104 protein-coding genes, 2 tRNA genes and 1 other RNA gene (1 of these 107 running past the window's edge) are annotated in these 115343 nt (G+C 54.6%); 55 read left to right on the top strand and 52 right to left on the bottom strand.

The genetic code is table 11. The annotated features are described in order from the left end of the window. The 7 genes from WFN75_RS18550 to WFN75_RS18520 all read left to right on the top strand — a co-directional run. Window positions 1–237, top strand: the 3' end of a protein-coding gene (locus WFN75_RS18550; protein WP_336996645.1) for a class I SAM-dependent methyltransferase. 765 nt of this gene lie to the left of the window's left edge; the window shows 237 of its 1002 coding nt (coding positions 766–1002); its start codon lies off the left edge, out of view; the stop codon is at window positions 235–237. A gap of 201 nt (window positions 238–438) precedes the next feature. Continuing rightward, window positions 439–1272 (top strand): GTPase, encoded by an 834-nt coding sequence (locus tag WFN75_RS18545; RefSeq protein WP_080346633.1) that lies wholly within the window; start codon window positions 439–441, stop codon window positions 1270–1272. An 11-nt stretch (window positions 1273–1283) separates the two neighbouring features. Beyond that, window positions 1284–1820 carry a hypothetical protein gene (locus WFN75_RS18540; RefSeq protein WP_040077805.1) on the top strand — a complete coding sequence of 179 codons (537 nt, stop codon included), beginning with the start codon at window positions 1284–1286 and terminating at the stop codon, window positions 1818–1820. A gap of 16 nt (window positions 1821–1836) precedes the next feature. Then, a complete protein-coding gene (locus tag WFN75_RS18535) occupies window positions 1837–3666 on the top strand; it encodes a dynamin family protein (protein WP_336996644.1) in 1830 nt (609 codons plus the stop codon). A 1-nt stretch (window position 3667) separates the two neighbouring features. Then, complete coding sequence (locus WFN75_RS18530) at window positions 3668–5317, top strand: GTPase (RefSeq protein ID WP_336996643.1); 1650 nt, start codon at window positions 3668–3670, stop codon at window positions 5315–5317. Beyond that, the gene (locus WFN75_RS18525; RefSeq protein ID WP_212478185.1) at window positions 5314–5577 is read left to right on the top strand and encodes a YkgJ family cysteine cluster protein; all 264 of its coding nucleotides are present in this window, start codon (window positions 5314–5316) and stop codon (window positions 5575–5577) included. Before WFN75_RS18530 ends, WFN75_RS18525 begins: the two co-directional genes overlap by 4 nt. A 46-nt stretch (window positions 5578–5623) precedes the next feature. Next, a complete protein-coding gene (locus tag WFN75_RS18520; RefSeq protein WP_212478184.1) occupies window positions 5624–6064 on the top strand; it encodes a GNAT family N-acetyltransferase in 441 nt (146 codons plus the stop codon). A gap of 14 nt (window positions 6065–6078) precedes the next feature. Here the strand turns inward: WFN75_RS18520 and WFN75_RS18515 are convergent, their stop codons facing one another. The 3 genes from WFN75_RS18515 to WFN75_RS18505 all read right to left on the bottom strand — a co-directional run bounded on the left by WFN75_RS18515 (window position 6079) and on the right by WFN75_RS18505 (window position 7120). Continuing rightward, entirely contained in the window at window positions 6079–6378 is a 300-nt protein-coding gene (locus tag WFN75_RS18515) for a helix-turn-helix domain-containing protein (RefSeq protein WP_040077811.1), read from the bottom strand. Then, window positions 6362–6724, bottom strand: coding sequence for a type II toxin-antitoxin system RelE/ParE family toxin (locus WFN75_RS18510; RefSeq protein ID WP_286775652.1), 363 nt, complete (start codon window positions 6722–6724; stop codon window positions 6362–6364). The genes WFN75_RS18515 and WFN75_RS18510 overlap by 17 nt, the downstream gene beginning before the upstream one ends. A 301-nt stretch (window positions 6725–7025) precedes the next feature. After that, window positions 7026–7120: transfer RNA gene (locus WFN75_RS18505), tRNA-Sec, on the bottom strand. Between the two features lie 291 nt (window positions 7121–7411). Here WFN75_RS18505 and WFN75_RS18500 point away from each other — a divergent pair. Next, window positions 7412–8803: a glycoside-pentoside-hexuronide family transporter gene (locus WFN75_RS18500; protein WP_046886314.1), complete on the top strand. Its 1392-nt coding sequence runs from the start codon at window positions 7412–7414 to the stop codon at window positions 8801–8803. A 12-nt stretch (window positions 8804–8815) separates the two neighbouring features. Further along, window positions 8816–11134 carry an alpha-xylosidase gene (yicI, locus tag WFN75_RS18495; protein ID WP_336996642.1) on the top strand — a complete coding sequence of 773 codons (2319 nt, stop codon included), beginning with the start codon at window positions 8816–8818 and terminating at the stop codon, window positions 11132–11134. A 185-nt stretch (window positions 11135–11319) separates the two neighbouring features. Here the strand turns inward: yicI and WFN75_RS18490 are convergent, their stop codons facing one another. Together WFN75_RS18490 and WFN75_RS18485 are read right to left on the bottom strand one after the other, a co-directional pair. After that, entirely contained in the window at window positions 11320–13035 is a 1716-nt protein-coding gene (locus tag WFN75_RS18490; RefSeq protein ID WP_336996641.1) for an AsmA family protein, read from the bottom strand. A 118-nt stretch (window positions 13036–13153) separates the two neighbouring features. Then, window positions 13154–14545: a nucleobase:cation symporter-2 family protein gene (locus WFN75_RS18485; RefSeq protein ID WP_040077815.1), complete on the bottom strand. Its 1392-nt coding sequence runs from the start codon at window positions 14543–14545 to the stop codon at window positions 13154–13156. 223 nt (window positions 14546–14768) lie between these two features. Between WFN75_RS18485 and gltS the strand changes: the two genes are divergently transcribed. Then, window positions 14769–15971, top strand: coding sequence for a sodium/glutamate symporter (gene gltS, locus WFN75_RS18480; RefSeq protein ID WP_336996640.1), 1203 nt, complete (start codon window positions 14769–14771; stop codon window positions 15969–15971). A 3-nt stretch (window positions 15972–15974) separates the two neighbouring features. Here gltS and recG read toward each other — a convergent pair whose 3' ends face one another. From recG to gmk, 5 genes are read right to left on the bottom strand one after another with little or no spacing between them, the layout of a single operon-like run. After that, a complete protein-coding gene (gene recG / locus WFN75_RS18475) occupies window positions 15975–18056 on the bottom strand; it encodes an ATP-dependent DNA helicase RecG (protein WP_336996639.1) in 2082 nt (693 codons plus the stop codon). 3 nt (window positions 18057–18059) lie between these two features. Beyond that, window positions 18060–18749 carry a tRNA (guanosine(18)-2'-O)-methyltransferase TrmH gene (gene trmH, locus WFN75_RS18470; protein ID WP_040077819.1) on the bottom strand — a complete coding sequence of 230 codons (690 nt, stop codon included), beginning with the start codon at window positions 18747–18749 and terminating at the stop codon, window positions 18060–18062. A gap of 4 nt (window positions 18750–18753) precedes the next feature. Further along, complete coding sequence (spoT, locus tag WFN75_RS18465) at window positions 18754–20865, bottom strand: bifunctional GTP diphosphokinase/guanosine-3',5'-bis pyrophosphate 3'-pyrophosphohydrolase (RefSeq protein ID WP_040077821.1); 2112 nt, start codon at window positions 20863–20865, stop codon at window positions 18754–18756. A gap of 19 nt (window positions 20866–20884) precedes the next feature. After that, window positions 20885–21160, bottom strand: coding sequence for a DNA-directed RNA polymerase subunit omega (rpoZ, locus tag WFN75_RS18460; RefSeq protein WP_000135058.1), 276 nt, complete (start codon window positions 21158–21160; stop codon window positions 20885–20887). A 54-nt stretch (window positions 21161–21214) separates the two neighbouring features. Beyond that, window positions 21215–21838 carry a guanylate kinase gene (gene gmk, locus WFN75_RS18455; RefSeq protein WP_040077822.1) on the bottom strand — a complete coding sequence of 208 codons (624 nt, stop codon included), beginning with the start codon at window positions 21836–21838 and terminating at the stop codon, window positions 21215–21217. A 252-nt stretch (window positions 21839–22090) separates the two neighbouring features. Between gmk and ligB the strand changes: the two genes are divergently transcribed. Further along, window positions 22091–23845, top strand: a complete 1755-nt coding sequence (gene ligB, locus WFN75_RS18450) for an NAD-dependent DNA ligase LigB (protein WP_336996638.1) — start codon at window positions 22091–22093, stop codon at window positions 23843–23845. Here the strand turns inward: ligB and WFN75_RS18445 are convergent. Further along, window positions 23772–24389, bottom strand: coding sequence for a trimeric intracellular cation channel family protein (locus tag WFN75_RS18445; RefSeq protein WP_040077823.1), 618 nt, complete (start codon window positions 24387–24389; stop codon window positions 23772–23774). The genes ligB and WFN75_RS18445 overlap by 74 nt on opposite strands. A 210-nt stretch (window positions 24390–24599) precedes the next feature. Beyond that, the gene (locus tag WFN75_RS18440) at window positions 24600–25463 is read right to left on the bottom strand and encodes a YicC/YloC family endoribonuclease (protein ID WP_040077824.1); all 864 of its coding nucleotides are present in this window, start codon (window positions 25461–25463) and stop codon (window positions 24600–24602) included. A 125-nt stretch (window positions 25464–25588) separates the two neighbouring features. Here WFN75_RS18440 and rph point away from each other — a divergent pair, with 125 nt between their 5' ends. Then, window positions 25589–26305: a ribonuclease PH gene (rph, locus tag WFN75_RS18435; protein WP_040077825.1), complete on the top strand. Its 717-nt coding sequence runs from the start codon at window positions 25589–25591 to the stop codon at window positions 26303–26305. A gap of 62 nt (window positions 26306–26367) precedes the next feature. Continuing rightward, entirely contained in the window at window positions 26368–27009 is a 642-nt protein-coding gene (pyrE, locus tag WFN75_RS18430) for an orotate phosphoribosyltransferase (RefSeq protein WP_040077826.1), read from the top strand. 60 nt (window positions 27010–27069) lie between these two features. Here pyrE and slmA read toward each other — a convergent pair whose 3' ends face one another. The 3 genes from slmA to coaBC form a co-directional block, all read right to left on the bottom strand. Next, window positions 27070–27666 (bottom strand): nucleoid occlusion factor SlmA, encoded by a 597-nt coding sequence (gene slmA / locus WFN75_RS18425; RefSeq protein ID WP_040077827.1) that lies wholly within the window; start codon window positions 27664–27666, stop codon window positions 27070–27072. A gap of 120 nt (window positions 27667–27786) precedes the next feature. Then, a complete protein-coding gene (gene dut / locus WFN75_RS18420) occupies window positions 27787–28245 on the bottom strand; it encodes a dUTP diphosphatase (protein ID WP_040077828.1) in 459 nt (152 codons plus the stop codon). Then, a complete protein-coding gene (coaBC, locus tag WFN75_RS18415) occupies window positions 28223–29437 on the bottom strand; it encodes a bifunctional phosphopantothenoylcysteine decarboxylase/phosphopantothenate--cysteine ligase CoaBC (RefSeq protein ID WP_046886309.1) in 1215 nt (404 codons plus the stop codon). Before coaBC ends, dut begins: the two co-directional genes overlap by 23 nt. Before the next feature lie 174 nt (window positions 29438–29611). Between coaBC and radC the strand changes: the two genes are divergently transcribed. The 4 genes from radC (at window position 29612) to mutM (ending at window position 31802) form a co-directional block, all read left to right on the top strand. After that, window positions 29612–30277: a RadC family protein gene (gene radC, locus WFN75_RS18410; RefSeq protein ID WP_046886308.1), complete on the top strand. Its 666-nt coding sequence runs from the start codon at window positions 29612–29614 to the stop codon at window positions 30275–30277. 216 nt (window positions 30278–30493) lie between these two features. Continuing rightward, window positions 30494–30730 carry a 50S ribosomal protein L28 gene (rpmB, locus tag WFN75_RS18405; RefSeq protein ID WP_002436699.1) on the top strand — a complete coding sequence of 79 codons (237 nt, stop codon included), beginning with the start codon at window positions 30494–30496 and terminating at the stop codon, window positions 30728–30730. 22 nt (window positions 30731–30752) lie between these two features. After that, window positions 30753–30920, top strand: a complete 168-nt coding sequence (gene rpmG / locus WFN75_RS18400; protein ID WP_003024094.1) for a 50S ribosomal protein L33 — start codon at window positions 30753–30755, stop codon at window positions 30918–30920. Between the two features lie 72 nt (window positions 30921–30992). Next, the gene (mutM, locus tag WFN75_RS18395; RefSeq protein WP_046886307.1) at window positions 30993–31802 is read left to right on the top strand and encodes a bifunctional DNA-formamidopyrimidine glycosylase/DNA-(apurinic or apyrimidinic site) lyase; all 810 of its coding nucleotides are present in this window, start codon (window positions 30993–30995) and stop codon (window positions 31800–31802) included. Window positions 31803–31819: 17 nt separating this feature from the next. On the opposite strand, the gene coaD is transcribed toward mutM, so the two are convergent. Further along, the gene (gene coaD / locus WFN75_RS18390; protein ID WP_040077833.1) at window positions 31820–32299 is read right to left on the bottom strand and encodes a pantetheine-phosphate adenylyltransferase; all 480 of its coding nucleotides are present in this window, start codon (window positions 32297–32299) and stop codon (window positions 31820–31822) included. Between the two features lie 8 nt (window positions 32300–32307). Beyond that, entirely contained in the window at window positions 32308–33585 is a 1278-nt protein-coding gene (gene waaA / locus WFN75_RS18385) for a lipid IV(A) 3-deoxy-D-manno-octulosonic acid transferase (RefSeq protein WP_336996637.1), read from the bottom strand. 407 nt (window positions 33586–33992) lie between these two features. Here waaA and rfaQ point away from each other — a divergent pair, with 407 nt between their 5' ends. The 7 genes from rfaQ to WFN75_RS18350 all read left to right on the top strand — a co-directional run bounded on the left by rfaQ (window position 33993) and on the right by WFN75_RS18350 (window position 41014). Continuing rightward, window positions 33993–35063, top strand: a complete 1071-nt coding sequence (gene rfaQ / locus WFN75_RS18380; protein ID WP_336996636.1) for a lipopolysaccharide core heptosyltransferase RfaQ — start codon at window positions 33993–33995, stop codon at window positions 35061–35063. Then, entirely contained in the window at window positions 35060–36184 is a 1125-nt protein-coding gene (locus WFN75_RS18375; RefSeq protein ID WP_040077837.1) for a glycosyltransferase family 4 protein, read from the top strand. Before rfaQ ends, WFN75_RS18375 begins: the two co-directional genes overlap by 4 nt. After that, window positions 36177–36974 (top strand): lipopolysaccharide core heptose(I) kinase RfaP, encoded by a 798-nt coding sequence (gene rfaP / locus WFN75_RS18370; protein WP_212478172.1) that lies wholly within the window; start codon window positions 36177–36179, stop codon window positions 36972–36974. The genes WFN75_RS18375 and rfaP overlap by 8 nt, the downstream gene beginning before the upstream one ends. 49 nt (window positions 36975–37023) lie before the next feature. Next, the gene (waaO, locus tag WFN75_RS18365; RefSeq protein WP_212478171.1) at window positions 37024–38034 is read left to right on the top strand and encodes a lipopolysaccharide 3-alpha-galactosyltransferase; all 1011 of its coding nucleotides are present in this window, start codon (window positions 37024–37026) and stop codon (window positions 38032–38034) included. 41 nt (window positions 38035–38075) lie between these two features. Further along, complete coding sequence (rfaY, locus tag WFN75_RS18360) at window positions 38076–38783, top strand: lipopolysaccharide core heptose(II) kinase RfaY (protein WP_212478170.1); 708 nt, start codon at window positions 38076–38078, stop codon at window positions 38781–38783. 62 nt (window positions 38784–38845) lie between these two features. Then, complete coding sequence (locus WFN75_RS18355) at window positions 38846–39865, top strand: glycosyltransferase family 8 protein (RefSeq protein ID WP_212478169.1); 1020 nt, start codon at window positions 38846–38848, stop codon at window positions 39863–39865. A 6-nt stretch (window positions 39866–39871) separates the two neighbouring features. After that, window positions 39872–41014, top strand: coding sequence for a lipopolysaccharide N-acetylglucosaminyltransferase (locus WFN75_RS18350; RefSeq protein ID WP_212478168.1), 1143 nt, complete (start codon window positions 39872–39874; stop codon window positions 41012–41014). Between the two features lie 29 nt (window positions 41015–41043). Here WFN75_RS18350 and rfaL read toward each other — a convergent pair whose 3' ends face one another. Genes rfaL through rfaD form a run of 4 tightly spaced genes read right to left on the bottom strand, consistent with a single transcriptional unit; the run spans window position 41044 to window position 45243 of the window. Then, window positions 41044–42258, bottom strand: coding sequence for an O-antigen ligase RfaL (gene rfaL / locus WFN75_RS18345; RefSeq protein WP_212478167.1), 1215 nt, complete (start codon window positions 42256–42258; stop codon window positions 41044–41046). A 27-nt stretch (window positions 42259–42285) separates the two neighbouring features. After that, window positions 42286–43248: a lipopolysaccharide heptosyltransferase RfaC gene (gene rfaC / locus WFN75_RS18340; RefSeq protein WP_212478166.1), complete on the bottom strand. Its 963-nt coding sequence runs from the start codon at window positions 43246–43248 to the stop codon at window positions 42286–42288. A gap of 3 nt (window positions 43249–43251) precedes the next feature. Further along, window positions 43252–44298, bottom strand: coding sequence for an ADP-heptose--LPS heptosyltransferase RfaF (rfaF, locus tag WFN75_RS18335; protein WP_046886297.1), 1047 nt, complete (start codon window positions 44296–44298; stop codon window positions 43252–43254). Between the two features lie 12 nt (window positions 44299–44310). Then, complete coding sequence (gene rfaD / locus WFN75_RS18330; RefSeq protein ID WP_212478165.1) at window positions 44311–45243, bottom strand: ADP-glyceromanno-heptose 6-epimerase; 933 nt, start codon at window positions 45241–45243, stop codon at window positions 44311–44313. 303 nt (window positions 45244–45546) lie between these two features. Here rfaD and yibB point away from each other — a divergent pair, with 303 nt between their 5' ends. The 4 genes from yibB to WFN75_RS18310 all read left to right on the top strand — a co-directional run bounded on the left by yibB (window position 45547) and on the right by WFN75_RS18310 (window position 50202). Then, window positions 45547–46404, top strand: a complete 858-nt coding sequence (gene yibB / locus WFN75_RS18325; RefSeq protein WP_212478164.1) for a protein YibB — start codon at window positions 45547–45549, stop codon at window positions 46402–46404. Between the two features lie 287 nt (window positions 46405–46691). Then, the gene (kbl, locus tag WFN75_RS18320) at window positions 46692–47888 is read left to right on the top strand and encodes a glycine C-acetyltransferase (RefSeq protein ID WP_046886295.1); all 1197 of its coding nucleotides are present in this window, start codon (window positions 46692–46694) and stop codon (window positions 47886–47888) included. 9 nt (window positions 47889–47897) lie between these two features. Then, window positions 47898–48926 carry an L-threonine 3-dehydrogenase gene (gene tdh, locus WFN75_RS18315; RefSeq protein ID WP_040077852.1) on the top strand — a complete coding sequence of 343 codons (1029 nt, stop codon included), beginning with the start codon at window positions 47898–47900 and terminating at the stop codon, window positions 48924–48926. Between the two features lie 241 nt (window positions 48927–49167). Then, a complete protein-coding gene (locus WFN75_RS18310; protein WP_263616523.1) occupies window positions 49168–50202 on the top strand; it encodes a glycosyltransferase in 1035 nt (344 codons plus the stop codon). On the opposite strand, the gene WFN75_RS18305 is transcribed toward WFN75_RS18310, so the two are convergent. Genes WFN75_RS18305 through gpmM form a run of 3 tightly spaced genes read right to left on the bottom strand, consistent with a single transcriptional unit; the run spans window position 50189 to window position 53995 of the window. Continuing rightward, on the bottom strand, window positions 50189–51154 hold the full coding sequence (locus WFN75_RS18305; protein ID WP_263616506.1) for a divergent polysaccharide deacetylase family protein: 966 nt from the start codon (window positions 51152–51154) through the stop codon (window positions 50189–50191). The two genes, WFN75_RS18310 and WFN75_RS18305, sit on opposite strands and share 14 nt — an antisense overlap. Window positions 51155–51157: 3 nt before the next feature. Next, a complete protein-coding gene (envC, locus tag WFN75_RS18300) occupies window positions 51158–52417 on the bottom strand; it encodes a murein hydrolase activator EnvC (protein WP_233803699.1) in 1260 nt (419 codons plus the stop codon). Window positions 52418–52450: 33 nt separating this feature from the next. Beyond that, window positions 52451–53995 carry a 2,3-bisphosphoglycerate-independent phosphoglycerate mutase gene (gene gpmM / locus WFN75_RS18295; RefSeq protein WP_336996635.1) on the bottom strand — a complete coding sequence of 515 codons (1545 nt, stop codon included), beginning with the start codon at window positions 53993–53995 and terminating at the stop codon, window positions 52451–52453. A gap of 247 nt (window positions 53996–54242) precedes the next feature. On the opposite strand from gpmM, the gene WFN75_RS18290 reads away from it, so the two are divergent. The 5 genes from WFN75_RS18290 to cysE all read left to right on the top strand — a co-directional run bounded on the left by WFN75_RS18290 (window position 54243) and on the right by cysE (window position 57427). Next, complete coding sequence (locus WFN75_RS18290; RefSeq protein WP_207292744.1) at window positions 54243–54674, top strand: rhodanese-like domain-containing protein; 432 nt, start codon at window positions 54243–54245, stop codon at window positions 54672–54674. Window positions 54675–54688: 14 nt separating this feature from the next. Next, the gene (gene grxC / locus WFN75_RS18285; RefSeq protein WP_040077862.1) at window positions 54689–54940 is read left to right on the top strand and encodes a glutaredoxin 3; all 252 of its coding nucleotides are present in this window, start codon (window positions 54689–54691) and stop codon (window positions 54938–54940) included. A gap of 34 nt (window positions 54941–54974) precedes the next feature. Then, window positions 54975–55442: a protein-export chaperone SecB gene (gene secB, locus WFN75_RS18280; RefSeq protein WP_014168079.1), complete on the top strand. Its 468-nt coding sequence runs from the start codon at window positions 54975–54977 to the stop codon at window positions 55440–55442. Further along, window positions 55442–56473: an NAD(P)H-dependent glycerol-3-phosphate dehydrogenase gene (gene gpsA / locus WFN75_RS18275; protein ID WP_046886289.1), complete on the top strand. Its 1032-nt coding sequence runs from the start codon at window positions 55442–55444 to the stop codon at window positions 56471–56473. Before secB ends, gpsA begins: the two co-directional genes overlap by 1 nt. A 132-nt stretch (window positions 56474–56605) precedes the next feature. Further along, window positions 56606–57427: a serine O-acetyltransferase gene (gene cysE / locus WFN75_RS18270; protein WP_286932546.1), complete on the top strand. Its 822-nt coding sequence runs from the start codon at window positions 56606–56608 to the stop codon at window positions 57425–57427. Here cysE and trmL read toward each other — a convergent pair. The 8 genes from trmL to WFN75_RS18230 all read right to left on the bottom strand — a co-directional run bounded on the left by trmL (window position 57424) and on the right by WFN75_RS18230 (window position 66047). Then, entirely contained in the window at window positions 57424–57897 is a 474-nt protein-coding gene (trmL, locus tag WFN75_RS18265) for a tRNA (uridine(34)/cytosine(34)/5-carboxymethylaminomethyluridine(34)-2'-O)-methyltransferase TrmL (protein WP_040077865.1), read from the bottom strand. The genes cysE and trmL overlap by 4 nt on opposite strands. 43 nt (window positions 57898–57940) lie before the next feature. After that, entirely contained in the window at window positions 57941–59128 is a 1188-nt protein-coding gene (gene lldD, locus WFN75_RS18260; protein WP_336996634.1) for an FMN-dependent L-lactate dehydrogenase LldD, read from the bottom strand. Next, window positions 59125–59898 (bottom strand): transcriptional regulator LldR, encoded by a 774-nt coding sequence (lldR, locus tag WFN75_RS18255; RefSeq protein WP_040077867.1) that lies wholly within the window; start codon window positions 59896–59898, stop codon window positions 59125–59127. The genes lldD and lldR overlap by 4 nt, the downstream gene beginning before the upstream one ends. Then, window positions 59895–61550 (bottom strand): L-lactate permease, encoded by a 1656-nt coding sequence (gene lldP / locus WFN75_RS18250; RefSeq protein WP_336996633.1) that lies wholly within the window; start codon window positions 61548–61550, stop codon window positions 59895–59897. Before lldP ends, lldR begins: the two co-directional genes overlap by 4 nt. A 329-nt stretch (window positions 61551–61879) precedes the next feature. After that, entirely contained in the window at window positions 61880–62242 is a 363-nt protein-coding gene (locus WFN75_RS18245; protein ID WP_046886287.1) for a YibL family ribosome-associated protein, read from the bottom strand. Window positions 62243–62301: 59 nt separating this feature from the next. Further along, window positions 62302–62892 (bottom strand): mannitol operon repressor MtlR, encoded by a 591-nt coding sequence (gene mtlR, locus WFN75_RS18240; RefSeq protein WP_040077870.1) that lies wholly within the window; start codon window positions 62890–62892, stop codon window positions 62302–62304. Then, window positions 62889–64037, bottom strand: coding sequence for a mannitol-1-phosphate 5-dehydrogenase (gene mtlD, locus WFN75_RS18235; RefSeq protein ID WP_336996632.1), 1149 nt, complete (start codon window positions 64035–64037; stop codon window positions 62889–62891). The genes mtlR and mtlD overlap by 4 nt, the downstream gene beginning before the upstream one ends. Window positions 64038–64139: 102 nt before the next feature. Then, window positions 64140–66047, bottom strand: a complete 1908-nt coding sequence (locus WFN75_RS18230) for a PTS mannitol transporter subunit IICBA (protein WP_040077872.1) — start codon at window positions 66045–66047, stop codon at window positions 64140–64142. A 516-nt stretch (window positions 66048–66563) separates the two neighbouring features. Between WFN75_RS18230 and WFN75_RS18225 the strand changes: the two genes are divergently transcribed. The 3 genes from WFN75_RS18225 to selB all read left to right on the top strand — a co-directional run bounded on the left by WFN75_RS18225 (window position 66564) and on the right by selB (window position 70508). Further along, on the top strand, window positions 66564–67172 hold the full coding sequence (locus WFN75_RS18225) for a glutathione S-transferase (RefSeq protein WP_040077873.1): 609 nt from the start codon (window positions 66564–66566) through the stop codon (window positions 67170–67172). A gap of 103 nt (window positions 67173–67275) precedes the next feature. Continuing rightward, window positions 67276–68655 (top strand): L-seryl-tRNA(Sec) selenium transferase, encoded by a 1380-nt coding sequence (selA, locus tag WFN75_RS18220; RefSeq protein WP_286772303.1) that lies wholly within the window; start codon window positions 67276–67278, stop codon window positions 68653–68655. Continuing rightward, on the top strand, window positions 68652–70508 hold the full coding sequence (gene selB, locus WFN75_RS18215) for a selenocysteine-specific translation elongation factor (RefSeq protein ID WP_336996631.1): 1857 nt from the start codon (window positions 68652–68654) through the stop codon (window positions 70506–70508). Before selA ends, selB begins: the two co-directional genes overlap by 4 nt. On the opposite strand, the gene WFN75_RS18210 is transcribed toward selB, so the two are convergent. Beyond that, window positions 70505–71392 carry an ROK family protein gene (locus WFN75_RS18210; protein WP_046886282.1) on the bottom strand — a complete coding sequence of 296 codons (888 nt, stop codon included), beginning with the start codon at window positions 71390–71392 and terminating at the stop codon, window positions 70505–70507. The genes selB and WFN75_RS18210 overlap by 4 nt on opposite strands. Before the next feature lie 164 nt (window positions 71393–71556). Between WFN75_RS18210 and aldB the strand changes: the two genes are divergently transcribed. Then, the gene (aldB, locus tag WFN75_RS18205) at window positions 71557–73095 is read left to right on the top strand and encodes an aldehyde dehydrogenase AldB (RefSeq protein ID WP_336996630.1); all 1539 of its coding nucleotides are present in this window, start codon (window positions 71557–71559) and stop codon (window positions 73093–73095) included. Here aldB and WFN75_RS18200 read toward each other — a convergent pair. Further along, entirely contained in the window at window positions 73092–74054 is a 963-nt protein-coding gene (locus WFN75_RS18200; RefSeq protein ID WP_336996629.1) for a LysR family transcriptional regulator, read from the bottom strand. The two genes, aldB and WFN75_RS18200, sit on opposite strands and share 4 nt — an antisense overlap. A gap of 117 nt (window positions 74055–74171) precedes the next feature. Here WFN75_RS18200 and WFN75_RS18195 point away from each other — a divergent pair, with 117 nt between their 5' ends. Further along, the gene (locus tag WFN75_RS18195; protein ID WP_336996628.1) at window positions 74172–74912 is read left to right on the top strand and encodes a MipA/OmpV family protein; all 741 of its coding nucleotides are present in this window, start codon (window positions 74172–74174) and stop codon (window positions 74910–74912) included. Window positions 74913–75020: 108 nt separating this feature from the next. Here WFN75_RS18195 and WFN75_RS18190 read toward each other — a convergent pair whose 3' ends face one another. Both WFN75_RS18190 and WFN75_RS18185 read right to left on the bottom strand, forming a co-directional pair. After that, entirely contained in the window at window positions 75021–76976 is a 1956-nt protein-coding gene (locus tag WFN75_RS18190) for a glycoside hydrolase family 127 protein (RefSeq protein WP_336996627.1), read from the bottom strand. Window positions 76977–76986: 10 nt separating this feature from the next. After that, window positions 76987–78387 carry an MFS transporter gene (locus tag WFN75_RS18185; protein WP_207292754.1) on the bottom strand — a complete coding sequence of 467 codons (1401 nt, stop codon included), beginning with the start codon at window positions 78385–78387 and terminating at the stop codon, window positions 76987–76989. Between the two features lie 226 nt (window positions 78388–78613). Here WFN75_RS18185 and WFN75_RS18180 point away from each other — a divergent pair, with 226 nt between their 5' ends. Beyond that, on the top strand, window positions 78614–79432 hold the full coding sequence (locus WFN75_RS18180) for an AraC family transcriptional regulator (RefSeq protein ID WP_040077884.1): 819 nt from the start codon (window positions 78614–78616) through the stop codon (window positions 79430–79432). Window positions 79433–79558: 126 nt separating this feature from the next. Then, the gene (locus WFN75_RS18175; protein WP_286772296.1) at window positions 79559–80029 is read left to right on the top strand and encodes a 4Fe-4S dicluster domain-containing protein; all 471 of its coding nucleotides are present in this window, start codon (window positions 79559–79561) and stop codon (window positions 80027–80029) included. Here the strand turns inward: WFN75_RS18175 and avtA are convergent. Beyond that, window positions 80026–81279 carry a valine--pyruvate transaminase gene (gene avtA, locus WFN75_RS18170; protein WP_336996626.1) on the bottom strand — a complete coding sequence of 418 codons (1254 nt, stop codon included), beginning with the start codon at window positions 81277–81279 and terminating at the stop codon, window positions 80026–80028. The two genes, WFN75_RS18175 and avtA, sit on opposite strands and share 4 nt — an antisense overlap. 175 nt (window positions 81280–81454) lie before the next feature. Continuing rightward, window positions 81455–83485, bottom strand: a complete 2031-nt coding sequence (locus tag WFN75_RS18165; protein WP_336996625.1) for an alpha-amylase — start codon at window positions 83483–83485, stop codon at window positions 81455–81457. 313 nt (window positions 83486–83798) lie between these two features. On the opposite strand from WFN75_RS18165, the gene WFN75_RS18160 reads away from it, so the two are divergent. Then, on the top strand, window positions 83799–84635 hold the full coding sequence (locus tag WFN75_RS18160; RefSeq protein WP_336996624.1) for a protein bax: 837 nt from the start codon (window positions 83799–83801) through the stop codon (window positions 84633–84635). 59 nt (window positions 84636–84694) lie between these two features. Here the strand turns inward: WFN75_RS18160 and xylR are convergent, their stop codons facing one another. Genes xylR through xylF form a run of 4 tightly spaced genes read right to left on the bottom strand, consistent with a single transcriptional unit; the run spans window position 84695 to window position 89668 of the window. Next, window positions 84695–85873, bottom strand: coding sequence for a D-xylose utilization transcriptional activator XylR (gene xylR, locus WFN75_RS18155; protein ID WP_040077890.1), 1179 nt, complete (start codon window positions 85871–85873; stop codon window positions 84695–84697). Window positions 85874–85916: 43 nt separating this feature from the next. Further along, window positions 85917–87098 carry a xylose ABC transporter permease XylH gene (gene xylH / locus WFN75_RS18150; RefSeq protein WP_040077891.1) on the bottom strand — a complete coding sequence of 394 codons (1182 nt, stop codon included), beginning with the start codon at window positions 87096–87098 and terminating at the stop codon, window positions 85917–85919. After that, on the bottom strand, window positions 87076–88617 hold the full coding sequence (locus WFN75_RS18145; protein ID WP_233803633.1) for a xylose ABC transporter ATP-binding protein: 1542 nt from the start codon (window positions 88615–88617) through the stop codon (window positions 87076–87078). Before WFN75_RS18145 ends, xylH begins: the two co-directional genes overlap by 23 nt. 58 nt (window positions 88618–88675) lie before the next feature. Beyond that, window positions 88676–89668 (bottom strand): D-xylose ABC transporter substrate-binding protein, encoded by a 993-nt coding sequence (gene xylF / locus WFN75_RS18140; RefSeq protein ID WP_040077894.1) that lies wholly within the window; start codon window positions 89666–89668, stop codon window positions 88676–88678. 371 nt (window positions 89669–90039) lie between these two features. On the opposite strand from xylF, the gene xylA reads away from it, so the two are divergent. Next, complete coding sequence (gene xylA / locus WFN75_RS18135) at window positions 90040–91362, top strand: xylose isomerase (RefSeq protein WP_207292759.1); 1323 nt, start codon at window positions 90040–90042, stop codon at window positions 91360–91362. Window positions 91363–91425: 63 nt separating this feature from the next. Continuing rightward, complete coding sequence (xylB, locus tag WFN75_RS18130) at window positions 91426–92880, top strand: xylulokinase (RefSeq protein ID WP_233803631.1); 1455 nt, start codon at window positions 91426–91428, stop codon at window positions 92878–92880. Between the two features lie 31 nt (window positions 92881–92911). Here the strand turns inward: xylB and WFN75_RS18125 are convergent, their stop codons facing one another. Further along, the gene (locus WFN75_RS18125) at window positions 92912–93907 is read right to left on the bottom strand and encodes an acyltransferase (protein WP_336996623.1); all 996 of its coding nucleotides are present in this window, start codon (window positions 93905–93907) and stop codon (window positions 92912–92914) included. A gap of 184 nt (window positions 93908–94091) precedes the next feature. Between WFN75_RS18125 and WFN75_RS18120 the strand changes: the two genes are divergently transcribed. The 4 genes from WFN75_RS18120 (at window position 94092) to WFN75_RS18105 (ending at window position 99388) form a co-directional block, all read left to right on the top strand. Continuing rightward, complete coding sequence (locus tag WFN75_RS18120) at window positions 94092–94394, top strand: YsaB family lipoprotein (RefSeq protein ID WP_336996622.1); 303 nt, start codon at window positions 94092–94094, stop codon at window positions 94392–94394. Window positions 94395–94553: 159 nt separating this feature from the next. Continuing rightward, window positions 94554–95465: a glycine--tRNA ligase subunit alpha gene (gene glyQ / locus WFN75_RS18115; RefSeq protein ID WP_003860141.1), complete on the top strand. Its 912-nt coding sequence runs from the start codon at window positions 94554–94556 to the stop codon at window positions 95463–95465. A 9-nt stretch (window positions 95466–95474) separates the two neighbouring features. After that, on the top strand, window positions 95475–97547 hold the full coding sequence (gene glyS, locus WFN75_RS18110) for a glycine--tRNA ligase subunit beta (protein WP_336996621.1): 2073 nt from the start codon (window positions 95475–95477) through the stop codon (window positions 97545–97547). A 221-nt stretch (window positions 97548–97768) separates the two neighbouring features. Beyond that, complete coding sequence (locus WFN75_RS18105; protein ID WP_336996620.1) at window positions 97769–99388, top strand: ABC-F family ATP-binding cassette domain-containing protein; 1620 nt, start codon at window positions 97769–97771, stop codon at window positions 99386–99388. Between the two features lie 37 nt (window positions 99389–99425). Here the strand turns inward: WFN75_RS18105 and WFN75_RS18100 are convergent, their stop codons facing one another. Further along, window positions 99426–99716 (bottom strand): HTH-type transcriptional regulator, encoded by a 291-nt coding sequence (locus WFN75_RS18100; protein ID WP_046886264.1) that lies wholly within the window; start codon window positions 99714–99716, stop codon window positions 99426–99428. Between the two features lie 330 nt (window positions 99717–100046). On the opposite strand from WFN75_RS18100, the gene WFN75_RS18095 reads away from it, so the two are divergent. Beyond that, entirely contained in the window at window positions 100047–100757 is a 711-nt protein-coding gene (locus tag WFN75_RS18095; protein ID WP_040077902.1) for a DUF3053 domain-containing protein, read from the top strand. 244 nt (window positions 100758–101001) lie between these two features. After that, complete coding sequence (cspE, locus tag WFN75_RS18090; protein ID WP_032615822.1) at window positions 101002–101214, top strand: transcription antiterminator/RNA stability regulator CspE; 213 nt, start codon at window positions 101002–101004, stop codon at window positions 101212–101214. Between the two features lie 58 nt (window positions 101215–101272). On the opposite strand, the gene ghrB is transcribed toward cspE, so the two are convergent. From ghrB to WFN75_RS18060, 6 genes are all read right to left on the bottom strand, one after another. Next, window positions 101273–102247, bottom strand: coding sequence for a glyoxylate/hydroxypyruvate reductase GhrB (ghrB, locus tag WFN75_RS18085; protein ID WP_040077903.1), 975 nt, complete (start codon window positions 102245–102247; stop codon window positions 101273–101275). A 25-nt stretch (window positions 102248–102272) separates the two neighbouring features. Further along, a complete protein-coding gene (locus tag WFN75_RS18080) occupies window positions 102273–103553 on the bottom strand; it encodes an MFS transporter (RefSeq protein WP_040077904.1) in 1281 nt (426 codons plus the stop codon). A gap of 75 nt (window positions 103554–103628) precedes the next feature. Continuing rightward, window positions 103629–104567, bottom strand: a complete 939-nt coding sequence (locus WFN75_RS18075) for a sugar kinase (RefSeq protein WP_336996619.1) — start codon at window positions 104565–104567, stop codon at window positions 103629–103631. A 3-nt stretch (window positions 104568–104570) separates the two neighbouring features. Then, window positions 104571–105320, bottom strand: a complete 750-nt coding sequence (locus WFN75_RS18070; protein ID WP_040077906.1) for a sugar phosphate isomerase/epimerase family protein — start codon at window positions 105318–105320, stop codon at window positions 104571–104573. A gap of 101 nt (window positions 105321–105421) precedes the next feature. Continuing rightward, window positions 105422–106438, bottom strand: a complete 1017-nt coding sequence (locus tag WFN75_RS18065; protein ID WP_040077907.1) for a LacI family DNA-binding transcriptional regulator — start codon at window positions 106436–106438, stop codon at window positions 105422–105424. A gap of 60 nt (window positions 106439–106498) precedes the next feature. Further along, window positions 106499–107161 carry an OmpA family lipoprotein gene (locus WFN75_RS18060; protein WP_040077908.1) on the bottom strand — a complete coding sequence of 221 codons (663 nt, stop codon included), beginning with the start codon at window positions 107159–107161 and terminating at the stop codon, window positions 106499–106501. Window positions 107162–107329: 168 nt separating this feature from the next. Here WFN75_RS18060 and WFN75_RS18055 point away from each other — a divergent pair, with 168 nt between their 5' ends. Beyond that, window positions 107330–109657 (top strand): molybdopterin guanine dinucleotide-containing S/N-oxide reductase, encoded by a 2328-nt coding sequence (locus WFN75_RS18055; RefSeq protein ID WP_336996618.1) that lies wholly within the window; start codon window positions 107330–107332, stop codon window positions 109655–109657. Here WFN75_RS18055 and WFN75_RS18050 read toward each other — a convergent pair. Then, window positions 109626–110066, bottom strand: a complete 441-nt coding sequence (locus WFN75_RS18050; protein WP_286807841.1) for an N-acetyltransferase — start codon at window positions 110064–110066, stop codon at window positions 109626–109628. The genes WFN75_RS18055 and WFN75_RS18050 overlap by 32 nt on opposite strands. Further along, window positions 110044–110625, bottom strand: a complete 582-nt coding sequence (gene tag, locus WFN75_RS18045) for a DNA-3-methyladenine glycosylase I (RefSeq protein WP_336996617.1) — start codon at window positions 110623–110625, stop codon at window positions 110044–110046. Before tag ends, WFN75_RS18050 begins: the two co-directional genes overlap by 23 nt. Window positions 110626–110810: 185 nt before the next feature. Here tag and WFN75_RS18040 point away from each other — a divergent pair, with 185 nt between their 5' ends. From WFN75_RS18040 to WFN75_RS18020, 5 genes are all read left to right on the top strand, one after another. Next, on the top strand, window positions 110811–111515 hold the full coding sequence (locus WFN75_RS18040; RefSeq protein WP_336996616.1) for an autotransporter domain-containing protein: 705 nt from the start codon (window positions 110811–110813) through the stop codon (window positions 111513–111515). Between the two features lie 235 nt (window positions 111516–111750). Further along, a complete protein-coding gene (locus WFN75_RS18035; protein WP_336996615.1) occupies window positions 111751–112953 on the top strand; it encodes an L-lactate MFS transporter in 1203 nt (400 codons plus the stop codon). A 263-nt stretch (window positions 112954–113216) separates the two neighbouring features. After that, the gene (eptB, locus tag WFN75_RS18030; protein WP_040077915.1) at window positions 113217–114908 is read left to right on the top strand and encodes a kdo(2)-lipid A phosphoethanolamine 7''-transferase; all 1692 of its coding nucleotides are present in this window, start codon (window positions 113217–113219) and stop codon (window positions 114906–114908) included. 90 nt (window positions 114909–114998) lie between these two features. Further along, window positions 114999–115075, top strand: a tRNA-Pro gene (locus WFN75_RS18025). Between the two features lie 31 nt (window positions 115076–115106). Then, a non-coding RNA gene (locus WFN75_RS18020) (RtT sRNA) lies at window positions 115107–115241 on the top strand. Window positions 115242–115343 lie beyond the last annotated feature (102 nt).

The raw sequence follows: 115343 nt of genomic DNA, 5'->3' as shown, positions 1-115343 counted from the left end.
CTAAAACGCGCTCTGCGGCTGGTGAAGCCCGGCGGAGCGGTGATCCTGTCAAACATGCTGAATACCAGCCCACAGATCGATTTTGCCCTGCGCTGCATTGGCTGGCAGCACCTCTTCCCACGTTCCTTAGACGAGCTGCAGGAGATACATCTCGCTGCCGGCGTGCCGGTAGAAAATGTCACCGTGGTCGTGCCTGAAGATGGGGTCTATGCGGTGATGGAGGTGCGGCTGCCCTGAACCGCGCGCAGATAATCGCTGTTTCGTTGCCTAAAACCCGCTTTGCACTGACACGGACTGTCAGCGGCCTGTCTTACTCTTCTCGCTATCGTTACCACCAAAATTCGCAGGGTTACTGCAGTTTTCGGATGGTATGCCGTTAATAACACTTAATACGCAACGTCCTCAAAAATAACTCATTAACGTAGCGAGATATTTATCATGGCTGATGTCAGTACCTCTCCACACGCCTCGTTATTACACAAGGCGGATGCCTTGCTGGAACAGCAACTCGCCCCCGGAAAACCGGTTGTCGCCGCCTGGGGATTAATGAATGCCGGTAAAAGCTTCCTGTTGAATATGTTAACGAACCATATTCAGACGGAATGTTTTCGCACTAACGACATTCGTGAAACGGCGGAACTCAAAGAGTGTGAGACCGAAGATTTTATCTTTCTGGACACCCCAGGCCTGGATGCCAATAACGCCGACGATCTGATTGCCCTGCAGGGGGCGGCAAAGGCCGACATCGTGCTATTTGTCCACCAGCCCCAGGGTGAGCTGGAGAAGATTGAGATCGATTTTTTGCGCCAGCTAAAAGACTCGTTTGGTCAGTATGCCGAGCAAAACATCATCCTTGTACTCAGCAAAGCGGACGTAGAAAGCGCCGAAAGCATTGCGGCGATTGAAAAACGCATGCTGGAACAGTGCCGCGACGATCTCGGTTTTACGCCGCGCTGCTATGCCCTGTCTGGTTCCCGTTTCCAGGCCGGGGTGACGCAGAAACAAGACGGCCTGATCCGCGCCAGCCACCTTTTCGATCTCGCTCAGCATCTGGATGCGCTGAACACTGACGCCTACGCCGTAAAACGCGAGCGCCAGCGGGTGGCGATTGAAGAGATCCTCGCCGAGTTTATGCAGGCCGAGCACGCGTTGCAGGAGAAGCAGGCGCAAATTCATCAGCAAATCAACAGCGGTTTCCAGCCCTTCAATACGATCATGACCGATTTCCGCGGCTGGATGAAAAACACCCTCAAAAAATTCCCGGCTGTCTAAGGAGCGCGAAAATGGCATTACCCTGGTTAATTGGTGCAGCGGTGCTGGGCGTGGGCGCATTAATCGCCTCTTCCTCCAGCGATGATGACAGCTCGAATGGCAATGGCGACGACGAAGAGCGCAAACGCCGGGAACGAGCAGAACGTGAGCGCCGCGAACGCGAGCAAAAAGAGGAGCGCGAAACCATTAAGGCCTCGCTTCAAAACGTCGGCACGCTGCGCGCTGACGACTTAAAGCAGGCGCTCTCCGGCTGGGTTGAGGTGCACTACCAGAGCACATCGCCCTTTAAAGCCAACGTGCTGGCAACGGGTAAGCAGTATCAGCGCGTGGTGGCAGAACATTTTACCGAAAGCCATGAGCTAACCTTCCTGGACGCCAAAACGCGCCAGAACCTGAATGCGCTGGAATCCTGCTACGACGTGGAACTGACCATGACCGAAGACTTTTATGACGTGGTTGATACCCTGATAGATTGCCAGGTCCAGCTTGAGACACTGCAAGTTTATCGCGAACAATTTGAACGTATTCGCCAGCATTTGCGCGGCTAAGCAGACAGGAATAAAGATGAGTAACGAGATGCTTCGCGAGGATCTTCTAACCTCTTTCGAAACGCTGGAGATGCAGTTCGCCTCTTCATTAGAGCAGGCTAAAGAGCTGGATAAAGCCTTTGCGGCTCACTACAGCCAGTTTCATTCTAACCTTGCCGGGCTGCTGGCCGACGCGCAGGAGAAATTACCTGAGACCAGCCCGTTAAGCCAGTCGCTGGCGGGGTTTATCAACGGCCTGAAAGAGATCGACAGCGGCTGGAAAGCAAAGCTGGATAATCAGAACAAGGGGCTGAGTTTCCGGAAAAACTTTGAAGATTCGCTGCTGGTCTATGTCTACGGCAAGGTGAAGTCGGGTAAAAGCTCGCTGGGCAATTATATGGCCTGGGGCCATACCAACCCGACTCCGGCCCAGCAGGCCGGGAATACCACGCTGAAATATGACTCCCACGTCAATACGGACGCAGAGAACGGTGATGCGCATAACGAAGCGGCGCTGCAGGGCAAATTTCGCGTGGATGCCACCGAGGCGACCAGCTCGATTCAGAGCTTCCGTCTGCCGGGGCTGACCTGGGTGGACTCCCCTGGCCTGCACTCGGTGCGTTCGCAAAACGGCGAGCTGGCGAAAGCGCACGCCGACCATGCTGACCTGATCCTCTACACCATGAAATCGGATGCGCCGGGACGCGCCAGCGATTTAAACGAGATCCGTCAACTGCTGGGGAAAGAGAAGGAGATCATGTTGCTGCTGACGGGCAGCGATAAAAAGCAGCATGGCTGGGATGAGGTCAACGAGGTGCCTGTCGATATCTGCGTGATGAAACCAGCGCAGGATCGCCAGATGCAGCAGGATTTCGTAAAGCGCGAGCTGGAGGCCGAAGGCGTTGATACCGGGCGTGTGCAAGTGCTGTCCCTTTCCGCCCGCTATGCCGAACTGCACGGGAATGATCCGGCGGCCATCGCCGACAGTGGAATGGGGCAGCTATTTACCCGCCTGAAGCAAATCTCGCAGGAAGAGGGCGTCCGCATGAAGCGTGCGGTGCCGATGACGAATTTCAAAAACTTCCTCTCCGGCTGCCTGGTGGAAATGGAGAAATATCAGGCGTTGACGGCATCTCTGGCTACGATGATTGCGACGGTCGACCAGGATGTAAAAAAACAGATTACACCGGCCATACGCCTTGCCCAGTCTGAATTACGTCAAACCATTCAGGCCAGTTTTAACGAGCTGGCCGCCAGCCGCAACGACGAAGCCGGGCTGAATAGCGCCCTGCTAGCCGCACAAAAAAGATGGGACAGCCGGATGGCGACCCTCACCGGGGATGCGCTGGAGGCGATCCTGAACAAGGCGATGAAGGCCTTTAAATCAGCGGTTGTCACCACCTGGACCTCCTCCTCGCTCACGCTGCCTGCCTTCTCGGTAGAAAAAGTGACCGAGCAGATCCCTGAAGGCTACACCAAAAGCACGCGTAGCCGTAACGGTGGGCTGGGGGCATTGATCGGCGGCGGCATTGGGATGCTGCTGGGGCCTGCGGGCGCGGCCATAGGCGCCACTCTCGGGGCCGGGCTGGGATCGATGACCGGAGACAGCGCCCAACAAACCACCCGCACCATTGAAATGGTGGTGGGAGATAACCTCAGCGAAGTCCGTAACCGGATCCTGAGCCTTTACCTGGACGGTATTGAAAACGAGATCACCACTCAGGTTGGTACGCTCTTAAGCACCTTACTCAACGAGATGGAGGAGGACTGTAGCCGGCTAAATTATGAAGTGGAACAGTTTAAGCGTGCGATTGGCAGACTGAAGCAGCAAGCAGAGCAGCAATTAACGAGTGAGGGGAACGCGTAACATGGCGATGTCAGCGGCAGAACTTTTTGAAACTTACGACCTGACGGCGAAACTGGCAAGCCAGTATCCTGCGCTGGCGGCAGAATTTGCGCCTGTGCAGAAACAGTTTGAAGACAAGCGCAACCAGCCAGACGCCAGCATTATGGTCTACGGCGTGTATAACGCCGGCAAAAGCACGCTTATCAACGCTCTGGTTGGCGAATGCGTGGCAGCGACCGGCGATGTTCCGTTAACAGCCTCTGTTGACTCCTACTGCTGGAATAACAGCACCATTCTGGACACCCCGGGCGTGGATGCGCCGCTGGATCATGAAGAAGTGACCCGGGAACAGATGCTGAAAGCGGATGCGGTGATTTTTGTGGTAAATCCATCCGGTGCCGCCGAAGAGGAGAAGACACTCAAGGTGCTGGTCGAAATTTTACAGGCCCGGAAAAAGCTGTTCCTGGTGCTCAACGATAAAGATCGCATGGACGTCGAGACCTTAACCCGCCTCAAAAACGACATTCGTATTCGTCTGCAAAGCCTGGCGGAAGCACAGGGTCTGCAGGATGTGCTGCAGGATATCCCTGTCCTGCGCGTCAATGCGGAGATGGCGCTGCAGGCGAAGCTAAACAATGTGCCGGAACTGCTGCGCGCCAGTGAGTTCCCGATCTTCGAAGAGGCGCTGACCACCTTTATCGCCAGCATTGATAGCCAGCATATCTACCGTCGACTGGGCGCGACGCTGAACGGTTTCCTCGACAAGTTGCTGCACACGTTAGAGCAGCAGACCACCAGTGACACCGTACGCAGCTTCGATACCCTTTTGAAAAATATCGTTGCGCAGCAGCAGCTTTGCCGTAACGCGGTGATCGATGAGGTGAAGAACCAGCGTGAGGTCATGTACCGGGGCAGCAAGGCGGCATTGCGCCAGGATCCAGAACACGCGCAGGCAAACATCGAGGCACTGTTCCGGCAGGCCAGCGGCGAAGTGGAAGCGGCGCAAAACCGTGAGATGACCTATCTGGTGCAGCGTTTTGCCGATGATGTCGACAGCCTGCAAGCGGCGATCGCCCGACAGGCAGAACAGGGTGCCTCGCAGTCGATTCCGCACATGCCGGGTGCGCAGGCAACTCAGGAGCAGGGGGTATCGCCAGAGTCCGGGGGCATTAACGCCGAGATGATGAACCACGCGGTCAATACGCTGGGTTCGATGGCAAAACCGGAACACGTGGTCAGCGGCCTGAAAGTGGTGAAAGAGTGGCTACCGTCACTGATGAAGGGGATTGGCCCAAAAACCATGGAGAAGTGGGGTACGCTGGTGGTGGGCAAATGGCTGCCGTACGTAGGGCCAGCCATCACTGTAGTCAGTTCGCTGTGGGATATCTTCGCAGAAGATCGCGAAACCAAACAGGCGCGTGAACAAAGCGAGCAACAACGCCGCGAATGGGAGCGTTATCAGCAAGAGATCGACGATTTTGCCTTCACGACGGCCGCACAGTTTGAATCCGGTGCGTTACGGCTGGTGGATGAGTCGCTGGAGCCCTGGTTCGCAGAGTTACTGGACAAAGTGAAAGCCGCGCGGGATATCGCCAGCCAGCAGGATCGTGAGTTGAGCGATCGCATCATAGAAGTACAGCGCCTCGCTTCGTCGTTATGTACGCAGGCATGAGTGACGACGCGTTAACGCCTTTCCCCTGCAATGCCTGCGGCAAGTGCTGCCGCAGGGTCAACGCCAGCCCCGAAACCGCGTTTCTCGATCGCGGCGACGGGGTGTGCGGCCATTTCGATGAAACAACCCACCTGTGCGCCATCTACGCCACCCGGCCGCTGGTCTGTCGCGTAGAGGACTACTACCGCGCCACGCTGAGCGAGGTCATTGCCTGGGACGACTTTGTCCGGCTGAACGTGGCGATTTGCGAGAGATTGTAAGGGGCAGGAGGTTGATTTTATGGCGGCTGACACGCATCGTTAGCGGATGAAAATCGAAACCGCACTGCCCTCACACTTCGAGCGTCTGGCCGCGATCTGGGAATCCTCCGTTCGTGCCACGCACCATTTCTTGCAGGAAAGCGACATTGCGACGTTACGCCCGCTCCTGCTCAATGCTTATCTGCCGAATTTACAGGTGATCATTGCCTGCGATGAGCAGGGCAATATTCACGGCTTTTTAGGCGTGGACGAGAACCGCATCGAAATGCTGTTTGTGGATGCTGCGAGCCGGGGGAAAGGCGTCGGCAAACTGTTACTGACCTGTGCGGTTAACCATTTCGGCGTCAACGAAGTGGATGTGAACGAGCAAAACCCGCAAGGGGTGGCTTTTTATCAACACATGGGGTTTGTGCAGGTGGGGCGCTCGGCCCTGGACGGGCAGGGGAACCCGTTTCCGCTGCTGCATATGCGGCTGGCTGTTCCCTGATTTAACCATTCTTCTCAAATATGAAAGGCAATACGTTTTCCGGTCGGTAGTTCAACGTCGATACTCAGTTTTCCACCCATCGCTTCGATATAGCGTTTGAGCGTTGCGATTTTGAGCTCGTTACCTCGTTGCTCCAGTTGCGTAATGGCAGGCTGACTGATACCCATTAATTCAGCAAGCTGCTTCTGTGACAAATTGAGTTCCTCCCTCACCAGTTGCAAACCGGTTTCGAGGATCATTTCATCAGCCGTCTGTTGAATACGCTGTTGGCTTTCAGGCGAACGAGATGCAATCGCTTCATTTAGGGTTTTCATTTAACGTCTCCAGGACAGTCATGTGAAGAGAAAAGGCTTCATCTGCAATGCGAATAAGGTTGTCATAGAATCTTTTGTCATTACTTTTATCCCCTGCGCACAGCACGATGGCCCGGCGTAGTGGATCGAAAGCAAAAAGCGCGCGCACCGGACGGCCAGCATACTGAATTCGCAGCTCCTTCATATTTTTATGCTGTGATCCCTTAACCGTGTCGGCATAGGGCCGGGGAAGACGCGGCCCGTAAACTTGCAAGTTAAGCAAAGCAGCCAGGACTTTTTCCTGTAGCCCTTCATCTTGCGCATTCAGCCATTGTTCGAAATGCGCTCCCAACAGAATCGTCCACATGCTTTCGTCCATGATAAGCTGTAGCTTATATACCAGGCAATATAAGCTGTAGTTTATAATTGTAATGAATGCCGTTGGCAGCCATTTTTCTGGTGAAGCGAGTATGGCAAAGAGCGCAATGGAAGCAGATTGCGTCTTTATGACCGTGCGAGCACGCTTCAAGAATTTATCATTTGGCGAGCTTTAGCTTTGGCTGAATGAGGAAACGATCGGAAAGGCAGAGGTGCTTTTAATCAGGGAAAGTAGTAAAGAGGCGGAACACTAAAAATTATCTTCATAAACAAGTGTTTATTAAGCATTTTGGCGGAAGATCACAGGAGTCGAACCTGCCCGGGAACGCTGGCGCCCCCAACTGGATTTGAAGTCCAGCCACCTCACCGGAGATGACGATCTTCCGCGCCTCGATTGCTACATGGAGGCGGGGCGCATTATAGCTACTTTCAGACATTAACCACATACCCTGACACACTTATTTTCACCCCAGACGGGGCCTGCATTGATCCATTTCAGGTAAATCTCAACGAATTCCTCAGCTTAGCATTTTGTGCTCATCGAATTTTACCGCGATCACAAAAAAGAAGAATCGTAATCTGCTAACCAGAAAACAGAATACCCGCTTCATCGCCAATGGTTTACAACCTCTGTAACCGGTCTCAGCGCCCCCTACAGCGTGAAGGATAAAAAAAGATGAGCGAAGTACTGTCTGTAAAAGAGAAAATTGGTTACGGCATGGGTGACGCCGCCAGCCACATTATTTTTGATAACGTCATGCTTTACATGATGTTTTTTTATACCGATATCTTCGGCATTCCCGCCGGGTTTGTCGGCACCATGTTCCTGCTGGCACGCGCGCTGGATGCGATTTCGGACCCCTGCATGGGGTTGATTGCTGACCGCACCCGCAGCCGCTGGGGCAAGTTCCGGCCGTGGATCCTGTTCGGGGCCATTCCGTTTGGCCTGGTCTGCGTGCTGGCCTACACCACGCCAGACCTCAGCCTCAACGGCAAAATGATCTACGCCGCCGTCACCTACACCCTGCTGACCCTGCTCTATACGGTGGTCAACATCCCGTACTGCGCGCTGGGCGGGGTGATCACCAACGACCCGACGCAGCGTATCTCCCTGCAGTCCTGGCGCTTCGTGCTGGCGACGGCGGGCGGCATGCTCTCCACGGTACTGATGATGCCGCTGGTGAACCTGATTGGCGGCGACGATAAAGCGTTCGGCTTCCAGGGCGGGATCGCCGTATTGTCGGTGGTGGCCTTCCTGATGCTGGCGTTCTGTTTCTTTACCACCAAAGAGCGCATTCAGGTGCCGCCGAGCACCACCTCCATGCGCGAAGATCTGCGTGACATCTGGCAAAACGACCAGTGGCGCGTCGTAGGTGTGCTCACCATCCTCAACATTCTTGCCGTCTGCGTGCGCGGCGGCGCGATGATGTACTACTGCACCTGGATTATGGGGTCGCCGGAGGTGTTCGTCGCCTTCCTCACCACCTACTGCGTCGGCAACCTGATTGGCTCCGCGCTGGCGAAACCGCTTACTGACTGGAAATGCAAAGTCAGTATCTTCTGGTGGACCAACGCCGCGCTGGCAGTGGTGAGCGTGGCGATGTTCTTCGTGCCGATGCAGGCCACCGTCCTGATGTTCGCTTTCATCTTCGTCATTGGTGTGCTGCACCAGCTGGTAACACCAATCCAGTGGGTGATGATGTCCGATACCGTCGACTACGGCGAATGGACTAACGGCAAACGCCTGACCGGCATCAGCTTTGCGGGCACGCTGTTCGTACTGAAACTGGGCCTGGCGCTGGGCGGGGCACTCATCGGCTGGATGCTGGCAGGCGGCGGTTACGACGCGGCGGCTAAAACCCAGAATAGCGCGACCATCAGCATCATCATCGGCCTGTTTACCCTGGTGCCGGCGGCCTGCTATGTGCTGAGCGCCATCATCGCCAAACGCTATTACACGCTGAAAACCCCCTTCCTGACCAAAATCATGGGCGAGCTGGCACAAGGCGCGCGCCGCAATCAGCAAGAGTTTGAAACCCTGCCGGTCAGCAAAGAATTACGGAACTAAGAGGACGAGAGTATGAAAATCAGTGACGGAAACTGGCTTATTCAACCGGGTCTGAACGTGACTTATCCGGTTCAGGTGTTTGATGTGGAGCAGCAGGGCAACGACCTGGTGGTCTACGTGGCGCCGCGCGACGTGCGCGAACGCACCTGGCAGCTCGACACATTGATGTTCACGGTTCGTCTGTTTGCCCCGCAGGAGGGGATTGTTGGGGTGCGCATCGAGCATTTTCAGGGGGCGCTGGATAACGGCCCGCACTATCCGCTGAACGTTCTCAACGACGTGAAGGTCGAGATTGAAAACAACGCGGCGTTTGCCGAGCTGAAAAGCGGCAGCGTTAGCGTGCGCGTCACCAAAGGCGAGTTCTGGGCGCTGGATTTCCTGCACAACGGGCAGCGCATCACCGGCAGCCAGCTGAAAAATAACGGCTACGTGCAGGATGGCAACACCGATCGCAACTACGTGTTTGAGCGCCTGGACCTGGGCGTGGGCGAAACGGTCTACGGCCTGGGCGAGCGCTTCACCGCCCTGGTGCGCAACGGTCAGACGGTGGAAACCTGGAACCGCGACGGCGGTACCAGCACCGAGCAATCGTATAAAAACATTCCGTTTTACCTCACCAATCGCGGCTACGGCGTGCTGGTGAACCATCCGGAAAACGTCTCCTTTGAGATCGGGTCCGAGAAAGTTTCTAAAGTGCAGTTCAGCGTTGAAGGCGAATATCTGGAGTATTTCGTGATCGACGGCCCGACGCCAAAAGAGGTGCTGAACCGCTATACGCAGTTCACCGGGCGTCCGGCGCTGCCGCCGGCATGGTCGTTCGGCCTGTGGCTGACTACCTCATTCACTACCAACTACGACGAAGCGACGGTAAACAGCTTTATCGACGGCATGGCCGAGCGCGATCTGCCGCTGCATGTTTTCCACTTTGACTGCTTCTGGATGAAAGCCTTCCAGTGGTGCGATTTTGAGTGGGACCCGGTGACCTTCCCCGACCCGGAGGGGATGATCCGCCGCCTGAAGGAGAAAGGGCTGAAGGTCTGCGTCTGGATTAACCCCTATATCGGCCAGAAGTCGCCGGTATTTAAGGAGCTGAAAGAGAAAGGCTATCTGCTGAAACGCCCGGAAGGCTCCCTGTGGCAGTGGGACAAATGGCAACCGGGGCTGGCGATTTACGACTTTACCAACCCGGAAGCCTGCCGGTGGTATGCCGACAAGCTCAAGGGGCTGGTGGATATCGGCGTAGATTGCTTCAAGACAGACTTTGGCGAGCGAATTCCGACGGACGTCCAATGGTTCGACGGATCCGATCCGCAGAAGATGCACAACCACTACGCCTACATCTACAACGAACTGGTGTGGAACGTGCTGAAAGAGACGGTGGGCGAAGACGAGGCGGTGCTGTTTGCCCGCTCGGCGTCCGTCGGTGCACAACAATTCCCGGTTCACTGGGGCGGCGACTGCTACGCCAACTATGAATCGATGGCAGAAAGCCTGCGCGGTGGGCTGTCGATTGGTCTGTCCGGCTTTGGTTTCTGGAGCCACGATATCGGCGGGTTCGAAAACACCGCCCCGGCGCACGTCTACAAACGCTGGTGCGCGTTCGGTCTGTTCTCCAGCCACAGCCGGCTGCACGGCAGCAAATCCTATCGTGTGCCGTGGGCGTACGATGACGAGTCCTGCGATGTGGTGCGCCACTTTACTCAGCTGAAATGCCAGATGATGCCGTACCTGTATCGTCAGGCGGCGCTGGCGCGCGAGTTCGGCACGCCGATGCTGCGCGCGATGATGCTGGAGTTCCCGGACGATCCGGCATGTGATTATCTTGACCGTCAGTACATGCTGGGGGAGGCGGTGATGGTTGCTCCGGTCTTCTCCGAAGCGGGTGACGTACAGTTTTATCTGCCGGAAGGGCGCTGGACGCACCTGTGGCATAACGATGAACTTCAGGGTAGCCGCTGGCATAAGCAGCAGCACGACTTCCAGAGCCTGCCGGTCTATGTGCGCGACAATACCCTGCTGGCGCTGGGCAACAGCAACCAGAAGCCGGATTACGCCTGGAATGAGGGGACGGCTTTCCAGCTGTTTAACCTGAGCGATGGCGCAACGGCGGTAAGCGAAGTGCCTGCGGCAGACGGCACTGTCGTGTTTACGCTAACGGCGACGCGCAGCGGCGGCACTGTGAGGGTGAAAGGCGAGGGCGATGCCCGCAGCTGGACGCTGTGCCTGCGCAATGTGCAGCAGGTTGGAGGCGTGCAAGGGGCGTCTCATGCGGGGAGCGAGTGGGGTGTGGTGGTGAAACCGGAGGGGAGTGAGGTGGTGATTCAGCTCTGATGCGGTTTTCCTCCCCTCACCCTAACCCTCTCCCACAGGGAGAGGGGACCGTTATGTGCGGGCTGGGGGTTGCCCACACTCCCTTTCGTGAAAAGGAGACCGTTATGTCCGGGTTGGGGTTGCCCGCTCTCCCTTCCGTGACAAGGGGACCGGTAGGTGCGGGCTGGGTTTTACTCCCTCTCCCTTCAGGGAGAGGGCTGGGGTGAGGGTGAAACAGCCGGCGCCGTTGAAACCACGCCACCCGTCATCGTCTGCACCACCTGCTGTTTATCCATATTTATCGCACGCAGCTTGCCGTTCACGGTCGGTTTCAGCGGTGCGTTAGCCTGCACGCTTCCACTGGCGGTAAGCTGTATATTGCCATCTCCGGTCACAGGCAGCGCGGGCCAGCCCCACTGCTGCAGCACGTTTAGCGGCACGCCGCGTCCGTTGAGGCTGACGGTGGTTTGCCGTGGCGGCAACTGCGAAACGGTGCCGGTGGCTTCCAGAATACCTCGCTCGGTGAAGGCGCTCAGCTCGCTAATATTTACCGTCGAGGCGTTAGCATTGAGCGCCAGCGACGGTCGACGCACATCCACGCGATTAAAGGTCGCCGCTGCGCCGTTCAGCGTCGCGCTACCGCTCCAAACTCCCCACTGACGATCTTTCGCCAGCTGCAGATTCGCGCCGTAGCCATCCAGCGCGGTGATCTGCCATGGGAAGACGGGATCCACATCAATCACCAGGTTACGGCTCAGGCCGAATTTCTTCAGCGTTACGCTATTCAGCCAGGTCGGTAGCTCAGCCATCCACTGATTTTTCCAGTTCTGCGGCAGGGTGTACTCCAGCCCGGCGATGGCCACATCGTCCAGCACCAGCGCCTTACCGTTGCGCAACCAGTTACCGGAAGTACGGATCATCCCCCCCTCCCAGCGGGAGGTAAACTGACGCAGCGCCACGCCCTGCGGGGAAAACTCCGCGTTCAGAATCGGGTCAAACAGGTGCAGCGAGCCATAAATAAACTCACTGGCGTTCATCGACAGGCGGCCATCGTCGCTCTGCCAGTCGCCATTGCTTAACGTCAGGTTGCGCAAGCTCAGATCGAGATCGGTCACCGCCCAGTCCGGCCCCTGCAGCCGGGCGTCGGTCACTTCGAGTCGGCCAATTTTAAAAGACGGCAAGGTGGTGATAGGGGTGAAGAAATCGGCTAAGGCTTTATCGCTCTGCAGGCGAATCTCGTTCAGGCGCAGGTTATCCACCACCCACCCGCCGTCGGCATTGCGACGAGCGGTGCCCGTGAGCGAGCCGCGCGCCATATCGGCGCCGATGGTGCTCAGCACCACCTCCTTGCCATTCAGCTCGCCCTGAATCAGCACGTTGCTGGTATCTACACCGTTCAGGGTCAGCGACCCGGCGCTGATTTGAATCTGCGCTTTTTTGCCCAGCACATTACCTGCCTCGGGCTGCCATGGGTTAACGCCGCCGGTCACCTTCTGCGCGCTCAGATCCCACTCCATATTCGGACTGTTAAAGGCCATGTTATTCAACTGCAGGCGATCGGCCTGGAAAGGAAGCGGCGCGGTCTGCGGGGAGAGGTTCAGAGTGCCGTCAGAGAGGGTGATGGTATCCATATGCAGCGGATCGGTCACCTGGCGGCTGCTCAGGCCGATATCCACAGTTTTGGCAACCAGCGTGGCAGGTTTCCCGTCCCGGCCAAAGGTGACATTTTTCAGCAGGATATGCGTCGGGGAGGAAAAACGGTGATCCATCAGGTCGAAATTGAGCTCGTAATCGGTATTGACGGTGATCCAGCCACTCACCTGAGCCGCGCCCCAGCGGGTCTGGACCAGAAAATAGAGCGCAATAATCGCAATCAATATGGCGACAAGAATATAGACGAGCAGCTTTCCAATAAATTTCATGGTCTTCCATCCCGCAAAACGCACATAGAGGAGTTATGCAACATTTGGGCGCAATGCTCAAGGCGGGATTGGTAAATCGATGTCACGGCAGCCGGACGCGGCTGCCGTGAAATGGGGATCAGCTCTTCTCTGGCGGGAAGATCAGGTTGAGCACGATAGCGGTGATACCGCCGGCGGCAATGCCGGAAGAGAGCAGGTTTTTCACCCAGTCCGGCGCAAACTGCAGGATCAATGGCTGCTGAGAAACGCCAAGGCCTACGGCCAGAGAGAGTGCAATAATCATGATTGCACGACGGTTCAGCGGCTCACGCGAGACAATGCGCACGCCAGAGGCAGCGATGGTACCAAACATCACCAGCGTCGCGCCGCCCAGTACCGGTTCCGGAATGTGCTGAACAAAGCCGCTCACCGCCGGGAACAGACCCAGCACAATCAGCATCAGCGCCACCACAAAGCCAACGTAACGGCTGGCAACGCCTGTCAGCTGGATCACGCCATTGTTCTGGCCGAAGCAGGAGTTCGGGAAGGTGTTAAAGACCGCAGAAACAAACGAGTTCAGCCCGTTTGCCAGCACGCCGCCTTTCAGGCGTTTCATATACAGCGGGCCAGACACCGGCTGCTCAGAAACATCAGAGGTGGCGGTGATATCACCGATGGTTTCCAGAGAGGTGATCATAAAGACCAGCATCAGCGGCAGCAGCAGACCCCAGTCAATGCCCAGGCCGTAATACAGCGGCGTCGGGACGGTGATCAGTGCACTGTTTGTCGGTGCGGTATTCTCGGGCAGCATGCCCATGGCCCACGCCGCCAGGTAGCCTGCTGCCATCGCGATCACCAGCGAGGCGACCCGCAGGTAAGGGTTACGCTGGCGGTTAAGCAGAATAATGATGGCCAGTACGATACCTGCCAGCAGCAGATTTTTCGGCGCGCCGAAGGTGTGGTCGTTCATCGCTGCATAGCCGCCGCCGATAGACGTCAGTCCTACCTGGATCAGCGACAGGCCGATAATCATCACCACCACGCCGGAGACCAGCGGGGTAATGATGCGGCGCGCCAGATGCAGCACGCGGGAGATAACCATCTCGGTGCAGCTTGCCAGCATCAGGGTGCCAAACAGCGCTGCCATCATGGTCGGCACATCGGCGCCGCCGGTTTTCAGCGCGGTGCCGCCCATAATCAGCGGCGCCACAAAGTTAAAACTGGTGCCCTGGATCGACAGCAGGCCAGAGCCCACCGGACCCCAGGCTTTAATCTGGATAATAGAGGCCACGCCAGAGGCGAACAGCGACATACTGATGATGTGCTGGGTGTCCTGTGCCGGTAAACCGAGCGCCTGGCAGATCAGCAACGCCGGCGTTATCACCGCGACAAACATCGCCAGCAGATGCTGGCAGGCGGCAAACAGGGTTTGCGCCAGCGGTGGGCGGTCTTCAAGACGGTAAATCAGTTCACTGTTATGCTGCTGCGCAATCGGTTGCGCATCTTGCTGTTCTACGGCGTTAACGGACATCGGCTGCGATCCCAGGAGGAAAAGCGGGCATTCTAGCCGATGGCGCAATAAAAGCAAACGATTGCCAGCGAAATTTACGGATAAAGACCTCCGGTTTGTGCGGCTTTTTCTATATCGGGAGAAAAAAGTTAATTACACTTCCATCGCCGGGGCTCATGAGGAGCGCAAACCGGCCAGGATAACGCCGTGTGTGCATGGAACATACGCATAAAAGGAGCCTTCTATGATTCATCTCGATACGTTGTCGACGCTTGTTGCGGCAACGCTGGTTTTACTGCTCGGACGTAAGCTGGTTCATCGTGTTTCCTTTCTTCGTCGCTATACCATTCCCGAACCCGTCGCCGGCGGCCTGCTGGCAGCGCTGGCGCTGCTGGCGTTGAAGCAAAGCATGGGCTGGGAAATCAACTTTGATATGACTCTGAAAGAGCCGCTGATGCTGGCGTTCTTCGCGACGATCGGCCTGAATGCAAATCTGGCCAGCCTGCGCGCCGGTGGCAAAGTGCTGGGGGTGTTCCTGATTGTGGTGGTCGGGCTGCTGGTAATGCAGAACGCCATCGGCATTGGCATGGCCTCTCTGCTGGGGCTGGATCCGCTGATGGGACTGCTCGCGGGCTCAATTACCCTTTCAGGCGGACACGGTACCGGGGCAGCGTGGAGCAAAGTCTTTATTGAGCGCTACGGCTTTCAGAATGCCACCGAAGTGGCGATGGCCTGCGCAACGTTCGGGCTGGTGCTGGGCGGGCTGATCGGCGGCCCGGTGGCGCGCTATCTGGTGAAACGCTCCTCCACGCCAAACGGCAGGCCGGACGATGAAATGGTGCCGTCGGCTTTTGAAAAGCCCGAGGTTGGCCGCGTGATCACGTCGCTGGTACTGATTGAAACCATCGCGCTTATCGCCATCTGTTTGACCGCAGGTAAACTCATTGCGCAATGGCTGGCGGGGACGACATTTGAATTACCGACCTTCGTTTGCGTGCTCTTTGTTGGGGTCATCCTCAGCAATGGCCTGTCGCTGATGGGGTTCTATCGTGTGTTTGAACGCGCGGTGTCGGTGCTGAGGAACGTCTGCCTGTCGCTGTTCCTGGCGATGGCGTTAATGAGCCTGAAGCTGTGGGAACTGGCCTCGCTGGCTCTGCCGATGCTGGCGATCCTGGCAGTCCAGACGCTGTTTATGGCCTTTTATGCCATCTTTGTGACCTGGCGATTGATGGGTAAAAACTACGATGCGGCGGTGCTGGCGGCAGGGCATTGCGGGTTTGGTCTGGGGGCCACGCCAACGGCGATTGCCAATATGCAGGCGATAACCGAGCGGTTTGGTCCATCGCATATGGCGTTTCTGGTGGTGCCGATGGTCGGTGCCTTCTTTATTGATATCGTGAACGCGCTGGTCATAAAACTCTATCTGATGCTGCCCATTTTTGGCTAAGACTCAGGCGTTGGAGTAGCGCTCGGTCTCGGGCATCCAGCGATCAATTAACGCTGCCGCTTGCTCAGGGTAGCGTTCGTGAATATGCCGCGCCAGGCGCTGAACCTCGGGGATCATTGCCTGGTCGCGCAGTAAATCGGCCACTTTGAATTCCGCATTCCCGGTCTGGCGCGTGCCCAGCAATTCGCCAGGCCCGCGGATCTCCAGATCTTTTTGCGCAATCACAAACCCGTCGTTACTGTCGCGCAACACCTGCAGGCGCATTTGGGCCGTTTTCGAGAGCGGGGATTTATAAAGTAATACACAATGAGACGCCACCGCGCCACGGCCGACGCGGCCACGCAACTGGTGGAGTTGCGCAAGGCCCAGACGCTCCGGGTTCTCGATAATCATCAGGCTGGCATTGGGCACGTCTACGCCCACTTCAATGACCGTGGTGGCAATCAGCAAATGCAGCTCGCCCAGTTTAAATGCCTGCATCACCGCCTGTTTATCAGCCGGCTTCATACGGCCATGTACCAGGCCGATATTCAGCTCCGGCAGGGCGAGCTTTAGCTCTTCCCAGGTCGCTTCGGCGGCCTGCGCTTCCAGCAGGTCGGACTCTTCAATCAGGGTGCAGACCCAGTACGCCTGCCGCCCTTCCTGCATGCAGGCGTTGCGCACGCGGTCGATAATCTCGCTGCGGCGCGTATCCGGAATAGCGACCGTGGTCACCGGCGTTCGGCCTGGCGGCAGCTCGTCAATGGTGGAGGTATCCAGATCGGCGTAGGCGGTCATCGCCAGGGTGCGCGGAATGGGGGTCGCGGTCATGATCAGCTGATGCGGATGGAAACCCTGCTGCAGCCCTTTCTCCCACAGCGCCAGGCGCTGATGCACGCCAAAGCGGTGCTGCTCATCAATAATGACCAGCGCCAGGCCATTAAACTGCACCTGTTCCTGGAATATGGCATGGGTTCCGACAATCATCTGCACCTGGCCGCTGGCGATGGCCTCTTGTTGCGCAAGGCGTGCTTTGCCTTTTTGCTTTCCGGCCAGCCAGCCGACTTCGATGCCCAGCGGGGCAAACCAGTTGCGGAAGTTATTGGCATGCTGTTCGGCCAGCAGTTCGGTAGGCGCCATCAGCGCCACCTGTTTACCGTGCGCAATGGCGCGCAGGGCGGCAAGCGCGGCAACCAGCGTTTTACCGGAGCCCACATCCCCCTGAACCAGACGCATCATCGGTACGTCGAGCCCCAAGTCGCGCTCAACTTCAGCCACTACCCGAGCCTGGGCACCGGTGGGTTTGAACGGCAGCGAGGCCAGCAGCTTATCTTTTAAATCATCGCGCGGCGTAAGAGGCAGAGCGTGGAAGCGCTGGGCGCCCGCACGCAGGGCCAGCATACTGAGGTTATGTGCCAGCAATTCTTCAAGGATAAGCCGCCGCTGGGCGGGATGTTGTCCGCTCTCTAAATCGCTGAGCTGCAATGACGGCGGCGGACGGTGCAGGGTGCGTATCGCTTCCGGCAGGTTCATCATCCCTTGCGCCAGCTCCGGCGGTAAAAGCTCGGTGATGGCGCAGGTATCCAGCAACTCCAGCGCCTGGTCGGTGAGTTTACGCAGCGTCGCCTGTTTAACCCCTTCGGTGGTGGGATATACCGGCGTCAACGTCTCTTGCAACTCAGGCGTACTGAGATCCCCCTGCACACGATACTCCGGGTGGATCATCTCCGCGCCGTATTTGCCGCGTTTAGCTTCGCCATAGGCTAAAACCCGTCGCCCGGTGGCAAGACTGTTTTTCATCGCCGCGCTGAAGTTGAAGAAACGCATCGTGAGAACGCCGGAGCCATCGCTAATCTGGCAGGTCATCATCCGGCGGCCGCCGAAGGTGATATTGCAGTTCAGGACTTCGCCTTCAACCGTGGCGTATATGCCAGGTAATAGGTCGTCGATGCGGTAGAGATGGGTGCGATCTTCGTAACGCAGGGGGAAGTGCAGCAGCAAATCCTGCACGGTATGCAGGCCAATCTTCGCCAGTTTACTGCTTTGCGCCGCACCCACGCCCGTAAGCGTGTTAAGAGGAACGGCGTCGAGCAGGCGGCCTTTCATGATTTATCCCGCGTACTGCATGGTAGCCCACCACCCGGCATCGGCTTCGATCTCGCCCTGCGCGTTGACGTGGGGGTAGGGTAATTTTTTCTGCTTCGCCACGCGGGCCAGCACCGGATAACCACCTTCGAACAGCAGACGCTGTTGCTCCTCTTCCGGCAACATGCTGTTGCTACGCTGGTACATACCGGCGTTCTGACGCTGGCGCTGTGCTTCGTAGAGAATCAGAGCGGAAGCCACCGAGACGTTCAACGACTGCACCATGCCAATCATCGGGATGATAATGTCCTGATCCGCCAGATCTAACGCTTCCTGGGTGATCCCGGTCTTTTCCTGACCCATCAAAATGCAGGTAGGACGGGTGTAGTCGATCTCACGAAAATCGACGGCCTTATCGGAGAGATGGGTCGCCAGCACCTGCATTCCGCGTCCTTTAAGGTGCGAAACGGCTTCGCTGATGGTTTTGTGATTTTTTACCTGCACCCAGCTGTTGCTGCCCGCCGCCGCAGACACCATCGGGCGCATGCGGTGATCCTGCCAGACGGCGTGCACTTCGTGCACACCCACGGCATCGGCGGTACGGACGATAGCAGAGACGTTATGCGGCTTATGTACCTGCTCCATGCACACCGTCAGATCCGGCTGTCGCCTGGCGAGCATCTCACAGATACGCTCGTAACGTTTCGCGTTCATCAGCTTAGTTTCTGTTACGGGTGACTTTGATGACGTCCGGCATCACGCGGATTTTGCGCATAATGTTTGCCAGATGCACACGGTCACGGGCCGTCAGACGAATGAAGGCGCTGTAGACGCGGCCATCTTTCTCTTCCGTGTTCAAACTCTGGATATTAGAGGATGCCGTATTGATGGCAGCCGTCAGGTTCGCCAGTGCCCCCTGGTGGTTGAACATATCGACCTTAATTTCGGTGATAAATTCTTGCTCGGTCTCTTTATCCCACTCAACCGCCATGAACTTCTCAGGCTCTTTCTGGTAGCCGCGGATGTTACGACAGGATTCGTGGTGAATAACCAGGCCTTTACCTGGGCTGACGTGCGCCAGAATCGGGTCGCCAGGGATCGGGCGGCAACATTTGGCGAAGGTGATAAGCACCCCGTCTGCGCCTTTGATGGGCAGATGGGTGTGGCCAGACGCGCCAGGCGCTATCGGCGTGGCTTCGCCCTGTTGCAGGTTCTTCGCCACGACCACGCTCATGGCGTTGCCAAGACCGATTTCCGCCAGCAGATCGTCCATCGTGGCGAGCTTCATGCGCTCAAGCTCACGCTGAATGTTCTCTTTCGGAATCTCGTTCAGTTTACGACTGCCGCCCAGCGCATGGTTGAGCAGACGACGCCCCAGGCTGACGGAGTCGTCACGCTTGAGGTTCTTCAGCAGTTGGCGAATTTTGGCGCGGGCTTTGGAGCTGACGACAAAGTTAAGCCACGCCGCATTTGGGCGAGCGCCGGGTGCGGTAATGATTTCCACGGTCTGACCGCTGGTCAGCGGCTGCGACAGCGGATACGGCTGTCTGTCGACGCGGGCACCTACGCAGGCATGACCGATATCGGTGTGCACGGCATAGGCGAAGTCAACCGGCGTGGCGCCGGCAGGCAGTTCGACAATGCGCCCTTCCGGCGTGAAAACATAAATCTCATCCGGGAACAGATCGGATTTAACGCTCTCGATAAATTCAAACGAGCTGCCGGCGCTTTGTTGCAGCTCCAGCAGGCTTTGCATCCAGCGCTGGGCGCGAATTTGCGCCGTAGTGCTGGTTTCACCGTGCTCTTTATACGCCCAGTGTGCCGCAACCCCCATCTCTGCCATCTGATCCATATCTTCGGTACGGATTTGCACTTCGACCGGCACGCCGTGTGGCCCGATCATCGAGGTGTGCAGAGACTGATAGCCGTTCGCTTTAGGAATGGCGATATAGTCTTTCATGCGCCCCGGACGCGGCTTGTAGAGGCTGTGCATCTGGCCCAACACGCGATAACAGGTGTCGGAATCATGGACGATGACGCGGAAGGCGTAGATATCCATGATCGAGTGAAAACGTTGCTCTTTAAGCACCATTTTGCAGTAGATGGAGTAGAGATGTTTTTCGCGACCGCTGACGCGGCACGGAATACCCGCTTCCTGTAGACGCCCTTCGATTTCAGAGAGGATTTTTTGAATCATCTCTTTACGGTTGCCACGTGCGGCTTTCACCACCTCTTTGATCACGCGGAAGCGGTTCGGGTACAACGCTTCAAAGCCCAGCTCTTCAAGCTCGGTCTTGATGTGATGAATACCTAAACGGTGCGCCAGCGGGCTATAGATTTCGAGGGTTTCACGGGCGATGCGGCGACGTTTATCCGGGCGAAGTGAGCCCAGCGTGCGCATATTGTGGGTACGGTCAGCGAGTTTAATGAGAATGACGCGGATATCCTGCACCATCGCCATTATCATCTTGCGAAAGTTTTCGGCTTGCGCCTCTTTCTTATCCTGGAATTTAAGCTTATCCAGCTTAGAGACCCCTTCCACCAGCTCGGCAACGCTTTTGCCAAACAGCTGTTCCATATCCTGGTAGGTGGCGGGGGTATCTTCGATCACATCATGCAGCAGCGCGGCCATCAGCGTTTCATAGTCGAGTTTCATCTCGGCCAGAATGCAGGCAACCGCCACCGGGTGCGTGATGTAGGGTTCACCGCTTGAACGTGTCTGGCCCTCGTGAGCGTCACGTGCAACGAGATACGCCTGCTGAAGACGCTTAATCTGGTCTTCAGGCAGGTAGGTTTGAATCAGTTGATTCAGGCTTTCAAACAGATACAAGGGCGACCCGCAGGTTTAATTAACGACGACCTTCAGCAATGGCGGTAACGGCCTGCAGTTCTGCGGCTTCCTGCTCTTGCTGCTCCTGGCGCTCACGCACGTCGAGGATCTGGTTGTTGATCAGACCTTCTTCGATTTCGCGAAGTGCAATAACGGTGGTTTTATCGTTTTCTTCCGGTACCAGCGGATCTTTACCGCCAACCTGCATCTGACGAGCGCGACGCGCGGCGACCAGCACCAGGTCAAAACGGTTACCAATTTTCTCTACAGCGTCCTGAACAGTTACGCGTGCCATACTTGAAATGCTCCACAGATGAAGAAATGACTGGGCATGATACTGAATGTAGGTTCAGTCTGCCAACAGTTTGGTGATTAATGCGTCATGTCGCTGCTTCTGGCGGCTCATACGCAGACGTTCGGCGCGAAGAATGGTTTTGAGATCGCTCAGGGCGGCATCAAAGTCATCATTCACAATCAGGTAATCATATTCAGCGTAATGGCTCATTTCCGCAACTGCCTGCGCCATACGTTTGGCGATTACCTCTTCGCTATCCTGACCACGGCCACGCAGGCGGCGGTCTAGCTCATCTTTCGACGGCGGTAAAATAAAGATGCTACGCGAATCAGGCATTTTATTGCGGATTTGCTGCGCGCCCTGCCAGTCGATATCCAGAAACACATTTACGCCTGTAGCCAGAACTTGCTCAATGGTCTCGCGGGATGTGCCGTAATAGTTGCCAAAGACCTCGGCGTGTTCAAGAAACGCATCTCTGGCAATCATCGCTCTGAATTCGTCGTGATTAACAAAGAAATAGTGTTCACCGTGCACCTCACCTGGACGCGGCGCTCGCGTGGTATGAGAAACGGACACCTGCGTGTCGTACAACGGTTGGGTTTTTAACAGCGCCTGAATCAGACTGGATTTACCCGCGCCACTAGGGGCAGAAACAATATAAAGCGTGCCTTGAGCCATGAGAGTCTTTTGTATGTGTTAGCGAAGAAAGTCCTACATACGGGCTTATTATACACGTCGCCGCTGCGCGACGTAGCCTTTGTCACATTTTTTCCCTCTCTTGCAGATTTTTGCCTGCTTTTTTCCAGATTTATTGCCCGTTTGCTGCAACAAAAACAATTTCTGGATAACGCCTCGTGGAATTGGCTTTTGCCCATCGCACTCGGGAGTCGGTCTGCGTTATACCCATTCTCATTGCAGGGAGGGGTAACAATGTGGCGATGGGCTGGAGCAGTAATGATGGTATGGAGCGGCTACGGAATGGCGGTTTGCCCTGTCTGGTCGCACGCAAAAGCGGAGCAAGAGATAAACCGGCTTAGTGCGCAGATTGCCCGCTGGGATAAGGCTTACTGGCAGGATGGGGTGAGCAACGTCAACGACGAGGTATATGACCAACTGAGCGAGCGGTTAAAACAGTGGCAGCGCTGTTTTGGCGATGAGCACGCGGCACTGATGCTGCCCGCCACGCGGGGCACAACCCGTCATCCTGTTAGCCATACCGGAGTGGAAAAAATCAAAGATAGCGCGGCGCTTCGCGAGTGGATGCGAAATCGTGGCGATCTCTGGGTGCAACCTAAGGTTGATGGGGTGGCGGTCACGCTGGTTTATCGCCAGGGGCGACTGGTGCAGGCGACGAGCCGCGGAGATGGCCTGAAAGGAGAGGACTGGACAACAAAAGTGCAGGCGTTGCCGCGGATACCTGTTCATACGACGGGTCTGCTGGCAAACAGCGTCTTGCAGGGAGAGCTCTTTTTACGCCGTGAGGGGCACATTCAGCAGCAAATGGGAGGGATGAACGCGCGGGCCAGGGTTGCCGGGGCAATGATGCGACATGGTGAAAGCGCACTACTTAACGATATTGATGTTTTTATCTGGGCCTGGCCTGATGGGCCCGCTTCGATGCCGCAGCGGCTGACGGCGCTCACCCAGGCCGGTTTTCTCTGGACCGAAGCATGGACACGAAAAATCACCCGTGCAGAAGAGGCAGAAGCGCTCCGCCAGCAGTGGTATCACTCGCCGTTGCCCTTCGTAACGGATGGCATTGTGGTTCGCTCGGGGCAAGAGCCAAAGGGAGAGGAGTGGTTGCCGGGCGAGGGGCGCTGGGTCGTGGCGTGGAAATATGCCCCGGCGGCCCGGGTGACAGAAGTGAAGGCAATTACTTTTACCGTGGGACGCACCGGGCGAATAGCGGTAGTCGCCACGCTGGAGCCCGTACAGCTGGATGACAAGCGTGTCCAGCGGGTTAACCTCGGTTCTGTGGCGCGCTGGCAGAGGCTGGATCTTGCGCCGGGAGATCAGATTCAGGTTAGCCTGGCGGGGCAGGGCATACCGCGCATTGACAGCGTGGTCTGGCGAGGGGCGGATCGCACAAAGCCTGAACCTCCTGCCTCCGGGTATACCCCGCTAACCTGTTTTTATGCCACACCGGCTTGTCGTGAACAGTTTATCGCCCGGCTCGTACGGCTGAGCGCGCCATCGGTTTTGAATATCGAAGGCGTAGGGGAGGCGGGATGGCGTCTGCTTCATCAGATCCACCATTTCGAACATCTGTTTTCGTGGCTGGCATTGAGCAAGGCGCAGTTGCAACAGACGCCGGGGCTATCAGCCCAGCGCGGTCTTCAGCTTTGGCACCGCTTTGATCTGGCGCGCCAGCTGCCTTTTACTCGCTGGCTGGAAGCGCTTGGGGTGCCACTACCGCGCACCGCTTTGAATGCGCTTCGCGACCAGGACTGGTTAACACTTCAGCAACGGGATGAACACAGCTGGCGGCAGGTTGCCGGGGTGGGACAAGCGAGGGCGCGCAGGCTTATTGAATTTGTTCATCACCCTACGCTAATCGCCCTGACCTCATGGCTGAGGACGCAGGGCGTAAAAGGGTTCCAGGCGGAGAAGATTAGTGGCTGTCGTGGCGATAATGGAAAACCGGCAGACCCAGCTTCAGGCGCAACGCCAGCATGCGAGCCGTAAAGCCAAACAACAGAGTAGAGATAATCACCACATCCTGGCTGGAAACGTAATGTTGTAAGGCCACATATAACACGGCAGAGGCGAATGACACGCCGGCGTATAGCTCTTTCTGGAACACCAGCGGGATGCGCTTGCAGAACATATCCCGCAATACGCCGCCAAACACGCCGGTCACGACGGCAGCAATGGTCGCAATGACCGGGCCTTCGCCCATATCCAGGGCGATTTGGGCACCGATAATGGAAAAGACGATCAGGCCCAGGGCGTCCAGCACCAGGAACAGGCGGCGCAAATGCGGCATGACGGGGGCGACAATGGTCGTCAGCACGGCTGCTACGGCGACAATAATCACGTATTCAGGATGCTTTACCCAGCCAAGCGGGTAGTGACCCAGCAGGATATCGCGCACTGAACCGCCGCCAAGCGCCGTCGCTGTGGCAATAATGATCACGCCGAAAGTATCCATCCGTCGGCGGCCTGCGGCCAGCGCACCGGTCATGGCTTCGGCTGTGATACCAATAAGGTAAAGGATATGTAGCAGCATATAACCCCCAGATGTGAGGGCGTCAGGGTAGCGTTTTGTGGGTTAGCTCACGATTTAGATTTTTTTGTGTGAGGCACTTTCCCATACTTTTTCTAATGCGTGGACGGCGATAATGCAGGGGTTGAGCGTTTTAAGGGAGAAATTAGGATTAGATTTACTCGGGGGAAATGAGTAAATGGCCCCAACAGGGGCCATCAGACACAACGCGGGTTATTCGATGTTTTGAATCTGCTCGCGCATCTGCTCGATCAGCACTTTCAGCTCAATAGCAGAGTTGGTCACTTCAGAGTTAATAGACTTTGAAGCCAGAGTGTTCGACTCACGGTTGAACTCCTGCATCATGAAGTCGAGACGACGGCCTACGGCCTCCTTCTTCTTCAGGATGTTATAGGTTTCTTTTACGTGCGCTTCCAGACGGTCCAGCTCTTCAGCAACGTCTACGCGCTGAGCCATCAGCACCAGCTCTTGTTCCAGGCGATTGTTCTCGAGCTGAACTTCGGCCTCTTCCAGTTTGGAAACCAGGCGTTCACGCTGCCATTGCAGGACTTCTGGCATGTGAGTGCGCACTTTCGCCACTTCACCGCTCACCCCTTCCAGACGCTGCTCAATAAGCGCCTTCAGTGCCTGGCCTTCGGTTTCACGTGCGGTGATGAAATCATCCAGGGTGCTGTCGAGCGCGGCGAGGATTTCTGCGGCAATGGCGTCCAGATCCTGTTCCTGAGCCGCCATCACGCCTGGCCAGCGCAGGATATCAACCGGGTTAATTTCCCCTTCGTCACTCTGCATTTTGACCCAGTTCGCGGCATTAACCAGCTGTTTAGCCAGTTTTTCGTTCAGGACCAACTCCCCCTGTGCGCTGGCATCGGGTTCGTAGCGCAGGCTGCACTCGATTTTGCCGCGAGTCAGACGGGAGCGGATACGCTCACGAATCACTGGCTCGAGGCCACGGAACTGCTCCGGCAGACGAAAATAGGTCTCCAGGTAGCGCTGGTTTACCGAGCGCATTTCCCATGTGGCGCTACCCCATGCACCTTTGATTTCACGCCGGGCGTAGGCGGTCATACTGCGGATCATAGTCGTTCCTGTTTTTAAAGGAGAGATGGGGGGATTATAGCTTTCGGGGCCTTCCCAGGATAGGAATAAGCGGCATTAATCCGTATAATGCGCAGCCACATTCGTTTCAAGCCGGAGATTCCATCATGCGTCCAGCAGGTCGTAGCGCAAATCAGGTGCGCCCCGTCACCCTGACCCGTAATTACACAAAACACGCTGAAGGTTCCGTGCTTGTTGAATTTGGTGATACCAAAGTGCTCTGCACCGCCTCGATTGAAGAGGGCGTTCCACGCTTTCTGAAAGGCCAGGGCCAGGGCTGGATCACCGCCGAGTACGGTATGTTGCCGCGTGCCACACATACCCGTAACGCCCGCGAAGCGGCGAAAGGTAAGCAGGGCGGCCGCACTATGGAAATCCAGCGACTGATCGCGCGTGCGCTGCGCGCAGCTGTTGATTTGAAAGTGCTGGGTGAATTTACCATTACGCTGGACTGCGACGTTATCCAGGCCGATGGCGGTACCCGTACAGCCTCTATTACCGGTGCCTGCGTGGCGCTGGCCGATGCCCTGAACAAGCTGGTGGCGGCTGGTAAACTGAAAACCAACCCAATGAAAGGGATGGTGGCTGCGGTGTCCGTCGGGATTGTTAATGGCGAAGCGCTATGCGATCTGGAATATGTAGAAGATTCCGCTGCAGAGACCGACATGAACGTGGTGATGACCGAAGACGGGCGCATTATCGAGGTGCAGGGCACCGCAGAAGGCGAACCCTTCACCCATGAAGAACTTCTTACCTTGCTGGCGTTGGCCCGAGGGGGGATTGAGTCCATCGTAACGACGCAGAAGGCGGCGTTGGAAAACTGATTTTAAGGGCGACGTTGTCGCCCTTTTTTTTGTCTGTAGAAAAGTGAATGAGGAGCGAATCCATGAAAGCATATCAGCGCCAGTTTATTGAATTTGCGCTTAACAAGCAGGTACTGAAGTTTGGCGAGTTTACGTTGAAATCCGGGCGCAAGAGCCCCTATTTCTTCAACGCCGGGCTGTTTAATACCGGGCGCGATCTGGCACTGTTAGGCCGTTTTTATGCCGAAGCGCTGATGGATTCCGGCATTGACTTCGATCTGCTGTTCGGCCCTGCTTACAAAGGCATTCCGATTGCGACCACCACGGCGGTGGCGCTGGCTGAACACCATGAACGCGATGTTCCATACTGCTTCAACCGTAAAGAGGCCAAAACACACGGCGAGGGCGGCAACCTGGTCGGTAGCGAACTGCAGGGACGTGTCATGCTGGTGGACGATGTGATTACGGCGGGAACTGCGATTCGTGAATCGATGGAGATTATCCAGGCAAATAACGCGGAGCTGGCAGGCGTGCTCATTTCGCTGGATCGCCAGGAGCGTGGTCGCGGCGAGATTTCTGCCATTCAGGAAGTGGAGCGTGATTACGGCTGCAAAGTGATCTCTATCGTGACCCTGAAAGATCTGATTAGCTATCTGGAAGAGAAACCGGAAATGGCAGATCACCTGGCGGCGGTGCGTGCGTACAGGGAAGCATACGGCGTGTAATAAATAGCCCGGTGGCGCGATGCTTACCGGGCTTATACTTTTTGCAGAGTGAAACGGATGTTATTGCAATTGCGCGGCGACGAGCGGCCAGCGGGCGTCGAAATCGTCGGTTGGGCGATATTTGAACTCGCTGCGCACGAAACGGGAGAGCATGCCTTCACAGAAAGCCAGCACCTGGCTTGCCAGCAGCGTTTCATCGATGGTGTAACCTTCACCTTCACGCATTCTCTTTTCGCGTAGCACTTGACGCAATTGCGCTTCGATACGCTCAAAAAGCTGGTTAATCCGCCCCTGCAGTCGATCTTGTTCGAACATCAGCGCGTGTCCGGTCAGGATACGGGTTAGCCCGGGGTTACGTTCACCGAATCCCAGAATCAATAGGACAATCAGGCGCAGGCGCGCAGAGGTGTCTTTCTCATCTTTCAGAATCAGGTTGATACGCGTAATCAGACTGTCTTCGATAAACTCGATCAGACTGTCGAACATGCGTGTCTTGCTGGGGAAATGACGATACAACGCCGCTTCCGACACGCCGACAGAGGCGGCCAGCTTAGCGGTGGTGATGCGTTGACTGCCGTCGCTGGATTCAAGCATCAGAGCCAGAGATTGAAGTATTTCTTCGCGACGATTCCTTTTCGCAGTTTGTTTTTCTGCCATGTTACAAAATACCCCTGAAAATAAGCACTTGTCAGGCTCGCATCCACACAGCGACCGCAAACTGGCGTTTGCGGTTTGTTATGACATTATGGCGCTGTGAAATACGGAGTGTTCGGGCGTTTATTTGCGCCCGGAATGGCCGAAGCCGCCTTCGCCACGGTCGGTGGCATCAAAGTCTTCCACCAGGTTAAATTCTGCCTGTACTACGGGTACAAACACCATCTGCGCGATACGCTCGCCCGGTTCAATGGTAAAGCTGTCCTGACCACGGTTCCAGACAGAAACCATCAACTGGCCCTGGTAATCGGAGTCAATCAGCCCGACCAGGTTGCCCAGGACGATACCGTGTTTATGGCCAAGGCCAGAACGCGGCAGAATAACCGCTGCCAGAGAAGGATCGGCAATGTGAATTGCCAGGCCAGTCGGTAACAGGGTGGTGGCGCCCGGAGCCAGTTCTACGGCGTTGTCGAGACAGGCACGCAGGTCAAGACCGGCAGAGCCGGAGGTGGCATAGGTTGGCAGCGGAAATTGCTGTCCAACACGCGGGTCCAGAATCTTAACGTCGATTTTTTTCATCATAACGGGTAACGATCTCGTCCAGTAATTGTTGGCCCAGGAGCGCTTTTCGCTCAAGCGGTAAGCGTTTTTCTCCATCCTGCCAGAATAAGTGCAGCGCGTTGCTGTCGCTGTTAAATCCTTGTGTAGCCAGCGATACGTCATTCGCACAAATCAAATCGAGATGTTTGCGGGTACGTTTTTGCCGGGCGTATTCTTCCACATTATTTGTTTCAGCAGCAAATCCAACAACAAAAGGTCGATTGATCTTTAATGCCCCCACATTCGCAACGATATCGGGGTTTTTGACCATTTTTATTGTAATTTCATCGCCTTGCTTTTTGATTTTCTGCTCGGCGATGTCAGCTGCGCGGTAATCCGCGACGGCGGCGCAGCCGATAAAAATATGCTGCTGCTGGACGTCTGACTGAACAGCCGCATCCATCTCCAGCGCGGTGGTCACATCAATACGGTGGACCTGCGGCGGCGTGGGTAGTGAGACCGGTCCGCTGACCAGCGTCACTTTTGCCCCGCGCTCTGCAGCGGCGGCAGCGATAGCAAACCCCATCTTACCGGAGCTCTTGTTCGTGATGTAACGCACCGGATCCAGGGACTCACGTGTCGGGCCCGCGGTAATCATGATGTTGAGATGTTGCAGATCGTTTACAGGCGAAAAATGGTCAGCGGCAAGATCGACAATCGCAAGCGGGTCGAGCATGCGCCCTGGACCGACATCGCCACAAGCCTGGCTGCCGCTGTCCGGACCCCAGATAAGCAGATCGCGCGACGCAAGCGTCGCAAGGTTATGTTGGGTTGCGGCATTGCGATACATCTGCTGGTTCATGGCCGGCACCACTGCTACGGGGGCCGGTGTAGCCAGGCAAATTGTCGACACAAGGTCGTTAGCCATGCCCGCTGCAACGCGGGCGATTAAATCTGCTGTCGCCGGGGCAAGAATCACGAGGTCTGCCCATTTCCCCAGCTCAATATGGCCCATGGCGGCTTCTGCTGCCGGGTCGAGAAGACTATCGGAAACCGGAAAACCGGAGACGGCCTGTAAGCTCATGGGCGTGATAAAGGCTTTACCGCCTTCGGTGATCGCCACCCGTACTTCCGCTCCGCGCTCGCGCAAACGGCGCACCAGCTCTGGCGCTTTATAGGCAGCAATACCGCCGCTCACGCCAAGAACGATTTTTTTACCGGCCAGGCTCTTCATGATTCTTTCCTGTTGGGTTCACCAGAGAGTGGGGCATTTTATCACAATCCGAAAAGCATCGTGCTGTTGTCCCTTGAATCACTTTGCGAGGCGCTACGCAAGACGGCAAATTTCAGGTCGAGTGCTGTCCGGGCCTGTGGCAGCATGCTTTTGCAATAGTAAGGAGATAAGCATATGGAAATAACCTGCCCGATGCTGCCCCGGGAAAAGCTGCTGAAAGATGGCGTTGCCACCTTAACAGATACCGAGTTACTGGCGCTGTTTTTGCGCACCGGTACGCGCGGCAAAAACGTCTTTACGCTTGCCAGCGAAATGCTCGAACACTTTGGCTCATTGTATAGCTTGCTGTCGGCCGAGTTGGTTGATTTTGAGCGTGTCGAAGGTATCGGCATCGCGAAATACGCGCAGTTAAAAGGAATTGCTGAGCTGGCCCGTCGTTATTACGTGTCACAGATGCACGAGGATGACTCGCTGCTGAGCCCAGACCAGGCCCTCACCTTTTTACAAAGCCAGCTAAGTGAAGAAGAACGTGAGATCTTTATGGTGATCTTTCTGGATAATCAGCATCGAGTCATTCATCATTGCCGTCTGTTTTCAGGAACGCTGAATTCGGTTGAGGTACATCCGCGTGAAATCGTGCGGGAGGCAGTAAAAGTAAATGCAGCCGCCGTGATCCTCGCGCATAATCACCCCTCGGGGCGCGCAGAGCCGAGCAACGCCGACAAAGAAGTGACCCAACGTATCATAAAATGTTGTCAATTCATGGACATTAGAGTCGTTGACCATCTGATCATTGGCCGCGGAGAGTACGTTTCTTTTGCAGAACATGGTTGGATTTAGGCCATTTCACGCGATCCATAGGGATCTTTGTCTGTTCGGGACTTGAGCACACCGCCGAGTCAGCGTATACTACGCCACCTTTGAGAATCTCGGGTTTGGCATTTGGGCCTGGCAATCGAGAGTTCACTTAGAACTGCGATGACCGGGCTGTAAAGCCTGACGAGGCGCCGATACCCCATACGAAGCTCGAGCTAATTTGATTTTTGGAGAATAGACATGTCCCGAGTCTGCCAAGTTACTGGCAAGCGTCCGGTGACCGGTAACAACCGTTCCCACGCACTGAACGCGACTAAACGCCGTTTCCTGCCGAACCTGCACTCTCACCGTTTCTGGGTTGAGAGCGAGAAGCGTTTTGTCACCCTGCGTGTATCTGCTAAAGGTATGCGTGTTATTGATAAGAAAGGCATCGATACAGTTCTGTCCGAACTGCGTGCCCGTGGCGAAAAGTACTAAGTACTTAAAGAGGAAATAAATCATGGCTAAAGGTATTCGCGAGAAAATCAAGCTGGTTTCTTCTGCTGGTACAGGTCACTTCTACACCACCACGAAGAACAAACGTACTAAGCCGGAAAAACTGGAACTGAAAAAATTCGATCCAGTTGTACGCCAGCACGTACTGTACAAAGAAGCTAAAATTAAATAATTTTAGACTCCTTGTAGAAAAACCCCGCTTCGGCGGGGTTTTTTGCATTCTGCGTAGCCCAACGGAGGAAACATGCCTGAATTACCCGAGGTAGAGACCAGCCGCCGCGGTATTGAGCCTCACCTGGTCGGCGAGACCATTCTTCATGCTATTGTGCGCAACGGTCGCCTGCGCTGGCCTGTCTCCGATGAGATTCATGCGTTGAGCGACAAACCCGTGCTCAGTGTGCAACGTCGCGCGAAATATCTGCTTCTGGAGTTGCCTGATGGCTGGATTATTATCCACCTCGGCATGTCCGGGAGCCTGCGCATCTTGCCTCATGAGCTGCCACCAGAGAAGCATGACCATGTTGATCTGGTCATGAGCAACGGTAAAGTGCTGCGCTATACCGATCCGCGTCGCTTTGGCGCCTGGCTGTGGACGAAAGAGCTGGAAGGGCACAATGTACTGGCTCATCTCGGCCCTGAGCCGCTGAGCGAAGATTTCGATGCGGATTACCTGAAGGCTAAGTGCGAGAAGAAGAAAACCCCTATCAAACCCTGGCTGATGGATAACAAGCTGGTCGTGGGTGTCGGTAACATTTATGCCAGTGAATCGCTGTTTGCTGCCGGGATCCATCCGGATCGCCTGGCCTCGTCACTCTCTGCTGATGAGTGCGCGTTGCTGGTAAAAGTGATTAAAGCCGTTTTACAGCGCTCGATTGAGCAGGGCGGCACGACGTTGAAGGATTTTCTGCAAAGCGACGGTAAGCCAGGCTACTTTGCGCAAGAACTGCAGGTTTATGGCCGCAAAGGTGAGGCTTGTCGGGTATGCGGCTCGCCCATAGTGGCGACAAAACATGCCCAGCGAGCAACATTTTATTGCCGCCAGTGCCAGAAATGACATGGCAAGCCAGGCGTTTATTTCAGCCTGGCTAACAGCGCCTGATGGACATTTTCTGGCAGGAAGTGTGTGACATCCCCGGCATGACGTGCCACTTCTTTCACCAGCGATGAAGAGATAAATGACCACTCTTTTGAGGGCATCAGAAAGACACTTTCCAGCTCGGGCATCAGATGGCGGTTCATATGCGCCAGCTGCATTTCATACTCAAAATCAGCAACGGCACGCAGGCCACGTATCAGGATGTTGGCCTGCTGTGTGCGGGCAAAATTCGCCATTAAATCGCTAAAACCGACCACGTCGACATTGGGCAGGTGAGCCGTAGCGCTTTCCGCAAGGGCGACACGTTCATCCAGGTCGAACAGCGGCTTCTTGCTGGGACTGGCAGCGATGGCCAGGATAACCTGATCAAACATGCTGGCTGCGCGCGTGACAATATCAATGTGACCATTGGTAATGGGATCGAAAGTGCCCGGATAAATCGCCCGTTTAAGCATAACAGCCCTCAATGCGTTTTAGGTGGCAGATACGGTTCCAGTAACTGGAGTAGGCGTTGCAGAGCGCCCTGGTTTTGATACAGTACTTCAACGGCATGGCGGCCGTAAAAATTGCGATAATCGGCATCGGTTAGCAAAGAGGAGACCTCTTTCGCCAGCGTCGCAGCATCGGTCACGGTAATCAGACCGCCTGCACTATCGAGACGGGCACAAATATCTTTAAAATTAAAAGTATGTGGCCCCATCAAGACGGGAATAGCATGCGCTGCCGCTTCCAGGGGGTTATGCCCACCACGTTCAACCAGCGAACCGCCCACAAAAGCGAGATCGGCAATGCCGTAAAGCAGCATCAGCTCGCCCATTGTGTCGCCGACCACAACCTGCGTGCTGGCAGAAGGCACTTCGCCAGATGAACGTGTGATATAGCTTAGACCCGCGCCACGCACAAGGTTAACGGCATCCGGGAATCGCTCGGGATGACGTGGCACCAGAATCAGCAGCAGATTAGGAAACTGTTCTAACAATGCCTGATGGGCTGCGATCACCGCGCTCTCTTCGCCATCGTGCGTGCTGGTAGCAATCCACACTGGACGGTGCGGCGCCCACTGGCGACGTAGCGTGACGGCTTTCGCTGCAAGTTGCGGCGTGACGGAAATATCGAACTTAAGGCTGCCGGTGACGGTAACCTGATTGTTCTTTGCACCTAATGTCACAAAGCGTTCGCCGTCTTCTTCATTTTGTGCGGCAATCAGGGTAATACGACGTAGCAGTCGGCGTACAAATTTGCCCAGCTTTGCATACCCCGCCGCCGAGCGAGCAGAGAGACGCGCGTTGGCAATCACCAGGGGAATTTTGCGTTTATGTAGGGCCGCAATCAGGTTTGGCCACAGCTCCGTCTCCATGATTAACACCAGCTTCGGGTCAACTTTATTCAGGAAACGGCCAACGGCATCAGGCAGATCGTAAGGCAGGTAAACATGCTGAACATCGCTACCAAAAGCTGACTGCACGCGCTCTGACCCTGTTGGAGTCATGGTAGTTACGGTGATCGGCAGATCGGGGTAACGGTGGCGTAAAGCACGAACGAGTGGGATTGCGGCCAGCGTTTCGCCCACGGAGACCGAATGCAGCATGATGCCGCCTGGCTGGAGTGGACGCCGGTAGAACCCGTAGCGTTCCGCCCAACGTTTACGATAAGCCGGTGCTTTACGTCCACGCACCCATAGCCGTATCCAGATCAGTGGCTGAATGAGGTATAGAAGAGCGGTGTAAAGCAATTCGAGCATAGTAAATCGCTGGGTTATGGATGTGCTGGGGATTCTATGTATTTAGCTGCGCCTTTGCCATTACTTTTCCTGTTTTTGGTCTATTTAGACGCCTGTACCCCGCCACTTGCGATGCCTATGATTTTTGTATTTTTATGCGATTTGTTGAATTTTACCGCCAGGGGCACCCGGAACCAACGGGAATAAGCCGCTTTTACCGTAAATCATCATGTTTATCATGCTGATTTAACTGCATAAAATGAATGCTCTGATTAAATTTTATTCGTATCGGATTGAAGCGAAAGAAGTGTTACACTAGCGCACAAAAGTGAGTGCGGTATCAGTATTCAGGTAGCTGTTGAGCCTGGGGCGGTAGCGTGCTTTTTTCTGCCTGCCTTTACCGGACAATCACAACAAAAGAGCCGCTTGTGGAAAAGTCATTTCGAAAAATTCTGGTTATAAAGATGCGTTTCCATGGAGATATGTTATTAACAACTCCTGTCATCAGTACGCTAAAACAGAATTATCCTGACGCAAAGATTGATGTGCTTCTTTATCAGGATACGATGCCGATATTGTCTGAGAATCCTGAAATTAACGCGCTGTATGGCATTAAAAATAAGAAGGCCAACGCGGCAGAGAAAATAGCGAACTTCGCAAATTTAATTAAAACCCTCCGCGCTAATCGGTATGACCTGATTGTTAACCTGACAGATCAGTGGATGGTTGCGCTATTAGTCAGGCTTCTCAACGTACCCGTTCGGATTTCACAAGATTACAGCCATCGCCAGTCATCGTTCTGGCGCAATAGCTTTACTCATCTTGCCCCTTTAGTAGGCGAGAATGTGGTTGAAAGTAACCTCTCAGTACTGGCTCCCCTGAACCTGACCTCGTCCGTCAGCCGTACCACGATGAGTTATAACCCGTCATGCTGGGAACGCGTGCGTAGTGAACTGGATAAAGCCGGAGTCGGCGAACATTATGTTGTCATCCAGCCTACGGCACGTCAGGTATTTAAATGCTGGAACAACGAGAAGTTTTCCGAGGTCATCAATGCCCTGCATGCAGAAGGCTATCAGGTCGTACTCACCTCCGGGCCTGGTAGTGATGATCTGGCCTGTATAAAGGCGATTGCCGAAGGCTGTAAAACACCTCCCGTAACGGCGCTTGCCGGTAAAGTGACTTTCCCGGAGTTGGGGGCGCTGATTGATCATGCGGAACTGTTTATTGGCGTGGATTCCGCGCCCGGACATATCGCGGCGGCGGTTAACACACCTCTGGTGTGCTTATTTGGTGCGACAGACCATAATTTCTGGCGCCCCTGGTCTACGAATATGATTCAGTTTTGGGCCGGTGATTACCGACCAATGCCGCCGCGCGAGCAACGCGATCGCAATGAGATGTATCTATCCGTCATTCCTGCCAGTGATGTTATTGCGGCGGTAAAGAAAATGTTGCCTGTAAGTCATGTGACGACAGTGGAAGGTGACGCACTATGATCGTTGCTTTCTGTTTATATAAATATTTCCCGTTCGGGGGTCTGCAGCGTGATTTTATGCGCATTGCTCAGACCGTTGCGGCTCGTGGGCATCATGTTCGCGTGTACACCCAGTCCTGGGAAGGTGAGTGCCCGGACGTATTTGAGTTGATACGCGTCCCGGTAAAATCCCGCACCAATCATGGACGTAACGCGGAATATCATGCCTGGGTACAGGCACATCTTCGTGACCATCCGGTGGATCGGGTCGTTGGCTTTAATAAGATGCCTGGCCTCGATGTCTATTATGCAGCCGATGTCTGTTACGCCGAGAAAGTGGCGCAGGAGAAGGGATTTTTCTATCGTCTGACTTCGCGCTATCGGCACTATGCGGCCTTTGAACGTGCGACCTTCGAGAACGGCAAGCCAACGCAATTACTGATGTTGACGGATAAGCAGATCGCTGATTTTCAGAAACATTATCAGACTGAAGCTGAGCGATTTCACATCCTTCCGCCCGGTATTTACCCCGACCGGAAGTACAGCCAACAGATTCCAAACAGTCGCGAAATCTATCGTCAGAAAAATGGCATTAACGAGCAGCAGCACTTAATCCTGCAGGTCGGCTCTGACTTTAGCCGTAAGGGCGTAGACCGTTCTATCGAGGCGCTGGCGTCGCTACCTCAGGCGCAGCGTCAGAATACCCAGCTTTTTGTCGTTGGCCAGGACAAGCCGCGGAAATTCGAGGCGCTGGCGGAAAAACTCGGCGTTCGCAGTAATGTTCATTTCTTCTCCGGACGTAACGATGTTGCAGAGCTGATGGCAGCGGCAGATTTACTGCTGCATCCTGCCTATCAGGAAGCCGCCGGTATCGTATTGCTGGAGGCGATTACCGCAGGCTTGCCCGTACTGACAACGGCAGTTTGCGGCTATGCACACTATATTGAGGATGCTAATTGCGGCGTCGCCATTGCAGAGCCTTTCCGGCAAGAAGCGTTGAATGAAGCGTTACGCAAAGCGCTGACACAACCGTCACTGCGCGCTGCCTGGGCGGAAAATGCGCGCCATTATGCGGATACCCAGGATTTATACAGCCTGCCGGAGAAAGCGGCGGATATCATAACAGGTGGTTTAGATGGTTGAGCTGAAAGAGCCGTTAGCCACATTATGGCGCGGTAAAGATGCTTTCGAAGAGGTCAAAAATCTGCAGGGTGAGGTCTTCCGGGAGCTGGAAACTCGCCGTACCTTGCGCTTCGAGCTGGCTGGTAAAAGTTATTTTCTGAAATGGCACCGCGGGACGTCCCTGAAAGAGATCGTGAAAAATCTGCTCTCGCTGCGTATGCCGGTTTTAGGTGCCGACAGAGAGTGGCACGCCATTCATCGGCTGAGCAAGCTGGGCGTAGATACCATGTATGGTGTCGGCTTTGGTGAGAAAGGCCTCAATCCGCTCACGCGTACGTCCTTCATCATAACGGAAGATTTAACCCCGACGATTAGCCTGGAAGATTACTGTGCGGATTGGGCAACCAATCCTCCGGACGTGCGCGTGAAACGTATGCTTATCGATCGTGTTGCGACCATGGTTCGTAAAATGCACGCGGGAGGGATCAATCACCGCGATTGTTATATTTGTCATTTTCTTCTGCATCTGCCGTTCAGTGGCGACGAAGCGGATTTAAAGATCTCAATGATTGACCTCCATCGTGCGCAAATTCGTGAACAAGTCCCACGCCGCTGGCGCGATAAGGACCTTATTGGGCTCTATTTTTCGTCAATGAATATTGGATTGACGCAGCGGGATATCTGGCGATTTATGAAGATTTATTTTGAGTTGCCATTAAAAGACATTCTTCGCCAGGAGAGCGATCTACTAACGCAGGCAGAAGAAAAAGCCAGTAAAATTCGCGAAAGAACGATTCGCAAGTCGTTGTAACCCGCCCGGGGCTATCCTTTCTCTTTATATTTAGCGGACAAGAATTAACATGTCTCAGTTTAGTGACAAAGATGTCATCCTTTCAGTATTTGATTATGACTGTCGAGAAATTAAATCGAACGATAGCCTTAATATTGCATTCGGCATCGATAAAAACTTCCTCTTTGGCTGTGGTGTTGCGATAGCATCAATATTGCTGAATAATAAATCGCTAAATTTTGAATTCCATGTATTTACCGATTATTTTAGCGACGAAGATAAAGTACTCTTTTCCGAGCTGGCTGCGCAATATCATACTTCTATTAATGTTTATCTGATTAATTGCGATAAGCTTAAGACGCTGCCGTTTACCAAAAATTGGTCTTATGCAACTTATTTCCGTTTTGTTATAGCGGATTATTTTTATCATAAAATCGATAAGTTATTGTATCTTGATGCAGACATCGCCTGTAAGGGCAGTATTCAAGAACTAGCCGAATATACGTTTGCGGAAAATGAAGTTGCAGCGGTGGTAACAGAAAGGGATAGCGAATGGTGGACCAATCGCGCGAATACCCTTACTACCCCAGCCCTGGCTTCAGGGTATTTTAATGCCGGTTTTTTGCTGATCAACATTAATGAATGGCAAAAAAATGACATTTCTACCCGAGCGATTGAAATGCTGCGTATACCTGAGTGGGTAGAGAAAATCACGCATTTGGATCAGGACGTACTGAACATTTTACTGGCAGGTAAAGTGAATTTTATCGACGGGAAGTACAACACACGTTTTAGTATCAATTATGAACTGAAAGATGATGTTGTGAATCCTGTGAATGATAAAACAGTATTTATTCACTATGTCGGTCCTACAAAACCCTGGCACGAATGGGCAAATTATCCGGTATCGCAAAGTTTCCTTGATGCTAAGAAGCATTCTCCATGGCAAAACGTTGAGCTTTTAAAACCAGTAAATAGTAATCAGTATAGATATTGTGCCAAGCATAAATTCAGGCAAGGAAAGACCTTGCAGGGTATTTTGAGTTACATTAATTATTATAAAAATAAACTTATTAAGTAATAATAAATACTTACTAAAAATTTAAAAATAACGGTTTCATTATGATTCAAAAAAAGACAATAGATAATTTAGTGGTTTTCGTAAAAGATAACGATCCCTTTTATGAAAAAATTTTGAAAGATTTTCTTCGTTTTAATCTTAAAGTGACAAAAGTATTTCGTTCAATTGAAGATACTAAAGTCATACTGATCGAAACCGAACGCGGGCCGATAGTACTAAAAGTCTTTGCGCCGAAACATAAAAAAGTAGAGCGATTCCTGAAATCGTGCGTAAAGAGAGATTACTACGAAAACTTAATTTATCAGACTAATAGAGTCAGAAGCGAGGGTGTATCCTCGATTAATGATTACTATCTATTGGCTGAGAAAAAGACATTGAATTTCTCCCATTACTTTATAATGTTAATTGAATACATTGAAGGTACAGGTTTAGAACAATATGTTGACGTCCCTGAGCATATTAAGAAAGAGATTTCAGATTCAATAAAAGAGTTACATGATCATGGTATGGTGTCAGGCGATCCACATAAGGCTAATTTCATTGTGTCGGAGCAGGGATTACGCTTGATAGATCTTTCTGGTAAAAAAACGAGCCCATTATTGAAAGCGAAAGACAGGCTTGATCTTGAGCGTCATTACGGAATCAAAAATACACTGCATGATTCTGGATATAACTCGCTCCTCTTTAAAAAGAAAGTTAAAAATATTATTAGAGAAATAAAGGTTAAGCTGGGTCTGAAGAAACGCTAATTATTTCCGAAGACTTAGTAAGTAACAGTACGTGTAGATAATACGCCTGAAAGGTAAATAACTTGGATTTTAAACAATTAACCCGGTTTAAAGACATAATTGTGCTGGATAAACGCATTGAAAAATGCGAAGACCGCGATACTTTTAATATTTCATGGGGTATCGATAAAAACTATCAGGTCGGTGCAGCAATATCCATCGCATCGATCCTGGAGAATAACAAGCAGCATGACACGCCGTTTACCTTTCATATTATTTCGGATGTCTTAGATCCTGACTTTGTTCATCTGCTTACTGAGCTTGCTGAACAGCACAAAACAGTTATTAAGCTCTATCATATTGATGCAGCACCTTTATCGACACTACCCAAAACGAATATTTGGCCCGTGTCGATTTATTATAGACTGCTCTCGTTCGATTACTTCTCTGAACGACTGGATAAACTGTTGTACCTTGATGCTGACATCACTTGTAAAGGCTCACTAGAAGAGTTGATTGCTCTGGAGTTTAACGATCAGTACGGTGCGGTAGTTGTTGATGTCGATTCTATGCAGAAGAAGAGTGCCGAGCGACTGAAAAATCCAGAGTTCGAAGGTCATTATTTTAACTCTGGTGTGATGTATATTAATCTGAAGCAGTGGTTGAATTCGCATCTGACGGAAAAGTTTTTTGATTTGCTTTCTGATCCTCAAGTGACAGAGAATATAAAGTATCCAGACCAGGATATTTTAAATATTATGTTCCTCCACCATGCTGAGCTTCTTCCGCGGGAATATAATACAATCTATTCTCTTAAATCTGAGTTTGAAGAAAAGAATAAAGAGTATTACCTTTCGTTTATCACAGATAAAACAGTGTTTATACACTATACGGGCGTGACGAAGCCCTGGCATGACTGGGCAAGCTATCCGTCAGCCCGATTTTTCCGTGATGTTTATGCGCTTTCGCCATGGAAAGTAAAGCCCTGGCAGCCAGCCGTAAGAAAGCACGAGTGCCGCGAGAAATACAAACATTTATTATATCAAAATAAGTACCTTGCCGGTTTATACACAGCAATTAAATATAATTTGATGAAGAGCTAAATTAGAATGGTTGATAAAATCATCTTTACGGTTACGCCGATATTCTCTATTCCTCCTCGGGGCGCCGCAGCAGTAGAGACATGGATGTATCAGGTTGCTCAACGAACCACCATTCCTAATCGTATTGTGTGTATTAAAAACGAAGGATATTCTGATTATACGCAGGTGAACGATAACTGCAGTATACATCGCATCGGTTTTAGTCGGGTTTACAAACGCATTTTTCAGAAATGGACGCGTCTCGATCCTTTACCCTATTCGCAACGTATTCTTAACATAGCAAAAGATTTTCCGATTACCGATAAAAGCGTGATTGTCGTACATAACAGTATGAAGCTTTATCGACAGATCAGGGAGCGCGCGCCACAAACTAAAATTGTTTTACACATGCACAACGCGTTTGAGCCGAAAGGACTGAATCCTGATATTAAAATGATTGTGCCGAGTCAATTTCTTAAGAATTACTATCAGGCTTATTTGCCTGATGCGGATATTGTCATAGTTGATAACGGTATCGATCTGGACGCATATCAATCAGACTGTTCATCACAGCTAAGGTCGGAGTTGAACCTCACCACTCGCGACAAGGTCATTTTCTACGCGGGACGTATTGTTCCTGATAAGGGTGTATTGCTGCTTCTGAAGGCTTTCGAAAAACTCGTGGAAGAACAGAGTGATTTGAAGCTTGTCGTCGTTGGCGACCATATGGAAGTGAGTAAAAGCGATAAAGGTGCATATCAGCAAGAAGTCCGGGATGTCGCGGCTCGTATGCAGGATAAATGTCTCATGCTGGGTAGTATTCCGCCTGAGAAGATGCATCTTTACTATCCGCTGGCTGATTTAGTTGTTATCCCTTCTCAATTCAAAGAGCCGTTTTGTATGGTGGCGATAGAGGCAATGGGGGCAGGTAAGCCTGTCCTTGTCAGCACTCGCGGCGGAATGGTGGAGTTTGTAAAGTCTGAGGAGACTGGTTACCACTTACGCGAACCCATGACAGTCGATTCGATAGCGCAAGACATTAAGGATGTCCTCGCTAGAGAGGATCTTCATCGGACCGCTGAGCAGGGTCAAAATCAAATATTCGAGCGTTACAGTTGGTCAAGTGTGACACAAAGTTTTGAAGCGGTTATTCACAACTGGTTTGATTGAAAAAAAGGCTACTTAACGTAGCCTTTTTTTTATGCCGTTTTATTTTTCATGGCTAACAGTAAGCCTGCAAAAATTCCTAGCAGGTCTAATTCAATTTGCTCGAAATTGCCTCTGACGATGAAATAGCCAATGAACGAGAGCAAAATAACCATATACGCATTAAAGGGCGAATAGCGATCACTCTTAAACCCATTTGCGACACACTCTTTAATAATGCCCGCATAGATCAGTAAAAGGCCGAACAAGCCAAGTATTCCCGTACCGAACCAGACAAACAGTGCAAGGTTATGGGGGCCAATAGACTGTCGGAATGTCCACTGAGGATAATCAACAACACGCTTGTTGTAGACGTCTTTATAGGCCGCATTACCAAAACCATAACCGATGACAGGATTTTCCATAATCAGGTCGAATGCGCTTCCCTGAGTACCATTTGTATAACGATGAGTGCTGTCCGTCTGCTGCAATTTGTAAGCCAATCGCTTAGCAACATCTTTGTGCGACATAAGGGCTGTGAAGCAGAGTGCTCCAATAATGATCCCACTAATCAATAACTTCCACTGCCTGTACAGCAATGTCCAGACAAGGCCAACTATCAATACAGCGAGCCATGCTCCCCGTGAAAGCGTACCTAGCATCAAAAAGAGATAAGCGGCACTCAGTATAACGAATGCAATACGATATTTTGTAGATTTGATAAGCCACAGATTTAAGAGGGCAGGGAAAAGAAATACCAGTGAATCTGACACCCCGCGATGACGATAATCGCTAAAGGGCAGTACGCCATTTTGAAAATCAATATAATAGTAAACCAGCGAGGTTAAACTGCGAAAACTTAATGCTGTCAAGAATGCAGACAATACCAGTCTGGTAATTAGCTGTTTGCTCTCCTCCCGCAATAATACCGGAAGGCTAAGGGTACAGAGCAACATGTTTTCAACGACAGAGTTGTTGATTTCTTTTAAGCTTGCTCTGATGTCTGGTGTCTGGAAAAGTGATAAAAAAGTAATAATTGTCAGGAAAACAATACTTCCAAACAGGAAGGTTTTGAAAATGGGAAGATACTGCCTGGGCTGTTTGCATAGGTAAGTAATAGTGGTAATCGTCATCAAAATGACAATAAGATGCTTATAGCGAGTAATACCATCTAAAAAGTAAGTCGCAATGAACAAAAAAACCAATGCTCTGTTCCAGTATTGCTTCCAGTTTTTATTCTCATTATTGAAAAGTAATGCTAAGGCCATCTTTTCTCCGACGTTTGCTCACGAGAGTTAAAATTTAGACGTTAACTGATCAAACACAGTAGAAGCAGGTAAGTTCGCAAGCATTTTATTTGCAGAACGGCATTCCAACTGGTTCATCCCATAACCCCCAATCAACCCAGGATCCGTTGGGCCATATAAAGTGATATTTGGGCGATCCAGCGCCGCTGTAAGATGGCTCAGGCCTGTATCCACCGACACAACAAATTTCGCGCCAGCCAGTACCCTCGCCACCTCTTCAAGACTCATTCGTGGCAACACTTCCACGTAGTCAAACCCTTCAGCCAGCCTTTTGGCTCGCGCCTCTTCATGCGGCGCGCCCCACGGCAGTTTGATTCGAATCCCTGACGCAGCCAGTAATCCGATCAACTCTCTCCAGTTTGCTTCCGGCCAGTGCTTATCATCACGGGTCGTGGCGTGTAAAAATACCGCATACCGGCCTGCATCTGCATTAAGATGATTCAAAAAATGCTGCGCTATCGCATAGTCGCCCTGTGATTGTGGTTTGCTGTAGCCCAGACTGAGCGCAAAAAGTTTACGAGTACGTTCCACCGCATGTTGCTGCTTTGGGACAGAGTGACGTTGGTTATAGAAAAGCGAAGCCAGGGGTTCGCGGGCGGACTGCCAGTCCATGCCGTGCTTAATCCCGCGCGCGAGGCGGGTGACCAGCGCAGCGCTTTTAACCAGACCCTGCGCGTCTATAATCACATCGTATTCTTCAGCCTGTACAGCCTCACGAAACGCTTTACGTTCCGCTTTTACCGCCGCTGAAAACCAAGCTTTACGCCAGCGACGAATGGCTACCGGGATAACGCGATCGACCGCTGCATGCCATGATGGGATTTGAGCGAAACCTTCCTCAACCACCCAGTCGAATCGAATACCCGGTATTGCCTGCTGTGCGTCAGTCAGCGCAGGTAGCGTATGTAATACATCGCCCATTGAGGATGTTTTGACGATCAGAACCCGCATCTGTCAGCTTTCCTCTTGCAGTAACAGGCTGTTGAGTTCTTCAAGCACGCGCTGTGGAGTAATGTCGATGAGGCTTTGATGGTAACCCTCAGCCGCATCGCCTTTACGCACTTTGTGATAGCCCGTAATCAGGCGGATCACGCGAGCCTTATGCGACAACGGTGGCGTAAAGTCCGGGCTGCTGGGACCATAAAGGGCAACCAGCGGGCGGTTAAGTGCGGCAGCGACGTGCATCAGCCCTGAGTCGTTAGTGACTACGGCTTTACAGGCGGCTATCAGAATGACCGCCTGCTCCAACTGGGTCTCTCCTGCCAGGTTACGGCACCACGCCTGCTGCTCGTTGCTGAGTGTGGCGAGAATTTCATTGCCGGCTTCGTGATCTTTGGCTGAGCCAAACAACACGATTTGGAAGCCTTCATCAATAAGCTGTTTTGCCAGTTCGGCATAGTGGTAGTGCGGCCAGCGCTTTGCCGGGCCGAATTCTGCGCCCGGACAGAAGCCGATCATCGGACGTTCTGAAGAAAGACCAAACGTACTGCAAACCTGGGACTTTTCGCCGTCATTCACCTGCAGTTGAGGCCAGAGCAGGGGCTGCGGTAAGTCCTTCGCTGTTTGCATCACGCCTTTATCATAGGCCAGCGCCACATAGCGCTCGACCATGAGTGGCCAGGCATCTTTATCCAGCACACGCGCGTCATTGAGCAGGCCGTAGCGCATTTCGCCGCGCCAGCCTGTACGATGAGGAATACTGGCAAAAAAAGGCACCAGAGCAGATTTAAAGGAGTTGGGCAGCACATAGGCGCGGTCATAGCGTCGTTCACGCAGACTGTGGCCGAGCTTGCGGCGCTCGCCAATTTCCAGCGCCCCATGGCCGAGCGGCATCGGGATCGCTTCGTTCACTTCTGGCATACGCGATAAGAGCGGACGGCACCACGCAGGTGCCATCACATCAATAATCGCCTGGGGATAACGCGCCTTGAGCGTGCGATAGAGACTTTGCGACATCATCATGTCGCCCACCCATGACGGGCCGATCACCAGTATCCTCATTGCTTGCCTGCCTTACGCGTCGCGGTTCAGCCAGGCCATATATTCCGTTACCCCTTCGGCAACGGTCTTGAACGGCTTGTCGTACCCCGCTTTACGCAGGTTTGTCAGGTCAGCCTGCGTGAACGCCTGGTAGCGGCCTTTCAGTTTGTCCGGGAACGGGATGTATTCAATGCTGCCTTTTTTGTGGTATGCCAGCGCGGCGTCAGCGACCGCCTGGAAGGACTCTGCGCGGCCTGTACCCAGGTTATAGATACCGGACACACCGTTTTCCCAGAACCACAGGTTCACCGCTGCCACATCGCCCACGTAGACAAAGTCGCGCTTGAAGCCGTCGCTGCCTTCGAACAGTTTCGGACTTTCACCGTTATTCAGCTGAGTGTTCAGGTGGAACGCCACGCTCGCCATGCTGCCTTTGTGGCCTTCGCGCGGTCCGTAGACGTTAAAGTAGCGGAAGCCAACAATCTGGGAGTTCGCTTCTGGCAGGATCTGACGGACATATTCATCAAACAGGAATTTGGAGTAGCCGTAGACGTTCAGCGGCTGCTCATACTCGCGGGATTCGATAAAGTCAGATGTACGGCCGCCGTAGGTTGCTGCAGAAGAGGCATACAGGAACGGGATTTCACGTTCCAGACAGTAGTGCAGGATCTCTTTGGAGTACTGATAGTTATTGTCCATCATGTACTTGCCATCCCACTCGGTGGTGGAGGAGCATGCCCCCTCGTGGAAGATGGCTTCGATCTCGCCGAACTCTTCACCCGCCATAATCTGGATAAGGAAATCTTCTTTATCCATATAGTCAGCAATGTTCAGATCCACCAGGTTAACGAACTTGGTGCCGTCTTTCAGGTTGTCCACCACCAGGATGTCGGTGATGCCTTTGTCATTAAGGGCTTTAACGATGTTACTTCCGATGAAACCTGCGCCGCCGGTAACGATGATCATAACTGTAACCTTTGAAGTGTGGAGCCCGGGGACAATCCCGGATGCTAATGTCTGTAATCATATCATCACAACGGCATCCCTTCAGCCATTTGAACCGCGTCCTGAGGAGTTTCTGAAGGTAACAAGGGCTTTTCAGTTGCTTCCCATAAAGGCGGCTGGAAAAAATATTATATCGGGATAATTTGCCTTAATATTTTCAATCGTTATTAGGTAAATAGAGTTTGTTGGTTAATAAATGAACTATGTACAGCCTGTAGTCAGGTATGTTATAATTATTCTTTTATAATAACGGTTATATCTACGATGAATTCATCTACCACGATTGTGACAGCATATTTTGATATTGGTAGAGGAGAGTGGACTTCTAATAAAGGATTCCGCGAAAAACTTGCGCGTTCAGTTGATGTTTATTTTAGTTATTTTGAACGTTTAGCCGCGCTTGAGAATGACATGGTGGTTTTTACCTCTCCGGATTTAAAAGCAAGAGTCGAAGCTATTCGTGAGGGTAAACCAACAACGGTTATTACGATTGATATTAAAAATAAATTTAAACATATCCGTTCGCGCATTCAAAAAATTCAACAAGATGAAGCTTTTACCAGCAAGCTAGAGACGCGACAACTTAAAAATCCTGAATACTGGTCGCCGGATTATGTACTGGTTTGTAACCTAAAATCCTATTTTGTAAACAGAGCTATTAATGCTGGTCTTATTAGGACGCCGCTTGTCGCCTGGATCGACTTTGGCTATTGCCGTAAAGATAATGTGACCCGCGGTCTTACTGTCTGGGATTTCCCGTTCGATCCAAATAAAATGCATCTTTTTACCATTAAAAAGGGTCTTAGCGTTAATTCCCTGCAACAAGCTTTCGATTTTATGATCGGTAATCATGTGCATATTATTGGCGGGGCACTTGTTGGTTCACAAGAGAAATGGAAAGAGTTTTACCCTCTTGTTTTCCAGAGCCAGAAATTGACCCTTGAAAATAATATCGTGGATGATGATCAAGGGATCTTTGTTATGTGTTATTACAAAAGACCCGATCTGTTTGCTTTGAACTACCTGGGACATGGTAAGTGGTTTGATCTGTTCCGCTGTTTCAAACGTTCCCGGTTCGGTGCAAAAATGCAGGCACTCAGGATTTTCTTGTCCAGAAAATAATCATTCCAACCGACGCCGTCTCCTCTTCTTCTTTATTACATTTCTGTTTTCCCGGCGCCTTTACCAAAGGCGCTTTCGGATATTTCTTTCCTGCGCCGTTAAAAGCCACATAAAACTCATAGTTTATTGTGAGTTCTATAATTGCCATGCCCGTGTAAAAGCACCGACATACCACAGGGATACACGTGATTTATGCTGCAAAAACGACAACTGATGATGCGTCATCTCGTATCCCCGTATAGCTTTGGGTAATATGTGCCAAAATTTGCCGAGTCTGGAGAATTGCAATGCGTGGGGATTTTTACAAACAGTTAAACAGCGACCTGGAGACCGCACGTGCGGAAGGGTTGTTCAAAGAAGAGCGTATTATTACCTCTGCTCAGCAGGCCGATATCACCGTTGCCGACGGCAGCCATGTGATCAACTTCTGCGCCAACAACTATTTAGGTCTCGCGAATCATCCTGAGCTGATTGCCGCAGCCAAAAATGGCATGGACTCCCACGGTTTCGGTATGGCCTCCGTGCGCTTCATCTGCGGCACGCAGGATAGCCATAAGCAGCTTGAGCAAAAGCTGGCGAACTTCCTCGGGATGGAAGATTCCATTCTGTACTCCTCCTGTTTCGATGCTAACGGCGGTCTCTTTGAGACGCTGCTTGGCGCAGAGGATGCAATCATTTCCGACGCGCTGAACCACGCCTCCATTATTGACGGTGTGCGCCTGTGTAAAGCGAAGCGTTACCGTTACGCCAACAACGACATGGTTGAGCTGGAAGCCCGTCTGAAAGAGGCGCGTGAAGCCGGCGCTCGCCATGTGCTGATTGCCACCGACGGCGTATTCTCTATGGACGGCGTGATCGCCAATCTGAAGGGCGTATGCGACCTGGCGGACAAATACGACGCGCTGGTAATGGTTGATGACTCTCACGCCGTCGGCTTCGTGGGTGAGAATGGCCGTGGCTCGCACGAATACTGTGAGGTGATGGGCCGCGTGGACATCATCACCGGTACGCTGGGCAAAGCGCTCGGCGGCGCGTCCGGCGGCTATACCGCTGCGCGTAAAGAGGTGGTGGAGTGGCTGCGTCAGCGTTCTCGCCCGTATCTGTTCTCCAACTCGCTGGCCCCGGCGATTGTTGCGGCCTCTATCAAAGTGCTGGAGATGGTAGAAGCGGGCAGCGAACTGCGCGACCGTCTGTGGTCCAACGCTCGTCTATTCCGCGAGAAAATGAGTGCGGCAGGTTTTACCCTGGCGGGTGCTGACCACGCGATCATCCCGGTGATGCTGGGCGATGCGGTGGTGGCACAGAACTTTGCTCGCGAGCTGCAAAAAGAAGGAATTTACGTTACCGGGTTCTTCTTCCCGGTGGTGCCAAAAGGTCAGGCGCGCATCCGCACCCAAATGTCTGCGGCGCATTCGCCTGAACAAATTGAACGTGCGGTAGAAGCCTTTACCCGCATCGGTAAACAGCTGGGCGTAATTGCCTGAGGACGTGTAATGAAAGCGTTATCCAAACTGAAAGCGGAAGAAGGGATTTGGATGACCGACGTGCCGGAGCCGGAAGTCGGTCATAACGATCTGCTGATCAAAATTCGTAAAACCGCCATCTGCGGCACAGACGTTCATATCTACAACTGGGACCAGTGGTCACAGAAGACCATCCCGGTGCCGATGGTTGTAGGTCATGAATATGTGGGCGAAGTGGTCGGTATCGGGCAGGAAGTCAAAGGCTTCAAAATTGGCGACCGCGTCTCTGGCGAAGGTCATATTACCTGCGGTCACTGCCGTAACTGCCGCGGTGGACGTACGCACCTGTGTCGTAATACCGTCGGTGTAGGGGTGAACCGTCCGGGTTGTTTCGCAGAATATCTGGTTATCCCGGCGTTCAACGCCTTCAAAATCCCGGACAATATCTCTGACGATCTGGCCTCCATCTTCGACCCGTTCGGTAACGCGGTCCATACCGCCCTCTCTTTCGACCTGGTGGGCGAAGATGTGCTGGTCTCCGGTGCCGGCCCGATTGGGATTATGGCAGCTGCGGTCGCGAAGCACGTGGGTGCGCGTAACGTTGTTATCACCGATGTGAATGAGTATCGCCTGTCGCTGGCACGTAAAATGGGCGTGACCCGCGCGGTAGATGTTTCGAAAGAAAGTCTGAATGACGTCATGGAAGAGCTGGGTATGACCGAAGGTTTTGACGTCGGTCTGGAAATGTCCGGCGCGCCGCCAGCGTTCCGTACCATGCTCGACACCATGAACCACGGCGGTCGTATCGCGATGCTGGGTATTCCGCCTTCGGATATGTCTATCGACTGGAACAAGGTCATCTTTAAAGGGCTGTTCATTAAAGGCATTTATGGCCGTGAGATGTTCGAAACCTGGTACAAGATGGCAGCGCTGATCCAGTCTGGCCTGGATCTGACTCCGATTATCACTCATCACTTCTCTGTCGATGAGTTCCAGAAAGGCTTCGACGCCATGCGTTCCGGTCAATCCGGCAAAGTTATCCTCAGCTGGGACAAATAATAAAAAAGGCCGAGTTATTCGGCCTTTTCTTATAAGGCTTGTCCGAAATGTTGTAAATAAATGTCATTTGTCATAAATATTGCGTAATTGAGTTATTGTCTCGTTGTGCTGCTAATTTTAATTACCTAACCTGAACGTCAATACACTTTACACTTAGACGCCGCATACATTGCCAGCCTTAATACTTTCTTAATATAAGGGCTGTACAATGCCGCGTAACCTCAAGGGTATTTGGTAAGTGATGATGAATAGTTCAATCAGGCTCAGTGTGATTATTCCGTTGTACAATGCGGCAAAGGACTTTAATGCCTGCATGGAATCATTAATCGGGCAAACATGGACTGCTCTGGAAATTATTATTGTCAACGACGGTTCTACAGATAACTCCGTTGAAATTGCACAATATTATGCTGACAACTACCCCCACGTTAAGCTGATTCATCAGAGTAACGCCGGGGCCTCTGTCGCCCGTAACCGCGGGCTTGCAGTCGCTACAGGCGACTATGTCGCCTTTGTCGATGCGGATGACCTGGTCTATCCAAATATGTACGAAACGCTGATGAAGATGGCGCTGGAAGACGATCTTGATGTCGCCCAGTGTAATGCTGACTGGTGCGTGCGAGAAACGGGCAGTACCTGGCAATCCATCCCCACCGATCGTCTGCGTTCTACGGGTATATTAACCGGCCCGGACTGGTTGCGCATGGCACTGGCATCACGCCGCTGGACGCATGTTATCTGGATGGGTGTATATCGGCGTGAGGTTATTCTCAAAAACAAAATCATGTTTGTTCCGGGTTTACACCATCAGGACATTGTGTGGACCACTGAATTTATGTTTAACGCTGTCCGCGCAAGATATACCGAAGAATCTTTATATAAATATTTTTTACATGACCAGTCGGTAAGTCGCCTTAAAAGACAAGGGGATAAAAACCTTAATTACCAGCGTCATTATATGAAGATCACACGATTACTTGAGAAATTAAATCGTGACTATGCAAATCGCATTACGATTTATCCTGAGTTTCATCAGCAAATCACCTATGAAGCATTGCGCGTATGCCACTGCGTACGTAAAGAAAAAGATATCTCAACGCGCCAACGTATGATTGCTGAGATTTATGCTTCCGGGATGTATAAACGTATGATCATGAACGTGCGCAGCGTGAAACTGGCCTGGCAGGCAATGCTATGGACATATCGCCTGTGGAAATGGCGCGACAAAACGCTGTCGCCCCACCGTATTACCCGCAAAGTGCTCAATCTACGCTAACGCTTTTGCTACCGGGGGATCGCCCCCATCCCTGCCATTGATGCTGGAAATAGCTCACCAGCATGCTGTGAGCGATGCTGTCGCTCAGTACGCTAAAGAATCGGTCTGCATATACCGGCGCAGGCGCCCCCTTCGGTTTACAGATATTCACGCCGCGGAACGGATTTCGCGGGGTGTCAGGTACATTGCCTTTCGGCGGCGTCATATTGGGTGTAGAAGTATCCACCTGCGGCTCGTTTAACAGGCTGCTTGGGCGCACCAGCGTAATGTCAGAGGGCAACGTCGGTAGCATCTGCTGCAATACGCGCACGGTAGAAGGGTGGGGATGCCCAATCGCAATGGCAGAACCATTACGGCGTGCCAGCTGAACGGCACGATTAAACTGCACGCGGATATCCGCCTCGTTTTGCGTATCGTCCAGGAACACTTTGCGCTTAATCACTTTTACGCCTGTACCCTGTGCCGCACGCATCGCCTGGCTGTTGCCAATGGTCATGCTGTCGAGGAAATAGAGGTTATAGCGCTCCAGCGCCTGCATCACCTTCTGCATTCCAAACAGGCTTGAGGTCATGGCGCTGCCCATATGGTTGTTCAGCCCCACCGCGTACGGTACTTTGCCGTAGGCCTCCCGGATGATCCGTTCAACCTCGTCGCTGCTCATTTCCGGGCGCAGTGTATCTTTTTCTAAGGGCTGTTTGCTTAGCGGTGCCATCGGCAAATGAATCAAGACCTCGTGACCGCTATTGTGCGCTTTGGTGGCCATTTCGCGAGCGTGGGGCGCGTTCGGTAATACCGCTACGGAGATAGCGGGAGGCATCGCCAGCACCTGATTTTCATTGTGCGGACGATAACCGAAGTCATCAATGACGATGGCAAGTTTGCCTGCGTAAACGGGTGCAACCAGCGCCAGTGCGCTGGCGACGGAGAGAACGATACGACGAAATTGAAGCAAAACTTATCTTCCCAACCACGGCTGTGGATTGACCGCCTGACCCTGGCGACGAATTTCGAAATAGAGTGACGGGCGGCCCTGACCGCCACTGCTGCCCACAAGGGCGATGGGTTGGCCGGCGCGCACCTGGGTGCCCACGCTGACCAGAGCGCTCTGGTTATAGCCGTAAAGACTCATATCGCCTTTACCGTGTTCCACTACTACCACCAGCCCGTAACCCTGCAGCCAGTCGGCCAGAATTACGCGGCCATCGGCAATGGCTTTCACTTCGCTACCTTCAGACGCACCGATAACAATCCCTTTCCAACGTAGCTCACCCTGCAGTTGTTCGCCATAGCGATGCAGAATTGTACCGCGTACAGGCCAGTAAGCCTGACCGCGCGGGGAGCCCAGGCCACCGGTACGCGACATCAATGAACGTTCGCTTTCAGTTGGTTTATAGGTGGTGCCTTTACGGGACGCTTCCTGCTGTTTATTACGTACAGCCTGCGCCTCGCGCGCCTCTTTTTCGGCACGCGCTTTGGCAGCCGCTTCCGCACGGGCAATGCTGTTACGCAATTTAGATTCGTTAGCGCGCATTTCGCTGAGCTGACTCTGACCTGCCTGAATGGAAGACTCCAGCCCGCTCAGCGTTTTTTTACGCTCGTTGCGCGCCTGCTCCAGCTTCGCCTGCTGCGCCTGCTGTTCGTAGAGCAAGGTCTGCTGCTGGCTCTGCTTCTCTTCCAGCTCGGCTTTTTGTGAGGTGACCTCTTCACGCGTCTGTTTCAACTGCGCAATGGTCTCCTGACGCGCCTGGTTCAGATAGCCAAAATAGGCCTGCAAACGCTGGCCACGCTGACTCTCTTCACCGCTCAAAATCAATTGAATGCCGGTATGTTCGCCCTGACGGAAGGCCGCGTCGAGCTGCGCCGCAAGATTACGCTCCTGGCTAATGCGCTGGCGTTCAAGTTTGGCGATCGACGCGTTCATTTCATCGATTTGCTTATTGAGCTGAGTGAGGGTGTTTTGAGTTTCGCGCAATTTACGCGTCGCGGCAGAAATCGCCTCTTCCTGCTGCTTAAGTTGCGCAAGCAGTGCGGCGCGTTGCTGCTGTTGCTGGCGTACCGCACGCTCTTTCGCGGCGATATCGGCCTGAATAGATTTAAGCTGATCCCGGTCATCCGCATGGGCGGACGCAGCGCACAGCAATACGCCAGCGCTGAGCGCGCTGGCGTAAAGCAGAGGTCTGACTGATAACCGTATCGGCTTCACGACCCATGTGATTGAAAAAATCGCCTTTCCCCTCATGGGGAAGGATTATTCCACGATGAACAGCGCCTTGCCAGTCATCTCTTTCGGGATTTCCATACCCATCAGCGTCAGCATAGTGGGCGCGATGTCAGAAAGCTTGCCGCCTTCGACCGCTTTCACTGATTTATCACCCACGTAGATCAGCGGAACGGGCAGGTTCGTGTGCGCCGTATGTGCCTGCCCGGTAGATGGATCGCGCATCTGCTCGGCATTGCCGTGGTCGGCGGTGATCAGCAGTTGTCCATCCACCGCTTCCACCGCTTTCGCGACCTGCTCAACGCAGTGATCCAGGGCTTCCACGGCTTTCACCGCGGCTTCCATTACGCCGGTATGACCAACCATGTCGCCATTTGGGTAGTTACAGATGATGGTGTCGTATTTCCCGCTTTCGATTGCCGCCACCAGTTTTTCAGTCAATTCTGCAGAGCTCATTTCAGGCTGCAGATCGTAGGTCGCTACTTTCGGGGAGTTAATCAGAATACGATCTTCGCCGCTGAACGGCTCTTCGACGCCGCCATTAAAGAAGAAGGTAACGTGAGCATATTTCTCGGTTTCGGAGATACGTAGCTGGGTTTTGTCATTCTTCGCCATCCACTCACCGAAGGTATTCTCCAGCGAAGCAGGGGGATAGGCGCAAGGGGCATTGATGTCAGCGGCGTATTCGGTCAACTGGATGTAGTCGAGATTGACCACTTTTTTACGGGCGAAGCCGTCGAAATCGCGGTTTACAAACGCACGGGTAATTTCACGGGCACGATCGGCGCGGAAATTCATGAAGATCAAAGCATCGCCATCGTTCATGGCGGCATCAGGCTGGCCTTCAGCGCGAATGACGGTCGCTTTCACGAATTCGTCGTTTTCATCCCGTGCGTAAGCGGCTTCCAGGCCTTCGACGGCGGTCGCGAACTGGAATTCACCTTTTGCCAGCGTCATCAGGTCATAGGCCTGCTCAACGCGATCCCAGCGATTATCGCGGTCCATGGCGTAGTAACGGCCGATGAGAGAAGCCACGCGCCCCTTACCCAGAGCAGCAAACTTCTCTTCAAACAGCTGCAGAGAGTGTTTAGCGCTACGCGGTGGGGTATCGCGACCATCAAGGAAGGCGTGAAGATAGATTTTTTCTGCACCGCGTTCTGCCGCCAGCTCGACCATCGCCAGGATATGATCTTCGTGGCTGTGCACACCGCCTGCAGAGAGCAGACCCATAATGTGTACCGCTTTGCCTGCCGCTACCGCTTTATCTACCGCGCCGCACAGGGTCGGGTTAGCAAAGAAAGTCCGTTCTTTAATTTCAACATCCAGACGGGTGAGATCCTGGTAAACAATGCGTCCGGCGCCCAGGTTTACGTGTCCGACTTCGGAGTTGCCCATCTGGCGATCCGGCAGACCGACTTCCAGACCGGAAGCATCAATCAAGGTATGAGGGCGTTTAGCCCACAGTGCATCCATGACCGGGGTTTTGGCGTTGAGAATGGCGTTATCCTGGCTCTCTTCACGGTAGCCATAGCCATCCAGGATCACCAGTACCATAGGTTTTTTAGAAACCGACATTGCGACAACCTCTGTGCGTAATAGACAAAAAATTTGCGTAATTTTACTACAGCTGAATCGTGCAAATAGCCGCAGAAGATCAAAGAAACCCGCGGGGCAGGGGTTCTTCAGGGCAATTTTGGTCTTTTTTTTCGTGGCAGGCCGCAGAAAATGGATTAGCTTAGTGTCGCTGGCTGTATTTGCTCCAACGCGCAGGTATACTCCTGTCCTGGTTTTTTATTCACTTAGTCGGGAGTCGTTACCCCCCATGCAAGAAATTATGCAATTTGTTAGCCGCCACCCCATACTTTGTATCGCGTGGATTGGTTTACTGGCCGCTGTGCTGTTCACTACTTTCAAAGGCCTCACGTCTAAAGTGAAAGTGATCACTCGTGGCGAAGCAACGCGTCTTATTAATAAAGAAGACGCGGTAGTTGTCGATCTGCGTCAGCGTGACGATTTCCGTAAAGGGCACATTGCAGGCGCTATCAACCTGCTGCCCGCTGAAATCAAAGCAAACAATTTTGGCGAACTGGAAAAGCATAAAGACAAACCGATTATCGTTGTGGACGGTACCGGCATGCAGGCTCAGGAGCCCGCCAATATTCTCTACAAGGCAGGCTTTGAAAAAGTGAGCGTCCTGAAAGAGGGTATCTCCGGCTGGAGCGGCGAGAATCTGCCTCTGGTTCGCGGCAAATAAACAGGAGTCAAGTCATGGCCAATATCGAAATCTATACCAAAGCGACCTGCCCGTTCTGCCATCGCGCAAAAGCGCTGCTGGACAGCAAAGGTGTCTCTTTCCAGGAGTTGCCGATTGATGGCGACGGCGCGAAGCGTGAAGAGATGATTAAGCGAAGTGGCCGCACGACGGTTCCGCAGATTTTTATCGATGCGCAGCACATTGGCGGCTGTGATGATTTATATGCGCTCGACGCGCGTGGCGGGCTTGATCCTCTGCTGCGCTAAGGCGTTTTAAGACAATAAAAAAAGGGTTTTTTTCATGTCAGAACAAAACAACACCGAAATGACTTTCCAGATCCAGCGCATTTATACCAAGGATGTCTCGTTTGAGGCTCCAAATGCGCCGCATGTTTTCCAGAAAGACTGGCAGCCAGAGGTTAAACTTGATCTTGATACCGCATCTACCCAACTGGCGGATGACGTGTATGAAGTCGTGCTGCGTGTGACCGTAACTGCTTCTCTGGGCGAAGAAACGGCGTTCCTGTGTGAAGTACAGCAGGGTGGTATCTTCTCTATCGGTGGCATTGAAGGCAACCAGATGGCGCATTGTCTGGGTGCATACTGCCCGAACATTCTGTTCCCGTATGCCCGTGAGTGCATTACCAGCCTGGTTTCTCGTGGTACATTCCCGCAACTGAACCTTGCGCCGGTGAACTTCGATGCGCTGTTCATGAACTATCTGCAGCAGCAAGCTGGCGAAGGTACTGAACAACATCAGGATGCCTGATGAGTACTGTTAATGCGTCAATGACTGTGATCGGTGCCGGCTCTTACGGCACCGCTCTTGCCATTACTCTGGCAAGAAATGGCCACCAGGTTGTGCTTTGGGGCCATGACCCAAAACATATCGCAACGTTGCAAGCCGATCGCTGTAACGTGGCGTTCCTCCCTGATGTGCCTTTCCCCGACTCACTGCACCTTGAAAGCGACCTCGCGACGGCGTTGGCGGCCAGCCGTAACATTCTGGTTGTGGTACCCAGCCATGTGTTTGGCCAGGTTCTGCGTCAGATAAAACCGCTGATGCGAGCCGATGCGCGTATCGTCTGGGCGACCAAAGGGCTGGAAGCCGAAACCGGACGTCTGCTGCAGGATGTGGCGCGCGAAGCGCTGGGGGATGAGATACCGCTGGCGGTGATCTCCGGTCCGACATTTGCGAAAGAGTTGGCGGCGGGTCTGCCTACGGCCATCTCTCTGGCGTCCACCGATGAGACTTTTGCCGACGATTTGCAGCAGCTTCTGCACTGCGGTAAGAGCTTCCGTGTCTACAGTAACCCCGATTTTATCGGCGTGCAGCTGGGTGGTGCGGTGAAGAACGTGATTGCCATCGGTGCCGGGATGTCCGACGGTATTGGCTTTGGTGCCAATGCGCGAACGGCGCTGATCACCCGCGGCCTGACCGAGATGTCCCGACTGGGCGCTGCGCTGGGTGCCGATCCTACGACCTTTATGGGCATGGCGGGGCTGGGCGACCTGGTGCTTACCTGCACCGACAACCAGTCACGTAACCGCCGCTTCGGCATGATGCTCGGACAGGGCATGGATGTCACGGGCGCGCAGGAGAAGATTGGTCAGGTGGTTGAAGGCTACCGCAATACCAAAGAAGTTCGCGAATTGGCGCACCGTTTTGGTGTCGAAATGCCAATAACCGAGGAAATTTATCAGGTATTGTATTGCGGAAAAAATGCGCGCGAGGCAGCATTGACCTTATTAGGTCGTGCGCGAAAGGACGAGCGCAGCAACGAAGCCTCCCCGAAATAACCGGGGCCGCAGGGTAATAACCAATAACCCTGCAGCCTGATGTCGGTCGGGGATAATCGCAGGGATCCTTTGTCATCCAACGACACGGCCAGCAGAGACTGGCCGGTCGTACCATTACGTCTGGAGTAAGCAATGCCGTGTGAAGAACTGGATATCGTCTGGAACAATATTAAAGCCGAAGCCCGGGCTTTGGCCGACTGTGAGCCTATGCTGGCCAGCTTTTATCACGCGACGCTCCTCAAGCATGAAGATCTTGGCAGTGCCCTGAGTTATATGCTCGCCAATAAGTTGTCTTCCGCCATCATGCCCGCCATTGCCATTCGCGAAGTGGTCGAAGAGGCCTATGCCGCCGACCCGGAAATGATCGCCTCTGCCGCCTGTGATATTCAGGCTGTACGCACGCGTGACCCGGCGGTGGATAAATACTCCACCCCTCTGCTTTACCTGAAAGGGTTTCATGCGCTGCAGGCCTACCGCATCGGCCACTGGCTGTGGAATGAAGGCCGCCGCGCACTGGCGATTTTTCTGCAAAACCAGGTTTCGGTCACCTTCCAGGTCGATATTCACCCGGCCGCGACGATTGGGCGGGGCATCATGCTCGACCACGCCACCGGTATTGTGGTGGGTGAAACGGCGGTGATCGAAAATGATGTTTCGATCCTGCAGTCGGTGACCCTGGGCGGTACCGGTAAAACCAGCGGCGATCGCCACCCGAAAATTCGTGAAGGGGTGATGATTGGTGCCGGGGCGAAGATTCTGGGGAATATCGAAGTGGGGCGCGGTGCGAAAATTGGTGCCGGCTCAGTGGTATTGCAACCTGTTCCTCCTCATACCACCGCCGCAGGCGTTCCGGCGCGTATTGTCGGCAAGCCCGATAGCGACAAGCCGGCGATGGATATGGATCAGTTCTTCAACGGTATTCACCATACCTTTGAGTATGGTGATGGCATCTAACTTCTGAGGATGGCGCCGGCATAACCTAGCTGGCGCCAGGCTTCATAAACCACCACCGACACCGCATTAGAGAGGTTCATACTGCGGCTGTCCGGCATCATCGGAATACGAATTTTTTGCTCAGCAGGCAGCGCATCCAGAATCGTTGCGGGCAGGCCGCGCGTCTCTGGGCCAAACAGCAGATAATCCCCTTGCTGATAGCTCACGGCACTGTGCGCTGGCGTACCTTTGGTGGTCAGGGCAAACATGCGCTGGGGTTTCTCTGCATCCAGAAAAGCCGCGAGATCCCGATGGCGAACCACGGCGGTAAATTCATGGTAATCCAGCCCCGCGCGACGCAGGCGTTTGTCGTCCCACGTAAAGCCCATTGGCTCAATGATATGCAGGCGAAAACCGGTGTTAGCGCACAGGCGGATGATATTGCCGGTATTCGGCGGAATTTCTGGTTCGAAGAGTACGATGTTAAGCATGCTGACTGCCCCCTTATTTGCGGGGGGCAGGATAGCATTTTCACTACGCTGCGTCGCCCTGCGACAAGGGGGCCAGTGCAGCCGGAAGCTTACTTAACTCTTGCACCAGAGAGTCTTTGCTGATCTCACTAATCGACCTTGCGCCGGTTAGCGTCATCGCCACCTTCATCTCTTTCTCGATCAGGTTCAGCAGATTCGCCACGCCCGCCTGGCCGTGCGTCGCCAGCGCATAGAGATAAGCGCGCCCCAGCAGCACGCTGTCTGCGCCCAGCGCAATCATGCGTACCACATCCAGCCCGTTGCGGATGCCACTGTCGGACAGGATGGCGATATCCCCTTTCACCGCGTCGGCAATGGCAGGCAATGCCCGTGCTGAAGAGAGCACCCCATCCAGCTGGCGGCCACCGTGGTTAGAGACCACGATGCCATCGGCACCAAAACGGACCGCATCGCGGGCATCTTCCGGATCGAGGATCCCTTTGATCACCATAGGGCCGTCCCAGAATTCACGGATCCACTCCAGGTCTTTCCAGGAGATGGAGGGATCGAAGTTATTCGCCAGCCAGCCGATGTAATCCTCCAGCCCGGTGGGTTTACCCAGATAGGTAGAGATATTCCCCAGATCGTGTGGACGGCCGTTAAGTCCCACATCCCATGCCCACTGAGGATGGGTCACAGCCTGCCAGTAGCGACGCATCGCTGCATTGGCGCCGCTCATACCTGAGTGGGCATCACGATAGCGCGCGCCGGGGGTGGGCATATCCACCGTAAAGACCAGCGTCGAACAGCCGGCCGCTTTAGCGCGCTCCAGCGCGTTGCGCATAAAACCGCGATCGCGCAGGACATACAGCTGGAACCACATGGGGCGCTTAATGGTCGGCGCCACCTCTTCAATGGGGCAGACGGAAACGGTGGAGAGGGTAAACGGAATACCTTTCGCATCGGCCGCCGCCGCGGCCTGCACCTCTCCACGCCGGGCATACATGCCGCACAAACCCACCGGCGCCAGAGCCACCGGCATCGAGAGCGTTTCGTTAAACAGCGTTGTCTCGAGGCTAAGATCGGACATATTCTTCAGCACGCGCTGACGCAGGGCCACTTCCGACAGGTCTTCTACATTACGGCGCAGCGTGTATTCGGCATAAGCACCGCCGTCGATATAGTGAAACAGGAACGGGGGCAGGATGCGCTTCGCTGCGGCGCGGTAGTCACTGGCTGCGGAAATAATCATGCTTTGGTCTCCCTGGTAGTGTCGTTGTCGCCAGGCAGACGGGTAATACGCGCCTGTCGGGCCTGATCTTCATCGAATTGTTTGATGGTGGTGTGGACAAAGCCCAGGTGCGCCATCATCGCCTTGCGCGCCGCTTCGGCATCTCCGTTCAGAATGGCGTTCAGCACCGCCTCGTGCTGCTCAGTCAGGCGGGCAAAGACCGGCGGCACCTGATACATACGCTGGCGGCTCTGCTTCACGGAGGATTGCAGCAGGTCGAAAAAACCGCGCATGGTCTGCAGCAGCACCACGTTGTGCGAGGCTTCAGCAATGGCAAGGTGAAAACGGACATCCGCCTGGGAGGCGATATCCGGGTCGGGGCTTTGCGTCGCGTCGAAGCAGGCTTTAAGCTTCTCTTTGTCGGCCTCCGTCGCCCGCATGGCCGCATGCCATGCTGTGCTGGTTTCGATCGCGTGACGCGCTTCCAGGATATCGAAGCTGTAGTCCGGATCGTTCTCCATCAGCGTTTTTAACGGTTGAACAATGTTTTGTTCCGACCAGTCATCATGCTGCCAGCGCACAAAAGTGCCGCCGCCACGACGGCTCAGCAGCACCCCTTCATTCACCAGCGTCGCCAGGGCTTCACGTAACGAGTTACGCGAAACGCCAAGCTGGGCTGCCAGCTGGCGCTCGGCGGGCAATTTCATGCCCGCCTCCAGCTGTTGTTCTTTAATCAGCGTCTTTACGCGAGAGGCAATCTCGTCGGAAAGACGTCTGGGCATCACTATCATGGAATCATCCAGGTTAAGACGTAGGCCTGTAGCGTGGTGATCACGCCCACCATACAGGTGAATATCAGGCTGTGTTTGACGGTAAAGCGGAACAAATCGGACTCCTTGCCCACCAGGCCTACCGCCGCACAGGCGATAGCGATGGACTGCGGCGAGATCATTTTGCCGGTCACCCCGCCGGTCGTGTTAGCCGCGACAAGCAGGACGTCGGAGACGCCAATCTGCTGGGCCGCCGTCGCCTGTAGCGCAGCAAACAGGGCGTTGGACGAGGTATCTGACCCGGTCAGGAACACACCCAGCCAGCCGAGGAACGGCGAGAAGAAGGTAAACGCGTGCCCGGTATGCGCCAGGGCCAGGGCCAGCGTCGACGACAGCCCGGAGTAGTTCGAGATAAACGCGAACGCCAGAACCATCCCGATGGAGTAGATCGGCAGCGCCAGCTCTTTCAGCGTGCTGGCAAACGTCTGCACCGCGGCGGCAGGCTTCATGCGCAGCCACACCACAGAAAGAATAGCGGCAAACAGGATGGCCGTACCGGTGGCGGAGAACCAGTCGAACTTATAGACCGCCGCATAGGGTGTCGCCTCGTTAACCACCGGCGGCATACGCGCGACCATCTTGTCGAGGAAGGGCACGGAGATATTAATCACCATGTCATACAGCGCGCCGCCTGGGGCGAACAGGGCTTTAAACGGCGGAATGCTCCACAGGGTGACGGTTGCCGTCAGGAACAGGAAGGGCGACCAGGCGCGAATGATTTGTCCAGGGGTATAACCGGTGCGCGCCAGGGTCTGATCGACGTGTGAGGCGCCCATATCGGCAAAACGGAAAATACGCACCGGCTGCCAGCGCTTGAGGAACAGCGTCAGGCATACCAGAGAAACCAGCGACGAGATAATGTCCGGCAACTCCGGGCCGAGGAAGTTGGAGCTGAGGTACTGAGCGATGGCGAAGGAACCGCCTGCGACCATCACCGCAGGCCAGGTCTCTTTCACGCCGCGCCAGCCGTCCATAATCGCCATGATCCAGAACAGCACAATGATGGTCAGGAACGGCAGCTGACGTCCTACCATCTGGCCAATCTCAAAGCTGTCCAGCCCGGTCACCTGTCCGGCCACCAGAATCGGGATCCCCATTGCGCCAAAGGCGACCGGCGCGGTGTTAACGATCAGACAGAGACCGGCGGCATAGAGCGGATTAAAGCCTAAACCTACCAAAAGGGCTGCGGTGATGGCCACCGGCGCGCCAAAGCCAGCCGCCCCCTCCAGGAATGCCCCAAAAGAGAAGCCGACAATCAGCATTTGCAGGCGCTGGTCCGGCGTGATGGAGAGAATCGACGAACGGATAATGTCGAACTGACCGGTTTTTACCGAGATTTTATAGACAAATACGGCGGCAATAATAATCCAGGCGATGGGCCATAGACCGTAGAAGAAGCCATAGACAACCGAAGCCAGCGCGCGATCGACCGGCATTTTATAAAAGAACAGCGCGACCAGCAGGGCGACGACGACAGTCCAGGTCGCGGCAAGGTAGCCCTTCAGCTTGAGCTTAATCAGCGCAAAAAAGAAGAACAGAATGGGTAGCGATGCGATCAGGCTCGATAGCCAGATATTGCCGGCCGGATCGTAGTTTTGTTGCCAGAGGCTCATTGCAGGTCTCCTGAGGACCACCCGCCCTGTACGCGGTGAGTCTGCGCTCATCTCAACGTCACAATACGTGTAAAAGTGGTCCTGCCAATAGGGTGATGTAGGGGTAATGACAATGAATGGTTAACCAGATGTTATGGTTGGGCAACGATTTTGTGATGGAAAATAATGGAAATGTGAACCAGTGGACAGTCAAAGGGGGAATTGGTTGGGCCAATTTTGGGCGGGGTAAGGCCTGATGCCCTCACCCCGGCCCTCTCCCACGGGGAGAGGGAGAAAACCGTTCAGATCCCACGTCCCTTAGGGAGAGGGGCAAGGTGAGGGAAAACTATTCAGAATGCCGTCTTACAAAAGCCGGTCATCTCTTTCAGGCCCATTTCACGGCCAAGTTCGGTCATCGGGTGCACGACGACCAGACCACGAACGCTTTTCTTCAGCTTGCCCATATCAGCCTGCTCTTTTTTGGTGATTGGGCGGCGGTGCGGCATGTCCATCAGCTTCTGCGCTTCTTTACTCAGCTTGTGGTTTTTCACTGCGCGCAGGCGATCAATTTCGGCTTCCAGCGTCGCGGTCTCTTTTTCCAGCTCGGCATACTTCTCGGCGGACTCAACCAGCGAGAGGCCAGCCATCTGGTGGCGGATCAGATCCAGGCGGTCGCTCAGGCGTTTAATTTCGTTCTTTTCGACTTCTTTCATCACAAATAACTCTAAAAACGGGGGAGATTACAGGGAAGGATACACCAATGTGCGCAGGCTTACTTCTGAAACGCTTTTTTTAAGCTGATCCGGGAAATCAGCTCAGTTAAAGAGAGCACCATGGTGGAGCGCACCATCTGCTGATAACGCTGCTTCTGCATGGCGTAAAGCTCAGGATCGCTGGTATCGAACTGCGGCGCCGGGGGAAGAGCCGTAACGCAATGTAGCTCACCCAGCGGCCCGAGGATCTCGTCGTCGGTGAAACCATACTCATTGCCGTCGTGATTTAGCTCTTCCCGCAAGGCCATCAACAGCTCGGCATCTTCGTACTCCGGTCGGCTAATAACGCCCAGACCGTAGATTAACTTCAGGCGGACAGATAAATCGCCCAGCGGTCCGTCGCCGTCCAGTAACGGTTCTACCGCATATTTCACCGCGTAATCGTCTTTGCGAAACACCTGAAGCACCAGGATATTCACCGCCTCGGTGAGTAACTCGACGGCGGAAATCAGGAAACTTCGTACAGTTTTGCCAGCATTCAGACGTTCAAGCACACGATTTTCAAAGGCCTGGGTTTGTTCCATTATTGCCTGCATATCTGACAATCTTTTATCCGGGCGCAGGATGACCTGCGCCAGTTCCTGCATCATTTGGTTGCGTTGTAAACGTTAACCGCCTCCACAACCACTTCGCTATTTGCATCCAGTCCGGATACCTGCGCCAGTGCGGCCTGTGGGCCATTATCGTTAATTAATTGCGCCAGTTCCTGAGCCTGCGGATCCTCTGCGCTACGGTAATGCATGGCGGCGGCAATCCCCGTGACCAGGTTTTTGTTAGGCAGGCCATATTCCAGGGTGCCCAGTACCGGTTTAATCAGACGGTCGCCTGCGCTTAGCTTACGCAGCGGCTGACGGCCCACGCGCTCGACGTCATCTTTCAGATATGGGTTTTCAAAACGGCCGAGGATTTTCTGAATGTATGCCGCATGTTTTTCGGCATCAAAACCGTAGCGTTTGATCAGCACCGCGCCGCTCTCTTCCATGGCACCTTTTACCACAGCGCGAATTTTTTCATCGAGAATCGCGTCACGGATGGTCTGATGGCCGGCCAATTTTCCGAGGTAGGCGGTTATAGCATGCCCGGTGTTCAGCGTGAAGAGTTTGCGTTCGACAAAGGCCATCAGGTTGTCGGTCAACTCCATACCCGGAATGGTGGGCAGGGGGCCTTTAAACTGGGTTTTATCGACGATCCACTCGCTGAAGGTCTCAACGGTCACTTCCAGCGGGTCATTGGTCGCGGAGGCAGACGGCGGCACAATACGGTCTACGGCGGAGTCCACGAAACCAACATGCTCTTCAACCCAGGCTTTATCTTCTTCAGCCACGGCGGCCAGCACATGGCCTTTCAGCTGGGAGGTACCACGCACCATGTTTTCACAGGCGATAATGTTCAGCGGCGCGTCATTGCCCTGGGCTTTACGTTTGGCCAGCCCTTTTGCTACGGCGGGGGCGATACGCTCCAGGACGACAGGGCCAACGGCGGTGGTTACGAGGTCGACTTCAGCGATCAGGTCAATGACCTCGTCGCCAATGCTGCTGACCGCGTTAACACCGCTCACGGTATCTACCTGTTCGTTTTCACCCACCACGTGCACCTGATAGCTATGACGGGCATTCAGGGCATCGAGGACTACCTGATTCACATCGGCGAATGTCAGCGTAATGCCCGCGTCTGCCAGCAGTTTGCCGATAAATCCACGACCGATATTACCTGCGCCAAAATGTAATGCTTTCATAGTGTTAACCTTCATTAATGTTTTTACCCGAGAGGGCTGGGGTGAGGAACTTTTCCCCTCACCCTAGCCCTCTCCCCATGGGGGAGAGGGAAGAGAACGAACTTACTTATTCAACAGCGCCAGCACTTCTTCAACGCTGGTGGTGTTAGCCAGACGCTCAATGACGGTTTCATCGTCGAGGGCGTTGGTCAGGCTGGTAATCACCTGGATGTGCTCGTTGTTGCGTGCGGCGATACCAATCACCAGACGGGCGATGTCATCTTCTTCTTCACCGAAACGTACGCCCTGCGGATACTGGCAGAACACAACGCCGGTTTTCAGCACGCGGTCTTTCGCCTCAACCGTACCGTGTGGAACCGCAATGGATTCGCCCAGGTAGGTCGGGGTCAGTTTTTCACGTTCCAGCATCGCTTCAACGTATTCTGGCTGAACGTAACCGCCGGCAACCAGCTGCTCACCCGCAAAGCGAATGGCTTCTTCTTTCGTAGTAGCAGTACGGCCAAGGAAGATGTTTTCCGCGCCCAGTCGGAACAGATGCGCGTTGCTCTCGTCGAAGCTGTCCTGCAGGCTGGTACGCACTTTCACTTCGTTGCTTTCGTGACGCTGCGCAGCAACCAGACGTTCGGTCAGGCTGGTATACAGGCCGCTGTCGAGGAAGTTGGTTAGCGAAATGTGCTGCGCCTGCGGCACCTGGCGCATCGCGCGTTCGGTCAGGTCGCGGTGGGTGATGACCAGGTCAACGTCCCCCGGCAGGCTGTTAATAGCACTGTTGGTGACGGAGATGTTGGTCAGGCCCGCGTCCTGCACTTTCTTACGCAGGACGCCTGCACCCATTGCGCTGGAGCCCATACCGGCGTCGCAGGCAACGATGATTTTACGCACGTGGCTCAGGTCGTTAGAGACATCGCCAGCCGCCAGCGGGGTTGCGCCTTTGGATTCCGCTTTCATGTCGTGCATACGACGGGTTGCCGCTTCGATATCGTCTTCTTCTTTCACCTTGCTGGTTTTCAGCAGGATAGCCGAGACCACAAAGGAGACCGCCATGGCTGCACAGATTGCGGCGATGTTAGCGAAGTAAGCGCCTTTCGGGGTCATCGCCAGTACCGCCAGGATAGAACCTGGGGAGGCCGGAGAAACCAGACCACCGCCCAGCACGCTCAGGGTGAACACGCCGGTCATACCGCCAAGGATAACGGCCAGGATCAGACGTGGATTCATCAGCACGTACGGGAAGTAAATTTCGTGGATACCACCCAGGAAGTGGATGATCGCCGCGCCGCCTGCAGACTGTTTTGCACTGCCGCGACCGAAGAACATATACGCCAGCAGCACGCCCATACCCGGACCCGGGTTGGCTTCAATCAGGAAGAAGATGGACTTGCCGAGGTCATGCGACTGCTGAATACCCAGCGGGGAGAAGATACCGTGGTTAATGGCGTTGTTGAGGAACAGGATTTTCGCCGGTTCAACAAAGATAGACGCCAGCGGCAGCATGTCGTGCGCCACCATGAAGTTAACGCCTGCCGCCAGAATTTTGGACAGAACTTCAACCGCAGGGCCAATGCCGAGGAACGCCAGAATCGCGAGGATCATCCCGATGATGCCCGCAGAGAAGTTGTTCACCAGCATTTCGAAGCCGGACTTGATCTTACCATCCACCCAGACGTCGAATTTCTTAATCGCCCAGCCGCCCAGAGGACCGGCAATCATCGCGCCGAGGAACATTGGCATATCTGCACCGACGATCACGCCCATAGTGGTAATGGCACCCACTACGCCGCCGCGGTCACCGCCCACCAGACGACCACCGGTATAACCGATGAGCAGTGGCAGCAGGTAAGTAATCATTGGGCCAACAAGTTTTGCCAGCGTTTCGTTAGGCAACCACCCTGTCGGAATGAACAATGCAGTGATGATACCCCACGCGATAAACGCGCCGATGTTTGGCATCACCATATTGCTGAGGAAACGACCAAAGCTTTGAACTTTGATCTTGAAATCGGATGACATAAAACACCCCTTCTTCTGTGTACGCAGGCTAGTAGCCCGAGGTTTGTTGTTAATGCGGTGGCAGAGGTAGCCCAGCCCTGTTCGAATGTGTGAAATCTGGCACTGAATCGTTATAGTGTCCAGCGAGCGGAATTTTGTGTGATCTCAATCACGTAAATGTAGGGGGTGCGCAGATTATTGACGTGATCCGTGTCACAAATATGACGTGTAAAAAAAATACAGTGGTCAATAAAGTGGCTGATTTGGCACTAAAGTGTGAGATTTGTCACATAATGCTGGCTCTGGTTTGTTTATGAATTGTGATGAAATTCACAAAATATTTTTATGCAGATTACTCTGGATGTGATCGGGCGCAGACTCTGTCATGGGAGAACTAAACGGTATGAAAGTGAGCAACATTATCTGTGAGTTGAATGATCTCTGCCCGGCACCCGTAATCTCACCGACGGAGGTGACCTGCCTTTTTCTCTTTGCCTGAGCCATACTTAACCTTTTGTTGGCATACAGGAGCAGGCAATGAAACTTATCGGCAGTTATACCAGTCCCTTTGTCCGGAAGATCTCCATTCTTTTGCTGGAGAAGGGAATCACCTTCGAGTTCATCAACGAACAGCCCTATAACGCCGACAATGGCGTGGCGCAGTACAACCCGCTGGGCAAAGTACCCGCGCTGGTGACGGATGATGGCGAATACTGGTTTGATTCACCGATCATTGCCGAATACATAGAAAAGCTGGATATCGCCCCGGCGATGGTGCCGCGCGAGCCGAAGGCGGCGCTCTACATCCGCCAGATCGAAGCGCTGGCCGACGGCATTATGGATGCGGCTCTGGCCTCCGTGCGTGAGCAGGCCCGCCCGCCCGCACAGCAATCAGAAGCAGAGTTGCTGCGTCAGCGTGAAAAAATCAGCCGCAGCCTCGACTGGTGCGAAACCCTGATTCGCGAGGGCAAGCTGGCCACCGACAGCGTTAACCTGGCGACCATCGCCATTGCCTGCGCCATTGGTTATCTCAATTTCCGCCGCGTCTCGCCGGGCTGGTGCGTCGAGCGTCCACTGCTGGTCAAACTGGCCGAAACCCTCTTCCAGCGCGAAAGCTTCGCTCGCACTGAACCGCCAAAGGCGTGATGTCGCCTATAACACTTCCTGGCGCCAGGCTGTACAATCCCTCTTCATATTGACTCCCTCTCCCGTCGGGAGGGGGGAAGAGACCCAACAGCCAGGCACTTTCATGACTACTCAGCACTCTCTCTACAGCCAGCTACCCGCCACCGATCGTCTGCTTCGCGACCCCAGGCTTCTCCCCGTCGTGGAGAAGTTTGGTCATGTCCGCACGGTCGAAGCGTTGCGCCTGTTACAGGCAGAAGCCCGCGACTTTATTCGTCAACAGCAGGCGCTGCCGCAGTGGGACTGGTTTCTGGAAGTGGAAAAACGGCTGGCGGCGGACACGCCTCCAGGGCTACGCCCGGTGTTTAACCTGACGGGCACCGTGCTGCACACCAATCTGGGACGTGCGCTGCTGGCGGAGGAGGCGGTTGCGGCGGTCACCCAGGCGATGCGCCAGCCGGTGACGCTGGAGTACGACCTGGACGGCGCCGGGCGTGGTCATCGGGATCGCCCGCTGGCAGAACTGCTGTGTCAACTCACCGGCGCGGAAGACGCCTGCATCGTGAATAACAACGCGGCCGCCGTGCTGCTGATGCTGGCGGCGACGGCGGCACAGAAAGAGGTGGTAGTATCGCGCGGTGAACTGGTTGAAATTGGCGGCGCGTTCCGTATTCCGGACGTCATGCTGCAGGCGGGATGTAGTCTGCGGGAAGTAGGCAGCACCAACCGCACCCACGCCAAAGACTATCGCGCGGCAATCAATGAAAATACCGCGCTGCTCATGAAAGTGCACACCAGCAATTATGCGATTGAAGGCTTTACCCACGCGGTGGATGAAGCCGAACTGGCGCAAATGGGTCGGGAGATGAATGTACCGGTCGTTGCCGATTTAGGCAGCGGCTCGCTGGTGGATCTGAGCCAGTTTGGTCTGCCGAAAGAGCCGATGCCGCAGGAGTTGATTGCCGCGGGGGTAAGCCTGGTGAGCTTCTCCGGCGACAAGCTACTCGGTGGTCCGCAGGCCGGCATTATCGTCGGTAAACGTGAGCTGATTGCCAAATTGCAGCAGCACCCGCTGAAGCGCGCCCTGCGCGCCGACAAAATGACGCTCGCCGCGCTGGAAGCGACGCTGCGGCTCTATTTACACCCAGAGAAGCTGACCGAACGCCTGCCCACCTTGCGTCTGCTAAGCCGTGATGCCGCCTCGCTACATCAGCTGGGCGAGACGCTTCTGGCGCAGGTTGCCCCGCACTATTCGGACTTTGAGGTGCGCGTTGAGCCTTGCCTGTCACAGCCCGGCAGCGGTTCCCTGCCGGTGGAGAGATTGCCTGGCGCAGCGCTGACGTTCACCCCGCGCGATGGACGCGGCAGCCAGTTAGAGGCACTGGCCTCACGCTGGCGGGCGCTGCCCGTTCCGGTGATTGGCCGTATCAAAAATGGCCGGCTGTGGCTGGATCTACGCTGTCTGGAAGATCAAACCCTGTTTCTGGAGATGTTGCTGAAATGATTATTGCCACTGCGGGTCACGTTGACCATGGCAAAACGACGTTGTTGCAGGCGATTACGGGGATTAACGCCGATCGCCTGCCGGAAGAGAAAAAACGCGGCATGACCATCGACCTCGGGTATGCCTACTGGCCGCAGCCGGATGGCCGCGTGCTGGGGTTTATTGACGTTCCGGGGCATGAAAAATTTCTCTCGAATATGCTGGCGGGGGTGGGGGGTATCGACCATGCGCTGCTGGTGGTGGCCTGCGACGATGGCGTGATGGCGCAAACGCGTGAGCATTTGCACATCCTGCAGCTCACCGGCAGTCCCCAGCTCACCGTGGCGCTGACCAAAGCCGATCGCGTTGATGATGCGCGCGTGGCGGCGGTGCGTGAAGAGGTGCTGGCGACCCTGGCGGAATATGGATTTGGCGATGCGGCGCTGTTTGTCACTGTCGCAACCCAGGGGCAGGGTATTGACGCCCTGCGCGACCATCTGCAACAGCTTCCGGCCCGCGAGCAGGCGGGGCATCAACGTTATCGTCTGGCCATCGACCGGGCCTTTACCGTGAAGGGAGCGGGGCTGGTGGTCACCGGCACGGCCCTGAGCGGTGAAGTGAAGGTGGGTGATAGTCTCTGGCTGACCGGGGTCAATAAAAGCATGCGTGTGCGCGGTCTGCATGCGCAAAATCAGCCCACGGAGCAGGCCCATGCCGGGCAGCGTATTGCCCTGAACATTGCGGGCGATGCTGAGAAAGAAGAGCTTAGCCGGGGCGATTGGCTGCTGTCTGACGCACCGCCGGCGCCGTCGACGCGGGTGATCGTGGCCCTGCAGGGCGAATTGTCCCTGAGTCAGTGGCAGCCTCTGCATATTCACCACGCCGCCAGTCACGTGACCGGCCGCGTGTCGCTGCTGGAAAACGATCTGGCCGAGCTGGTGCTGGATAATCCGTTGTGGCTGGCTGATAACGATCGGCTGGTACTGCGGGACATCTCGGCACGCGTTACGCTGGCGGGGGCGCGCGTCGTTACCCTTCATCCGCCGCGCCGTGGCAAACGTAAACCTGAATATCTGCACTGGCTGGCGCAGCTTGCGAAAGCACCGGACGATCGTGCGGCGCTGCGTCAGCATCTGGAGCGCGGGGCGGTCAATCTGCTGGAGTTCGCCTGGGCGCGCCAGCGCAGTGAGGAAGGGCTACGCGAGCTGACGCGTCATCCCGATTTTATCCAGGCCGGATCCATGCTGCTAAGTACCGGGATTGCCGCCCGCTGGCAGCGTAAAATTCTTGATGTGCTTAGCGCTTACCATCATCAGCACCAGGATGAGCCGGGGCCAGGCCGTGAACGCCTGCGGCGTATGTCACTGCCAACGGAAGATGAAGCCCTGGTCCTGCTGTTGATAGAAAGGATGCGCGAGAATGGGGATCTGCACAGCTATCATGGCTGGCTGCACCTGCCGCATCACAAAGCCGGCTTTACCGATGCGCAGCGCGCCATCTGGCAAAAGGCGGAAGGGCTATTTGGTGATGAGCCCTGGTGGGTGCGCGATCTGGCGCGCGAGACCGCGACCGACGAGCAGGAGATGCGCCAGATACTGAGGCTGGCCGCGCAGCAGGGGCTCATTACGGCGATCGTCAAAGATCGTTACTACCGCAATGATCGCATTGTGGCGTTCGCCAGTTTGATCCGTGAGCTGGATCAGGAGCGGGGGTCAACCTGCGCCGCCGACTTCCGTGACCGGCTGAACGTGGGGCGCAAGCTGGCGATCCAGATCCTGGAGTACTTCAACCGCATCGGCTTTACCCGCCGTCGAGGGAACGACCACCTGCTGCGCGATGCGCTGCTTTTTGCTGCGGACAGGCCGCAACCTTAAGCCTCGCGTCGGGAAAGTGCCTGTTTTGCCAGCCAGACGGCGCCCAGTCGGCCCGCCTGGTTACCCAGTTCACAGGGCAAAATAGGCACCTGCAGGGCCTCCCACTCGTCAAAGGATTGCAGCTTACGGTCGAGCAGCTGATAAATTTTCTCCTGCTCGCTGATGCCGCCGCCGATTAACACCACCTGCGGATCAAACATCGAGATTACGCTGTAAATGCCACGCGCGAGGAAGCGCGCCCACTCTTCCACCGCTTCCCGCAGATGCAGATCGTTTTCCATCAGTTTGAAGAGCGCTTCGCCTTTTGGCATCTCCTCTTCAGAGACCGCCAGCGCCCGGCGACAGGCCTCCATCAATCCTCTGGCAGAGGCGACTTCGTGCATCCCTTCGCCATTATTGCCGACCGGAATCACCCCAAACTCACCGGCGCGGTAGTGCGAACCACGCCAGAGATCGCCCTCCACCACGATGCCACCCCCTATGCCGGTGCCAAGCGTAATGCAGACAAAGTGCTGATAATCGCGCCCTGCACCCCGCCACAGTTCGCCCAGCGCCGCGCAGTTCGCGTCGTTTTCGGCAGTGACGGGGAGATCGGTAAGCTCTGCAAACAGGTCGTAGAGGTTCACATCGTCAAGGAAATCCAGCGCCCCGGCCTTAGCCGCTTTGCCGGTATGCGTATTGATATGGCCCGGGAAACTCACGCCAATGGCCGCAATCTCATGATCTTTCTGGTAAGCCTGCACCACCTCGCGCCACTTTTGCCTGAAGGTCTCTTCATCTTCTGGCGTATCAAATTGATCTTCCGCCAGTTCGTTACCATCTTCATCGATCACGCCATGTTTTATGTGCGTTCCACCGACATCAAAACCGATAAATAGCCGCATTTACGCTTCCTTTATGAGCCTGTGCACCTTAATTATGGCTCAGACCAAAAAACGGAACGTAAAGTAAGGTAATGCGTGAAGGGGCTCGCAAAGCAGACGCTGGCTGGCGCTGTTTTCACCGCCGCGGTCTACCTTTGAAGGACACTTCACGCAAGGAGATGGCCATGACCAACAATCCTCCCTCATCACGCATTCTGCCCGGCGAGTATGGTTTTCCTCTTAAGCTAAAAGCCCGTTATGACAACTTTATTGGCGGCGACTGGGTGGCACCGGCCGACGGCGATTACTATCAAAATGTCACCCCGGTCACCGGACAGCCGCTGTGCGAAATCGCCAGCTCCGGCAAGCGGGATATCGACCTGGCGCTGGATGCCGCCCACAAAGTGAAAGATCGGTGGGGGCAAACCTCGGTGCAGGACAGGGCTGCCATCCTGTTTAAAATTGCTGACCGCATGGAGCACAACCTTGAGCTGTTAGCCACGGCAGAGACCTGGGATAACGGAAAACCCATCCGTGAAACCATGGCTGCTGACGTGCCGCTGGCTATCGATCATTTCCGTTATTTTGCCTCCTGTATTCGCGCCCAGGAGGGCGGTATCAGCGAGGTGGATAAAGATACCGTGGCCTATCATTTCCATGAGCCGCTGGGGGTGGTGGGGCAGATCATTCCGTGGAACTTCCCGCTGCTGATGGCGAGCTGGAAGATGGCGCCAGCGCTGGCAGCCGGTAACTGCGTGGTGCTGAAACCGGCGCGTCTCACGCCGCTATCGGTATTGCTGTTGATGGAGGTGATTGGCGATCTGTTGCCGCCGGGCGTGGTGAACGTGGTGAACGGTGCGGGGGGCGAGATTGGCGAATATCTGGCGACCTCGAAGCGCATCGCTAAAGTGGCCTTTACCGGCTCCACGGAAGTGGGACAACAGATTATGCAGTACGCGACCCAGAACATCATTCCGGTGACCCTGGAGCTGGGCGGTAAATCCCCTAACATCTTCTTTGCCGACGTGATGGATGAAGAGGATGCCTTTTTCGATAAGGCGCTGGAAGGCTTTGCCTTATTTGCCTTCAACCAGGGGGAAGTCTGTACCTGCCCGAGTCGTGCCCTGGTGCAGGAGTCTATCTATGAACGCTTTATGGAGCGCGCAATTCGCCGCGTAGAGTCTATCCGCAGCGGCAACCCGCTGGACAGCGTCACCCAGATGGGGGCGCAGGTTTCTCACGGGCAGCTGGAAACCATCCTTAACTATATTGATATCGGTAAAAAAGAGGGGGCGGATGTCTTAACCGGCGGGCGCCGCAAACAGCTTGGCGGCGATTTAAACGAAGGTTATTACCTCGAGCCGACGATCCTGTTTGGTAAAAACGATATGCGTGTCTTCCAGGAGGAGATCTTCGGCCCGGTGCTGGCAGTGACCACCTTCAAAACGATGGACGAGGCGCTGGAGCTGGCGAACGATACCCAGTATGGTCTGGGGGCAGGCGTCTGGAGCCGTAACGGTAACCTGGCTTATAAAATGGGTCGCGGCATACAGGCAGGGCGCGTATGGACTAACTGCTACCATGCTTACCCGGCACACGCCGCCTTCGGCGGTTATAAGCAGTCAGGCATCGGACGTGAAACTCACAAGATGATGCTGGAACATTATCAGCAGACGAAGTGCCTGTTGGTAAGCTATTCCGATAAGCCCCTCGGGCTGTTTTAACTTCCCTGAGCAGGCTGCCCCACGGCGGCCTGCTCAATCTGCTTACGCAGCGTATTCATTACGCCATCCAGCACATACTGCACGCGGAGTGGCTGGTATTCGCGTTTACGGAAGATGGTCACCAGATCCAGCCACCACTCCTCCTGATGGGTAAAGCAGGGCACCATCAAACCCTGCTCTATCTCTTTTTGCAGGCTCTCTTTTGGCGCGAAGACGATCCCCAGATGATTACGCGCCAGTTCGAGCGCCGCATGGGTGTTGTCACAAATATAGTTACCCGTGACTTTGTAATCGCGTATCTGTTCGCTCTGATGTGCGCGGAATCGCCAGATGTTGGCGTCATCGACGATCATAGAATCGATAAGAATACAGGAGTGGTTAATGAGATCGTCCGGGCTGTTAATAGGATGATTTTTTATATATTGCGGAGTAGCAAACGCAGTAATGGAATATTTGGTGAGGGTGCTGGCGACCAGGTTTTCATCTTTCGGTTGCGCATAGGTAATTAATATATCGCAGTCATCAGGGAAGGTGACGCCTTCGTAGAATTCGTTGGTGCTGAGATTATAGGTCTTCAGGCTAATATGAATGTCTTCGAGATTTTTAATTTCATGGATCACGTAGCGAGCCAGATAGGTAATAATTCCTGTTGGCGCATATATTGTCACTTTTCCGCGCTTTTCGTGCTTGTAATCACCAATGAAATTGATCAGTCGCTCGTTTTGTTTGAGTGAACGGTTAATGTAAGGCAACAGTGATTCGCCAAACTGAGTCAATGCCAGATGGCGGGTGGTACGCTCAAATACCTTAAGCCCGACCCGTGCCTCAAAATCAGAGAGACATTTGCTGACATTGGCCTGCGCCATGCCTAACAGAGCGGCAGCATCGCCGATACTGCGGGTCGCAGCGATGACCGAGACGATCTTTAATTCACGCGGTTTGATCTGCAGTTTGCGCATGGGTAACGCCCATCTATATGATTTCATATATAATATTATATAAACAACTTAATTGCACCGCGAATTTTGTAACCATTACTATGCGCCGGGTCGTAATATTATTAATGGACGCATGGAATGGCTTTTAAAAATAAATTTATCCTCGCCGCGCTTTTATTTTCCCCGTTTTCCGTCATGGCGGCAGAATTTTCCCTGGGCATGGGGGCTGCATATAATGAATCGCCTTACAAAGGGTATAACGATACGCTCTCTGCCGTGCCGCTGGTCAGCTATGAAGATCATCATTTTTATGTGCGCCAGGCTTCTTTGGGCTGGATTATCTGGAAAGATGAGAAAAACGAACTGAGTTTGACCGCTTCCTGGATGCCGCTGCACTTCGACCCTGACGATAATGACGACGCTCACATGCGCCAGCTGGATAAACGCCGGGCCTCTGCCATGCTGGGGGGCGCATTTTATCGCCACGAGCGCTGGGGTAGCCTTAAATTGACTCTTGCGGCAAATGCCGGGGACGAAAGCGGCGGCGTAATGGGGGAATTGGCTTATTTCAAGCCTGTTCGTATGGCGCGTTTTACCCTGACGCCCTCCGCGGGTGTTTATTATTACAATGAGAACTTTAACGATAAGTACTATGGCGTATCCGCCTCTGAATCACGCCGCAGCGGCCTGCAGCAGTACGCCGCAGGCGACAGCTGGATGCCTTACGTCGGGCTTTCGGCCCAATATGCGCTTACGTCACAACTCCTGCTGAACGCCAGCGCCCGCTACGCCGCATTGCCTGATGCGGTGAGAAAGAGCCCGATGATCGATCGTGACGATAGCGTTACGCTGATGATCGGGCTCGCCTGGCGCTTCTGATGATGCGAATCTGCCGCCAGGAAAAAGGGCATCCTTCATTCGCCTGGCGGTGCTCCCCTGCCTGGCGGTTCGCCCGGCGGCGTTGATGTCGCGTCGTCCATGCCGGGTTTATGCCTCGTCTACCCAGATCCGCATTTCCCCTTCGCCGCGATTAGCCCAGCTAAACCACGGAATAAACGTTAGCGTCTGTGCCTGCGATGGGCAGGGGGCGCGATCGTACTGCCAGAGCGGCGCGTTTGTGCCGTCTTCGCTGTTTCGGCAGTATCCCTCTGCTTGTATTAACATTTTATGGGCGAAAATCCCCTTTCCTTCAAAGACACGGAATGTACTGTCGGCGGGCAGGGTTAAATTATGCAGCCCCTCGCCGTTATCGGCCTGCTCCAGGCAGTAAACCAGCGGGCCGCGCTGGATGGCCACCTTGCCCGCCTGCTGACGCACCTGCCCGTTGCCATACACCCGGCGAACCGGCATCGGTAGGGTGAGAACCAGCGCATCTCCCTCCTGCCAGCGGCGATTGAGGTACAGATACCCCTGGCGCACCTCACCTTGCAGCGTCTCACCGTTCAGCGTTAATTGCGGGGCATCGCACCAGTCCGGCAGGCGCAGCGCCAGGGTATGTTCCACCGGTACCGGAGAGGTAATGGTGATAGTGACCTGATCCTGCCACGGATAGTTACCGCCGATGCGCAACTGCAACTCCTGGTCCCCTACCGGGAACGCCATACTGTTGCCCACGTATAAATTGATGAACAACGCATCGTCACGGACTGTATAGATGTAATGACCAATCGAGGTCAGCACGCGGGCGATGTTCGGCGGACAGCAGGCGCAGCCAAACCAGCGTTGGCGAACAGGCTTCACGTGGTCGTAAATATGGTTAAAAGCCAGCGATTTAGGATGCACTTCAAGCGGGTTTACATAGAAGAAGTGCTTACCATCGAGCGCCATGCCGCCCAGCACAGTATTGTAAAGCGCGCGCTCCATCACGTCGGCGTACTGGCTATTGGCTTCCATCTCCAGCATGCGTCGGGCAAACATCATCAGCCCAATGGAGGCGCAGCTTTCGGCGTAGACGGTGTCGTTCGGCAGATCATAATCGCTACTGAACGCTTCGCCGCTGCTTTGTGAACCAATACCGCCGGTGATGTACAGCTGGCGTTGCGCCATATTGTTCCACAGGCGCAGACAGTCCTGACGCTTGCCTTCGTCCTGGCTTAGGCGTGCCAGATGTGCCACGCCGGTCATCAGATAGACAAAACGCACCGCGTGGCCGATGGCCGTCTGCTGTTCGGCAATCGGCTGATGCGCCTGGCTATAGGCTTTATCTTTCACCATCCACGCCGGGCCGTAGGTATTCCAGTACGACGTTTTTCCGCGCTTCTCATACTCGATGTCGTAAAAGTGCGGCTGCGCGCCGCGCTCCTCGACGAAATATTTTACCAGCGCAAGGTAGCGAGGCTCCTGAGTGACATCGTACAGGCGCATCAGCGCCAGCTCGATTTCAGGGTGGCCGGGATAACCGTGGAGCTGCGTATCATGCGGGCCAAAGACGCTGTCGATATGGTCTGCCAATTTGCACACCACCTCCAGCAGGTTACGTTTACCGGTGCCCTGGTACCAGGCCACGCCCGCTTCGATCATATGCCCTGCACAGTAAAGTTCATGACATTCAGCCAGGTTGGTCCAGCGCTCGTCCGGTGCTTTGACTGTAAAGTACGTATTGAGGTAACCATCGTCACACTGCGCCGCAGCGACCAGAGCAATCACCTCATCGGCCGTTTTCTCCAGCTCGGGGTCAGGTTTCTGGCACAGAGACCATGCGACGGCTTCCAGCCATTTCGCGACGTCGCTATCCTGGAAAACCATGCCGTAAAAGTCACCGTGCTCCAGCCCCGCTGCGATACGAAAGTTTGTGATAGCGTGGCTCGGTTCCGCCTCGGCAATCCGGTCGTTCAGGGCATCCCACTGATAGGGGATCACCACATCGCGAACAAGCCGCTGATACTGACCCAGGAAAGGGTCACTGATTTTTAATTTATGCAGGTCGGGTTCCATTATGGACATCTTCTACTCCTCAGGACTGAACATGGCGCTGACGCAGGTCGGTCGCTATGCGCGCCATCATGGGGTTACTGAGTCTGCACCAGCGAATCGCGATCGCCAGTAGCAGGTGAAACAGGGCCGGCAGCAGGGTCTCCATCATGGTGATCCCCTGCAATGACGCAGCGGTCTGGTTGCCTGCGCCCGGCTGATAAGCGACAAATATAAATACCAGGCTGATGATCCCGGCGCTGGAGGCCCAGGCCAGCTTGATAAAGAACAGGTTAAAGGCGAAGTTCATTCCGGAGGAGCGCACGCCGGTTTTCCACTCGCCGTAGTCGTCGGCAAACGCCATTAGCGAGAAGTGCAGCGGCAGGGTAAAACCAAGGATCACGCCGTTGCCGAGAATCACCGCCAGCCACAGGGTTTGATGTTCCGGCCCGCCGGGCAGGAACCACATCCCTACCGCCAGCCCAGCCAGTACCAGGTTGGTGTAGTAGTAGAGTTTGACCGTATCGCTACGTCGGGAGAGATAGTTAACGATCACCGCGCCGAAGATCGCCGCGAAGGTGACCATGGTGAAGAAGAGCGAGGTATAAGCTGTGCTGCCCTTCAGCACATAGGTGATGAAATACATGTAGCCGCCGCCGCGGATATTAAAAACATTGATGAGCAAGAACGACATCACCAGCATCAGCAGTAGCTGATCGTTTTTACGCAGCCCGGAGAGGTGCTCGCGCAGGGTAAATTTGCCCATCAGCGCCAGGGGTACGCGCTCCCGCACCCAGAAGAAGCAGCAGAGGAACATGACTACCGCCACGGCGCAGAGCACCCCTACGCCAAGCTGATAACCCTGGGCCGCATCACCTTTACCGAGTACCGCCACCAGCCATGGCAGTCCCACGGAGACTAAAAAGCCCGCCACCCCGCACAGCACAAAGCGCCACGCCTGGCAGGAGATCACTTCGCTGTGGCGCGTGGTCATGGTGTTGATGAGCGCGCAGTAGGGGACGTTGATGGCGGTATAGCCCACCGATAACAGCAGGTATGTGCCAAACGCCCACATGATTTTGACTCCCATGCCGGCATCCGGCACGGTGAAGGTGAGCACCCCGATAATCCCAATCGGCAGGGCAATCCACAGTTGCCACGGACGAAAACGTCCCCAGCGGCTCTGGGTGCGGTCAGCAATAACGCCCATGATGGGATCGGAAATAGCGTCGAATACGCGTAAGGCAATAAACAGCGTGCCTACCAGCGCGGGGGTTAAGCCAAAGATATCGGTATAGAAAAAGGTCAAAAAATTCATGATCAGGCAGGTGATGACGGTGCCACCGGCATCACCCAGGCCGTAGCCTATTTTTTCGCGGACAGAGAGGCGATCGTCAGCGGCCTGCCCGGCGATATCTCTCTGCGTAATCGAAGTAGAAGTCATGAGGTAACTCCTCGGTAATAGAATTTTTATAGGTGTTACTGTGGGGTACCTCATTCATTCTGCACTGAAAGTCTGGGGCGACAAGGGAAGGGAAAAGTATAAAAAGGTGAGGATTCCGACTTCGTCGTCAAAGTGTGATTTCGATCGGGAAGAAAACGGAATAGCTGTTAATAATCAATGGAAAAGGCGTATTTAAAAGCCATTTTTAGCGAGATAGTGAATATCCATGCTTGAATTATCCATAACACTTCCGATTAGCGTTCAGAATGGCGGGTACTTTATCTCCCGGGGTATTGGCCGGCACCCGGCGCGTAAACTCACCTCGTGGGAGATTATCTTTGTCGAAAAAGGGAAATTAACGATCCAGGAGGAGAATAGGGTTTTCGAGGTGCAGGCGGGAGAAAGCTTATTGCTCTGGCCCCAGCGTCGCCATCAGGGCATTGAGGATTTTCCCCCCGATTTACGCTTTTACTGGCTGCATTTTGACGTGAATGAGCAAGCGTTGCGATCGCCACTGGGGACGCAGTTGGCAGTGCATCAACACGGCAAAAGCGGTGATCCTTCGTCGGTGATTTCGCTATTCAGACAGTTTCTTACCGAGCAGGAGAAGTTACAGCGCAGTCCGGCGCTGGAGTACCTTTTACTGCTGATTCTACAACAAATCTCTCTTACGGCCGGCCCCCAACAGCCGCCCGATGAGGCGGGTGTGAGCCTAGCCTGGAAGGCCCGCCAGATTATTAGCACCCGCTTCCATTTACCCCTGAGCACCTCCCAGCTGGCAAAAGAGCTTCACTGTAATGCCGATTATCTGGGGCGGGTCTTTCGCCGGGTGTTCCATCTCACGCTAACGGAGGCCATTCATCGCCAGCGGGTGAGGGCGGCGGAAAAATTGCTGCTTAACGGTGCGGTTTCGCTTAAAGAGGTGGCAACCCGCTGTGGTTTTAATGAGGTGGGCTATTTCCGACAGATTTTTCGCAAACATACAGGCTTAACGCCCGCCGTCTGGAAGCGGCGTTACTGCAAAGAACACATTAATTCGGCCTGACCTTAGGGCAATTTCCCAGTTTTGCTGGCAAGAACCCTAAATCCGCCGTTTACCGTAGTGGGATCAAGGCGGCTTCCCCGTTCACTCTGGCAACCTGACTTTTTTCCAACGTGGATGGAGCAGGAGATGAACCCGTATATTGTCGCGGACCCGGCAAAGTGCATCGGTTGCCGCACCTGTGAAGTGGCCTGCGTGGTCGCGCATCAGGAAGATCAATCATGCACGACGGTCAGCCCAGCGACCTTTGCTTCGCGCATTCGGGTGATGAAGGGGGCGACGTTCACCACGGCGGTGACCTGCCATCAATGTGAAGAGGCCCCCTGCGCCAGCGTCTGCCCCGTGCAGGCCATTCAGCGCGAGGCGGGGATCTGGCGGGTAGAGCAGCAGCGCTGCATCGGCTGTAAAAGCTGTGTGATCGCCTGCCCCTTTGGGGCGATGCAGGTGATGCGGGTTGATGAGCGGGCGCTGGCGTTGAAGTGCGATCGCTGCGCCCATCGCGAGAGCGGGCCTGCCTGCGTGGCGGCCTGCCCGACTCATGCGTTACGCTGTCTTGACCCGGTGACACTCCGCGCAGCGCGGCTGCGAGCGCGAGCTTAGGCCTCGTCGCGCCAGGCGCAATCGATCTCTTCGGCCAGAATTTTTACCCCGGCTTCGATTTTCTCCGGGTCTGGCACGTAGTTCATACGCATACACTGATGGGTGTGCGGCCAGGGTTTATCCAGCCCCGGGAAGAAGTAATCGCCCGGCACCATCAGCACGCCGCGTTTTTTCAGGCGCTGATAAAGCAGTTCTGTGGTGATAGGCAGATCTTTAAACCATAGCCAGAGAAAAATCGCCCCTTCCGGTTTGTGGATCAGGCAGCGCTCTTCCGGCAGGTAACGACGAATCATGGCGATCGTCTCCTGCACGCGCTGATAGTAGAACGGCTTAATCACCTCGTTCGACAGGCGCAGCAGGTCGTTGCGCTTAATCATCTCGCACATCATTGCCGGGCCAATACCGCCAGGCGAGAGGCTAATAATGCCGTTCATGTTGGTGATGGCAGTGATGATTTTTTCATTGGCAATGATAATCCCGCAGCGGCTCCCAGGCAGACCGAGCTTGGAGAGGCTCATGCACAGCACAATGTTCGGGTTCCACAGCGGGCGCGCTTCGCTAAAGATGATACCGGGGAACGGTACGCCGTACGCGTTATCAATGACCAGCGGAATACCGTGCTGATTGGCCAGCACGTCGAGTTTCATTAACTCTTCGTCGGTAATCACATTGCCGGTGGGGTTGGTGGGGCGAGAGACGCAGATCATGCCGGTCTCTTCGCCAATGTGCAGATGTTCAAAATCCACGTGATATTTGAACTGGCCTTCCGGCAGCAGCTCGATATTTGGACGCGCGGAGACGAACAGATCCTCTTCCAGGCCGGAATCGGCATAGCCGATATACTCCGGTGTCAGCGGGAAAAGCACTTTTTTGGTGCTGCCGTCGGCACGACGTCCGGCGAAAAGGTTAAACAAGTAGAAAAACGCGCTCTGGCTGCCGTTTGTCAGTGCAATATTCTGTGGCCCGATCTCCCAGCCCAGTTCGTTGCGCAGCATATCCGCCAGTGCGGTGAGCAGCTCGGTTTTGCCTTGCGGCCCGTCGTAATTACAGAGGGCGTCCGTGGCTTTGCCGTTTTCGAGCATATCGGCCAGCAGGGTGCTGAAGTAGCTGTTCATGGCCGGGATTTGCGCCGGGTTTCCGCCGCCCAGCATGATGGCCCCTGGTGTGCGCAGGCCGTCGTTGAGATCCTCCATCAGGCGCGTAATGCCTGAATGGCGGGTGAATTTGTCGCCAAAAAGTGAAAAGGTCATAGCAGGTGGTCTATCGGGCTTGTAGTAAATTTGGCTCACCTTAACGCTACAACTGCGCAGGTGCAAATCGAAGCCGCGGGGCTTGTTTGCGTCTATATAGGGCAAAAAACCCTTAGGGAAGTGAATTATGCTGTTTTAGCGCGCCTCGCCGGGGCGGCGAAGCGCGCATTTGGATTCAGTGTTGCCCAGCCCACACCACCATCACTTTGTCGTCATGATGCTGGCGCACAAAACCGTACCCCTGGCTCAGCGTCAGGGCGGTTTGCTTGCCTTCACCTATTGCCGGATGGCGAGCGCGGAACTGCCCAAGCAATTGCCAGTGCGCCACGGACTGCGCCTGTTTGCCGGTCACCTCCTGCCAGTTCATCTCCGAGCGGGTGCCTTGCAAAGGGTCCGAGCCGGTTGGGCCAAACGGGCGGGCAGACTCATCGCCATAGAAGATTTGCACCGTGCCGGGCGCCAGCAACAGCAGCTCCGCCGCCCGCGAACCGCCTTCGCGGAACAGGCGCGTATCATGTGACGAGAGGTAGCTCAGCACATTGAAGTCCTGTAATTTCTCTGCCATTTGCTGCCAGGTGAGATCCATGTCGGACAGGCAGTCCACCGCTTTGGCCGCTTGCTCCTGATAATCGAAATTGATCATCGCATCAAAACCGTGCTGGTAGTAATCGCTGCGCATCACCCCATGGCCCCAGGCTTCACCGGTCATCCAGAAGGGGGCGTCGTCCAGCTTTTTATCGGGATTCGCCTGCTTCCATGCGACCAGCGCCTCGCTCGATCGCGCTTTTAACTGCTGCCAGGCCGCAAGCTCCACGTGTTTGGCAGTATCAACCCGGAAGCCGTCGATACCGTAATCGCGCACCCACTGACTGAGCCAGTTGACGAGGTAATCACGCGGGGTGGCATCGGGAAGCGGTTTCGCGTGGGTATCGGGTTTATGCTGGTAAAAGTTTGGCAAACCCGATGGGGTGGTGGATTCGGTTTTCAGATCCGGTAAGAAGGCGAGCGACATGGTCTGGTCATCAAAGCCGGGGTTGTCGTAATCACCAATGTCGGTTCGGATCCACTGCTTGCCCCACCATTTATCCCAGGCGGCTTTGTCGCTGAAATTGATGTAATCATTAAAGCTATGCCAGCTCTGTCCGGCGGCAGGTTTCCAGTCAGTCCAGCGTTCACCCAGAATCTTTTTTTGCTCATCGCCCTTAAGGTAGAGGGCGCCAAACTGAAAGGCTTGCATATCCGCAAGGGTGGCATAGCCCGTGTGGTTCATCACCACGTCAAACAGGATACGGATGCCGCGGCGATGCGCTTCGTCGACCAGTTGTTGCAGGTCTGCCTCATTGCCCATATTGGCATCAAGCCGGGTCCAGTCCTGCGTGTAGTAACCATGGTAGGCGTAGTGGGGGAAGTCGCCTTTGGTGCCGCCGCCTACCCAGCCGTGGATCTGCTCCAGCGGGGAGCTGATCCATAAAGCATTCACCCCGAGCTGCTGCAGGTAATCCAGCTTGCTGGTGAGCCCTTTTAAATCGCCGCCGTGGAAAGTACCGATCTCCTGCATACCGTCTTTATGGCGACCGTAGCTATTGTCGTTGGTGGGGTCGCCATTCACATAGCGATCGGTTAAGACAAAATAGACGGTGGCGTTTTGCCAGCTAAAGGGGGCCGCTTTATCAGTTTCGGCGCGCTCGAGCAGCAACAGGCCATTACTATTGGCCGCAGGTCGCAGAGTAATTTTGCCCTGTTGAACGGTGGCAGTCTGCTTGCTGTAGAAATCCCGTACGACGCTGCCCTCCGGAAATGTGCTGCTGACATCCAGGGTCACCGGCGCGCCGTCCCATTTCGGACATTGACGGGTGACGCTGGCAACAGTCTGCGCGCTGGCAGTTTTGACACTCAGCATCAGCGTCGGCGTGCCAGAGCGGGTATCGATCTGCATTTGATACTCACCGTCGCGAAACAGGCGCCACTGCGGCTTATCACCTTCACAGGGTTTGAGCGACAGCATCTCATTGAGTTTGACGGGGCCGGCCGGCTGCCAGCACGTCTGGTCAAAAATGAGGCTTAAAGGGCGTGTACCCTTCGCAAGCTTTGCATGGGCGGTATACAGACCTGTGCCTTCTGCCTGAAAGGCAGGAAAACCGTCGGCCGACCAGTCGGCGCAGGCCATGGCAGGCAACAACACAAGCGCTAAAGCTGAGTGTTTCATTTTACATTCCTGTCGCAGCGTTTTGCCTATTTTGCCAGCAGGCTGGCAGCGCAAACTCCTCCCTGGACGAAAGGCTGAGGGAGGAGACGAAAGGGTGAGTGATCTCGCGCTAATTTAGCCACTTATCTGCGATATCGCGCACAATTTGCAGAAAATGATGCTTAACTGAGCAGCGTCCTGATGACATGGTTTCGGATTTAGACTATTTCTAAGGGTGCTCTGGAAGGGTATTTTTGTTATGATTTGAGATTCACCTCTCAATTTTGTGAAAAAAATAAGGTGTTGGAATGTTCAAATCCGACCAGGAGACCTAATGATATCGATTCCCATACGACGATATGGGGCCGCGATACTCATGTTACTCACCATGACATTTTCAGGTGGGGTGCTTGCGAAGACGCACGCGGATACAACGAGTCACAAAGCCCATATTAGTAAGAAAGTAAGCAGTAAGACGGTAAGTAATAAGGTTAGCAGTAAACAAGAGTATTCTCGCAATAGTGTAAAGAGCAGTTCACTTCCTGATTTGCGAAAATACCCTTCCGGGACACCAAGGAAAAAAGCGTTTCTCCGGACGGTAATGCCTTATATCACAAGCCAAAACGCTGCGATTACCGCCGATCGTAACTGGTTGATATCTAAACAGTACGCGAGCCGCTGGTCTCCAGCTGAGCGCTCACGTCTGAAAGACATCACCAAACGTTACAAGATCAGCTGGTCTGGCAATACCCGCCGTGTTCCGTGGAACACCTTGCTTGAGCGCGTGGATATTATTCCAGGCAGCATGGTGGCAACCATGGCCGCAGCAGAAAGCGGTTGGGGTACCTCTAAGCTGGCCCGTAGCAACAACAACCTGTTCGGCATGAAGTGCGGAAAAGGCAGCTGTAATGCGCCGGGCAAAGTTCGTGGCTACTCGCACTTTGATTCCGTCAAAGATTCGGTCAATGCCTACGTGGTGAACCTGAATACGCACCCGGCGTACAACTCATTCCGTAAGTCCCGCGCTCAGTTGCGTAAAGCGGACCAGGAAGTGGCGGCGAGCACCATGATTCACAAGCTGAAAGGGTACTCGACGCAGGGGCAGCGCTATAACAATTACCTGTTCTCCATGTATCAGGATAATCAGCGCTTAATTGCCGCCCATATGTAATCTGTTATCTTATAAAAACGCCTTCCATCCGGAAGGCGTTTTTCTTTGCTCATTCAGCGTTAAATTAATACTTCGCTATGACGATCGCGATAATCCTTCGGCGTGGTGTCGTACTCTTTTTTAAATACCGAATAGAAATACTGCAGCGACGGATAACCACACATTTGCGAAATTTCGTTGATAGAGAGCGAGGTCGAAATTAACAGACTGCGCGCTTTCTCCAGTTTCTCGGCGTGGATCACCGCGTGGATAGTCTCCCCCACCTCCTCTTTAAAACGCTTCTCCAGATTTGAGCGGGAAATCCCCACCGCATCCAGGACTTGATCCACCTTTATGCCTTTGCAGGCATGGTTGCGGATGTAGTGCATGGCCTGAATAACCGCCGGATCGTTAAGCGAACGGTAATCGGTAGAGCGACGTTCCACCACGCGTACCGGCGGCACCAGCAGGCGTTGCAAAGGGAGATGTTCATTATCCAGCAGGCGGTGCAGCAGCTTGGCGGCCTGATACCCCATCTGGCGAGTTCCCTGCGCCACTGACGATAACGCCACCCGTGACAGGTAGCGGGTCAGCTCTTCGTTATCGATGCCAATCACGCACAGTTTTTCCGGTACCGGGATGTGCAGATGCTCGCAAACCTGCAGCACATGGCGTGCGCGGGCATCCGTCACGGCGATGATGCCAGTTTGCGGCGGCAAGGTTTGCAGCCAGTCGGCCAGGCGGTTCTGCGCGTGCTGCCAGTTTTCCGGCGCAGTTTCCAGTCCCTGATAGACCACCCCGCGATACTTCTCCTTCGCCACCAGCTGACAGAACGCATACTCACGCTCGGCAGCCCAGCGTTTGCCGCTGGAGGCGGGCAGGCCATAGAAGGCGAAGCGATGTACCCCTTTTTCTTTCAAATGCAGAAACGCGCTCTCAACGAGCGCGTGGTTGTCGGTCGCGATGTAGTGCACGCCAGGATAATTTTCCGGCGCGTGATAGGACCCGCCGACGCCCACGATGGGTAGGTCGACATCTTTCAGCAGTTGTTGGATGACGTCATCGTCGTAGTCGGCGATCACACCGTCACCCAACCAGTCTTTAATGTTTTCGATGCGGGTGCGGAAATCCTCTTCGATAAAGATGTCCCACTCCGATTGCGACGCCTGCAAATATTCACCAACGCCCTCTACCACCTGGCGGTCGTAGGCTTTATTGGCATTGAACAACAACGTAATGCGGTGGCGCTTCTCAAACATGGCACGCTTTTCCCAGTGTCATTGACAGGTGACCGATTTATCTTCAGGCACGTCGCTTGGTGGCGGAATCCATCCATACCGCCAGCAGCAAAATGGCGCCCTTAACGATATATTGCCAGAATGTCGGCACGTCCATCATACTCATTCCGTTATCCAGAGACGCCATAATAAATGCCCCCATCACCGCACCCGCCACGCTGCCAATCCCCCCGGCGAGACTGGTTCCACCAATCACACAGGCGGCAATCGCATCCAGCTCGGCGATATTGCCCGCAGAGGGTGAACCGGCTCCCAGACGTGAGCTTAAAATCAGCCCGGCAATCGCCACCATCAGGCCGTTGATAGCAAAGACGGCGAGCTTAGTGCGCTCTACGTTAATGCCGGAAAGGCGAGCGGCTTCAATGTTGCCGCCGATGGCATAAATTCGGCGACCAAATGCGGTGCGCGTCGCCATGAACATTCCCGCCAGCAGCAGTAAAACCAGCAACAGCACCGGCGTCGGTACGCCGCGATAGTCGTTAAGTAACCAGATAGCGCCCAGCACGATCACCGCCGTCAGCGCCTGACGCCCCACGAATGGTGCCGCGGTGGGGGCGGCGAGCCCCAGCGCCTGGCGACGCATTCTGCCACGCCACTGCCAGGCGACAAACGCCATCAGGCCAATGGCGCCCAGGGTAAAGCCGATACCATCGGAGAGGTAACTTTGACCAATCTGCGACATAGAGGCGCTGGTGGGCGACACGGTGGTGCCGTTGGTAATACCAATCAGAATGCCGCGGAAGGCCAGCATCCCGGCGAGGGTCACAATGAATGAGGGTACTTTACGGTAGGCCACCCACCAGCCGTTCCAGGTTCCGAGCAGCAAGCCGAGCAGCAGGGTAACAACCACGGTCAGCGGCAGCGGCCAGCCCAGCCAGACATCAAAAATCGCCGCCACGCCGCCCAGCAGCCCCATCATCGACCCGACCGAAAGGTCGATCTCCGCAGAGATAATCACAAACACCATGCCCACCGCCAGGATGCCAGTTATGGCGGTCTGACGCAGCAGGTTAGAGATATTACGCGCGCTGAGATAAGAGCCGTCTGTCATCCAGGTGAAGAACAGCATGATCGCCACAATCGCGGCGATCATCACAAAGACCTGCAAATTCAGCGCTTTTAGACCCGAAAAGGCCCCAGGCGTTGGCACGGCGACTTTCACTTCAGACGGGTTGCTTTTCGACATGACGTTCGCTCCTTAATGCGGCTTCCATTACCTGCTCCTGCGTCAGGTTCTGGTTTTTCAGGTTGGCTTTGAGTTTCCCTTCGTGCATAACCAGCACCCGATCGCTCAGCCCCAGCACTTCAGGCAGTTCTGAGGAGATCACAATGACGGCAATGCCCTGCTGCACTAACTGGTTAATCAATTTGTAGATTTCATATTTCGCGCCAATGTCGATGCCGCGCGTGGGCTCATCGAGAATTAAAATGCGTGGATTGAGCAGCAGGCAGCGGGCCAGAATCGCCTTCTGCTGGTTACCGCCGCTCAGGCGACCAATCGCCAGATCGGGCGATGAGGTTTTGACCTTCAGACGTTGCAGGGAGTGTAAAATACAGTGCTGCTCGGCAGCGTCGTCCAGGCTGCTCAGGGTTCCGGAGAACTGATCCAGAGCCGCAAGGGTGATATTTTTCCCTACCGCCATGACCGGCACGATGCCATCTTTCTTGCGATCTTCCGGCACCATGGCGATACCCTGGGCGATGGCCTGCTGGCAGTTGTTGATGGTAACCGGTTGCCCGTCGATAAAGAGGGCCCCTTCGCGGCGACCGGGCCAGACGCCAAACAGGCACTGCATCGCTTCGGTACGCCCGGCGCCCACCAGGCCGGCGATACCGAGGATCTCTCCCCGATGCAAAGAGAAGGAGATATCGTTGACGCGCTTAATGTGGCGGTTCACCGGGTGCCACGCGGTGAGGTGCTCCACGCGCAGCACCTCTTCTCCAATGGTGTGGGGTGCGTTGGGGTAGAGCGCCGTCAGCTCACGTCCCACCATCATGGTAATGATGTCATCTTCGCTCATCCCCTCTGCTGCACGGGTGCCAATATGCTGCCCATCGCGAATCACGCAGATGGTGTCAGAGATGGCTTTCACTTCGTTCAGCTTGTGAGAAATATAGATGCAGGCAATCCCGTGGTTTTGCAGGTCACGAATGATGTCCAGCAATACCGCGGTCTCCTGTTCGGTGAGGGACGCCGTAGGTTCGTCGAGGATCAACAAGCGCACCTGTTTATTGAGCGCTTTGGCAATTTCCACCAGTTGCTGTTGCCCCAGCCCTAAGTCGCCGACCCGGGTATCGGGCGAGATCGCCAGGCTCACCTGCGCCAGCAGTTTCTCGCAGCGCAAAGTCATGGTGTCGTAATCCAGTACGCCGTGGCGGCTTAGCTCGGCACCGAGAAAGATGTTTTCCAGCACCGTGAGGTGTTTCACCAGCGCCAGCTCCTGATGAATGATGGCGATGCCTTTGCGCTCCGTATCGCGAATGTGGCTGGCCTGTAATGTCTCGCCCGCGAAGACGATTTCGCCGTCATAGCTGCCGTGGGGATAAATGCCGCACAGCACCTTCATGAGCGTGGACTTGCCGGAGCCATTTTCACCGCATAACGAGACAATTTCCCCGGCATTTAAGCGCAGACTAACGTTATCGACCGCTTTCACGGCGCCAAACGCTTTGGTGATACTTTTCATTTCCAGTAGATAAGACATAACTGCCCCGCATGCCCTGAGGAGAGATCAGGCCCCCGGAGGTGGGGGCCATACTGGATTAGAGTTCGCTCTTTTTATGGAAGCCGTCTTTGATGACCGTGGCGTCAATGTTCTCTTTATTGACTTCGATAGGGGTCAGCAGGCGGGCAGGGACATCTTTCAGGCCATTATTCAACGACGCATCCGCTTTAGGCTGCTGACCGTTGCCCAGCTCAACGGCAATTTCTGCTGCGGTGGTTGCCAGCTCGGTGATGGGTTTATAGACCGTCATGGTCTGCGTGCCGGCAACAATGCGTTTAACCCCAGCGAGGTCGGCATCCTGGCCGGAGATGGCGACTTTACCTGCCAGCCCCTGGGCGCTTAATGCCTGGATGGCACCGCCGGCGGTGGCATCGTTGGAGGCGACAACGGCATCAATATGGTTGTTATTTGCCGTTAACGCGTTTTCCATAATTTTCAGTGCGTTTTCGGGTAACCAGCCATCGGCCCACTGATCGCCAACCACTTTAATCTTGCCGCCGTCGATATAAGGTTTCAGCACTTTCATCTGTCCCTGGCGGAACAGTTTGGCGTTGTTATCTACCGGCGAGCCGCCCATCAGGAAGTAATTACCCTCAGGCACCTTGGCCACCAGGCTTTGCGCCTGCAGTTCACCCACTTTCTCATTATCAAAAGAAATATAATAATCGATATCGGCGTTATTAATCATCCGGTCATAAGCCAGGACTTTAATACCTTCTTGTTTTGCTTCTTTGATGACGTTACTTAATACCTGACCGTTGTAAGGAATAATGACTAATACGTCGACGCCGCGGTTAATCATATTTTCAATTTGCGACATCTGGGTCTCTTCATTGCCATTGGCAGACTGAACAAACACTTTGGCGCCTAATGCTTCTGCTTTATTCACAAAAATGTCGCGATCTTTTTGCCAGCGCTCCAGACGGAGATCGTCAATCGCCATTCCGATTTTGACTTCTTTCGCATGACCCGCCGCGCTCGCCAAAACGAGAGAGGCGCAGAGGGTGAGGCATAGATTCTTTATCTTCATAATTTTATAGCCTTTTTGTAGGGTGGTTATGCTGAGATAAAAGAAACCTTCACTGCAGGAGACGCAACAAATTCTTAACGGGGAAAGGCAGGCTGGCAATTACAGATTTTTATCTTCTCGTTATGATATTTGGTTTATTTTCGAATTTATGACCGCGATCGGATTTTAAAAAACGTAAGCCATTAATTACACATCGATCTGGAATTAATGCCGAAAAATTAGCTTGTCTGCAGATTAATTTTGCGAGCCAGCGCACGTTTGCGCATTCTCTCAATAGCAGTGTGAAATAACGTAATTGAGCAAGCGGGAATGTCTATTCACTATTACTCCAGAATCACTTTTTCGCCGTATCCCTGATTATGGAGCTCAATATGCAAGCTTATTTCGACCAACTCGAACGTGTTCGTTACGAAGGGCCAAAATCCGCTAATCCATTAGCGTTTCGTCACTACAATCCGGATGAGCTGGTGCTGGGTAAGCGCATGGAAGACCACCTGCGTTTCGCCGCCTGTTACTGGCACACGTTCTGCTGGAATGGCGCCGATATGTTTGGTGTAGGCGCGTTTGACCGCCCGTGGCAGCAGCCTGGTGAGGCGCTGGAGCTGGCAAAACGTAAAGCTGACGTCGCATTTGAATTCTTCCATAAACTGAACGTGCCTTATTACTGTTTTCACGATGTGGATGTCTCGCCTGAAGGCGCGTCGCTGAAAGAGTATCTGAATAACTTCGCCCAGATGGTTGATGTGCTGGCTGAGAAACAGCAACAAAGCGGCGTCAAACTGCTGTGGGGTACCGCTAACTGCTTCACGCATCCGCGTTACGGTGCGGGTGCGGCCACCAACCCGGATCCGGAAGTGTTCAGCTGGGCCGCGACTCAGGTGGTGACGGCCATGAATGCCACGCATCAACTGGGTGGCGAAAACTACGTTCTGTGGGGCGGCCGCGAAGGCTATGAAACGCTGCTGAACACCGATCTGCGCCAGGAGCGCGAACAGATTGGGCGCTTTATGCAGATGGTGGTCGACCATAAACATAAAATTGGTTTCCGCGGCACGCTGTTGATTGAACCGAAACCGCAGGAGCCGACCAAGCATCAGTATGACTACGATGTGGCGACCGTTTACGGCTTCCTGAAGCAGTTCGGCCTGGAAAAAGAGATTAAAGTGAATATCGAGGCTAACCATGCCACCCTGGCAGGGCACTCGTTCCACCACGAAATCGCCTCTGCTATCGCGCTGGGTATCTTCGGCTCTGTCGATGCCAACCGTGGCGATCCGCAGCTGGGCTGGGATACCGACCAGTTCCCGGTGAGCGTGGAAGAGAACGCGCTGGTGATGTACGAGATTATCAAAGCGGGTGGCTTCACCACCGGTGGCCTGAACTTTGACGCCAAAGTGCGCCGTCAGAGCACCGATAAGTATGATCTGTTCTATGGTCATATTGGGGCGATGGATACCATGGCGCTTTCCCTGAAAGTGGCGGCGCGCATGATTGAGGACGGCGAGCTGGATAAGCGCGTGGCAAAACGCTACGGCGGCTGGAACAGTGAGCTGGGCCAGCAAATTTTGAAAGGCCAGTTATCACTGACGGAGGTGGCGAAGTACGCTGAACAGCATAACCTGGCACCGCAGCACCAGAGTGGCCATCAGGAGTTGCTGGAAAACCTGGTCAATCATTATCTGTTTGATAAGTAATCGCCCAACCCGTATGCCCGGCCGCACTATGCTGCCGGGTCATTTTGTTAAGGAGTTACCACTATGTATATCGGGATCGATCTTGGCACATCGGGTGTGAAAGCTATCCTGCTTAGCGCCCAGGGAGAGGTGCTGGCTGCGCATACCGAAAAACTGGATGTCTCGCGCCCGCATCCGTTGTGGTCTGAGCAGGATCCTGAACAGTGGTGGCTGGCGACAGATCGCGCCATGAAGGCGCTGGGCGCGCAACATAGCCTGCATGAAGTTAAGGCGCTGGGCATTGCCGGACAGATGCACGGTGCTACGCTGCTGGACAAAAACCAGCAGGTACTACGCCCGGCGATTCTCTGGAATGACGGTCGCTGCGGTGAAGAGTGCGCGATGCTAGAAGCGCGGGTACCTGATTCGCGTGACATCACGGGCAACCTGATGATGCCGGGCTTCACCGCGCCAAAGTTATTGTGGGTGCAGCGCCATGAGCCAGAGATTTTCTCCCGGGTCGCAAAAGTGCTCTTGCCAAAAGATTATCTGCGTCTGCGGATGACCGGCGATTTTGCCAGTGATATGTCGGATGCCGCGGGCACCCTGTGGCTCGATGTGGCGAAGCGCGACTGGAGCGACACCATGCTGGATGCCTGTCAGCTTTCCCGTGAGCAGATGCCCAAACTCTATGAAGGCAGCGAAATCACCGGTGCGCTCACCCCCTCTGTCGCGCAGGACTGGAATATGCCTGCCGTTCCGGTGGTGGCGGGCGGTGGCGATAATGCCGCAGGTGCGGTTGGTGTCGGTATGGCCGATGCCGGGCAAGCGATGCTGTCACTGGGGACCTCCGGGGTCTATTTTGCCGTGAGTGACGGCTATCGCAGCAATCCGCAGAGCGCTGTGCACAGTTTTTGTCATGCGCTGCCAGGGAAATGGCACCTGATGTCGGTCATGTTAAGCGCGGCCTCCTGCCTGGACTGGGCGGCGAAGCTGACCGGGCTGGGCACGGTGCCAGCGCTCATTGACGCGGCGCAGCAAGCAAATGAAGAGGCGGACGCCGTCTGGTTCCTGCCCTATCTTTCGGGTGAGCGTACGCCGCATAACAACCCCAACGCTAAGGGCGTCTTTTTCGGCTTAACGCATCAACATGGTCCTGCCGAGCTGGCGCGTGCGGTGCTGGAGGGGGTGGGGTATGCACTGGCTGATGGCATGGATGTGGTACATGAATGTGGACTGCGCCCCACCAGTATTACGCTTATCGGCGGCGGGGCGCGGAGTGCGTACTGGCGGCAGATGCTGGCAGATATTAGCGGGCATCAGCTCGATTATCGTACCGGCGGTGACGTCGGCCCGGCACTGGGGGCGGCGCGGCTGGCGCAAATCGCGGTGAACCCGAACACGCCTTTAGCCAGTTTGCTGCCACAGCTGGCGCTAGAGCAGCAGCACCCGCCTGAGGCCGCGCGTCACGCACGCTATGCCGAGCGACGCGAGGTGTTCCGCAAGATCTACCAGCAGTTGCAGCCGCTCATGTCCTGAAAATAGAGCCGGGCTTCACGCCCGGCCTTGATTAACTGACAAAACGGCGCGTATCAATACGCTGCAACAGCATCGATAGCAGCAGACTCACCGCCACCGTGACGGTAAAAATCCAGACCATATCCAGCAATGGCCAGCTCTTCAGCTCTATGCCGCGCGTACGCAGGGCGTGGATCACCAGCGCATGGAAACCATAAATCGCCAGCGAGTGGCGGGAGATCAGCCCCAGTATCGGCAAGGGCCGGCTGTTCATGGTGTTTTTGGCAATGATCAGAAGCGACACCGCACAGATAAAGACCGCAGGGCCACAGTAGAGATACCAGGTGTCCGCAAAGGCTCCGCGCCATTGCAGTTCGTGCATTGTACCCCGCGAGATAACCAGCACCGCCGCCAGGAACAGGGCGGTAGATAACCCGGTCAGCCAGGGTTTACGCGTATCCATCATGCCCAGCGCGCGGCCGAGCATACCGTACAGCACGTAGTAAAAAGTATCGCCATTGATATAGAGATTAATGGGCAGCCATTCAAAACCGCCGATCTTTTGCGATACCGTATTCGGGTTCGCCACCACGCCGACGACCACCATCAGCGCCAGTAGCATCCTCCCGCTGACGTTCTTGACCTGGATGAGCGGTGACATCAGGTAGATAACGATAATCGCGAAGAAGAACCACAAGTGATAGAAAACCGGCTTCTGCAGCAGGTTTGTCAGCGAAAGTTCGCTGTTAATTGAAGTGAACAGTGTGATGTACAGGAAAGCCACCAGGCTATAAAACAGCAGGCAGAGCCCGATGCGTAAAAAGTGTCGTGGGCGGGCACTACGCTCACCAAAAAAGAGAAAACCGGAAATCATAAAAAAAAGCGGCACGCTAACGCGCGACGCAGAGTTCAAAATATTGGCAATATCCCAGTTAACCAGGCTGACACTGTGGGCGTTGGTAATATACCAGGTGGTAGTATGGATCATCACCACCATTAAACAGGCGATCCCTCGCAGATTATCAATCCAGCTAATTTTTTCCTGCATCCTTCCCTCGGTTTCCTCATTAAAAAGGGTATGACTCTTGATTATCACCAGCCGCTCACTGGATAAATCTGAGTTTAGGCCGGTCCGTCTTGCCCAGGCGTGGCCTGATTCGCAGAATAGGGCACCTTATTCTATAAAGCGTAGAGTGTAAAAATAACCGCCACCGCTAAGGGCGATAATAAATATGATGATGCGAGCAATGTTACTGCTGTTACCTGCTCTGTTGGCGGGGTGTAGCTCGCCAGATGCGCCACCGCCGCAAACCGCGCAGAACCTCAAGGTAAGCCCAACGCGGTCGCTGGATATGGAGGCGTTATGCCGTGGCGAAGCAGCTCACCGCTACAATACCGGTACGCAGACTATCGACGTGACTGGGTTTGAACAGTTCCAGGGCAGTTATGAGATGCGCGGCCTGACATCCCGCAATGAGAACTTTGTCTGTTCTTTTGATGCAGAAGGGCAGTTTTTACATCTTTCTATGCGTTAATCCCGCTGCAAACAGCCTGCCAGGCCGCTTTCTGCCGCGGGCTAGCCCGCTTATTTCCCAATTTTCCTTAAACACCCCCGTTTCGTACTGTATATCTTCCAGCCGACGGGTATACTGATCCCTTCCATTTAAAACCACACGTATCCAGCACGAAATACTATGCAAAAGTTTGATACCAAGACCTTCCAGGGCCTGATCCTGACGTTACAGGATTACTGGGCTCGCCAGGGCTGCACCATTGTTCAACCTTTGGACATGGAAGTTGGCGCCGGCACCTCACACCCAATGACCAGCCTGCGCGCACTGGGGCCAGAGCCAATGGCCACCGCCTATGTGCAGCCATCCCGTCGTCCGACCGATGGCCGTTACGGTGAAAACCCGAACCGCTTACAGCACTACTATCAGTTCCAGGTCGTCATCAAGCCTTCTCCGGACAACATTCAGGAGCTGTACCTCGGGTCGCTGAAAGAGCTGGGTATGGATCCAACCATTCACGATATTCGTTTCGTGGAAGATAACTGGGAAAACCCAACGCTGGGTGCCTGGGGTCTGGGCTGGGAAGTGTGGCTGAACGGCATGGAAGTGACGCAGTTCACTTACTTCCAGCAGGTGGGTGGTCTGGAATGTAAACCGATCACCGGTGAGATCACCTACGGTCTGGAACGTCTGGCAATGTATATTCAGGGCGTAGACAGCGTTTACGACCTGGTCTGGAGCGACGGCCCGCTGGGTAAAACCACCTACGGCGACGTGTTCCATCAGAACGAAGTGGAACAATCCACTTATAACTTCGAATATGCGGACGTGGACTTCCTGTTCACCTGCTTCGAGCAGTATGAGAAAGAAGCGCAGCAACTGCTGGCGCTGGAGACTCCGCTGCCGCTGCCAGCCTACGAGCGTATTCTGAAGGCCGCCCACAGCTTCAACCTGCTGGACGCCCGCAAAGCCATCTCCGTGACTGAACGTCAGCGCTATATCCTGCGTATTCGCACCCTGACCAAAGCCGTTGCAGAAGCTTACTACGCGTCCCGTGAAGCCCTTGGCTTCCCGATGTGCAACCGAAACAAATAAGAGGCGGCCATGTCTGAGAAAACTTTCCTGGTGGAAATCGGCACCGAAGAGCTGCCACCAAAAGCCCTGCGCAGCCTGGCTGAATCTTTCGCTGCGAACGTAACGGCCGAGCTGGATAGCGCTGGCCTGGCACACGGTAAAATTGAGTGGTTTGCTGCACCGCGTCGTCTGGCGCTGAAAGTGGCAAATCTGGCGGCGTCACAGCCGGATCGTGAAGTGGAAAAACGTGGCCCGGCCATTGCACAGGCATTCGATGCTGAAGGCAAGCCGAGCAAAGCGGCTGAAGGCTGGGCGCGCGGCTGCGGGATCACCGTGGACCAGGCTGAGCGTCTGACCACTGACAAAGGCGAGTGGCTGCTCTATCGCGCCCATGTCAAAGGCGAAAGCGCAGAAGCGCTGCTGCCAAACATGATCGCCACGTCGCTGGCGAAACTGCCGATTCCAAAACTGATGCGCTGGGGCGCGTCCGACGTGCACTTCGTGCGTCCTGTTCATACCGTGACCCTGCTGCTCGGCGATACCGTCATCCCTGCGACCATCCTGGGCGTGGCGTCCGATCGCGTGATCCGCGGCCACCGCTTCATGGGCGAGCCGGAATTCACCATCGATAACGCAGACCAGTATCCACAGATCCTGCTGGAGCGCGGTAAGGTCATTGCCGACTACGAACAGCGTAAAGCTAAAATCAAAGCGGACGCCGAAGAAGCGGCACGCCAGATTGGCGGAAACGCTGACCTGAGCGACAGCCTGCTGGAAGAGGTGACCTCTCTGGTGGAATGGCCGGTTGTGCTGACCGCGAAGTTCGAAGAGAAATTCCTGGCCGTTCCGGCAGAAGCGCTGGTTCACACCATGAAGGGTGACCAGAAGTACTTCCCGGTTTACGCCAACGACGGCAAACTGCTGCCGAACTTTATCTTTGTGGCGAACATCGAATCCAAAGATCCGATCCAGATTATCTCCGGTAACGAGAAGGTCGTGCGCCCACGTCTGGCGGATGCCGAGTTCTTCTTTAATAGTGACCGTAAAAAACGTCTGGAAGATCACTTGCCTCGCCTGCAAACCGTGCTGTTCCAGCAACAGCTGGGTACGCTGCGCGACAAGACCGACCGTATTGCGGAGCTCTCCGGCTGGATCGCCCGTGAAATCGGTGCGGACGTCAACCACGCCACCCGTGCGGGCCTGCTGTCCAAGTGCGACCTGATGACCAACATGGTCTTCGAATTCACCGACACTCAGGGCGTGATGGGCATGCACTATGCGCGCCATGACGGTGAAGCAGAAGATGTGGCCGTAGCCCTGAACGAGCAGTATCAGCCGCGCTTTGCGGGTGACGATCTGCCGTCCAACCCGGTAGCCTGTGCCGTGGCGATCGCCGATAAGATGGACACCCTGGCGGGTATCTTCGGTATCGGTCAGCATCCTAAAGGCGACAAAGACCCGTTTGCGCTGCGTCGTGCCGCGCTCGGCGTGCTGCGTATCATCGTTGAGAAGAACCTCAACCTGGATCTGCAGACTCTGACCGAAGAAGCGGTGCGCCTGTACGGTGACAAGCTGACCAACGCGAAAGTCGTGGATGATGTTATCGACTTTATGCTCGGCCGTTTCCGTGCCTGGTATCAGGATGAAGGCTATACCGTTGACACCATTCAGGCGGTGCTGGCGCGTCGTCCGACCCGTCCGGCCGATTTCGATGCGCGTATGAAGGCGGTTTCCCACTTCCGTACCCTGGACGCTGCGGCCTCTCTGGCAGCAGCGAACAAGCGTGTTTCCAACATTCTGGCGAAGTCTACGGATAAGCTTAACGAACGCGTAAACGCTGCGACCCTGAAAGAGCCGGAAGAGATCGCTCTGGCGATGCAGGTTGTGGTGCTGCGAGACAAACTGGAACCGGTCTTCGCTGAAGGTCGTTACCAGGAAGCGCTGGTGGAGCTGGCAGAGCTGCGTGACGTTATCGATGCCTTCTTTGAGAAAGTGATGGTGAACGTAGAAGATAACGATCTGCGTATTAACCGCCTCTCTATGCTGGAAAAACTGCGCGAATTGTTCCTGCGCGTAGCGGATATTTCGCTCCTGCAGCAGTAATATGGATGTGATAAAAACCCGCCTGTTGGCGGGTTTTTTTATCGCTACAGGGTGGAGAAAAAATAACCTTGCCCCCGGCGGCGCACACGCGTTATCCTGACACCCGTTAAATTTCCCTCAGGAGCGCTCCCCCAAAATGAACAACCACGCCTAATGAACCTCGATCCTTGCCGCACGCAACCGCGTCAGCAGGGGATAACCGATTTCATTCAGGAGTGCTTATGGCTCATTTTGCGCAATCCCCCTCTTTTATATTGCATCAGGTCACCTGTCAGTTTCCCACAGGCGAAACGCTTTTCGGTCCGCTTACGCTGTCACTGGATAACGCCCTCTGCGCGCTGGTTGGCCGTAACGGCAGCGGCAAAACGCGTCTGCTTCGTCTGCTGGCCGGGCTCGAAAAACCGACCAGTGGTCATCTGGAACGATCGGGCAGCTGCCTGTATGTGGCACAGCAGCACGACATCTCTCCAACCACCACGCTGGCCGAGCTACTGGGTTATGAGGCTCTCTTTGCCGCCCGTAAACGGATCGACAGGGGAGATTATCAGCCCGAAGATCTGGAGCTGCTCGACGGGTGCTGGGATCTCCACGAGCGCCTGACTGAGGCGTTTATCGATGCCCGTCTTCCTGCCTTTGACCCCGATCGCTACGCTGCAGAGTTAAGCGGCGGCGAACGTGTGCGCGCGCTATTGTGCGGGGCGTTTACCGCTAATGCGGACTACTTACTGCTGGACGAACCCACTAATCACCTCGATCAGCAAGGTCGGGCATGGTTTTATGCGGCGCTGGCCCAAAGAAAAGGCCGTGCGCTGGTGGCGACCCACGATCGTGAACTGTTGTCACAGGTGCCCCGTATTCTGGAGTTGGGCCCAGCGGGCCTGCGGAGCTACGGCGGGAACTATGCCGATTATCAACGCCAGCGTAATGCCGAACAGCAAGCTGCGCGCTCGGCGCTGGAGCATGCGGCGACGGAGCGCAAACGCGAGCGCGCGCGAATGCATAAAGAGCATGACGACAGTCTGCGGCGATCGGCGAAAACCCTGCGTACGGTCGATAATCTCAATATTGCCTCCTTTGAACGCGTCAAATACAAAGCGGCGGCGAAGGAGCGGCCCGGTTCGTGGCGCAGGCAACATAACGAGCAAAATATCACCCTGAATACCGCCGTCAGCGAGGCGCGCAAGCGGGTTGAGGAGGATAGCCCGGTGATGTTTACCCTGCCCGGCAGCCAGATTGCGCAGGGAAAACAGGTCGTGGTTCTGGAAGAGCTTGTCCTGCCTTATCTCGCCTTGCCGCCGCTCAACTGGCGTCTGGAGGGGCCGATGCGCGTGGCGATACGCGGGCCAAACGGCTGTGGGAAATCGACCCTGCTGAAAGTGATTCTCGGGGAGTGTCCACCAGTATCGGGTACATGCCGTGTATCGGTCAAAACGGCTTATCTTGATCAAAACCTTTCCCGGCTGGATTTGTCGCAATCGGTCATGACCCATCTCAATCTGCACAATACGCCGCTGGAAGAGGGGGTGCTACGAAGTCGGCTGGCGCAACTGCAGCTGGGAGCAGAGAGCGTCACGCTGCCGTTGGCTGAACTGAGCGGCGGTGAGCGGTTAAAAGCGGCGCTGGCCTGTGTGCTGTGGCGAGAGGAGACGGCCCAACTGCTGCTGCTGGATGAACCGACCAACCATCTCGATCTGGCATCCGTACAGGCAATTGAAGCGGCGCTGGCTGATTTTCCGGGGGCGGTGATAGTGGTTTCGCATGATAACGCGTTTCTGGAGAACCTGGCGTTGACCCATGAACTGCTGTGGCGCGAGGAGGGGTGGTACTGTCGTGCGCGCTAAGATCACAAACCCCCGCTTATGCGGGGGTTAAACTCATTTACTTCACTGTCTGCTTGCTGAGGGCAGGGCTTGCCTGAATCAGGCTCATTAGCTTCAGCTCGCTTGGGGTGGGTTTTTCTCTTTTCGACTCCCACTCCTGCACCATAGCCACGCTAACACCCATTGCTCTGGCGAAATCATCTAACTTGAGGCCTGTTCCTTTACGTAAACGCTCGAATTCAGTAAAGGGGTTAGACTTCTGCGTCAGGGTAACCGTCTGCGGTACATCCTTAAAAACAATTTGTTCAAGACTGCTCAGCAACTCAAACGTCGGATCTTTTAATTCCATTGAGAACTCCTCTTAAATCGCACAACGGGATCAAGAACATCAAAGAGCAAATTAAGAATAGTCGGTAAAACAGACAACAGATCGTCACGTGCGTGATTAATTGCAGGCCATACGTTTGGTTTGGATGATCCAGAGATAGATTTGCATGCTAATGATCTGATTTTTCGATAGTCGGTTTGACAATGTCGAATTTTGTAAATCGTAAGAATTTTATTCGTACAAGCCGTTTTATATGAAAAGAGTATCTTGCCGGCTTCAGCTGGACTATTCTTGGGGGCGTCGGGCACGCGTGTGCTGGTGTGCGTTTTTTGGGTGAAAGGAGTATTAAAAATGGCGACAGGAAAGTCCTGCTCTCGCTGGTTTGCGCCGATTGCGGCGTTACTGATTGTGGTTGGCCTGAGTGGGTGTTTCGATAAAGAAGGCGATCAGCGTAAAGCGTTTATCGATTTTCTGCAAAATACCGTGATGCGCAGTGGTGAGCGTCTGCCTACGCTGACTGCGGATCAGAAAAAACAGTTTGGTCCTTTCGTCTCCGATTACGCCATTCTGTATGCTTATTCACAGCAGGTTAATCAGGCGATGGATTCCGGCTTGCGTCCAGTGGTCGACAGCGTAAACGCCATTCGTGCGCCGCAGGATTATATGACCCAGCGCGAACCGCTAAGCCAGTCAAATGGTGCGCTTGGGGTACTGAGCCAGCAGCTGCAAAATGCCAAAATGCAGGCCGATAGCGCCCATTCAGCCCTGAAACAGGCCGACGATTTAAAACCGGTGTTCGACAAGGCCTTTGCGAAAGTGGTGACCGAACCTGCCCAGGCTATGCAGCCCCTCATTCCGGCTGCGCAGATCTTTACTCAGCAGCTGGTGCAGGTGGGTGACTTTATTACCCAGCAGGGCACGCAGGTGAGCTTTGTCTCGGGCGGTATTCAGTTCCCGACCTCCCAGCAGGCCAGTCAGTACAATACCTTGATCGGACCGCTGGCGTCTCAGCACCAGGCATTTAGCCAGGCGTGGAGTTCGGCAGTTGCTGCCACCGAATAAAATAAAAAACCCCGCCAGAAGCGGGGTTTTTTGTCTGTAGCTAAAATAAAGCTTGTCATTCATCTACCACATCGGTATAACTATCCCCGTCGGTTTGTTACACAGACCTAAAGCAGTTTAGTTAAGCAGTCCAGATGAGTTATCCATAGATACCCTTCGTAGTGACCCTTCCTTCATCGCTTAAAAATCTGTAACGCAACCATCGCGCCGGAAGGCACAACAAATTTTTAATAAGGTAATTTCTATGTCTGGTAAAATGACTGGTCTGGTAAAATGGTTCAACGCTGATAAAGGTTTCGGCTTCATCACTCCTGACGATGGCTCTAAAGACGTGTTCGTACACTTCTCTGCTATCCAGAACGATGGCTATAAATCTCTGGACGAAGGTCAGAAAGTGTCCTTCACCATCGAAAGCGGCGCTAAAGGCCCAGCAGCTGGTAACGTTGTAAGCCTGTAAGCTTCAACTCAGCAGCACATGAATTCAAAAACCCGCCTTCTGGCGGGTTTTTTCGTTTCTAGCCTTTTATCTGCGGGTTCACGCAGTTTTTCTCGACCTTACCCTCAAGGGCATTGATAAGGTTATCCACCGCCGTCGCCGCCATGTTGTAGCGAGTTTCGTGCGTGGCAGAACCAATATGCGGCAGCGCAACCACGTTCGGAAGTTGGAGCAGCGGTGAATCAACGGGCAGCGGCTCCTGCTCAAACACATCCAGACCTGCGGCGTGGATCTCCCCGTTTTGCAGCGCTTCAATCAACGCTTTTTCATCCACGACCGGACCGCGACCCGCATTGATAAAGATAGCCGACGGCTTCATCTTCGCGAACGCGTCCTTACCTATCAGATGATAGGTCTCATCCGTCAGCGGCAGGATCAGACAGACGTAATCGGCTTCCTGAAGCAGGGTATCCAGCTCGCAGTAGCGTGCATTGAAACGCTCTTCAGCCTCGCTGTGGTGGCGCCGGGCGTTATAAAGAATCGGCATGTTAAAGCCGAAGTGCGCGCGCTGCGCCAGTGCCAGGCCAATACGACCCATGCCAACAATACCCAATGTCTTGCCGTGAACGTCCACGCCAAACCAGTCTGGTCCGATGCTTTTGGTCCATTCACCTGCTTTAACCCGTTCAGCCACCTCCACCACGCGGCGAGCGCTGCTCAGTACCAGCGCCATCAGCGTGTCGGCCACGGTTTCTGTCAGGGCATAAGGGGTGTGCATCAGAAAGACATGGCGTGCATTCAGGGCATCCACGTCGAAGTTGTCATAGCCAACGGAGATGGTTGAGGTGGCACGCAGCGCCGGCATTTTTTCCAGCAACGCAGCATCTACTTTTTCGCTTGAACCCAGCAGACCGACGGCACGGCTAAAGGCATCGGCGTGCTGCGCCACGGTATCCGGGCTGAGGTCTTTTACCTGGGTCACGGTGAAGTGTGATTCAAGGCGTTTTTGCAGATCTTCAGGCAGTGCTTTATACAAAATGACGGACGGCTTCATGCTAATCTCCGTTGATGTTAAGGGTTCAGGCGTGGCGTGCGCCGGCAGGTAACTGCTGATTATTAGCAGGCTTAACAATCAGAGTAAGCCACACCGACACGAAAAGTGCTACCCCCATAAATATGTACGAGGCGGATGGACTGCCGGTGGCGCCGTTGAGATAGCCCACAAACCAGGAGCCGAAGAACGAGCCCAGCGCGCCCATACTGTTGATTAAGGCCATTGCGCCGCCTGCCACATTACGCGGCAGCATTTCCGGGATGATGGCAAAGAACGGGCCGTAAGGGGCATACATTGCCGCACCGGCGATCACCAGCAGGGTATAAGAGGCCCAGAAGTGGTTGGCACCTACCGCCCAGGAGCCGATAAAGGCACAGGCAGCAATCAACAACAGCGGCCAGACAAAGAGTTTACGGTTCTGCAGTTTGTCCGATGCCCAGGAGGCGATGATCATCGCAATGGTGGCGGCCAGGTAAGGAACAGAAGAGAGCCAGCCCACTTCGACCATGCCGAGGTTTTCACCGCCGCTACGAATAATCGATGGCAGCCACAGCACAAAGCCATACACCCCGATACTCCAGGCGAAGTACTGCATGCAGAGCAGAATAACGTTGCGTGAGCGGAAAGCTTCGCCGTAGTTTCGCACCGCTTTCAGCCCCTGCTGCTCTTTATCCAGCTGTGCCTGTAGAGCCGATTTTTCATCTTCAGAGAGCCAGTTCACCTGAGAGGGTTTGTCTTTTACCAGCACCCACCAGCAGAAGGCCCAAATCACCGCCGGGATCCCCTCAATGATAAACATTTCGCGCCAGCCGAAAGACTGAATGAGATAGCCTGAGACCACCGACATCCACAGTACCGTTACCGGGTTACCGAGGATCAGGAAGGTATTGGCCCGTGACCGCTCGGATTTTGTAAACCAGTTGCTGATGTAGATAAGCATCGCGGGCATGACCGCCGCTTCCACCACGCCGAGGATAAAGCGAATCGCCGCCAGCGCCGGTATATTGTTAACGACCCCGGTAAGGGAGGCACAACCGCCCCATAAAATCAGGCAGATGAAAATCAGTTTGCGCACGCTGCGACGTTCCGCATAGATGGCGCCCGGGATCTGGAAGAAGAAGTAGCCCAGGAAGAACAGGGCACCCAGCAGGGAAGAGATGCCCTTAGTGATCCCCAAATCTTCGGTGATCCCCGCGGCTGATGCGAAACTGAAGTTCGCGCGGTCAAGATACGCCAGGCTGTACGTGATAAACACGATCGGCATGATGTACCACCAGCGTTTTACTGCATTCGTCGAGCTGTTCATAGGCTTGCCTCTGTGGTTGAGGTATTGACCGCCGTTGTCTGTAGGGTACACGGTGGTTCTGTGATGTTGCGGGGGTTATTCCCCCAGTTGGCTACGCGTGGGTAATCCTTCGCTGTCGCCCTGCACCTGGATCGCCAGCGATCCGATTTTGTTACCGCGTGAGATAGCCTGTTGCAGCGTTTTGCCTTCCAGCAGGGCGCTAATCACCCCCACGGCAAAACCATCGCCTGCGCCAACCGTATCAACGACGTTGTCCACTTTTACCGCGGTCACGGCACCTTTCTCGCCGCTGCTGGTTTTAAACCAGGCGCCATCTGCACCGGTTTTCAGGACCACCGCCTTCACGCCTCTATCAAGGTAGAAATCTGCAATCCCTTCCGGCGTGCGTTGCCCGGTAAGGATGATGCCCTCGTTCAGGCCGGGTAAGACCCAGTCAGCCTGGAAGGCCAACTGGTTAAGTTTTTCAACCATCTCCGCTTCGCTTTTCCACAGCACCGGCCGCAAATTGGGATCGAAAGAGAGGGTTTTGCCTGCGGCTTTCATTGCGCCTGCAGCGTGATCGAGCAGGGCCCATGAGCTCGCCGACAACGCCGCAGCCACGCCGCTCAGGTGCAGATGTCGCGCGGTGGTAAAATAGGCCGGATTAAAATCCTCCACCGACAGATGGCTGGCGGCAGAACCTTTGCGGAAATACTCTACAATGGGATCGGTTCCATCCTCGACCTTAGATTTCAGCTGGAAGCCGGTTGCGAAGCGGCCATCCAGGGTGACGCCCGAGGTCTCTATCCCCTCTTTTTTCAGGGCGCTAAGGATGAAATGACCGAAGCTGTCGTCGCCCACGCGGCTGACCCAGCCCACTTTCAGACCCAGGCGCGCCAGCCCGGTGGCGACATTGAGTTCGGCGCCAGCTACACGTTTAAAGAAATGTTCAACCTGGCTTAGCTCGCCAGGCTCGCTGGCCACAAACATGGCCATGGCTTCGCCAATGGTGATGACATCCAGTGCTTGCGGCATGGCTTAGACCTCGCGCAGTAAATTAACGTAGTGACGGGTGACGGCCGTCAGATCCGGGCCTTCAAGCGGGAACTCGATCCCGCGAGGCGCATCGGCAGGCAGCCGATCCAGCAGCGCCAGCCAGCGGCAGTTTTCTGCTGCCGGGGGGACGGCACGGAAGTGATGTTGATGCGGCTCTGCCGCTTTCACGTGAATATAGCTCACCGCAGGTGCCAGGTGCTGCGCGGCCTCTTCCGGTGAATCACCTACCCACAGCCAGTTGCCCATATCGAACGTCAGGCTCACCGGAAGCGCCTGCACCCGGCAGGCGGCTTTAAAGCGCTGCATAGGGGCGAGCTGACCAAAATCGGTCTGGTCGTTCTCGACCACCAGCGTCATGCCGCTCTCCTGCAGTAGCGGGCGCAGCGCTTCAAGCTGGTTTTTATCGCGAAAATGACCCAAAGAGACCTTCAGCCAGAGGGCATTGAGCGTACTGGCTTCGGCAAGGTAGCGCGGCAGCGCTGGGTTCAGTTCGCCTTCGGCGGTGAACAGGGAATCGGGAGCGGAGTAGCAGGCTAGCAGGCCCAGCAGCTCAATGGAGCGCGCCAGGGTAGGCAGCGCATTCAGTTCAGCGTCGTTGAACAGTTCGCGGCGGATCTCCACGCCGTCTGCGCCCGCTTTAGCAATGACAGGCAGTATGGCGCGCTGGCCTCCTGCTTCACGTATCCGGTCGGCGCCATAGGCGGCGGTGACGACAATAATTTTTCTGCCCACTGGCTGACTCCATCGCGTTATCGATACTATTACGCTAGATGGAACCGGTTCCAAAGAAAAGATCAGTATGTTGAATTTATGATCGTCATCACGAAGGGAGGTTAACGGGCGGTAGAGCCGCGAACAATCAGCTCGCCGGAGAAGTGCTGCTCGCGTACGGTATCACTGGCCCCTTCAATGCGGCGCACAACCTGTTCCACCGCGGCATAGCCAATCTGCCAGGTGGGCTGTTTAAGGGTGGTGATCCCCACGCCTGCCAGCTCTGCCCACTCGAGCTCATCAAAACCCAGTAAGCCGATGTCGCTGCCCCAGTGCAGCCCAACACGGCGCAGAGAACGAGCCACCTGCAGGGTAAGGGCACCGTTAGCGGAGATCACCGCCTTGCGCATACCGCGATGGCGTGAATGGAATTGACGCAGGGCGATGTCCATCTGGTCCCCTTCATGCAGGGGAATTTCCGCGTTTTCAGCAATGACGCCAGGATAGCGGGCCAGGGTAGCGCGAAAGGCCGCCAGGCGTTCGCGGCGAGTATTGACCATACCCAGCGGCTCGCTGAGGAATAGGATCGCTTCAAAGCCCTGTTCGATAAGATGTTCTGTCGCCGTCGTGGCGGCCTGCGTATTGTCCAGACCCACGACGTCGCAGGCAAATTCGGGAATTTTACGGTCGATAAGCACCATCGGCAGCGCCGACTGTTGCAGGCGGTTTAGCCCCTCTTCGCGCATGCCCACCGCGTTGACCACAATGCCTTCAACCTGATAACTGCGCAGCAGATCGAGATAGTGCAGCTCCTGGTCGAGTTCATTATTGGTGTTACAGACCAGCGGGGTGAACCCCTTTTCCCGACAGGCGGCTTCGATACCGCTCAGAACATTGACGGAGTAGGGGTTGGTGATATCGGCGATAATCAGGCCAATGAGCCGCGTACGGCCATGCTTCAGGCCGCGGGCCATCAGGCTTGGACGATAGTTGAGATCGGCGATCGCCTGTTCAATACGGGCCAGCAGCGCGTCGGAAAGCAGATGCTTTTCACCGTTGAGGTAACGGGAAATACTGGTTTTACCGGTTTTGGCGGCTTTCGCCACGTCGCTGATAGTGGCCCGTGTTGATTTGCTCATCGCTGATTCCCTTGCCTGAAGTGAGAACACCTTAGCGCGAAAATCAACGATGGCAAGCCCTTACTGGATTGGGCTCAGGGTAATTTCTACGCGGCGGTTCTGTGCTTTGCCTTCCGCCGTGCTGTTACTGGCGATCGGATTTGCCGGGCCCATACCGTTGGTACGAATACGGTTCGCGGCGACGCCCTGGGTGATCAGCGCGCTGGCCACGGAATCCGCACGCTGCTGGGAGAGACGCATGTTCAGATCCTGGCTGCCGGTGCTGTCGGTGTAGCCAAGCACGTTAACCGCCGTTTTGCTGTACTCTTTCAGCACCATCGCCACGCCGGTCAGGGTGTTCGCGCCAGCCGGTTTCAGCGTTGCACTGCTGCTATCGAAGGTCACGTTGTTTGGCATGTTCAGAATGATGTTATCGCCGCTGCGCGTCACGCTAACGCCTGTACCCTGCATTTTGTCGCGCAGTTTTGCTTCCTGCACGTCCATGTAATAACCGACGCCGCCGCCCAGCGCGGCACCGGCTGCTGCGCCAATTAACGCCCCTTTGCCGCGATCTTTCTTAGAGGAGGAGAGGGCGCCAACGCCCGCGCCTACCAGGGAACCGAGCCCGGCACCGATGCCGGATTTACCGGCTTCGCGTTCGCCGGTGTAAGGGTTTGTGGTGCAGCCTGAAACAGCCAGTGCGCCGCTGACCAGCGCGGCAATCATGAGTACGCGTTTTTTCATCTTATTTCCTTAATCCTTTTTATTCTTTGCCACGACGAGCGTGGCGGTTGATTATGACGCGCAGATATGTAGAAAATTCCAGGGATAACTCTGAATTATGTTTCTAATCATAAACAGCCTCGAAGAAGGCGATGAAAACCTGCAACAGGCAACCCGGGAGCGCACGCTTTGACCACTTCAATTAAAACCATTCTGACCGCGGCCCACTGGGGGCCGATGCTGGTAGAGACCGATGGCGACACAGTGTTGTCATCCCGCGGGGCGCTGCCCACCCCTTACCCCAACTCCTTGCAGACGGTGGTGCGCGATCAGGTGCACAGTAAGACCCGCGTGCGCTGGCCGATGGTGCGGAAAGGTTTTCTCGCTTCGCCAGATAATCCGCAGGGGGTACGCGGGGAAGATGAATTTGTCCGTGTCAGCTGGGACGATGCCCTGGCATTGATTGATTCGCAGCATAAACGTATCCGCGACAGCTATGGCCCGTCCTCTATCTTTGCCGGATCGTACGGCTGGCGATCTAACGGCGTGTTACACAAGGCGGCGACGCTACTGCAGCGCTATATGAGCCTCGCCGGCGGCTATACCGGCCATCTTGGGGATTACTCCACCGGTGCCGCGCAGGCGATCATGCCGTATGTCGTAGGGGGAAATGAGGTTTATCAGCAGCAGACCAGCTGGCCGCTGGTGCTGGAACATACCGACGTGGTGGTGCTCTGGAGCGCCAACCCACTCAATACCCTGAAAATTGCCTGGAACGCCAGCGACGAGCAGGGTATCCCTTACTTCGATGCACTGCGTAAGAGCGGTAAGCGCATCATCTGTATCGATCCTATGCGCTCTGAAACTGCCGATTTCTTCGGCGAGGCGGCAGAGTGGATCGCCCCGCATATGGGCACCGACGTGGCGATGATGCTGGGCATTGCGCATACCCTGGTTGAAAACAACTGGCACGACACGGCGTTTCTTGCCCGCTGCACCAGCGGTTATGACCAATTCGCCGATTACCTGACGGGGAAAACGGATGGCATCGCGAAAACGGCCGAGTGGGCGGCGGCGATTTGCGGCGTAAATGCCGGGAAAATTCGTGAGCTGGCAGAGCTTTTCTATAACAACCGCACCATGTTGATGGCGGGCTGGGGGATGCAGCGCCAGCAGTTTGGCGAGCAGAAGCACTGGATGCTGGTCACTCTGGCGGCCATGATCGGCCAGATTGGTACGCCGGGCGGCGGTTTTGGTCTCTCTTATCACTTCGCTAATGGCGGTAATCCAACGCGTCGTGCGGCGGTACTGGCCTCGATGCAGGGCAGCGTACAGGGTGGCACCGATGCCGTAGAAAAAATCCCGGTAGCGCGCATCGTCGAGGCGCTGGAAAATCCGGGCGGTTTCTACCAGCACAACGGTATGGACCGGCACTTCCCGGATATCCGCTTCGTCTGGTGGGCGGGCGGCGCCAACTTTACGCACCATCAGGACACTAACCGATTAATCCGCGCCTGGCAGAAGCCGGAGCTGGTGGTCATTTCCGAGTGCTTCTGGACGGCAGCGGCCCGACATGCAGATATCGTTCTGCCGGCCACCACCTCGTTTGAACGCAACGACATGACCATGACCGGCGACTACAGTAATCAACACATGGTGCCCATGAAGCGCGTGGTGCCGCCGCGCGATGAGGCGCGTGATGATCTGGAGGTCTTTGCTGAGCTGAGCGAACGGTGGGAAGCGGGTGGACGTGCGCGATTTACCGAAGACAAAACCGACCTGGAGTGGCTGGAGAGTTTCTATCAAATCGCCACGCAGCGCGGTGCCTCACAGGGGGTGACCTTGCCTCCCTTTGCCGAGTTCTGGGAGGCGAATGCGATCGTCGAAATGCCCGAAAATGCGCAAAATGCGCAGTTTGTACGTTTCGCCGACTTCCGTCGCGATCCTGAGGCGCATCCGTTAAAAACCGAAAGCGGCAAGATTGTGATCCACTCAGCACGTATCGCCAGTTTTGGTTACGCCGATTGTCCGCCGCATCCGATGTGGCTGGAGCCGGACGAGTGGCATGGCAACGCCGAGCCGCAACAACTGCAGATACTCTCTGCTCATCCAGCGCATCGCCTGCATAGCCAGCTGAACTACTCTTCACTGCGCGAACAGTATGCGGTTGCCGGGCGCGAGCCGGTCACGCTGCACCCCATCGACGCTCACGCGCGCGGCATTGCCGATGGTGACGTGGTACGTGTCTGGAACAAGCGTGGGCAGGTACTGGCGGGGGCGGTCGTGAGCGAGGGTATCAAGCCCGGCGTGATCTGTATTCACCAGGGGGCATGGCCTGATCTGGAACGTAGCGCAGGGGGGATCTGTAAAAACGGTGCGGTTAACGTTCTGACGAAAGATCTCCCCAGCTCGAAGCTAGGGAATGGTTGCGCGGGGAATACGGCGCTGGCCTGGCTGGAGAAATATCAAGGGCCGGAGCTACCGCTTACGGCGTTTGATCCGCCTGCCAGCTCATAATCCACGTCGGGTGCTGGGTGTCTTCCTGCCAGGCGCTATCCATAATGCGAAAGCCCTGAGCATGGTAGAAATTCACCGCCCGGGTGTTTTTCTGATACACCTCCAGGCTCAGGGCCGGGTAGCGCTGTTTAACATGGTTGATCAGCGCCTTCCCGATGCCTTTACCCGTGTGTGACGGCGCGACAAATAGCGCGCCGATATACTGAACATGCAGGACGCTGATAAATCCGCACACCTCATCGGCCTCATCCCAGACCCAGGTCTCTGCCGAGGGCAGATAAACATCCCGGACGATCGCTTCGCTCTCTTGCCAGTAGCTGGCCTCAATAAACGGATGGGCGAGGGTGGTACTTTCCAGCCATAAGCGCAGCAAGGGAGAGGTGTCATCACTCAGCCATGCGCGGATCATGCTGGCCTCCGGAATAACAAAAACAGCTCGTCACGTGGTCATTCACCATCCCGCTGGCCTGCATAAAGGCATAACAGATGGTGGTGCCGACAAATTTAAACCCGCGCTTTTTCAGCGCTTTCGATAAGGCGTCTGAGGTTGGCGTCGAGGCGGGGACCTCTGCCAGGGTCGTGGCCTGGGTCAGTTGCGGCTGATGGCCGACAAACGACCAGATAAAATCTGAAAATGCTTCGCCATTTGCCTCCATTGCCAGCAGCGCGCGTGCGTTACCGATAATGGCCTGAATCTTACCGCGATGGCGGATAATCCCTGCGTCCTGCACCAGCCGCTCAAGGTCGTCTTCCGTCATCTCCGCCACCTTTTCCGGATCGAAATGGTGGAAGGCCTGGCGGTAATTCTCGCGTTTTTTCAATACGGTAATCCAGGAAAGACCGGCCTGCTGGCCCTCAAGGCAGATCATTTCAAAAAGATAGCGGCGGTCGGTTTCTGGTACGCCCCACTCTTTATCGTGATAGGCGATATAAAGCGGGTCTTCGCTTACCCAGCCACAACGTTGCATAGTCCATCTCCCTCATAGTGATTGAATCCACGAAAATTTCCATCGGCCCGGCTTGACGTGGTAGTTAAAAAGACAATAGTTAATACAGGGTTTAATGCGTTCTACGCCATGCCTGAAAACCCGCTTACCCATCTATTAACAATGACAAATATCGCCGAATTCGGCTCTCTTCTGGAGTCGCTTTGATGATGATAAAAAAAATCAGTGGCCGCCATGCCGCGACAGGCGTGGTGAGTTTGTTAGTCTGTCTGCTTTCAGGTAACACAGCATTTGCCTGGCAACAGGAATATATCGTTTCAGATAACGTAAATAATACTACTGAGCGCTACACATGGGATGACGATCACCAACCGCGTTATGAAGATATCCTCGCGGAGCGGATCCGCTCATCGCAAAATGCCCCGGCCGTGTCGGTCAATTTGGCCGACGCCTCTTCAGCGATGCCGGGAAGTACGATGAGCGTGGGGGTCAATATTCCTGTAGCACGCCGCATCACTACCGGGCCGATTGTCTCCTGGCACTATGATGGCTCACCCTCCACCATGTATAACGAGTTTGGGGACAGCGTCAGCACGTCATCCCTGACCGATCCCCTCTGGCATGCCAGCGTCAGCACCCTGGGCTGGCGTGTTGACTCCCATCTGGGCGGCCTGCGGCCGTGGGCGCAAATCAGTTATAACCAGCAGTTTGGCGATAACCAGTGGAAGAGCCAGGCGGGGTTCAGTAAAACCGCTGCATCGCAGCAGCCAGACAGCTGGATGGACGTCACCGTGGGGGCCGACATTCCGCTTTATCCCCATATGGCGGCCTACGCTTCGCTCTCTCAGTCTGAGAGCATGGTCTTAGGCGAGGATTACCTCTATACGCTGGGTGTTAGCGCTAAGTTTTAAAGTTGTTGTTTTTTTGTGCGTGAAATTCGTAAAAAGTGTACGGATGGCAGGCCTTGTAGCGATAGTAGGTACTAACGCAATTGGGCAGAATCGTATCGTCCAGGCCATTCATTCCCCATTTACGGCATTTCATTCCGTCTCCCCTGCATTTCATGCCGTTTTCCCCCTATGGATGCAGGGTTTTGCGTATCGTTGTCAGCAGTGAATTTCCCCTTTTCCCTGCAGGACAACTGCCATGAATACATCAACCTCTAACCGCACTCGCTGGCTTACCCTTTTCGGTACTATCGTGACTCAGTTTGCGCTGGGATCGGTTTATACCTGGAGCCTGTTTAACAGCGCGCTGTCCGATAAACTGGATGCGCCTGTCAGTCAGGTTGCTTTCTCGTTTGGCTTACTGAGCCTGGGCCTGGCGCTCTCCTCCTCCGTGGCCGGTAAATTACAAGAGCGTTTTGGCGTGAAGCGCGTGACCATGGCCTCCGGGATTATGCTGGGTGTCGGCTTCTTCCTGACGGCGCATTCCAACAGCCTACTGATGTTGTGGCTCAGCGCCGGGGTGCTGGTCGGGTTAGCGGACGGGGCGGGCTACCTGCTGACGCTGTCGAACTGTGTGAAATGGTTCCCCGAGCGTAAAGGGCTTATCTCTGCCTTTTCGATCGGCTCGTATGGTTTGGGCAGCCTCGGGTTTAAATTTATCGATTCCCAACTGCTGGCTTCAGTCGGCCTCGAAAAGACCTTTATGATCTGGGGCGCCATCGTGCTGGTGATGATTGTCTTCGGCGCGACGTTAATGAAAGACGCACCGCAGCAAACGGTGAAGTCGGTGAATGGGGTGGTGGAGAACGACTTCACCCTGGCGCAGTCCATGCGTAAACCGCAGTACTGGATGCTGGCGGTGATGTTCCTGACTGCCTGCATGAGCGGCCTGTATGTCATCGGCGTGGCGAAAGATATCGCCCAGGGAATGGTGAAGCTGGATGTGGCCACTGCGGCGAATGCGGTGACGGTGATCTCTATCGCCAACCTCTCGGGTCGCCTGGTGCTGGGGATCCTCTCTGACAAAATCGCCCGTATCCGTGTTATCACGCTCGGACAGGTCGTCTCTCTGGTGGGGATGGCAGCGCTGCTCTTCGCGCCGCTGAATGAAATCACCTTCTTCGCGGCCATCGCCTGTGTTGCTTTTAACTTCGGTGGCACCATCACGGTCTTCCCGTCGCTGGTCAGCGAGTTCTTCGGCCTGAACAACCTGGCGAAAAACTACGGTGTGATTTACCTGGGCTTCGGGATTGGTAGTATCTGCGGTTCATTGATTGCATCGCTGTTCGGCGGCTTCTATGTCACCTTCTGCGTTATCTTCGCTCTGCTGATCCTCTCACTGGCGCTCTCCACCACCATTCGTCAGCCGCAGCGTGAAGTTTACTCCGAAGCGCATGCCTGAATAATCCCCCTAAAGGCCGGAGCCTCCGGCCTTTACTTCCCCGCCTTACTACAGAAACGGGTCAGATGAATGTCATCGGACTTGTTTTTTTGTAAATATCTGCAGCGATCACACTCTATGCTGCCACTTTTTCGTCTCCCTGTGGTCTACTCTACCGCGCTTGAGATGGTTTCCCTTAAAAACATCGTCAACGAAGACTCCGCCTGTGCACTGTTAATCTGTAAGTGAAGCAGCAATATTTTTCTTTTTTCCAGGTCATTTTAATGAAATATATCAAAGCGATGACGCAACAAAAGCTGAGCTTTTTGCTGGCGTTGTACATCGGTCTGTTTATGAATGGCGCCGTATTTTTCCGTCGGTTTGATGGCTATGCGCAAAACTTTACCGCCTTGAAAGGAGTTGCTGCGGTTGTTGAGTTGGCTGCTACGGTACTCGTCACCTTCTTCTTATTACGCTTGCTTTCGCTGTTTGGGCGACGGGTATGGCGGGTACTGGCCACGCTGGTGGTGTTGTGCTCGGCGGGTGCCAGTTACTACATGACGTTTATGAACGTGGTGATCGGCTACGGGATTATCGCGTCGGTGATGACCACCGATATTGACCTCTCTAAAGAGGTGGTTGGCTGGCACTTTATCCTCTGGCTGGTCTGCGTCAGCGTGTTGCCGCTGCTCTTTATCTGGAGTAACCGCTGCCGTTATACCTTGCTCCGTCAGCTGCGTACGCCAGGTCAACGTATCAGAAGTGTTGCGCTGGTGGTGATTGCCGGTTTGATGGTCTGGGGCCCGATTCGCTTACTGGACATTCAGCAGAAACACGTTGAGCGTACGACCGGCGTCGATATGCCGAGCTACGGCGGCGTGGTGGCGAACTCCTATCTGCCATCAAACTGGATCTCAGCGCTGGGGTTATATGCCTGGGCGCAGGTGGATGAGTCTTCAGATAATAAATCGCTGATGAACCCGGCGAAGAAATTTAGCTATCAGGCGCCAGCGGATATTGATGACACCTACGTGGTGTTTATCATCGGTGAGACGACCCGCTGGGATCATATGGGAATGCTGGGCTATGAGCGTGACACTACGCCGAAACTGGCCCAGGAGAAAAACCTCGTTGCCTTCCGCGGTTACTCGTGTGATACGGCCACTAAGCTCTCTTTGCGCTGCATGTTTGTGCGTGAAGGCGGGGCGGATGATAACCCACAGCGTACGCTGAAAGAGCAAAACGTCTTTGCGGTACTGAGTCAGTTGGGCTTCAGTTCCGACCTGTACGCCATGCAGAGTGAGATGTGGTTCTACAGCAACACCATGGCCGATAACATTGCTTACCGCGAGCAGATTGGCGCTGAGCCACGTAACCGTGGCAAACATGTGGATGACATGCTGTTGGTCGATGAGATGCAGCGCTCTTTACAGGGCAACCCGGACGGCAAACATCTTATTATCCTGCACACCAAAGGATCGCACTTTAACTATACCCAGCGTTATCCGCGCAGTTTTGCCAAATGGACGCCGGAGTGTATTGGGGTTGATAAAGGGTGTACTAAAGAAGAGATGATTAACTCTTACGATAACTCGGTCACCTATGTGGATCACTTTATCGATAGCGTGATCGATCAGCTGCGTGATAAGAAAGCGATTGTCTTCTATGCCGCCGACCACGGGGAGTCGATCAACGAGAAGGAACATCTGCACGGTACGCCACGTAAGATGGCTCCGCCGGAGCAGTTCCGCGTGCCGATGATGGTATGGATGTCTGATAAATATCTGGAAAACCCGGATAAGGCGAAGATGTTTGCCCATCTGAAACAGCAGGCGGATATGAAAGTGCCGCACCGCCATGTTGAGCTGTACGACACGATCCTTGGCTGCCTGGGCTATACCTCGAAAGACGGTGGTATCAACGAAAATAACAACTGGTGTCATGTCCCGGATACCGGCGTAAAAGCGGTTCAGTAAAGGGTTGGCGAGCGACTCGCCACCTTAAAGGCTTTTTTATTGTAAGGGATTGACGGAGCCGTACCTCAGCAGTAAGATGCGGCCCGCATTCGGTGATTGGCGCAGCCTGGTAGCGCACTTCGTTCGGGACGAAGGGGTCGGAGGTTCGAATCCTCTATCACCGACCAAATTCAAAAGCCTGCTCACTGAGCAGGCTTTTTTGCACCTGAGGCTTGCGAGGATGAGAACCTCCGGGGGGCAGAGGTTCGACTCGAGCGAAGCGAGAGAACGTTGCGTCAGCAACGGCCCGAAGGGCGAGCCACGGAGTGGCGAGTCATCCTCTATCACCGACCAAATTCAAAAGCCTGCTCACTGAGCAGGCTTTTTTGCACCTGAGGCTTGCGAGGATGAGAACCTCCGGGGGGCAGAGGTTCGACTCGAGCGAAGCGAGAGAAC

The organism is Leclercia sp. UBA7405, assembly GCF_037152215.1.
GTDB lineage: Bacteria > Pseudomonadota > Gammaproteobacteria > Enterobacterales > Enterobacteriaceae > Enterobacter > Enterobacter pneumoniae.
The sequence above is the reverse complement of the archived record's forward strand: the minus strand, read 5'-3'. Positions and strand labels throughout refer to the sequence as shown.

Excerpts from the sequence above, each read along its gene's own strand:
- cspE (WP_032615822.1), top strand. The coding sequence starts at position 101,002 with ATGTCTGGTAAAATGACTGGTCTGGTAAAATGGTTCAACGCTGATAAA.
- rfaD (WP_212478165.1), bottom strand. The coding sequence starts at position 45,243 with ATGATCATCGTTACCGGCGGCGCAGGTTTCATCGGAAGTAACATCGTT.
- rpmG (WP_003024094.1), top strand. The coding sequence starts at position 30,753 with ATGGCTAAAGGTATTCGCGAGAAAATCAAGCTGGTTTCTTCTGCTGGT.
- WFN75_RS18145 (WP_233803633.1), bottom strand. The coding sequence starts at position 88,617 with ATGTCTTATCTACTGGAAATGAAAAGTATCACCAAAGCGTTTGGCGCC.
- WFN75_RS18105 (WP_336996620.1), top strand. The coding sequence starts at position 97,769 with ATGGCTCATTTTGCGCAATCCCCCTCTTTTATATTGCATCAGGTCACC.
- rfaF (WP_046886297.1), bottom strand. The coding sequence starts at position 44,298 with ATGAGGATACTGGTGATCGGCCCGTCATGGGTGGGCGACATGATGATG.
- secB (WP_014168079.1), top strand. The coding sequence starts at position 54,975 with ATGTCAGAACAAAACAACACCGAAATGACTTTCCAGATCCAGCGCATT.
- mutM (WP_046886307.1), top strand. The coding sequence starts at position 30,993 with ATGCCTGAATTACCCGAGGTAGAGACCAGCCGCCGCGGTATTGAGCCT.
- WFN75_RS18160 (WP_336996624.1), top strand. The coding sequence starts at position 83,799 with ATGATATCGATTCCCATACGACGATATGGGGCCGCGATACTCATGTTA.
- mtlR (WP_040077870.1), bottom strand. The coding sequence starts at position 62,892 with ATGATGCAGGAACTGGCGCAGGTCATCCTGCGCCCGGATAAAAGATTG.
- coaD (WP_040077833.1), bottom strand. The coding sequence starts at position 32,299 with ATGCTTAAACGGGCGATTTATCCGGGCACTTTCGATCCCATTACCAAT.
- WFN75_RS18545 (WP_080346633.1), top strand. The coding sequence starts at position 439 with ATGGCTGATGTCAGTACCTCTCCACACGCCTCGTTATTACACAAGGCG.
- xylB (WP_233803631.1), top strand. The coding sequence starts at position 91,426 with ATGTATATCGGGATCGATCTTGGCACATCGGGTGTGAAAGCTATCCTG.
- rpmB (WP_002436699.1), top strand. The coding sequence starts at position 30,494 with ATGTCCCGAGTCTGCCAAGTTACTGGCAAGCGTCCGGTGACCGGTAAC.
- glyQ (WP_003860141.1), top strand. The coding sequence starts at position 94,554 with ATGCAAAAGTTTGATACCAAGACCTTCCAGGGCCTGATCCTGACGTTA.
- rfaP (WP_212478172.1), top strand. The coding sequence starts at position 36,177 with ATGGTTGAGCTGAAAGAGCCGTTAGCCACATTATGGCGCGGTAAAGAT.
- trmL (WP_040077865.1), bottom strand. The coding sequence starts at position 57,897 with ATGCTTAACATCGTACTCTTCGAACCAGAAATTCCGCCGAATACCGGC.
- kbl (WP_046886295.1), top strand. The coding sequence starts at position 46,692 with ATGCGTGGGGATTTTTACAAACAGTTAAACAGCGACCTGGAGACCGCA.
- gpsA (WP_046886289.1), top strand. The coding sequence starts at position 55,442 with ATGAGTACTGTTAATGCGTCAATGACTGTGATCGGTGCCGGCTCTTAC.
- WFN75_RS18485 (WP_040077815.1), bottom strand. The coding sequence starts at position 14,545 with ATGTCCGTTAACGCCGTAGAACAGCAAGATGCGCAACCGATTGCGCAG.
- yibB (WP_212478164.1), top strand. The coding sequence starts at position 45,547 with ATGAATTCATCTACCACGATTGTGACAGCATATTTTGATATTGGTAGA.
- WFN75_RS18210 (WP_046886282.1), bottom strand. The coding sequence starts at position 71,392 with ATGCGGCTATTTATCGGTTTTGATGTCGGTGGAACGCACATAAAACAT.
- xylF (WP_040077894.1), bottom strand. The coding sequence starts at position 89,668 with ATGAAGATAAAGAATCTATGCCTCACCCTCTGCGCCTCTCTCGTTTTG.
- radC (WP_046886308.1), top strand. The coding sequence starts at position 29,612 with ATGGAAATAACCTGCCCGATGCTGCCCCGGGAAAAGCTGCTGAAAGAT.
- grxC (WP_040077862.1), top strand. The coding sequence starts at position 54,689 with ATGGCCAATATCGAAATCTATACCAAAGCGACCTGCCCGTTCTGCCAT.
- WFN75_RS18185 (WP_207292754.1), bottom strand. The coding sequence starts at position 78,387 with ATGACTTCTACTTCGATTACGCAGAGAGATATCGCCGGGCAGGCCGCT.
- WFN75_RS18535 (WP_336996644.1), top strand. The coding sequence starts at position 1,837 with ATGAGTAACGAGATGCTTCGCGAGGATCTTCTAACCTCTTTCGAAACG.
- WFN75_RS18245 (WP_046886287.1), bottom strand. The coding sequence starts at position 62,242 with ATGAAAGAAGTCGAAAAGAACGAAATTAAACGCCTGAGCGACCGCCTG.
- WFN75_RS18195 (WP_336996628.1), top strand. The coding sequence starts at position 74,172 with ATGGCTTTTAAAAATAAATTTATCCTCGCCGCGCTTTTATTTTCCCCG.
- rpoZ (WP_000135058.1), bottom strand. The coding sequence starts at position 21,160 with ATGGCACGCGTAACTGTTCAGGACGCTGTAGAGAAAATTGGTAACCGT.
- WFN75_RS18230 (WP_040077872.1), bottom strand. The coding sequence starts at position 66,047 with ATGTCATCCGATTTCAAGATCAAAGTTCAAAGCTTTGGTCGTTTCCTC.
- xylR (WP_040077890.1), bottom strand. The coding sequence starts at position 85,873 with ATGTTTGAGAAGCGCCACCGCATTACGTTGTTGTTCAATGCCAATAAA.
- WFN75_RS18040 (WP_336996616.1), top strand. The coding sequence starts at position 110,811 with ATGATGATAAAAAAAATCAGTGGCCGCCATGCCGCGACAGGCGTGGTG.
- WFN75_RS18200 (WP_336996629.1), bottom strand. The coding sequence starts at position 74,054 with ATGCGCAAACTGCAGATCAAACCGCGTGAATTAAAGATCGTCTCGGTC.
- aldB (WP_336996630.1), top strand. The coding sequence starts at position 71,557 with ATGACCAACAATCCTCCCTCATCACGCATTCTGCCCGGCGAGTATGGT.
- WFN75_RS18540 (WP_040077805.1), top strand. The coding sequence starts at position 1,284 with ATGGCATTACCCTGGTTAATTGGTGCAGCGGTGCTGGGCGTGGGCGCA.
- WFN75_RS18190 (WP_336996627.1), bottom strand. The coding sequence starts at position 76,976 with ATGTCCATAATGGAACCCGACCTGCATAAATTAAAAATCAGTGACCCT.
- ghrB (WP_040077903.1), bottom strand. The coding sequence starts at position 102,247 with ATGAAGCCGTCCGTCATTTTGTATAAAGCACTGCCTGAAGATCTGCAA.
- WFN75_RS18060 (WP_040077908.1), bottom strand. The coding sequence starts at position 107,161 with ATGAAAAAACGCGTACTCATGATTGCCGCGCTGGTCAGCGGCGCACTG.
- coaBC (WP_046886309.1), bottom strand. The coding sequence starts at position 29,437 with ATGAAGAGCCTGGCCGGTAAAAAAATCGTTCTTGGCGTGAGCGGCGGT.
- WFN75_RS18525 (WP_212478185.1), top strand. The coding sequence starts at position 5,314 with ATGAGTGACGACGCGTTAACGCCTTTCCCCTGCAATGCCTGCGGCAAG.
- WFN75_RS18515 (WP_040077811.1), bottom strand. The coding sequence starts at position 6,378 with ATGAAAACCCTAAATGAAGCGATTGCATCTCGTTCGCCTGAAAGCCAA.
- rph (WP_040077825.1), top strand. The coding sequence starts at position 25,589 with ATGCGTCCAGCAGGTCGTAGCGCAAATCAGGTGCGCCCCGTCACCCTG.
- lldP (WP_336996633.1), bottom strand. The coding sequence starts at position 61,550 with ATGAGCCTCTGGCAACAAAACTACGATCCGGCCGGCAATATCTGGCTA.
- yicI (WP_336996642.1), top strand. The coding sequence starts at position 8,816 with ATGAAAATCAGTGACGGAAACTGGCTTATTCAACCGGGTCTGAACGTG.
- rfaC (WP_212478166.1), bottom strand. The coding sequence starts at position 43,248 with ATGCGGGTTCTGATCGTCAAAACATCCTCAATGGGCGATGTATTACAT.
- xylA (WP_207292759.1), top strand. The coding sequence starts at position 90,040 with ATGCAAGCTTATTTCGACCAACTCGAACGTGTTCGTTACGAAGGGCCA.
- WFN75_RS18035 (WP_336996615.1), top strand. The coding sequence starts at position 111,751 with ATGAATACATCAACCTCTAACCGCACTCGCTGGCTTACCCTTTTCGGT.
- xylH (WP_040077891.1), bottom strand. The coding sequence starts at position 87,098 with ATGTCGAAAAGCAACCCGTCTGAAGTGAAAGTCGCCGTGCCAACGCCT.
- tag (WP_336996617.1), bottom strand. The coding sequence starts at position 110,625 with ATGCAACGTTGTGGCTGGGTAAGCGAAGACCCGCTTTATATCGCCTAT.
- WFN75_RS18290 (WP_207292744.1), top strand. The coding sequence starts at position 54,243 with ATGCAAGAAATTATGCAATTTGTTAGCCGCCACCCCATACTTTGTATC.
- rfaL (WP_212478167.1), bottom strand. The coding sequence starts at position 42,258 with ATGGCCTTAGCATTACTTTTCAATAATGAGAATAAAAACTGGAAGCAA.
- lldR (WP_040077867.1), bottom strand. The coding sequence starts at position 59,898 with ATGATAGTGATGCCCAGACGTCTTTCCGACGAGATTGCCTCTCGCGTA.
- WFN75_RS18165 (WP_336996625.1), bottom strand. The coding sequence starts at position 83,485 with ATGAAACACTCAGCTTTAGCGCTTGTGTTGTTGCCTGCCATGGCCTGC.
- WFN75_RS18175 (WP_286772296.1), top strand. The coding sequence starts at position 79,559 with ATGAACCCGTATATTGTCGCGGACCCGGCAAAGTGCATCGGTTGCCGC.
- WFN75_RS18225 (WP_040077873.1), top strand. The coding sequence starts at position 66,564 with ATGAAACTTATCGGCAGTTATACCAGTCCCTTTGTCCGGAAGATCTCC.
- rfaY (WP_212478170.1), top strand. The coding sequence starts at position 38,076 with ATGATTCAAAAAAAGACAATAGATAATTTAGTGGTTTTCGTAAAAGAT.
- WFN75_RS18310 (WP_263616523.1), top strand. The coding sequence starts at position 49,168 with ATGATGAATAGTTCAATCAGGCTCAGTGTGATTATTCCGTTGTACAAT.
- waaA (WP_336996637.1), bottom strand. The coding sequence starts at position 33,585 with ATGCTCGAATTGCTTTACACCGCTCTTCTATACCTCATTCAGCCACTG.
- WFN75_RS18445 (WP_040077823.1), bottom strand. The coding sequence starts at position 24,389 with ATGCTGCTACATATCCTTTACCTTATTGGTATCACAGCCGAAGCCATG.
- tdh (WP_040077852.1), top strand. The coding sequence starts at position 47,898 with ATGAAAGCGTTATCCAAACTGAAAGCGGAAGAAGGGATTTGGATGACC.
- mtlD (WP_336996632.1), bottom strand. The coding sequence starts at position 64,037 with ATGAAAGCATTACATTTTGGCGCAGGTAATATCGGTCGTGGATTTATC.
- WFN75_RS18375 (WP_040077837.1), top strand. The coding sequence starts at position 35,060 with ATGATCGTTGCTTTCTGTTTATATAAATATTTCCCGTTCGGGGGTCTG.
- recG (WP_336996639.1), bottom strand. The coding sequence starts at position 18,056 with ATGAAAGGCCGCCTGCTCGACGCCGTTCCTCTTAACACGCTTACGGGC.
- eptB (WP_040077915.1), top strand. The coding sequence starts at position 113,217 with ATGAAATATATCAAAGCGATGACGCAACAAAAGCTGAGCTTTTTGCTG.
- glyS (WP_336996621.1), top strand. The coding sequence starts at position 95,475 with ATGTCTGAGAAAACTTTCCTGGTGGAAATCGGCACCGAAGAGCTGCCA.
- slmA (WP_040077827.1), bottom strand. The coding sequence starts at position 27,666 with ATGGCAGAAAAACAAACTGCGAAAAGGAATCGTCGCGAAGAAATACTT.
- WFN75_RS18095 (WP_040077902.1), top strand. The coding sequence starts at position 100,047 with ATGGCGACAGGAAAGTCCTGCTCTCGCTGGTTTGCGCCGATTGCGGCG.
- WFN75_RS18180 (WP_040077884.1), top strand. The coding sequence starts at position 78,614 with ATGCTTGAATTATCCATAACACTTCCGATTAGCGTTCAGAATGGCGGG.
- WFN75_RS18350 (WP_212478168.1), top strand. The coding sequence starts at position 39,872 with ATGGTTGATAAAATCATCTTTACGGTTACGCCGATATTCTCTATTCCT.
- selB (WP_336996631.1), top strand. The coding sequence starts at position 68,652 with ATGATTATTGCCACTGCGGGTCACGTTGACCATGGCAAAACGACGTTG.
- selA (WP_286772303.1), top strand. The coding sequence starts at position 67,276 with ATGACTACTCAGCACTCTCTCTACAGCCAGCTACCCGCCACCGATCGT.
- ligB (WP_336996638.1), top strand. The coding sequence starts at position 22,091 with ATGTGGCGATGGGCTGGAGCAGTAATGATGGTATGGAGCGGCTACGGA.
- dut (WP_040077828.1), bottom strand. The coding sequence starts at position 28,245 with ATGATGAAAAAAATCGACGTTAAGATTCTGGACCCGCGTGTTGGACAG.
- WFN75_RS18125 (WP_336996623.1), bottom strand. The coding sequence starts at position 93,907 with ATGCAGGAAAAAATTAGCTGGATTGATAATCTGCGAGGGATCGCCTGT.
- WFN75_RS18080 (WP_040077904.1), bottom strand. The coding sequence starts at position 103,553 with ATGAACAGCTCGACGAATGCAGTAAAACGCTGGTGGTACATCATGCCG.
- WFN75_RS18100 (WP_046886264.1), bottom strand. The coding sequence starts at position 99,716 with ATGGAATTAAAAGATCCGACGTTTGAGTTGCTGAGCAGTCTTGAACAA.
- WFN75_RS18075 (WP_336996619.1), bottom strand. The coding sequence starts at position 104,567 with ATGCCGCAAGCACTGGATGTCATCACCATTGGCGAAGCCATGGCCATG.
- WFN75_RS18530 (WP_336996643.1), top strand. The coding sequence starts at position 3,668 with ATGGCGATGTCAGCGGCAGAACTTTTTGAAACTTACGACCTGACGGCG.
- gltS (WP_336996640.1), top strand. The coding sequence starts at position 14,769 with ATGATTCATCTCGATACGTTGTCGACGCTTGTTGCGGCAACGCTGGTT.
- WFN75_RS18520 (WP_212478184.1), top strand. The coding sequence starts at position 5,624 with ATGAAAATCGAAACCGCACTGCCCTCACACTTCGAGCGTCTGGCCGCG.
- WFN75_RS18440 (WP_040077824.1), bottom strand. The coding sequence starts at position 25,463 with ATGATCCGCAGTATGACCGCCTACGCCCGGCGTGAAATCAAAGGTGCA.
- gpmM (WP_336996635.1), bottom strand. The coding sequence starts at position 53,995 with ATGTCGGTTTCTAAAAAACCTATGGTACTGGTGATCCTGGATGGCTAT.
- WFN75_RS18500 (WP_046886314.1), top strand. The coding sequence starts at position 7,412 with ATGAGCGAAGTACTGTCTGTAAAAGAGAAAATTGGTTACGGCATGGGT.
- WFN75_RS18065 (WP_040077907.1), bottom strand. The coding sequence starts at position 106,438 with ATGAGCAAATCAACACGGGCCACTATCAGCGACGTGGCGAAAGCCGCC.
- trmH (WP_040077819.1), bottom strand. The coding sequence starts at position 18,749 with ATGAACGCGAAACGTTACGAGCGTATCTGTGAGATGCTCGCCAGGCGA.
- avtA (WP_336996626.1), bottom strand. The coding sequence starts at position 81,279 with ATGACCTTTTCACTTTTTGGCGACAAATTCACCCGCCATTCAGGCATT.
- WFN75_RS18050 (WP_286807841.1), bottom strand. The coding sequence starts at position 110,066 with ATGATCCGCGCATGGCTGAGTGATGACACCTCTCCCTTGCTGCGCTTA.
- waaO (WP_212478171.1), top strand. The coding sequence starts at position 37,024 with ATGTCTCAGTTTAGTGACAAAGATGTCATCCTTTCAGTATTTGATTAT.
- pyrE (WP_040077826.1), top strand. The coding sequence starts at position 26,368 with ATGAAAGCATATCAGCGCCAGTTTATTGAATTTGCGCTTAACAAGCAG.
- WFN75_RS18510 (WP_286775652.1), bottom strand. The coding sequence starts at position 6,724 with ATGTGGACGATTCTGTTGGGAGCGCATTTCGAACAATGGCTGAATGCG.
- gmk (WP_040077822.1), bottom strand. The coding sequence starts at position 21,838 with ATGGCTCAAGGCACGCTTTATATTGTTTCTGCCCCTAGTGGCGCGGGT.
- WFN75_RS18120 (WP_336996622.1), top strand. The coding sequence starts at position 94,092 with ATGATGATGCGAGCAATGTTACTGCTGTTACCTGCTCTGTTGGCGGGG.
- lldD (WP_336996634.1), bottom strand. The coding sequence starts at position 59,128 with ATGATTATTTCCGCAGCCAGTGACTACCGCGCCGCAGCGAAGCGCATC.
- WFN75_RS18490 (WP_336996641.1), bottom strand. The coding sequence starts at position 13,035 with ATGAAATTTATTGGAAAGCTGCTCGTCTATATTCTTGTCGCCATATTG.
- cysE (WP_286932546.1), top strand. The coding sequence starts at position 56,606 with ATGCCGTGTGAAGAACTGGATATCGTCTGGAACAATATTAAAGCCGAA.